General features: G+C 42.8%; 103 protein-coding genes and 1 riboswitch. Of the genes, 42 read left to right on the forward strand and 61 right to left on the reverse strand.

Features of this window, described 5'->3' with window-relative positions; all coding sequences use genetic code 11:
* Window positions 1-77: 77 nt before the first annotated feature.
* The 3 genes from bfr (GCHA_RS08815) to GCHA_RS08825 all read right to left on the reverse strand — a co-directional run bounded on the left by bfr (GCHA_RS08815) (window position 78) and on the right by GCHA_RS08825 (window position 2,432).
* Complete coding sequence (gene bfr, locus GCHA_RS08815; RefSeq protein ID WP_007987247.1) at window positions 78-545, reverse strand: bacterioferritin; 468 nt, start codon at window positions 543-545, stop codon at window positions 78-80.
* A complete protein-coding gene (gene bfr / locus GCHA_RS08820; RefSeq protein ID WP_007987249.1) occupies window positions 545-1,024 on the reverse strand; it encodes a bacterioferritin in 480 nt (159 codons plus the stop codon). Before bfr (GCHA_RS08820) ends, bfr (GCHA_RS08815) begins: the two co-directional genes overlap by 1 nt.
* Window positions 1,025-1,343: 319 nt before the next feature.
* Window positions 1,344-2,432: a DUF21 domain-containing protein gene (locus GCHA_RS08825; protein ID WP_007987250.1), complete on the reverse strand. Its 1,089-nt coding sequence runs from the start codon at window positions 2,430-2,432 to the stop codon at window positions 1,344-1,346.
* Between the two features lie 290 nt (window positions 2,433-2,722).
* Here GCHA_RS08825 and GCHA_RS08830 point away from each other — a divergent pair, with 290 nt between their 5' ends.
* The 6 genes from GCHA_RS08830 (at window position 2,723) to GCHA_RS08855 (ending at window position 7,346) form a co-directional block, all read left to right on the forward strand.
* Complete coding sequence (locus GCHA_RS08830) at window positions 2,723-2,947, forward strand: hypothetical protein (protein ID WP_007987252.1); 225 nt, start codon at window positions 2,723-2,725, stop codon at window positions 2,945-2,947.
* 6 nt (window positions 2,948-2,953) lie between these two features.
* Window positions 2,954-3,784 (forward strand): mechanosensitive ion channel family protein, encoded by an 831-nt coding sequence (locus GCHA_RS08835; protein ID WP_007987254.1) that lies wholly within the window; start codon window positions 2,954-2,956, stop codon window positions 3,782-3,784.
* Window positions 3,785-3,827: 43 nt separating this feature from the next.
* Window positions 3,828-4,355, forward strand: a complete 528-nt coding sequence (locus tag GCHA_RS08840; RefSeq protein WP_007987256.1) for an RNA polymerase sigma factor — start codon at window positions 3,828-3,830, stop codon at window positions 4,353-4,355.
* Window positions 4,356-4,705: 350 nt separating this feature from the next.
* Entirely contained in the window at window positions 4,706-4,924 is a 219-nt protein-coding gene (locus GCHA_RS08845; RefSeq protein WP_007987258.1) for a lipopolysaccharide assembly protein LapA domain-containing protein, read from the forward strand.
* Between the two features lie 114 nt (window positions 4,925-5,038).
* Window positions 5,039-6,139, forward strand: coding sequence for an OmpA family protein (locus tag GCHA_RS08850; RefSeq protein ID WP_007987260.1), 1,101 nt, complete (start codon window positions 5,039-5,041; stop codon window positions 6,137-6,139).
* Window positions 6,140-6,443: 304 nt separating this feature from the next.
* Window positions 6,444-7,346 carry a phospholipase A gene (locus GCHA_RS08855; RefSeq protein ID WP_007987262.1) on the forward strand — a complete coding sequence of 301 codons (903 nt, stop codon included), beginning with the start codon at window positions 6,444-6,446 and terminating at the stop codon, window positions 7,344-7,346.
* Window positions 7,347-7,387: 41 nt separating this feature from the next.
* On the opposite strand, the gene GCHA_RS08860 is transcribed toward GCHA_RS08855, so the two are convergent.
* Both GCHA_RS08860 and GCHA_RS08865 read right to left on the reverse strand, forming a co-directional pair.
* Window positions 7,388-9,595: a response regulator gene (locus GCHA_RS08860; protein WP_007987264.1), complete on the reverse strand. Its 2,208-nt coding sequence runs from the start codon at window positions 9,593-9,595 to the stop codon at window positions 7,388-7,390.
* 55 nt (window positions 9,596-9,650) lie between these two features.
* Window positions 9,651-10,178 (reverse strand): hypothetical protein, encoded by a 528-nt coding sequence (locus tag GCHA_RS08865; RefSeq protein WP_007987265.1) that lies wholly within the window; start codon window positions 10,176-10,178, stop codon window positions 9,651-9,653.
* A 336-nt stretch (window positions 10,179-10,514) separates the two neighbouring features.
* Here GCHA_RS08865 and GCHA_RS08870 point away from each other — a divergent pair, with 336 nt between their 5' ends.
* Window positions 10,515-11,315 (forward strand): helix-turn-helix domain-containing protein, encoded by an 801-nt coding sequence (locus GCHA_RS08870; protein WP_318248956.1) that lies wholly within the window; start codon window positions 10,515-10,517, stop codon window positions 11,313-11,315.
* 202 nt (window positions 11,316-11,517) lie between these two features.
* Window positions 11,518-11,868, forward strand: coding sequence for a rhodanese-like domain-containing protein (locus GCHA_RS08875; protein ID WP_007987268.1), 351 nt, complete (start codon window positions 11,518-11,520; stop codon window positions 11,866-11,868).
* Here the strand turns inward: GCHA_RS08875 and GCHA_RS08880 are convergent.
* Together GCHA_RS08880 and GCHA_RS08885 are read right to left on the reverse strand one after the other, a co-directional pair.
* Entirely contained in the window at window positions 11,846-12,991 is a 1,146-nt protein-coding gene (locus tag GCHA_RS08880; protein WP_193362819.1) for a 6-phosphofructokinase, read from the reverse strand. The genes GCHA_RS08875 and GCHA_RS08880 overlap by 23 nt on opposite strands.
* Window positions 12,969-13,967 (reverse strand): 2-hydroxyacid dehydrogenase, encoded by a 999-nt coding sequence (locus GCHA_RS08885; protein ID WP_007987270.1) that lies wholly within the window; start codon window positions 13,965-13,967, stop codon window positions 12,969-12,971. The genes GCHA_RS08880 and GCHA_RS08885 overlap by 23 nt, the downstream gene beginning before the upstream one ends.
* Window positions 13,968-14,288: 321 nt before the next feature.
* Between GCHA_RS08885 and GCHA_RS08890 the strand changes: the two genes are divergently transcribed.
* The 4 genes from GCHA_RS08890 (at window position 14,289) to GCHA_RS08905 (ending at window position 18,765) form a co-directional block, all read left to right on the forward strand.
* Complete coding sequence (locus GCHA_RS08890) at window positions 14,289-15,209, forward strand: diguanylate cyclase (protein ID WP_007987271.1); 921 nt, start codon at window positions 14,289-14,291, stop codon at window positions 15,207-15,209.
* A 495-nt stretch (window positions 15,210-15,704) separates the two neighbouring features.
* Window positions 15,705-16,133 (forward strand): MerR family transcriptional regulator, encoded by a 429-nt coding sequence (locus GCHA_RS08895; RefSeq protein ID WP_007987273.1) that lies wholly within the window; start codon window positions 15,705-15,707, stop codon window positions 16,131-16,133.
* On the forward strand, window positions 16,126-18,375 hold the full coding sequence (locus GCHA_RS08900) for a heavy metal translocating P-type ATPase (protein WP_007987274.1): 2,250 nt from the start codon (window positions 16,126-16,128) through the stop codon (window positions 18,373-18,375). Before GCHA_RS08895 ends, GCHA_RS08900 begins: the two co-directional genes overlap by 8 nt.
* 36 nt (window positions 18,376-18,411) lie before the next feature.
* Entirely contained in the window at window positions 18,412-18,765 is a 354-nt protein-coding gene (locus GCHA_RS08905; RefSeq protein WP_007987275.1) for a cupredoxin domain-containing protein, read from the forward strand.
* An 80-nt stretch (window positions 18,766-18,845) separates the two neighbouring features.
* Here the strand turns inward: GCHA_RS08905 and GCHA_RS08910 are convergent, their stop codons facing one another.
* The 4 genes from GCHA_RS08910 to GCHA_RS08925 form a co-directional block, all read right to left on the reverse strand.
* On the reverse strand, window positions 18,846-19,274 hold the full coding sequence (locus GCHA_RS08910) for a response regulator transcription factor (RefSeq protein ID WP_318248957.1): 429 nt from the start codon (window positions 19,272-19,274) through the stop codon (window positions 18,846-18,848).
* A 143-nt stretch (window positions 19,275-19,417) separates the two neighbouring features.
* Window positions 19,418-20,056 (reverse strand): response regulator transcription factor, encoded by a 639-nt coding sequence (locus GCHA_RS08915; protein WP_007987279.1) that lies wholly within the window; start codon window positions 20,054-20,056, stop codon window positions 19,418-19,420.
* 4 nt (window positions 20,057-20,060) lie between these two features.
* The gene (locus GCHA_RS08920) at window positions 20,061-21,245 is read right to left on the reverse strand and encodes a two-component system sensor histidine kinase NtrB (protein ID WP_007987280.1); all 1,185 of its coding nucleotides are present in this window, start codon (window positions 21,243-21,245) and stop codon (window positions 20,061-20,063) included.
* A 302-nt stretch (window positions 21,246-21,547) separates the two neighbouring features.
* Window positions 21,548-22,429, reverse strand: a complete 882-nt coding sequence (locus tag GCHA_RS08925) for a universal stress protein (protein ID WP_007987284.1) — start codon at window positions 22,427-22,429, stop codon at window positions 21,548-21,550.
* 354 nt (window positions 22,430-22,783) lie between these two features.
* Between GCHA_RS08925 and GCHA_RS08930 the strand changes: the two genes are divergently transcribed.
* Window positions 22,784-25,906, forward strand: a complete 3,123-nt coding sequence (locus tag GCHA_RS08930; RefSeq protein ID WP_007987285.1) for an ATP-binding protein — start codon at window positions 22,784-22,786, stop codon at window positions 25,904-25,906.
* Between the two features lie 57 nt (window positions 25,907-25,963).
* Here GCHA_RS08930 and GCHA_RS08935 read toward each other — a convergent pair whose 3' ends face one another.
* Genes GCHA_RS08935 through GCHA_RS08945 form a run of 3 tightly spaced genes read right to left on the reverse strand, consistent with a single transcriptional unit; the run spans window position 25,964 to window position 27,223 of the window.
* A complete protein-coding gene (locus GCHA_RS08935; RefSeq protein ID WP_007987287.1) occupies window positions 25,964-26,266 on the reverse strand; it encodes an ArsR/SmtB family transcription factor in 303 nt (100 codons plus the stop codon).
* Window positions 26,256-26,768 (reverse strand): YeeE/YedE family protein, encoded by a 513-nt coding sequence (locus GCHA_RS08940; protein ID WP_007987288.1) that lies wholly within the window; start codon window positions 26,766-26,768, stop codon window positions 26,256-26,258. The genes GCHA_RS08935 and GCHA_RS08940 overlap by 11 nt, the downstream gene beginning before the upstream one ends.
* Window positions 26,768-27,223, reverse strand: a complete 456-nt coding sequence (locus GCHA_RS08945; RefSeq protein ID WP_007987290.1) for a YeeE/YedE family protein — start codon at window positions 27,221-27,223, stop codon at window positions 26,768-26,770. The genes GCHA_RS08940 and GCHA_RS08945 overlap by 1 nt, the downstream gene beginning before the upstream one ends.
* Window positions 27,224-27,530: 307 nt before the next feature.
* Here GCHA_RS08945 and GCHA_RS08950 point away from each other — a divergent pair, with 307 nt between their 5' ends.
* The gene (locus GCHA_RS08950; RefSeq protein ID WP_193362820.1) at window positions 27,531-28,805 is read left to right on the forward strand and encodes an APC family permease; all 1,275 of its coding nucleotides are present in this window, start codon (window positions 27,531-27,533) and stop codon (window positions 28,803-28,805) included.
* A gap of 1,091 nt (window positions 28,806-29,896) precedes the next feature.
* The gene (locus tag GCHA_RS08955) at window positions 29,897-31,807 is read left to right on the forward strand and encodes a CHASE3 domain-containing protein (RefSeq protein ID WP_007987296.1); all 1,911 of its coding nucleotides are present in this window, start codon (window positions 29,897-29,899) and stop codon (window positions 31,805-31,807) included.
* Window positions 31,808-32,106: 299 nt separating this feature from the next.
* On the opposite strand, the gene GCHA_RS08960 is transcribed toward GCHA_RS08955, so the two are convergent.
* Both GCHA_RS08960 and gnd read right to left on the reverse strand, forming a co-directional pair.
* Window positions 32,107-32,913 (reverse strand): TlpA family protein disulfide reductase, encoded by an 807-nt coding sequence (locus tag GCHA_RS08960; RefSeq protein ID WP_007987298.1) that lies wholly within the window; start codon window positions 32,911-32,913, stop codon window positions 32,107-32,109.
* A 540-nt stretch (window positions 32,914-33,453) separates the two neighbouring features.
* Window positions 33,454-34,923 (reverse strand): decarboxylating NADP(+)-dependent phosphogluconate dehydrogenase, encoded by a 1,470-nt coding sequence (gene gnd / locus GCHA_RS08965; RefSeq protein WP_007987300.1) that lies wholly within the window; start codon window positions 34,921-34,923, stop codon window positions 33,454-33,456.
* Between the two features lie 417 nt (window positions 34,924-35,340).
* On the opposite strand from gnd, the gene GCHA_RS08970 reads away from it, so the two are divergent.
* Window positions 35,341-36,582 carry a tyrosine-type recombinase/integrase gene (locus GCHA_RS08970; RefSeq protein WP_007987304.1) on the forward strand — a complete coding sequence of 414 codons (1,242 nt, stop codon included), beginning with the start codon at window positions 35,341-35,343 and terminating at the stop codon, window positions 36,580-36,582.
* Between the two features lie 120 nt (window positions 36,583-36,702).
* Here the strand turns inward: GCHA_RS08970 and GCHA_RS08975 are convergent, their stop codons facing one another.
* Window positions 36,703-39,153, reverse strand: coding sequence for a membrane-bound PQQ-dependent dehydrogenase, glucose/quinate/shikimate family (locus tag GCHA_RS08975; RefSeq protein ID WP_083881846.1), 2,451 nt, complete (start codon window positions 39,151-39,153; stop codon window positions 36,703-36,705).
* 274 nt (window positions 39,154-39,427) lie between these two features.
* A complete protein-coding gene (locus GCHA_RS08980) occupies window positions 39,428-41,230 on the reverse strand; it encodes an alpha-amylase family glycosyl hydrolase (RefSeq protein ID WP_007987312.1) in 1,803 nt (600 codons plus the stop codon).
* Between the two features lie 416 nt (window positions 41,231-41,646).
* On the opposite strand from GCHA_RS08980, the gene GCHA_RS08985 reads away from it, so the two are divergent.
* On the forward strand, window positions 41,647-42,159 hold the full coding sequence (locus GCHA_RS08985) for a hypothetical protein (protein ID WP_007987316.1): 513 nt from the start codon (window positions 41,647-41,649) through the stop codon (window positions 42,157-42,159).
* A 59-nt stretch (window positions 42,160-42,218) separates the two neighbouring features.
* Here the strand turns inward: GCHA_RS08985 and GCHA_RS08990 are convergent, their stop codons facing one another.
* The 13 genes from GCHA_RS08990 to yceD all read right to left on the reverse strand — a co-directional run bounded on the left by GCHA_RS08990 (window position 42,219) and on the right by yceD (window position 52,780).
* On the reverse strand, window positions 42,219-42,995 hold the full coding sequence (locus GCHA_RS08990) for a TatD family hydrolase (RefSeq protein ID WP_007987318.1): 777 nt from the start codon (window positions 42,993-42,995) through the stop codon (window positions 42,219-42,221).
* A gap of 51 nt (window positions 42,996-43,046) precedes the next feature.
* Window positions 43,047-43,964, reverse strand: a complete 918-nt coding sequence (gene holB, locus GCHA_RS08995) for a DNA polymerase III subunit delta' (RefSeq protein ID WP_007987319.1) — start codon at window positions 43,962-43,964, stop codon at window positions 43,047-43,049.
* 1 nt (window position 43,965) lies between these two features.
* Window positions 43,966-44,595 (reverse strand): dTMP kinase, encoded by a 630-nt coding sequence (tmk, locus tag GCHA_RS09000; RefSeq protein WP_007987320.1) that lies wholly within the window; start codon window positions 44,593-44,595, stop codon window positions 43,966-43,968.
* Window positions 44,596-44,652: 57 nt separating this feature from the next.
* Window positions 44,653-45,651 carry an endolytic transglycosylase MltG gene (gene mltG, locus GCHA_RS09005; RefSeq protein ID WP_013753771.1) on the reverse strand — a complete coding sequence of 333 codons (999 nt, stop codon included), beginning with the start codon at window positions 45,649-45,651 and terminating at the stop codon, window positions 44,653-44,655.
* 18 nt (window positions 45,652-45,669) lie between these two features.
* Window positions 45,670-46,491 (reverse strand): aminodeoxychorismate lyase, encoded by an 822-nt coding sequence (gene pabC / locus GCHA_RS09010; protein WP_007987322.1) that lies wholly within the window; start codon window positions 46,489-46,491, stop codon window positions 45,670-45,672.
* A 98-nt stretch (window positions 46,492-46,589) separates the two neighbouring features.
* The gene (gene fabF, locus GCHA_RS09015) at window positions 46,590-47,828 is read right to left on the reverse strand and encodes a beta-ketoacyl-ACP synthase II (protein WP_007987323.1); all 1,239 of its coding nucleotides are present in this window, start codon (window positions 47,826-47,828) and stop codon (window positions 46,590-46,592) included.
* Window positions 47,829-47,905: 77 nt separating this feature from the next.
* A complete protein-coding gene (gene acpP / locus GCHA_RS09020; protein WP_006993870.1) occupies window positions 47,906-48,145 on the reverse strand; it encodes an acyl carrier protein in 240 nt (79 codons plus the stop codon).
* Window positions 48,146-48,328: 183 nt separating this feature from the next.
* The gene (gene fabG, locus GCHA_RS09025) at window positions 48,329-49,066 is read right to left on the reverse strand and encodes a 3-oxoacyl-ACP reductase FabG (protein WP_007987328.1); all 738 of its coding nucleotides are present in this window, start codon (window positions 49,064-49,066) and stop codon (window positions 48,329-48,331) included.
* 14 nt (window positions 49,067-49,080) lie between these two features.
* The gene (gene fabD / locus GCHA_RS09030; RefSeq protein WP_007987330.1) at window positions 49,081-50,010 is read right to left on the reverse strand and encodes an ACP S-malonyltransferase; all 930 of its coding nucleotides are present in this window, start codon (window positions 50,008-50,010) and stop codon (window positions 49,081-49,083) included.
* Window positions 50,011-50,070: 60 nt separating this feature from the next.
* Window positions 50,071-51,030, reverse strand: a complete 960-nt coding sequence (locus tag GCHA_RS09035) for a beta-ketoacyl-ACP synthase III (protein WP_007987332.1) — start codon at window positions 51,028-51,030, stop codon at window positions 50,071-50,073.
* Window positions 51,031-51,033: 3 nt separating this feature from the next.
* Entirely contained in the window at window positions 51,034-52,059 is a 1,026-nt protein-coding gene (gene plsX, locus GCHA_RS09040) for a phosphate acyltransferase PlsX (RefSeq protein WP_007987334.1), read from the reverse strand.
* Window positions 52,060-52,071: 12 nt separating this feature from the next.
* A complete protein-coding gene (gene rpmF / locus GCHA_RS09045; protein ID WP_013753767.1) occupies window positions 52,072-52,242 on the reverse strand; it encodes a 50S ribosomal protein L32 in 171 nt (56 codons plus the stop codon).
* Window positions 52,243-52,252: 10 nt separating this feature from the next.
* Window positions 52,253-52,780, reverse strand: a complete 528-nt coding sequence (gene yceD, locus GCHA_RS09050) for a 23S rRNA accumulation protein YceD (protein ID WP_006993865.1) — start codon at window positions 52,778-52,780, stop codon at window positions 52,253-52,255.
* 123 nt (window positions 52,781-52,903) lie between these two features.
* Between yceD and GCHA_RS09055 the strand changes: the two genes are divergently transcribed.
* The gene (locus GCHA_RS09055) at window positions 52,904-53,494 is read left to right on the forward strand and encodes a Maf family protein (RefSeq protein ID WP_007987338.1); all 591 of its coding nucleotides are present in this window, start codon (window positions 52,904-52,906) and stop codon (window positions 53,492-53,494) included.
* Window positions 53,495-53,603: 109 nt separating this feature from the next.
* On the opposite strand, the gene rfbD is transcribed toward GCHA_RS09055, so the two are convergent.
* The 5 genes from rfbD to rluC are packed head-to-tail and all read right to left on the reverse strand — an operon-like array spanning window position 53,604 to window position 58,086.
* Complete coding sequence (gene rfbD, locus GCHA_RS09060) at window positions 53,604-54,467, reverse strand: dTDP-4-dehydrorhamnose reductase (protein WP_007987340.1); 864 nt, start codon at window positions 54,465-54,467, stop codon at window positions 53,604-53,606.
* Between the two features lie 48 nt (window positions 54,468-54,515).
* Window positions 54,516-55,064, reverse strand: a complete 549-nt coding sequence (gene rfbC, locus GCHA_RS09065; protein WP_007987341.1) for a dTDP-4-dehydrorhamnose 3,5-epimerase — start codon at window positions 55,062-55,064, stop codon at window positions 54,516-54,518.
* Between the two features lie 27 nt (window positions 55,065-55,091).
* Window positions 55,092-55,988 carry a glucose-1-phosphate thymidylyltransferase RfbA gene (gene rfbA, locus GCHA_RS09070; RefSeq protein ID WP_007987344.1) on the reverse strand — a complete coding sequence of 299 codons (897 nt, stop codon included), beginning with the start codon at window positions 55,986-55,988 and terminating at the stop codon, window positions 55,092-55,094.
* A complete protein-coding gene (gene rfbB, locus GCHA_RS09075) occupies window positions 55,988-57,079 on the reverse strand; it encodes a dTDP-glucose 4,6-dehydratase (protein WP_007987346.1) in 1,092 nt (363 codons plus the stop codon). Before rfbB ends, rfbA begins: the two co-directional genes overlap by 1 nt.
* Window positions 57,080-57,129: 50 nt before the next feature.
* Window positions 57,130-58,086 (reverse strand): 23S rRNA pseudouridine(955/2504/2580) synthase RluC, encoded by a 957-nt coding sequence (rluC, locus tag GCHA_RS09080; RefSeq protein WP_007987349.1) that lies wholly within the window; start codon window positions 58,084-58,086, stop codon window positions 57,130-57,132.
* Between the two features lie 574 nt (window positions 58,087-58,660).
* On the opposite strand from rluC, the gene rne reads away from it, so the two are divergent.
* The 5 genes from rne to GCHA_RS09105 all read left to right on the forward strand — a co-directional run bounded on the left by rne (window position 58,661) and on the right by GCHA_RS09105 (window position 66,692).
* The gene (gene rne / locus GCHA_RS09085) at window positions 58,661-61,915 is read left to right on the forward strand and encodes a ribonuclease E (protein ID WP_007987351.1); all 3,255 of its coding nucleotides are present in this window, start codon (window positions 58,661-58,663) and stop codon (window positions 61,913-61,915) included.
* A 180-nt stretch (window positions 61,916-62,095) separates the two neighbouring features.
* A complete protein-coding gene (locus GCHA_RS09090; protein WP_007987353.1) occupies window positions 62,096-63,406 on the forward strand; it encodes a DEAD/DEAH box helicase in 1,311 nt (436 codons plus the stop codon).
* A gap of 179 nt (window positions 63,407-63,585) precedes the next feature.
* Window positions 63,586-66,180, forward strand: a complete 2,595-nt coding sequence (locus GCHA_RS09095; protein ID WP_437123585.1) for an intermembrane phospholipid transport protein YdbH family protein — start codon at window positions 63,586-63,588, stop codon at window positions 66,178-66,180.
* Window positions 66,181-66,197: 17 nt separating this feature from the next.
* Window positions 66,198-66,356 (forward strand): YnbE family lipoprotein, encoded by a 159-nt coding sequence (locus GCHA_RS09100; RefSeq protein WP_233075757.1) that lies wholly within the window; start codon window positions 66,198-66,200, stop codon window positions 66,354-66,356.
* A gap of 9 nt (window positions 66,357-66,365) precedes the next feature.
* Window positions 66,366-66,692: a YdbL family probable chaperone protein gene (locus tag GCHA_RS09105; RefSeq protein WP_007987359.1), complete on the forward strand. Its 327-nt coding sequence runs from the start codon at window positions 66,366-66,368 to the stop codon at window positions 66,690-66,692.
* 112 nt (window positions 66,693-66,804) lie between these two features.
* On the opposite strand, the gene GCHA_RS09110 is transcribed toward GCHA_RS09105, so the two are convergent.
* The 4 genes from GCHA_RS09110 to GCHA_RS09125 are packed head-to-tail and all read right to left on the reverse strand — an operon-like array spanning window position 66,805 to window position 71,221.
* Window positions 66,805-67,569: an SDR family oxidoreductase gene (locus GCHA_RS09110; RefSeq protein ID WP_007987361.1), complete on the reverse strand. Its 765-nt coding sequence runs from the start codon at window positions 67,567-67,569 to the stop codon at window positions 66,805-66,807.
* 26 nt (window positions 67,570-67,595) lie between these two features.
* A complete protein-coding gene (locus GCHA_RS09115; protein WP_007987363.1) occupies window positions 67,596-68,360 on the reverse strand; it encodes an SDR family NAD(P)-dependent oxidoreductase in 765 nt (254 codons plus the stop codon).
* Complete coding sequence (locus tag GCHA_RS09120; protein ID WP_007987365.1) at window positions 68,360-69,364, reverse strand: NADP-dependent oxidoreductase; 1,005 nt, start codon at window positions 69,362-69,364, stop codon at window positions 68,360-68,362. Before GCHA_RS09120 ends, GCHA_RS09115 begins: the two co-directional genes overlap by 1 nt.
* A 51-nt stretch (window positions 69,365-69,415) precedes the next feature.
* Window positions 69,416-71,221 carry an acyl-CoA dehydrogenase gene (locus GCHA_RS09125; RefSeq protein ID WP_007987366.1) on the reverse strand — a complete coding sequence of 602 codons (1,806 nt, stop codon included), beginning with the start codon at window positions 71,219-71,221 and terminating at the stop codon, window positions 69,416-69,418.
* Window positions 71,222-71,444: 223 nt separating this feature from the next.
* On the opposite strand from GCHA_RS09125, the gene GCHA_RS09130 reads away from it, so the two are divergent.
* Both GCHA_RS09130 and GCHA_RS09135 read left to right on the forward strand, forming a co-directional pair.
* On the forward strand, window positions 71,445-72,419 hold the full coding sequence (locus tag GCHA_RS09130; protein ID WP_007987368.1) for a GlxA family transcriptional regulator: 975 nt from the start codon (window positions 71,445-71,447) through the stop codon (window positions 72,417-72,419).
* Between the two features lie 446 nt (window positions 72,420-72,865).
* Entirely contained in the window at window positions 72,866-73,174 is a 309-nt protein-coding gene (locus GCHA_RS09135) for an isoamylase early set domain-containing protein (RefSeq protein ID WP_007987370.1), read from the forward strand.
* Window positions 73,175-73,248: 74 nt separating this feature from the next.
* Here GCHA_RS09135 and GCHA_RS09140 read toward each other — a convergent pair whose 3' ends face one another.
* From GCHA_RS09140 to GCHA_RS09150, 3 genes are all read right to left on the reverse strand, one after another.
* Window positions 73,249-75,207: a beta-galactosidase gene (locus tag GCHA_RS09140; protein WP_007987371.1), complete on the reverse strand. Its 1,959-nt coding sequence runs from the start codon at window positions 75,205-75,207 to the stop codon at window positions 73,249-73,251.
* A gap of 251 nt (window positions 75,208-75,458) precedes the next feature.
* Window positions 75,459-76,385: an electron transfer flavoprotein subunit alpha/FixB family protein gene (locus GCHA_RS09145; RefSeq protein ID WP_007987372.1), complete on the reverse strand. Its 927-nt coding sequence runs from the start codon at window positions 76,383-76,385 to the stop codon at window positions 75,459-75,461.
* Window positions 76,385-77,134, reverse strand: a complete 750-nt coding sequence (locus GCHA_RS09150; protein ID WP_007987373.1) for an electron transfer flavoprotein subunit beta/FixA family protein — start codon at window positions 77,132-77,134, stop codon at window positions 76,385-76,387. The genes GCHA_RS09145 and GCHA_RS09150 overlap by 1 nt, the downstream gene beginning before the upstream one ends.
* 431 nt (window positions 77,135-77,565) lie before the next feature.
* Here GCHA_RS09150 and GCHA_RS09155 point away from each other — a divergent pair, with 431 nt between their 5' ends.
* The 6 genes from GCHA_RS09155 (at window position 77,566) to fur (ending at window position 82,164) form a co-directional block, all read left to right on the forward strand.
* On the forward strand, window positions 77,566-79,215 hold the full coding sequence (locus tag GCHA_RS09155; RefSeq protein ID WP_039992282.1) for an electron transfer flavoprotein-ubiquinone oxidoreductase: 1,650 nt from the start codon (window positions 77,566-77,568) through the stop codon (window positions 79,213-79,215).
* A 183-nt stretch (window positions 79,216-79,398) separates the two neighbouring features.
* On the forward strand, window positions 79,399-79,800 hold the full coding sequence (locus tag GCHA_RS09160) for an H-NS histone family protein (RefSeq protein ID WP_007987375.1): 402 nt from the start codon (window positions 79,399-79,401) through the stop codon (window positions 79,798-79,800).
* A 114-nt stretch (window positions 79,801-79,914) separates the two neighbouring features.
* Entirely contained in the window at window positions 79,915-80,673 is a 759-nt protein-coding gene (locus GCHA_RS09165; RefSeq protein ID WP_458252573.1) for an alpha/beta fold hydrolase, read from the forward strand.
* Window positions 80,674-80,734: 61 nt separating this feature from the next.
* On the forward strand, window positions 80,735-80,947 hold the full coding sequence (locus GCHA_RS09170; protein ID WP_007987377.1) for a DUF2788 domain-containing protein: 213 nt from the start codon (window positions 80,735-80,737) through the stop codon (window positions 80,945-80,947).
* A gap of 54 nt (window positions 80,948-81,001) precedes the next feature.
* Window positions 81,002-81,526 (forward strand): flavodoxin FldA, encoded by a 525-nt coding sequence (fldA, locus tag GCHA_RS09175; RefSeq protein WP_007987378.1) that lies wholly within the window; start codon window positions 81,002-81,004, stop codon window positions 81,524-81,526.
* Between the two features lie 218 nt (window positions 81,527-81,744).
* Window positions 81,745-82,164 carry a ferric iron uptake transcriptional regulator gene (gene fur, locus GCHA_RS09180; RefSeq protein WP_007987379.1) on the forward strand — a complete coding sequence of 140 codons (420 nt, stop codon included), beginning with the start codon at window positions 81,745-81,747 and terminating at the stop codon, window positions 82,162-82,164.
* 171 nt (window positions 82,165-82,335) lie between these two features.
* Here the strand turns inward: fur and GCHA_RS23025 are convergent, their stop codons facing one another.
* From GCHA_RS23025 to moaA, 9 genes are all read right to left on the reverse strand, one after another.
* Entirely contained in the window at window positions 82,336-82,479 is a 144-nt protein-coding gene (locus GCHA_RS23025; RefSeq protein ID WP_007987381.1) for a hypothetical protein, read from the reverse strand.
* 411 nt (window positions 82,480-82,890) lie between these two features.
* Window positions 82,891-83,583, reverse strand: a complete 693-nt coding sequence (modB, locus tag GCHA_RS09185; protein WP_007987385.1) for a molybdate ABC transporter permease subunit — start codon at window positions 83,581-83,583, stop codon at window positions 82,891-82,893.
* Complete coding sequence (modA, locus tag GCHA_RS09190; protein ID WP_007987386.1) at window positions 83,573-84,322, reverse strand: molybdate ABC transporter substrate-binding protein; 750 nt, start codon at window positions 84,320-84,322, stop codon at window positions 83,573-83,575. The genes modB and modA overlap by 11 nt, the downstream gene beginning before the upstream one ends.
* A 43-nt stretch (window positions 84,323-84,365) precedes the next feature.
* Complete coding sequence (moaE, locus tag GCHA_RS09195; RefSeq protein ID WP_007987389.1) at window positions 84,366-84,836, reverse strand: molybdopterin synthase catalytic subunit MoaE; 471 nt, start codon at window positions 84,834-84,836, stop codon at window positions 84,366-84,368.
* Window positions 84,837-84,840: 4 nt separating this feature from the next.
* Window positions 84,841-85,086: a molybdopterin converting factor subunit 1 gene (moaD, locus tag GCHA_RS09200; RefSeq protein WP_007987391.1), complete on the reverse strand. Its 246-nt coding sequence runs from the start codon at window positions 85,084-85,086 to the stop codon at window positions 84,841-84,843.
* Window positions 85,083-85,583, reverse strand: a complete 501-nt coding sequence (gene moaC, locus GCHA_RS09205; protein ID WP_007987393.1) for a cyclic pyranopterin monophosphate synthase MoaC — start codon at window positions 85,581-85,583, stop codon at window positions 85,083-85,085. Before moaC ends, moaD begins: the two co-directional genes overlap by 4 nt.
* Before the next feature lie 3 nt (window positions 85,584-85,586).
* A complete protein-coding gene (gene moaB, locus GCHA_RS09210) occupies window positions 85,587-86,132 on the reverse strand; it encodes a molybdenum cofactor biosynthesis protein B (RefSeq protein WP_007987394.1) in 546 nt (181 codons plus the stop codon).
* A 114-nt stretch (window positions 86,133-86,246) separates the two neighbouring features.
* Window positions 86,247-86,945, reverse strand: coding sequence for a molybdenum cofactor guanylyltransferase (gene mobA, locus GCHA_RS09215; RefSeq protein ID WP_007987396.1), 699 nt, complete (start codon window positions 86,943-86,945; stop codon window positions 86,247-86,249).
* Between the two features lie 130 nt (window positions 86,946-87,075).
* Window positions 87,076-88,044, reverse strand: a complete 969-nt coding sequence (gene moaA / locus GCHA_RS09220) for a GTP 3',8-cyclase MoaA (protein ID WP_007987401.1) — start codon at window positions 88,042-88,044, stop codon at window positions 87,076-87,078.
* Window positions 88,038-88,218: riboswitch (molybdenum cofactor riboswitch) on the reverse strand. Its footprint overlaps the gene before it by 7 nt.
* 286 nt (window positions 88,219-88,504) lie before the next feature.
* On the opposite strand from moaA, the gene GCHA_RS09225 reads away from it, so the two are divergent.
* From GCHA_RS09225 to GCHA_RS09250, 6 genes are all read left to right on the forward strand, one after another.
* Complete coding sequence (locus GCHA_RS09225; protein ID WP_007987403.1) at window positions 88,505-89,395, forward strand: hypothetical protein; 891 nt, start codon at window positions 88,505-88,507, stop codon at window positions 89,393-89,395.
* The gene (locus GCHA_RS09230; RefSeq protein WP_007987406.1) at window positions 89,388-90,212 is read left to right on the forward strand and encodes an HAD-IIB family hydrolase; all 825 of its coding nucleotides are present in this window, start codon (window positions 89,388-89,390) and stop codon (window positions 90,210-90,212) included. The genes GCHA_RS09225 and GCHA_RS09230 overlap by 8 nt, the downstream gene beginning before the upstream one ends.
* Window positions 90,213-90,274: 62 nt before the next feature.
* Window positions 90,275-91,504, forward strand: coding sequence for a glycosyltransferase family protein (locus tag GCHA_RS09235; RefSeq protein WP_007987409.1), 1,230 nt, complete (start codon window positions 90,275-90,277; stop codon window positions 91,502-91,504).
* Between the two features lie 26 nt (window positions 91,505-91,530).
* Complete coding sequence (locus GCHA_RS09240; protein ID WP_318248958.1) at window positions 91,531-93,291, forward strand: sugar phosphorylase; 1,761 nt, start codon at window positions 91,531-91,533, stop codon at window positions 93,289-93,291.
* A 508-nt stretch (window positions 93,292-93,799) separates the two neighbouring features.
* Window positions 93,800-94,006 carry an EF-hand domain-containing protein gene (locus tag GCHA_RS09245; protein WP_007987416.1) on the forward strand — a complete coding sequence of 69 codons (207 nt, stop codon included), beginning with the start codon at window positions 93,800-93,802 and terminating at the stop codon, window positions 94,004-94,006.
* A 69-nt stretch (window positions 94,007-94,075) separates the two neighbouring features.
* The gene (locus tag GCHA_RS09250; protein WP_007987417.1) at window positions 94,076-94,294 is read left to right on the forward strand and encodes an EF-hand domain-containing protein; all 219 of its coding nucleotides are present in this window, start codon (window positions 94,076-94,078) and stop codon (window positions 94,292-94,294) included.
* A gap of 113 nt (window positions 94,295-94,407) precedes the next feature.
* Here the strand turns inward: GCHA_RS09250 and GCHA_RS09255 are convergent, their stop codons facing one another.
* On the reverse strand, window positions 94,408-95,391 hold the full coding sequence (locus GCHA_RS09255) for an NAD(P)H-quinone oxidoreductase (RefSeq protein ID WP_007987418.1): 984 nt from the start codon (window positions 95,389-95,391) through the stop codon (window positions 94,408-94,410).
* Between the two features lie 99 nt (window positions 95,392-95,490).
* Here GCHA_RS09255 and GCHA_RS09260 point away from each other — a divergent pair, with 99 nt between their 5' ends.
* Window positions 95,491-96,678 carry a class I SAM-dependent rRNA methyltransferase gene (locus tag GCHA_RS09260; RefSeq protein WP_007987419.1) on the forward strand — a complete coding sequence of 396 codons (1,188 nt, stop codon included), beginning with the start codon at window positions 95,491-95,493 and terminating at the stop codon, window positions 96,676-96,678.
* 139 nt (window positions 96,679-96,817) lie between these two features.
* Here GCHA_RS09260 and GCHA_RS09265 read toward each other — a convergent pair whose 3' ends face one another.
* From GCHA_RS09265 to GCHA_RS09275, 3 genes are all read right to left on the reverse strand, one after another.
* Window positions 96,818-97,120 (reverse strand): PilZ domain-containing protein, encoded by a 303-nt coding sequence (locus GCHA_RS09265; RefSeq protein ID WP_007987420.1) that lies wholly within the window; start codon window positions 97,118-97,120, stop codon window positions 96,818-96,820.
* Between the two features lie 115 nt (window positions 97,121-97,235).
* Window positions 97,236-101,159 (reverse strand): ATP-dependent RNA helicase HrpA, encoded by a 3,924-nt coding sequence (gene hrpA, locus GCHA_RS09270; RefSeq protein WP_007987421.1) that lies wholly within the window; start codon window positions 101,157-101,159, stop codon window positions 97,236-97,238.
* A 100-nt stretch (window positions 101,160-101,259) separates the two neighbouring features.
* Window positions 101,260-101,679: a CBS domain-containing protein gene (locus GCHA_RS09275; protein WP_007987422.1), complete on the reverse strand. Its 420-nt coding sequence runs from the start codon at window positions 101,677-101,679 to the stop codon at window positions 101,260-101,262.
* A 233-nt stretch (window positions 101,680-101,912) separates the two neighbouring features.
* Here GCHA_RS09275 and sbcB point away from each other — a divergent pair, with 233 nt between their 5' ends.
* On the forward strand, window positions 101,913-103,343 hold the full coding sequence (sbcB, locus tag GCHA_RS09280; RefSeq protein ID WP_007987423.1) for an exodeoxyribonuclease I: 1,431 nt from the start codon (window positions 101,913-101,915) through the stop codon (window positions 103,341-103,343).
* Between the two features lie 150 nt (window positions 103,344-103,493).
* Complete coding sequence (locus tag GCHA_RS09285; RefSeq protein ID WP_007987424.1) at window positions 103,494-105,149, forward strand: flagellar assembly protein A; 1,656 nt, start codon at window positions 103,494-103,496, stop codon at window positions 105,147-105,149.
* A gap of 69 nt (window positions 105,150-105,218) precedes the next feature.
* Here the strand turns inward: GCHA_RS09285 and GCHA_RS09290 are convergent, their stop codons facing one another.
* Both GCHA_RS09290 and GCHA_RS09295 read right to left on the reverse strand, forming a co-directional pair.
* Window positions 105,219-105,482: a hypothetical protein gene (locus GCHA_RS09290; protein ID WP_007987425.1), complete on the reverse strand. Its 264-nt coding sequence runs from the start codon at window positions 105,480-105,482 to the stop codon at window positions 105,219-105,221.
* A 77-nt stretch (window positions 105,483-105,559) separates the two neighbouring features.
* Window positions 105,560-106,432 (reverse strand): NAD(P)-dependent oxidoreductase, encoded by an 873-nt coding sequence (locus tag GCHA_RS09295; RefSeq protein ID WP_007987426.1) that lies wholly within the window; start codon window positions 106,430-106,432, stop codon window positions 105,560-105,562.
* A gap of 76 nt (window positions 106,433-106,508) precedes the next feature.
* On the opposite strand from GCHA_RS09295, the gene GCHA_RS09300 reads away from it, so the two are divergent.
* Window positions 106,509-106,994: a glutathione peroxidase gene (locus GCHA_RS09300; RefSeq protein ID WP_008304091.1), complete on the forward strand. Its 486-nt coding sequence runs from the start codon at window positions 106,509-106,511 to the stop codon at window positions 106,992-106,994.
* 28 nt (window positions 106,995-107,022) lie between these two features.
* Here GCHA_RS09300 and GCHA_RS09305 read toward each other — a convergent pair whose 3' ends face one another.
* The 3 genes from GCHA_RS09305 to GCHA_RS09315 form a co-directional block, all read right to left on the reverse strand.
* The gene (locus GCHA_RS09305) at window positions 107,023-107,781 is read right to left on the reverse strand and encodes a methyltransferase domain-containing protein (protein WP_007987431.1); all 759 of its coding nucleotides are present in this window, start codon (window positions 107,779-107,781) and stop codon (window positions 107,023-107,025) included.
* A 27-nt stretch (window positions 107,782-107,808) separates the two neighbouring features.
* Complete coding sequence (locus tag GCHA_RS09310; protein WP_007987433.1) at window positions 107,809-108,570, reverse strand: Nif3-like dinuclear metal center hexameric protein; 762 nt, start codon at window positions 108,568-108,570, stop codon at window positions 107,809-107,811.
* Between the two features lie 355 nt (window positions 108,571-108,925).
* Window positions 108,926-110,374: a cryptochrome/photolyase family protein gene (locus GCHA_RS09315; protein WP_013753732.1), complete on the reverse strand. Its 1,449-nt coding sequence runs from the start codon at window positions 110,372-110,374 to the stop codon at window positions 108,926-108,928.
* A gap of 149 nt (window positions 110,375-110,523) precedes the next feature.
* Between GCHA_RS09315 and GCHA_RS09320 the strand changes: the two genes are divergently transcribed.
* Entirely contained in the window at window positions 110,524-112,377 is a 1,854-nt protein-coding gene (locus GCHA_RS09320) for a M2 family metallopeptidase (protein ID WP_007987437.1), read from the forward strand.
* The last annotated feature ends 65 nt before the right edge of the window (window positions 112,378-112,442 follow it).

Below are 112,442 nucleotides of genomic sequence, written 5' to 3' on the forward strand. Positions count from 1 at the left end.
CACCTAAAAATGCGCCAAAAAAAATGCCTAGGCAATAGGGATTGACTAGGCATTTACTATAGATAATTAATTTAAAGTTACATTTGAGACTGCAGGTAGTTAGACAAACCAACACGTTTAATTAATCCAAGCTGCTGTTCTAACCAATGTGCGTGATCCATTTCGGTGTCATCCAGCAATACCATCAACATATCGCGCGTAACATAATCCTGCTCAGTTTCTGCTAAAGCAATCACTTCTTTAAGTTTATCACCTACCGCATATTCCACTCGCAAATCACTTTCAAGCATAGAAGGAACATCAGTACCGATAACCAAACCATCGCGGTCCACCATGTTAGGAGTGCCTTCCAAAAACAAAATACGCTCGATTAATTTGGTTGCATGGCCTTTTTCATCATCAAACTCATGATTAATACGTTCGTAAAGTTTGTTCAACCCCCAATCAAGATACATTTGTGAGTGCACAAAATATTGATCCATTGCGGCTAATTCATAAGCGAGAAGGGCATTCAAACCCGATATTACATTTGTTTTACCTTGCATTAGTCTTCCCCTTCAATAACTTGAGCTTGTAAATAGTTTTGTAAGCCCATGTGTTTAATTTGATACTCTTGTGTTTCTAGCCAATCTAAATGGTCTTCTTCGTATTCTAGAATGTCTTCTAGTAAGTCACGAGAGACATAGTCTTGTTCTTGCTCACATAAACTAATGGCATCTTTGAGCGCTGGAATTTGGTGTTTCTGAAATGTCATATCACACTGCAACATCTCTTCGGTGTCTTCACCAATCAATAATTTACCCAGCATCTGAAGATTAGGTAACCCTTGTAAAAACAGCACGCGCTCAATAATGGCGTCAGCTTGCTTCATATCTTTGATAGACTTCTTATAGCATTTTTTGTCTAGCGCGTTTAGGCCCCAATTTTTGTACATACGAGCATGTAAAAAGTACTGGTTGATTGAGGTTAATTCACCTGTCAAAACCTCATTTAACGCTGAGACAACCTTTTTGCTGCGCAACATAATTCCACCTATTTAATAATCTGATTAGGCCCTAAAAAGCCTTGTCATGAACCGAATGTGAGGAGTATAGAATACAAACCATGATAAATCAAAAAAACCTTTTATTTCATATAGATAGATAATGAAAATGAGAATAGTTGATGATTGTATCTTGATTCTTATACGGGGCCATTTGATACTTTAGTATTAATCAATTTATTACAAGCAAAACCTATAAGCAAAGCTAAAGTCATATTGGCGCTAGCTTTGATAAAAACCAGCGCCATCTATATATCAAAACAGCGCTGTTACTTACTTATTAACGTTTACTTTTTGGTGGTTATTTTATGTCCGTTACTTCGTCGTTTGTGTTTGATGTTAAATTCGTTGAGTTATCGCTTATGGGCGCTTTACGTCCTATGCCTTTTAGAAGACGGCCCAATATATCCGCTCCAGTTATAAGTCGTGGTGATGTACTAGACCATACGACTATCACATCGGCATGAAGCACCTCATCTGAGTTTGCATCTATGTCTTGAGTGATCTTTAAACGTTGCATTGCATCGCCCAATGTACAGTTTTCATCCTCAATAATAAGCGGTCTGTGGCAAAACACATAAGGATCACATGGTGCATTGTCCACTAAGGTAGCGCGAATAAAACCATCAGCGTCTAACATTAAAAGTGGATTCCGCGCTTCGTCCAATAACAAAACCCATTTATGTCCAGACGCGTTAACTTGGTTAACAAAATTAGTAAAGCCTTCACTCCCTAGCTCCGGCAGTAAAGGTAAGTCTAATTTGCACGGCATAACTAACATGCTGTTCGGATCGATTATTTCGCCTTCTTCATTCACCGTAATGTTGTCGACCTGTAAGAAGTTTAACGCGCCAACCCCTTGCACATGTTCTACATCCGCTTCATCCGCCTCGATATGTGCATTGATGATGGCAGTGAGTTCTCTTTCTCGAAAGTAGGTGATGCCTTCTCGCCCTAACCAACCATCTAAAATTAATGACGTTGGTTTTGCCACAACGAACAAGATAACCTGATAAAAACGAATAATAGGAGTAAGTTTAGAGGCTACTTGCAACGCGTTTCGCGAGAAATATGCTTGCGGGAATATTTCTCCTAGAAAGGTAATTACAATAGTAGAAAACATAAACGAATACATACCCGCTAACACAGAATCCGACAGCAGAGTAAGTAAAACGTTTATGGATACATTGCCCCATAATATCGTAGCGAGTAAAAAATTTGAGTCTTCACGCATTGATAAAATAACGGACGCATTGCCGTTACCCTGTTTTGCCTCAACGTCTAATTGCAAACGACTAAGACTAAAAAAAGCCAAGTTCAAACCCGAAAAAATAGCAGATTGTGTTACACAAAATGCGATCCCAAACCAAATTAATATATCTACAGTCATGTTATGTCTCGTGTGCTAGGAGCTAAGCTCCTAATATTATTGTATATTTAAGCTAAGGACTTATTCTTTATTATGTCCAATCTTGCAAATCAAAGACGATAACAAAGCGTATAAAGTCACAGTAGTTCAAGTTTAATTTCAATATATCTGGCGTATTTATATTTTTACCGTCTATATGTGACTTTTTAACGAGCGTCTTCGTCCAATATTTATGACTAACATTAGGTTAGTTTTTTGATGAATGAATAGTGCTACACGACGACGAAATAAGTTTCGGGAGGAGTATGAACATGAGCGATGATGAATATCAGGCACTCGAGCAAAGACTGGCAAAAGATGTATTAGCGAAGCAAACACTGCCAGAGCCTAAAGAGCTTGCAGCTAAGGTCGTCAAGCAAGATAAATCGAAAGAACTTGTTCGACTCGGTGTACATGGGGTGTTTTCGATGCTGTTAACCCTATTTGCTCCGTTGATGATGAGTCACAGCAAAAAAATTATTAAAGAAAAAGGTTAAGGCACAATGAAAGAGAATATTAGTATTTGGTTTGAAGCAGTGTCAGGATCTCTCACCGCACTGTTTGAAGAAGTCGCAGGTTTTTTACCTTCATTGTTCGCCGCGCTTATCATCTTACTGGTAGGGTATTTTGTCTCTCGATTATTACGTTTTGCAGTTTCTTCGATACTTAAAAAAGTAGGCGTTGATAAATTGGCCCAAGCGACAGGTATTGACCAACAACTCTCGAAGTTTGGTAAAAATGTTTGTGTATCGAGTACATTGGCCGTCTTGGTTTTCTGGATTACGTTTTTAGTTTTCATCGTTACTGCGGCCGATTCGTTGGGATTGTCTCAATTAGGTGAAACCATGGATCAGTTCCTGCGTTTTATTCCTAAAATTATCGCCGCAACGCTAATACTTTTGTTTGGTCTTGCTGCTGCCAATTTAATTAAAAATGCAATTTATAATGCCGCAAAAGCGGCTGAATTCGACTTCGCTCGTCCACTGTCTAAAGCCGCGTACGGACTCGTAGCCATATTGACGCTTTCTTTGACGATCAATCAACTCGATATTGATACCGTCTTACTCGATACCATCATCGCTATCGCCCTAGCCACACTCGGTGTTGGCACCGCTATCTCTTTAGGTTTAGGTAGCCGTGAAGCATCGCAGAATATTATCTATTCATTGTACATTTCAGACACCGTAAAAGTAGGAGACAGCGTGACAACTAAGGATGGTATAAAAGGTGATGTCGTAGAAATAACCGCTGTGGTCACCATCATACGCACTTCAGATGAAAGCTTGAAAGTAATTGATAATAAGCGTTTTTTAGATGGGTTGACTATTCATTGAGTCTACAGTTTAGGGAAAGAAAGCGCTTGGTTGTATAACGAACTTGCAAGCATTAACCGATATTCAACTTGTCAAACGTACATTGCAGCGTCGCGGCGATGCCTCGTTGGCGTTTGCTAAGTTATACGGCCGATATCAAGGTAAAATAGCCGCCTACATAGGGGCTAAAGTTTTGTACAACCCGTCACTCGTGGATGACGTACTACAAGACACTTTTATGACTGCTTGGCACAAACTAGAACAGTTAAAAGACCATGATAAGTTCTTTCCTTGGATCGTGACTATTGCGCGAAACACAGCCATGGATGTGTTAAGAGAAAAAAAGCGCGTTGATGACATTAGTTATTTGCTTAACCAAGAAGAGCCTGAGACCGAAGAAGACATTGATCTTGGTGAAACTGAAAAAATGTTAGCAAATTTAGAGCCCCTCGACCGTGAAATCGTCGTCATGAAAGCCGTACTAGAATGTTCATTTGAAGAAATAAGCTCACAACTCGGTTTAGCATTGAGTGCTAGTAAAATGCGTTATTACCGCGCTCTGGATAGATTGAAATCGGAGATAACTCTCTAATTTTTAACGTCGAACACATCCAAATTAATAAGCGAACCCAAAATGCACCCTAGGGTTATTTGGTTGAGGTGCGGTTATGTAGTAATGGTTGTACTGTGGTAATGGTGGTAGTACTCAAATAGTGAGATCTTTCAAATAGACGAGAGCTCAGCGCAGAAGCCCCAGAGGCTATCAGTCAACGTAATCCTCAACAATAAATTTAATTAAAAGAATGGGCATAACACGCTTTTCAGCATAAACGTGTGACTTTTTCCAACCCACCTTCGTCTAACAATCGTTATTAAAGCAAAGATATGTAAAAACCGTTGCTTTACCTTTAGTAGTCAGTTTGATTAACACAGGAGTTTTTAATGAATTTATTTAAAGGCCATTTCAAACGAAACTTTTATATAGCAATGATAGCGCTATTCGTTATTTTTGTTTTGCAGAATATGCAGCTTGATCACGTCACCTTTTTATTTTGGGACTTTGCAATGCCACGTTTGTTATTGATTTTAAGTACGTTATTAATCGGCATCATTATTGGAGCACTTACTCCTTTTAAAAAGTTAGTGTCAAAAAACAAATAAATTAAAAACGCTGTGACTATTTCAAATGTCACCGCGTCTATTACAAAAATTACGCGGCTTATCATGAAAAGCTAGGCGCGAACAAAAATTATAAATTTTAAAAGAGGAATGGTAATGAAGAAACACACACTAGCACTTGGCGTATCGATTGCGCTTTTATCCACCTATTCGCAGGCTCAAACATCATCAGAGAAAGAAATCTGGGGTGGACTATTTGGTGAATACTATTCCGTTTACCCGGAAAAATTCGAACCGAACACCGCATACGATAGTGGAATGGGGTGGGGTGGTGAAATTGGAATGAAGTTAACGCCTGATTGGGGGGTTCGCTTCGAAGTGGCAAAACTTGATTTAGAAGCAGAGCGAGGCAGCGGTAGCATCACTGGCGAGCGTATCGGTGTAGATGCTTTATATTTTATTAATCAAAGTAACTATTACATTTTCGGTGGATTGAAAAATCAACGTTTAGACGAAAGCTATCGTATGGCCGATTTGGGTTTAGGTGCCCATTGGCAATTAAGTGATAAGTGGAAAATCATTACTGAGATAGCGGGCTATTACGACTTTGGTCAAGGTAACCCCGAGTACAGTGCAAAGCTAGGTGTTGCATATAGTTTTGGTAAGACAGGCGGGCAACGTGTTAACAAAGACTCTGACAACGACGGTGTGATTGACCAACGTGACTTGTGTCCTAACACTGCTTTTGGCGCAACAGTTGATGTTGATGGTTGCGCGCTAAAAGCGACAGACAGTGACAAAGATGGCGTCATAGACGCAAAAGATCAATGTGCAAATACGCCCATGAACGACAAGGTAGATGCAAACGGCTGTAGTATATTCACCGAAGAGTCTAAAACGATGTCGTTGAAAATATTGTTCGATAACAACTCAAGTAAGTTGAAGAATATCGATTCAGCAAGTGTACAAGAGTTTGTTGATTTTATGCGTCGCTACGGATCTACCGATGCGGTAATTGAAGGTTATGCTTCAGCGCCTGGTACAGAACAATACAATATGAAATTGTCTGTAGAGCGTGCTGAAGCGGTACGTCAGTACTTAGTAGAGCAATACAACATTGACAGCGCTCGTCTAGAAGCGGTGGGTTACGGTGAAACGAAGTTATTAGATAAAGCAAATACTCGTGAAGCACATCAGAAGAACCGCCGTATAGAAGCGTATGTTACTGCTACAGTGAAAATTGCTGTTTCAAAGTAGCTGTTTCAAAGTAGCTGTTTCAACGTAATAATAACGCCTTTAATCGCATAGACAATTTGCGATAAATCACTAGGCAGTTTTTTAAGCTAAGGCACTCAAAAGAGTGCCTTTTTTATGCCATAATAAACCGATAAAAAAGCCTGATCATACAACGAATAATTATATTGCCCGTTGAAAAGATTTAGTCGATAACCACACACAGGTATTCAATGTGCAAACTCTCATACCCTATTCATTTTCATGCGTCCTTGTTTTAACTTCTGGTGTAAGTAGTGCTCAGCAGCTGGGTACTGGCGAAAAAACCATGGAACAGTGTTTACTAAAGCAAATGGAACTTTCTAGCGACGAGATCACCTTAGGAGAACTGCGCTCAGTATGTGCAAAGGATAACGATAACCGATTGCGTAAACGTAACAGATTGGAACACAGAGCTTCGCTAAACCCATTCGCACTGCTGCCTCACAAACCCAATTATCTTCTTCCTGTTACCTTTGCCAATATAAGTAAACGACCTTACGGCGGCGATCCGAAAGCAGAAAAATACCAAGATACAGAAGCCAAGTTTCAAATTTCACTAAAGTATTTGGCAGTAGAGGACTTAATGTGGGACGGGTTAGACGTGCAGGTAGCGTTTACCGTGGAAAGTTATTGGCAAGCTTATAATGGGGAAATCTCAGCGCCTTTTCGTGAAACAAATTATGAACCTGAGATTATATTTAATTACAGTCAACCTTGGTCGCTGCTTGGGTTACCGGTTGAACAAACCTATCTTTCGCTAAACCATCAATCAAATGGCCAAACTGGAGACTTATCCAGAAGCTGGAATCGTATTATTGGTGGGCTTGTGTTTGCGCAAAGTGCAAACGTGACCTGGGGCGTACGCACCTGGTGGCGTATCCCAGAAGAAGATAAACTCACGCCGGATGATCCAGACGGCGATGACAACCCCTATATTGAACGTTATATGGGGTATGGCGAAATAGCCGGGTTGTGGAATATTTCAGATAATAATACGCTGGAAGTGTTATTTAGAAATAATCTAAGAAGCGATAACAAGGGTGCGGTTCAGGTAGGCTGGACTTTCCCCATTACCCGCCATCTCAGGGGCTACATTGAGTACTTTAATGGCTATGGAGAAAGCTTAATCTACTATAACCAACATACCCAGCGCTTAGGGATTGGGGTTAAGCTCACCAATTGGCTATAACGCGTTTGCTGATAGAATATTTAAGCGTCAGTACCTTTTAATTAAGATGTTTGTACACGTAAAGCGAGCTTAATCACGTTATTAAGTTCGTGAAACATTACAGGCTTCACAAGATGATAGGTCATGCCGGCTTCTCTTGTTTTAAGTTTATCCTCTTCGTAAGCGTTTCCGGTAAGTGCGACAATTTCAGTTTCGACACCTTGGGCCTTGATACTTCGCGTTGTTTCAATTCCGCTCATGTCTGGTAAATTTATATCCATAAGAATTAAGTTGAAGTTCTCTGTGGTCGCTAAGTGTATGGCCGCTGCGCCGGTGTTAGCAACAGCAACAGAATGGCCATGTCGCTCGAGCATGGTTTTCACAACTTCTGCATTGATGGGTTCGTCTTCTACTAATAATACCTTTGCAGGTTCGAATGCTTCGGAATTTAAAATGTTCTTTTTTGATAAAACCCGAATTGAGTCTATAAAACGATTTTTATCCATCGGCTTTGCAAAACCTTGCCACATATCAACGAATTTCAGCTGAGTATGATTAATTGATTCAGGAGATGCCGAAATGAAAATAAAGGGCGGGGCGCTGGTATCAAACATAGCGTGAATCGTTTCTGCTAACTCGTATCCGTTAAAACCCGGCATATGAATGTCAATAATCAACCCTGCGTAATCAAGTATTTCGTCTTTTTTTAATAGAAATTTTGTCGCAGAATCAAATACATCCACGGTAAAACCATCTTCTTGCAATATATGCGAAATGTATAAACGGCTGGTCTCCAGATCATCAATCACGGCAAATTTTGCAGAAGAAACTCGTTCATTGTTTTTACTCGTTGCGCTGTTGCGTTGACTAGCGCCTAAAGGAATCGATAATTTGAATGTGCTCCCTTTGCCCTCGGCGCTGTTTAGGGTAAGGCTACCACCCATACCCTGGGCGAATTCCTTGGCAATCGTGAGCCCTAAGCCCGTGCCATTAATTGAACCATTTGCGCCTTTTGAAACTTGTACAAATTTATTAAATACCCGCTCATGATCTGCAGGCGCAATACCAATTCCGCTGTCGTTTATTAAGATGTCCAACAAATACTGTTTATCCACAATACTGAGTTTTACATTGACCGACACTCCTCCATTATCGGTAAATTTAATAGCGTTATTAACAATGTTTCGCAGCGATTGCGCTAACCGCATTGGGTCACCGGTGACAAACTTAGGAAGTGAGCTTGAAGCATCATATGAAAACGTAAGCCCTTTCTTTTCTGCACTTGCTGTTATGGGGGCAATAACTGTGTCGAGCACTTTTATAAGTTCAAAATCGACCTTTTCGAAGGTAAGGACTTTTGCTTCTATCCTTGAAATATCAAGCAATTCGTCAACTAGCAGCAAGAGTTGATGGCCAGCTTTTTGGGCTTTTAATAAATAGGTATTTTGCTTTTCAGTGTCAGGCTCTTGCTGCGCCAGTTCCAACATGCCAAACATTCCGCTTATAGGGGAGCGAAGCTCGTGACTCATATTAGATAAGAACTGCGATTTAATTTCCCGATCCAAGCCCGCGTCTCTGCTAAGGCGATATGTACGCTTGGTATTGCTAGAAAACTTGTCAATAAGTCTAAACAGCAGGTGCTCAATAGGGTAGATCAGCGCAACGATTGTGATCGCAAAAACGAATAAGCTGATTAACGTAGCTAAAATACTTACATTAATCATATGCTGGTTGACTCGCTCTTCGTTGAGTAAGAACTGTTCTTGTGCTTTGGATAAATATTGAACAAGTAAGCTGTAAGACTCCGGGAATATATCAAGCTCGTCGCGATACTGATTTAACCCAGAAGTAATAACTTGTTGAGTATGCGTAAAAAATGCCTTTGACAGGCTATCAATGTTTTCTGAATCGCCTAAAAACAAATCATGTAACGATTTTGACGTCCCTTGATAAAGCGTTCTTGGGAGTTCAGCGTGACTTAAATACACATGGTTATCATTGAACAGGCCCATTAAAGCAATAGTCTGGCGCTTAATAGCAACCTTCTTTTCTAAATCTGATTCATGTTCGAAGCGGTATAGGTTCAGTGTAATATCCCGAATAATTAGAGATTGGTGGCCTGTTGTTTGTACAAACTGATGAGATGACGATCGTTGCTGAGCGGTAACGTAGGTGTAAATCCATGGCAAAGATAATAAAGTGATGCTGATGGTGGCATACACTAAGTAGCAGCGTCTTATTTTTCGTTTAACGATACGTTTAATATTCACAATTCAGACTCCGTTTTAAAAGTGATTTTCAATTGGATAAACTCGATTAAGATCACTAAAAAATGAGTTGAACGTGGCGAGATTGAATAAGAAGCCCTTTGGTTGCATCAGGCGTTAGAGGCGTATTTAACAAATTAAAATCTACTAATGTTAGGTCAGGTAAATGGTTGACTATAGTTTGTTGGATGAAAGTGATTAGCTGCGCAGATTCCGCAAACACACTTTGGTTATCGTCTGTTTCTTTTGAGTTGTCAAAAAGCAGGTTATCTAAAATCAGGTGTTTATCGACAGGATCAAACGTTAGGTGGCCTGTTAATTTACAGGGTATTTTGACCCAAGCGCCTTGGCTTTGTGCGAACATAGACACTTCAATTTCAATGTTTTGTTCTAGTACATCTAAAACAAGCTTTGGATCTTCGAGCGCCGCTTTAATGCCATTAAAATCTAACGTGAAGGGAAATTGCTGGTTAAGTTGATGACTGATTTGCCTGACGGATACTCGGTGCTTATTCTGTTGCTCAACAGCAAACGCGGAGCAGCTTAAAGACACTAATATCGCAAGACTTGTGAATGTATTTCTCATAACGATGCCTACTACTACTTCCATCGTAAGAGAATAGCCTCTTTTCTTTATTTATCTCTGCTACTTTAGGCGTAATTTCTAGTGAAAAAGCAACTACATAACGAATTAACGTAGCGATGAAGAGGGAGTCGTTTTGCACCAGCTTTATATGCAGGATATGGGCAAAGATAAGCGTATAAATGACCGTTAACGGGTTAACACTGTAAAGTTGTTATTGTTCCTATAGGTATAAACCGAAACAAAATACGCATTACACCGAATATCAGCCACATAGAATATTTAGATATGATAACGGCTAACATTCTTTATTTGCCGTACCGCCCTAAGGAACTTTACATGTCTCAATTATATTTTAAGTCTAGTCCTACATGTGAATATTGTGCTCTATCAAGAAATTGCACAGAAAATATAAACAATACTAGCGCGATGCAAAATGTTCAGGTGTTAACCCATAAAATCTATCATAAAGGCGACACGCTATTTTGTGCTGGTGATGCATTTAATGCTTTGTACATAATGCGTTCAGGTTCGGCAAAAGCGAGCGCGACGACAATTGAGGCCGATGAACAGATAGTGGATTTTTATTTTCCTGGGGATTTACTCGGTACAGACGGTTTTGCTCAAAAACAACACGCTCACAACGTTAGCTTTCTAGAAACCAGCAGCGTGTGTTACATCAGCGTAAACTCTGTGAATGCACTTCTTACTCATTCTGAGTTAGGCCGGCAACAATTATTAAGCAATATGAGCCAGAACACACTGAATCAACAGCAGCAATTGATGAATGTACACAAGATGACGTCAATACAGCGCCTAACCAGTTTTCTACTTGATTTATCACATCGACTCGCACAACGGGGCTTATCATCTCAACAATTTACCCTAAGTATGACACGTATCGATATCGCCAATTATCTAGGTATGGCGATAGAAACCGTCAGCAGATTACTAACGTCGATGCAACAACAAAGGTTGATTCAAGTTCAGCGTCGCCATATAACCCTGGTTAATATCCCAGAGATGAGAAAAATATGCCTCAGTGATCTACTAGGTCAAACTGAGGATGAATCTGATGGAATGCAACATGCAATGCTGCGCTCTACGACGGATTATCCGCTCTCAAGTATTGGGGGGTGAAGGGCGGTTTTATTAAAAGGAGCGTGGGTTTTATGCAGTTCGTGTTACTAGGTTCGCAAGACTGTTTCTCGATTAAAACGCTTCCACTTAGACCAAAAATCGTACAGAAAAGATCAACATGCCCTAGGTGAGTATTAATGATTTCATTACACTTTACTTAAGGTTAGTATTTTCTAACTGATTTAGTTAACACGAGATAGACATGGCCAGTACCCTTAATGAAATCGTTACACATATTAAGCAGCAGATCCCACATATCGATTGTGAAACAGCTGCCCAACGCCGAAAAACTGACCACGGATTACTGATTGATGTAAGAGAGCCGTCAGAGCACAGTGCGCAAAACACGCCTGAAGCGATTAATATTCCTCGCGGAGTGTTAGAGATGAAGATAACTACCTTGGAGTCAGATTTGTCTCGACCAATATACCTTCATTGTGCCAGTGCAGTACGCGCCGCCTTAAGTGCAGAACAGTTAAGGCGTATCGGTTATGAAAATGTATTTGTCGTAACAGGGGAGTTATCCAATATTATTCAGGCTCATTCAATTTAGCTCCACTTCGTAATAATGTTTCTGTTCCAAAACATATGCCCATTGATAAAGCCGTTTGCAACGTTGGGTCATCATTGGGGATATTGCGGGTCTTATGGGCGACACTGTCTAGGGGCACTTCAGACAATTGGTTTCCTCGCTGAATAACGGCAAGGTTAAACTGTTTATTGATAACTAATCCTGCTGCATAGCTGCCTAAGTTGGTCGCGAAAATTCTATCAAATGAGGTAGGAGAGCCTCCTCGCTGTATGTGGCCTAATGTAGTGGAACGGATCTCAGCATCTGTGAGTTGCTCTAACTGTTGCTTTAACTGATCGCCAATACCGCCAAGACGCGTAGGTTCTGGACTATCTTTTATCGTTTCTCGTGTACACACCTCACCGTTTATCGGTTTTGCACCTTCTGCGATCACGACAATCGAAAAATGATGGGTACCCATTCGTTGATTACAGGCATCAGCCACTAAATTAATATCGTAAGGGTGCTCAGGTAATAAAATACTGTCAGCGCCTCCAGCTATACCCGCATGAAGGGCGATCCAACCGGCATTTCTCCCCATGGTTTCGACAATCATGATGCGTTGATGAGATTGCCCTGTGGTGCGCAAACGATCAATGGCGTCAGTAACAATACTAACGGCCGTATCGAAACCAAATGTCCGTTCGGTACACATTAAATCGTTATCTATGGTTTTGGGCACTCCAACTATGTTCATACCCAACTTCGTTAATTCATAACCAATACTTAACGTACCGTCACCACCAATGATAACGAGCGCATCAAGGGCTAGTTCATCGTAGTATTCTTTCACGGCCCGTGAACGATCTTCTCCCATGTAATCAAATGGGTTGGCACGGTTATGGGTGCCTATCATGGTGCCACCTAACGATAAGATACCGCTGCAGTCTTGATAGGTAAGTGTGCGTGAACGTCGCTCAATAAAGCCTAAAAAGCCGTCTTCGATACCGATTATTTCTGTCTGGGCTCTTAACATAAGGGTTTTCGCTACCCCTCTGATGGCAGCGTTCAAGCCAGGACAGTCTCCACCCCCTGTTAATATTGCTACACGTGAGGGCTTATTTGTTGGTTCATGCGATTGATCAGGTGAAGATATCGACGCCATTTTGTATCACTCCATTTTGTTCAAACTCGCTGATATTTTGTAACGTAACATGAGCAATTCGGGTTAAGGCTTCTTGGGTAAAAAATGCCTGATGACTTGTCACCAATACGTTAGGGAAAGTAAGTAACCTTGCAAACACATCGTCTTGTATAACGCTAGAAGAAAAATCGTCAAAGAACAATACCTCTTCCTCTTCATAAACGTCTAAGCCTAACAAACTGATTCTCTGTGCTTTTAAGGCTTTAATCACTGCTTTAGTATCAATTAATTTGCCTCTACTGGTATTAATTAACGTCACCATTGGTTTCATTAAATTAATCGCATCTTCATTGATTAGGTGGTGTGTTTCATCATTAAGGGGGCAGTGCAGTGAAATAATATCGCTTCTCGATAGCAGATCGTTTAGTGATACATAATTAACTCCCGCAGCAATACATTCAGCGTTGGTTTCTACATCATGGGCCAAGACATGACAGCCGAACCCCAGCATAATTTTGCTAAAAATTTGGCCAATTTTTCCTGTTCCAATAACACCAACGGTTTTGCCATGAATATCAAACCCCAGTAAGTTATTTAATGAAAAGTTGCCTTCTCGCACTCGGTTGTGCGCTCTATGTACTTTACGATTTAGGGTCATTAACAGTGCTACTGCATGCTCCGCAACCGCGTAGGGAGAATAAGCAGGTACCCGAGTTACTATTAACCCTAGTTTTTTTGCAGTGGCTAAATCGACGTGATTAAACCCAGCTGAACGAAGCGCAATGAATTTTACCCCTTTGCTTTTTAGCCCTGATAATACGTTTGCATTCAGGCAGTCGTTGATAAATACGCACACCGCGGTTTCATCCGTTATCAAATTGACGGTGTTTTCATTTAAATGAGCCTCAATAAAGCGTATATCGTGCTCGTTACGGCAATTTTCTTGATTAAAATAAATGCGGTCGTAATCTTTAGTATTGAAAAAGGCAATTTTCATTAGCGATGATCCTCTACAAATAAAGTGGTACTAATCTACACCAGTTAAAATGCAGCGGTCTTGATGCCAGACAAATTCTATTTAAAAGCGCGGTGTTTCATCGGATTGTGCTTTAATCAGTAATAGAACGTGAACCAATTAGGATATAACCACGTATAACAGTGTCCAGTTCTGTTTTAAGTTTTGAGCCAGTATTTTGTAATTACCTAAAGTTCGTGCCAAAGTTAATTTTTAAAAGATAAGGAACAGATATTGCTTCCTATTAGACAGGGTATTCGGCATTACGGTAGCCAATCCGTTTATGTATTTAAGAGGTGAATTTTGAACTCAGCTACTGACACATTAGCAAAGGTATCTTTGGAAAATGCGAGAATACTTGTCGTTGATGATCAACCTATTAATATACAAGTAATTAACCAGATATTAGGCGGCAGTTTTCAACTTAGCTTTGCTAAGTCAGGGCAAGAAGCGCTAGATATTTGCTTGTCAGACCCGCCGGATCTCATCCTGATGGACGTCATCATGCCAAATTTAGATGGCCTTACAACCTGCAAAATCATTAAAAACACCCCAAATATTAGTGATATTCCTGTGGTATTCATTACCTCTTTACAAAAAGCAGAGGAAGAAAATGCATGCTGGCAAGCTGGCGGAATTGATTACATGACGAAGCCGGTAAACCCTTTGCCATTAACTAATCGCGTTAAAGCTCATTTAACGCAAAAATTTCAAGCAGACTTATTAAAAAAGTTGGCTTACTTAGATGGCTTAACTGGGGTGTATAATCGGCGCTACCTCGACGATTATCTTGCTAGGCAAACATCACAAGCTAAACGTACAAATCACGCTATCTCTCTTTTGATGATAGATATTGATTATTTCAAACAGTTTAATGATGAATATGGTCATTTAGTGGCTGACGATCAATTAAAACTAACGGCATCCACGTTAAAAGATTCTTTGCATAGACCCACTGATATAACCGCTAGGTATGGTGGTGAAGAATTTATTTGCGTGCTTCCTGATACTGGGGCTGAAGGGGCAAAACAGGTAGCCGAACGTATTCTTAGACATATCAGAGGGTTAGAAATACCCCATAAATTGTCTCCGCACAAGTATTTAACGGTAAGCGTTGGCACGGCGTCAATTGAAGCAAAGCAAAACTATAATACCGATTTAACAGCCCTAGCTGACAAAAATCTGTACAAAGCCAAGAATACAGGTCGAAATAAGGCGATTTGATCTCCTCAATTCTTATACCCTTTTAAAACAAGGCCCCCGTCGCAATATTGTATTGAGGTGCTTTGATGCAAAATAGCTTTATACCATTCCACGTTAATAAGTGATCACTCAGCGAGAGTTTAAAAGGGCTTAAACAAGGCGGATGACTGAATGAATAGTTGTTCTCTTTCGAAGTCATGCAACGCAGTGTAAGCCCTTTTAAAACTCGCCTGCAAGGAATGCCCCAGCGGCTTTTGCTCTGCGTTCTCACTATTTGAAAGGGAACAACCATTACTACATAGCGACGCCTTAATCAAAAACCGCTGGACGCATTCTGAGGCGGTCACTTATTAATGCGGATTGGTATTACTTATCCCACATCGAATTGTCTTTTTTTAATTAGTGTTGATTCTTCTTGACCTGTGAGTTAGACATAGGTTTAACATCAGCACATTATATAAATACCTGTTCGCTCAACTCTATCGTTAGAGCGCAGTTTAAAATGAGGATGTGCTCATGTTAGTTAAACAACTTGCGAATAAAATGTCAGTTACCCCTGATACTGTGCGCTATTACACTCGGATAAAACTGCTTAATCCGACCAGCAACGGCAGCAATGGTTATCATCAATACAGCGAAGCTGATCAAAAGCGCCTCAGATTTATTTTAAGCGCACGCCACCTTGGGTTTTCAGTAAAAGATATCAAAGACATTATTCATGAGTCAGAACAAGGCCATTGCCCGTGCCCGTTAACGAGAGAGTTAATTGCTCAGCGTCTTGTGGAAACTGAGGCGCTATTTCAACAAACTTTAAGGTTACGCAATCGAATGAAATATGCATTGCACCAATGGGACTCAACACCAAATGGTGCAAATGCTGATCAGGTTTGCAGCTTGATCGAAACTTTTGTCGACTCAAACGATGAGGAGCAAAATCATGAGTAATAGAGCGCCCCAAAATAACCAAAGCTTTATCATAGAAGGCGCTAGTTGTGCTAGCTGCGTCAGCAAAATTGAAAAAGCGTTGCATAATGTGCAAGGAGTAGATGTTGTTGAAATGAACTTTGCGCAGCGGACCGTCAGTATTGATGGAAGCGCAGATGAAACGTCAATCATACGCTCAGTACAAGATATCGGATATAACGCTAAACCGATGAACAGTGAGTCAGAGCAGGACGCCCTAGATGAAAAAGCACAAGCTGACGATGCCCATTACAAGGTCTTAATGCGTAATATGTATATTGCCTTGTTGGTCGGCGTACCCTTGATGCTTTATGGCTTGTTTATAGGTGATATGAGCGTCAATACCTTTAATCAGCGTGCTGCCTGGTTTGTAGTGGGATTAATTACCCTCGGTGTAATGGTGCTAACCGGAAACCATTTTTATCGCGGGGCTTGGCAGTCATTCAAAAACCACTCCGCAAATATGGATACCTTGATAGCCTTGGGAACGGGCACGGCTTGGGTATATTCCATGGTAGTGATTGTAGCGCCTGCATTATTACCTGAGATGGCCCGCCATGTGTATTTCGAAGCGTCAGCCATGATTCTCGGGTTGATTAACCTTGGATTAGCATTTGAAGTTAAAGCACGTGGGCGCACCTCTGAAGCAATCAAGCGTTTGATAGGTTTACAAGCGAAAACCGCGCGCATTGTCAAAGGAGATAAAGAACAAGATGTGAGTATTGAGGAGGTACAGCTAAACGATGTTATTCGTGTACGTCCAGGCGAAAAAGTGCCTGTAGACGGAGAAATATGTGAAGGCAAAACGACTGTGGATGAATCCATGCTAACAGGCGAACCTATGCCCGTTAGTAAAACTTCCGGCGATAAAGTCGTTGCAGGTAGCATAAATAAAACCGGCAGTGTCCTTTTTAAAGCGACTCACGTGGGTAAAGACACAACCTTGTCGCATATTATTAATATGGTCAAACGTGCGCAAAATTCAAAACCATCGATCGGCCGATTAGCTGATGTTATATCAGGTTACTTCGTTCCGATCGTCATGATCTTAGCGGTGCTGTCAGGGTTAACGTGGCTGAACGTAGGGCCACAACCCACAATTGCTTATGCGATTATGGCTGTTACCACTGTGCTGATAATCGCGTGCCCTTGTGCTTTGGGACTGGCAACGCCTATGTCGATAATGGTTGGAATTGGTAAAGCTGCGGAAGCGGGTATTTTGATTCGAAACGGCGAAGCACTGCAAACCGCCTCACGGATTACGACCATGCTACTTGATAAAACAGGCACGATTACAAAAGGCACCCCAACGGTTACGGATGTCATATTGTTCAATGAACACAAAGAAAATGACATTATGCCGCTAATTGCCAGCTTAGAAAGTGGCTCTGAACATCCATTAGCCGAAGCAATTGTAAGCTATGCACAAGACAAACAATATACAACCAGTCAAGTCAGTGATTTCGATGCTATTACAGGAAGAGGGGTGACGGGGGAGCTTAACGGCGAGCGATTATTGTTCGGTAATCAAGCCTTGATGAACCAATACGACATAGATGTAAGCCGTGGGGTTGAACAAGCCCAAACATTGGCGAATGATGCTAAAACCCCTATGTACTTTGCCCGCGGCGATACGTTAACTGCCATTGTGGCTGTTTCAGATCCGATTAAATCCGACTCCGTTGATGCGATTGAGCGTCTTAAAAAGAAAGGTGTACATTTGGTGATGCTCACTGGTGACAATGAAGCCACAGCGAAAGCGGTGGCAAAGCGTGTCGGTATAGATGATTTTATCGCCCAAGTCATGCCTCAAGACAAAGTCAATGAAGTGGCGAAACACCAGCAAAATGGTGAGATAGTCGGTATGACAGGCGATGGCATCAATGATGCGCCAGCTTTAGCGCAAGCAGATGTGGGTTTCGCAATTGGCACAGGTACCGATGTGGCTATAGAAAGTGCTGATATCACCTTAATGCGCGGCTCATTACATGGCTTAGTTGATGCTCTGGCGATAAGCCAAGCCACCATTCGCAATATCAAACAAAACTTGTTAGGGGCGTTTATATACAACGTGGCGGGAATACCTATTGCGGCAGGGGTGTTATATCCGTTATTTGGCATTTTGCTCAACCCGGTTATAGCAGGCGCCGCTATGGCGGCCTCGTCATTAACTGTGGTCAGTAACGCCAACCGTTTACGCTTTTTTAAGGCGCAAAAACCGTAAACAACTAACTTTGATTTACCAGAAGGAGGGTAAGTGATGCTTTACGTAAATGTACTAGGAATAGCGTTAATTGCAGCAATTGTTTGGTGGTTCTGGTTATACAAACCGCAGCAAGTCGTATCGAATAATAACCAAGTAAATATTGTTGTTAATCATGGTGTATATCAACCAAGCGATATTCAAGTAAAAGCGGGTGAAAAGGTAAATCTGCGTTTTGACCGACAAGACTCAGCGCCTTGTGCCGAAATGGTGATATTTCCTCAGTTAGATATCAGTCAAGAACTGTCAATGGGAACAAACAACCAGCTAGAACTCCCTGCACTTGATAGGGGCGAATATGACTTTCATTGTCAGATGAAAATGTACACAGGTAAGTTAATCGCTGAATAGTCTTGTTTGTGCGTTCGGTTTCATATTTACGCTAGGGTAGTGCCATACACATAATTCAGAGCGGTAAAAATAACGACGCGTTAAAAGGTAGGGGTATGCAACTGCGTGCTGCGCGTTTGACTCAAGAGTGACTTTACTTGTCGAACTAGCATGTGTTCGACGTAAGGCTTCTCAATGAAATCAATAGCGTTTGCACGCATCGCCCGTACAGCGGTAGGAATATCACTTGAGCTCGCAAGAATAATTGTCGGGATATATATTTCACGATCTGCCATCTGTTCTAGCAGGGCAATACCACTCGCTTTTTTATCTTCTAAATGTGCCTCAAGTAACAGGCAAGCTGCTTGCGCATTAATATCATGTTGTAAAAAGCGTTTTGCACTGGGGAAGTTTTCAATTTGTGCCCCTAATGGCGCCAATAACTCAGTAAGTGCAGAACGGCCCTTTCGTTGATGATCGACTAAATAAATAATCGGTAATCTCGTGTGATTAATATGATGGTTGAACATTGACGCTTTAAGTTGATTAATATACCAAGCTAACAATATACCGTTCGAAGATAGGTGAGTTGCGCTGGATCAAAGAATCAATACATCAGCATACAAATAATACTGTCACTGTCACCGTAACTGTTATTGTTACTTTTATCTTTTTATTCTTTCGTTAACAGCAACGTCATCAATTCCGCTAAAGATTTGACACGCATCTTTTCCATCATGTTTGCACGATGAATCTCAATGGTTCGTTGGCTTAAATTAAGCTCGTTGGCAATGGTTTTATTGAGTAGGCCTGCTACGACGCGTTCCATCACTTCGTTTTCACGTGCGGTGAGTGACTCACATCTTTGTGCTACATCGAGTGAATGAGAAGCCCGTTTTTGTGCGGTTTTATTTAATGTCAGCGCATGGTGAATACAGTCAAGCAGTTCCTGTTCACGAAAAGGTTTTTGAATAAACTCTATCGCTCCTTTTTTCATTGCCTCTACCGCCATAGGCACATCTCCATGGCCGGTAATAAAAATAATCGGTAAAGGGCACTTAAGCGCCTCCAAGCGCTGTTGACATTCCATGCCGCTCATACCGGGCATGCGAATATCCAATACGATGCAACCACTTAATTGTTGAATACTGTTACCCTCATGAGCGGTTAGAAAGGACTGGGCATTTGGGTATATGGCATTTTTAATATCGACAGAATCAAGCAGCATGCTTAAAGAGTCTAACACCGCCTCATCATCATCAATGATGTGTACAACCTGCTCAAAACTAAGAGGGGGTTTGCTATCTTTCATTGTTTTATTCGTCTTCGCTGTAACTGGTTATTTGTGGCTTTGCCGGTAGGGTAAAGCTAAATATGCTACCTTTCGGTTTACCGGGTGTGTGCTTAAGTTCACCGCCGTGAGATTGAATAATAGACTGGCATATGGGTAACCCCATCCCCATCCCTGATGGTTTCGTCGTAAAAAACGGATGAAACAGACGTTCAGCGTTTTGTGCTGAAATCCCATAACCTGTATCGATAACGCTAATTTCAAGGTATTGCTCGTTGAGCCATCGAGTATCAATCACCACCGGATCAGTGGGTTGCTCTTCCATTGCATCTATGGCATTGCGAATAAGGTTAAACAATACCTGCTGTATCTGTATCTGATCAATCATTAGAAAAGGGGCGGGGGATGAATTTAGCGTGACTTCGATACCATGATCTAGCAATCGTGTATCAACTTTAGCCAAGTCGATTGTTTCTTCAATTAACGCATTAAAATCAACATAGTCTCGTTCTGAATTACGCTTTTTAACGAAGGCCCTCAATCGACGAATGACTTCTCCTGCTCTGAGTGCTTGGTGGCTAATTTTTTCTAACGCGCTGGTTAACTTCTGCTGCTGAAGTGAATGTAAACCTTCGCCACTTGAACGCACTAACATGTTTTTACACGCTTGAGCATAACTACTAACGGCAGACAATGGTTGGTTGATTTCATGTGCAATACCCGCTGCCATTTCTCCCATCGTGCTCAAGCGCGTGACATGTGCTAGTTTTTCTCGGCTTGCTATCGCATCAGAACGGGCTTTTACTTGTTCAGATATGTCGCGAATAATTCCTACAAACTGTTTATGGCTGGAGTCTTTCACTTCTCCAACCGATAATTCTATTGGAAAGACCTTGCCGTTCTTTTTACACGCTCTGACTTCGCGGCCGATGCCGATGATTTTTGCGTGATTTGTTTTCATATAGTTATCAAGATACTTATCGTGTTCTTCTTGATAAGGCGCTGGCATTAATATCTTTACATTTTTACCTAGTACTTCTTCAACTGAATAACCAAACATACGCTGTGCGGCAGCGTTAAATAATTCAATTCCACCTTTGTGATCAATGATAATCATGGCATCAACGGCGGCATCCAATAACGCGTTTAACTGTGCATTAGCATCTATCGCTGACTGAGCGGAAGAGGGTTGATTAATAGGGTCTGTCACTTAAATACTTGTTCCTGTCAGCTGAAATAGTATAGCCCTAGGCCTATACGTACTCGTTGATAGGAATCGAAGGGCTTTAAATGACAAAATTAACCAATATTCGTTGTTTTTAACAGGTTTATTTAGCGATAGTAACTGGCTTTGTCGCTTACTCATATTTACCATACAGAAATTCATTGATGAAACGCCAACGACTCAGCTATTGCGCTTTTCTGGGGCTTTTTCTGAGCCTTTCTTGCAAATACTTTCTGCGTAATTTTCCTGCACATTCATTAGCTTAAATACATGTATTGAAGCTCACACTAGGGTTGTATTATTAGGACATCTGTTTTTAACAGTGTCAGAACATTTTCGGCTGTGTTTCCCAGTATCTTGGCTTTTAGACCTTTGCGACCGACACTGCCCATTATCACTAGAGCCGCGCCTATATCAGATGCAACGCTAGGTACGATTTTATCTGGGTAGCCTGATTTTATATGAATATTCTTTTCAGCTATCTTAGCCTCGCCAAACATCTGCTTAATCTTAGGGATATACTTTTCCTTTGCCTCTCGTAACGACTTGCTCTTATTGATTAAACCGAGATCCTTTAACACAGGTGACAGTGCCAATCCGAAACAAACATGCAGCGTCATATTATTAGCTTTAGCCAATTTTATACCCGCATCTATCACTTTTTGATTTAACGCTTGTTTGGTTTTTTTGCTTGATGCCAGATCCAGAGTGACCATAATCGATTGCTTCTTTCGCCATTTTTTATCTGCCACTAACAGCAAGGGCGCACTACCATTTCGTAGCAAATGCCAATCAGTAGGGACATAAAAAGCATCTTCACTACGATGCCCCGTCTTAATGATTAAATCATATTGATGGTCAGCACAGTGTTGGGTAACCCAGCCAGCAATATCTTTGCTCCACACCATTTCATCCGTGGTTGACGATGGTAAAGACGACTCCGCAACCGTTTCATCTAACCATGCTTGGCTTGTCTGAATAATTTTCTGTTTAGCATTATCTAATTCTTGCTTAGGCGTATTATCCGCTAAAATCGATAAGCGCTCATAACAGAAACCTGCAACATGCACCGATGCATTAAACTGACTCGCTAATATTGCCCCGTGGCCCACTGCTTTTTGCAATGACTCCTTACGATCGGCAATCACTAATATGTGGCTAACATTCACAGTATTACTCCTTATTCCATAGACCAAATTATTGATTAGTACTCACCATATTAGCCTAAGGTTTAGGCCTAACGAATGATGTAAAACAAGTTTTTAGTCAAAAACTGCTTTCATCTTAACAAGTGTATGACGCGGTAAATATATGTACCGGAATTTACTTGCTTTTTCTCGACATTATCCTCAATGTTATTCATAAAGTTACGGTTTGGCCGATAACGTTTTAGATAACCGAAACAGTACAATCAAATTTGCCATTTTTGTGGCGTTATTAGACTAAAGTATATACGCTATAAGCGTGACGTTATTCGGCATACAAGCCGTTGATATATATTAGGAATACAAAAGGACCACTTGATGGCGCAAGCTAGCTCTTCTATTCGTACAGGGTTCAAATTTCATAAACATGCTTTGTTAATTACCCTTGTTTCTATTTTGCTCCTTTTTGCAGCAGCCGTTGCAGTTTTTGAATCACAATTAAGTCAGTCAGTCACGAGCGAATTAAAAAGCACGTTATCCACTGCGGGGGATCAAATTAACCTTCAGGTTCAGGAAAACATTGATAACTATCGCCATGATTTAAGGTTTCTACATGCCACACCACCCGTCAGTGGTCTACCTCGCGCATTAGAAAATAACGGTATTGATCCGTTCGATAGCGCAACGGCCCAACAATGGCAAACGCGCTTAGAGTCTACCTTCGCCGCATTCTTACACAGCAACAGTGAGTACGATCAACTTAGGATAATCAGCGCAGATGAGCGTGCAATGGAACTCGTACGGGTCGATCGCGTAGATGGTAAAATTGAAGTTGTTCCACCTGAACATTTACAAAGCAAACGCAACAGTGAATATGCCCAAAGAAGTGCTAAGCTTGCTCCCGGCGAAATTTATATGTCGAGAATTTCGTTAAATCGCGAATTCGGAAAGTTAGACTTTCCTTATCGCCCTATGCTTCGCTTATCGCTACCCATTTTTGACGATAACGGAGGTCGTTTTGGCTTTTTAATTGTCAACATTAATGCCCGTAAACTTTTGGATTCAATAAAAAATGTCCCTGAAGAGCCAAACTATTTAATTTTGACCGACAGCGATGGCTACTTCCTGGTGACACCTAATAATGACCACCAATACAGTCGTGATTTGGCACGCGATTATAAATGGGACACCGTCTTTAAACACAATAGTACCTTAGCCGATCATTTTACTCAGGTGGGTTTTACCGAGGATGATAGCGAAAATTATTATGTGTTACGTCGTAAAATATTAGTCACCGGAGATGTAGAAAGCGGCTTTCTATTCGCCAATCTTATGGCTCCAGAAACCTATGTCCACTCAATTGAAATGCAGCGACGCACGACTGTTTATGCATTTTTGTGTTCGATCACAGCTATTATGCTCATCGTACTGAGCTTTTTTAATCGCAGCGCGAGAAAAAGCCAACAACTGGCAGACGAAAGAGCACAATCAGCGGCTATTGTAAGCGCCTCTCAAGATGCCATCATCAGTGTGTCTGTCACGGGCGAGGTGATGAGTTGGAATTATGCCGCCGAGTCGTTGCTAGAACTCAGTGCTCAATCTGCTATTGGAAACTCCCTTATTGAACTCAGTGTATTTGACGATGTAGAGCTAGGGGATATTTTCGAGAAGCTGTCAGACAAAAATACCCAATTGAATGCAGAAACTCAAATTGACACCAAAGAGGGCAGCCAGCGATATTTAGCCCTGTCTTTTTCATCTATCTCTAATGACGATGGTGAAGTGAAAGGCATTGCAATTATCGCCCGTAATGTGACTAATGAACGTATAGCCGATGAAAAAATCAAACAAGCTAACGCCGAATTAGAAGAAAAGGTCGCGGTACGAACCGTAGAGCTACAAAAAGCAAGTCGTGTTAAAAGCGCCTTTATTTCAAATATTAGTCATGAAATGCGCACTCCGTTAAACGGCATTATTGGCACATTGAATTTAGTTAAGCGCGAACCCCTAACTGATAACCAACAACGTTATATTGAAATGACAGAGGTCAGTGTCAATACCTTGTCCACTTTGGTGAATGATGTTTTAGATCTATCTAAAATTGAAGCTGGCAAACTCGACTTAGATTTCAAGTCATTTAACCCGATTAATTTGATTGAAAGTCTGTGTGGCAGCATGGCGGTTAAAGCCCAAGAAAAGGGCTTGGAATTTGTTATCGATGTATCGCGATTAGATTGTGTCTCTATGGTGAGTGATCCCCATAGGTTCTCTCAGATCATGACGAATTTAGTCAACAATGCGATTAAATTTACCGAAAAAGGCTATATAAAAGTCTCTGCTTACACGCAACAAACGGACTCAGGAAGCGTAATTTTGCATTGTGCGATTGAAGACTCCGGTACCGGTATCGCCAAAGAAAACCAACACAAATTGTTTAGCGCATTCTCACAAGAAGACAGCAGCATTGCTTCTAAACATGGGGGAACTGGCCTGGGGCTGTCTATATGCCGCCAGTTGGTCACGCTTTTAAATGGCGATGTGCGCTTTGAATCTGAGAAAAATAAAGGCAGTACGTTTTACTTCTCTATTAGTTCTGATCTAAAACAATGTAAAATTGCAGCTCCACAGAAGCAACTAATCAACACGTCCAGTGTGGTATTGATCGAGCAAGATGAGCTCTATCAAAGTACCTGTCGCATGATAGAAACCTTGGGGGGTGAAATCATCGCCCGTGATGATTTCACCCATGCCTTTGCTCAAACACCAGCGGATACATCTTTTTTACCTGATTATTTTGTTGTCGATCAACAGCACCCGTTTTTACTAAAACTTGATAACGCATGGACAAAAACCATTAATATTAACAATGGTGCAGCCAAAGTCGTGTTACTTAAGCGAGATGGAGAGCCAACAGCTTGGCTGGAAAATATCAAACCTACCGTATTGACCAAGCCAATATTGCGCTCAGAATTTATCCAAAAAATGGCGCTGTTGAATCCGGACGAAACCGCTTTAGCACAGCACGATATGGAACAAGCAAAAGCACAGGCCAAATTTGATACGGCCCACCCTGATGTTCAAAAGATTAAAGGTGCCAGATTACTCATCGTAGATGACAATGAAATCAATATTGAAGTCGCTAAAGGTATTCTAGCGGGCTTGCCCATAACACTGCTTCAGGCAACCAACGGCAAAGAAGCACTGCAACAACTTATTTTAGCTGAGCGCAGAGGCGAAGCGGTCCATTGTGTATTGATGGACTGTCAAATGCCGATCATGAATGGTTATGAAGCCAGCCAGAAAATCAGAAAAGGTGAGGCAGGGGAGTCGTATACAAATATGCCCATTATCGCCATGACTGCTAATGCAATGCTAGGTGAACGGAATAAATGCTTAAGTGCAGGCATGAGTGATTATCTAACTAAGCCCGTCAACGAAGTGACAATGAAAGAAAAAGTCACTAAGTGGACGTTATCTGTGTATCACGCGGCGCAAGGCTAGTTTGTTTACGTTGTAGCACATGTTTACCGACAGAGTGTTGTCGATTATATCGGCAAGTTAATCTTGGGCAGTGCAATACAACGTATACAAGGTATCAATAATGGCTTTTACTTCTTTACTGGCCAAGGAGTAGTAAATGGTTTGCGCCTCTCGCCTTGTTACCACAAGGTTCTCTCGACGCAAACCGGCCAAATGTTGAGACAAACTTGACTGCGCAATAGTGACTTGTTCATTTAATTCTGATACCGACATTTCACCTCTACTTAATAAACACAACAGCAACAACCTATGTTGATTGGCCATGGCTTTTAATAGAGTGGCTGCCTCTTGGGCATTATCACGCATTTCTTCAAGGTTCATTACAACGATTTTCCTGGGCACACTTTATGATGTTGTTAAATTTCGATGCGACAAGCATACCAACGACCATAGACAGTATAAAAATAAATATAGAAAAATGACCTTTGCTTATATTAGCGATCGCGGGCCCCGGGCAAATACCAGTTATACCCCAGCCTATACCAAAAATGACGGCGCCCATCACTAAGGAACCATCTATCTTTATTTTACTTGGTAGATGGAATTCACGGCCTAGTAAAGGCGTACGTTTACGACGTATAACTAACCAATACAATGGCATGTAAACAATGATGGCGCCAAGCATAACGAACGCTAAGGCAGGATCCCAAGCGCCCAACACATCCAAAAAACCAATTACACGGGCTGGGTCAACCATGGTCGAAACGGTTAAGCCGGCACTAAATAGTAATCCCGAAATTAGAGCCATAAAATTTTGTTTAGTGCTATTAACCTCAATACTCACCGCGGAAAATACCTGCTTTTTATCGTTAATCTCTCCCATCATATACCCCCAAAACCATGTTTGATGAGTGTGACAGTAGCGAACGCACTTAGCATAAATATGCAGGTAGCTAAAATAGAGCGAGAAGACAAACGACTAATTCCACAGATACCGTGACCACTGGTGCAGCCAGAGCCTAATTGTGTGCCAAATCCCACTAGAATGCCCCCGAGCAACGTAACCAAGGTATTGTTTAAAGGTGAATCTGTTGTATCGAAAGCACCTACAATAGTATCAGGCAATGTAAAGCCAAACGGCTGAGCTAAAAGAGGGCCCATTATGAGGCCAGCAATAAAATACCAGCGCCAATGATTCCCTGAGCCTGAAGTTGCCAAAGCTGTATAAGCGATACCGGAGACTCCTGCGATACGACCATTAAATAACAGCAGTAAAAATGCGCCTAAGCCAATTAAACCACCTCCAATAAATGCGTGAAAAAACACCTCAGTTAACATTTCCCTTTCCTATTACATATTTTACATCGTACATTCATAATATACGATATAAATACTGTTTTAAGCAATTAAAACGTTTATAAAGATCAGCCGTTTTACACATATTGTAAGACGCGAGCACACCACCAAGCGTACTTTTAGTACGTATTACTCTTGGTGATTGGCTACGGGTATGATGCTCATCAGCATCGTAACTGACTTTGTTTTAACGCTATTAAGTCTGGTTACTATGATTTATAGTTTTGCTAAGTATCTGATTTTTCACAAACTGCATGATTTTTCATAAACCGCACTCAGGAGACATCGGTTGAAGAACGAAACTTCGAAGTATCGACGAGATATGGGAACCCTTGGCGTTCTCTTTATTGTGGTTAATGGCTTAATTGGTGCAGGTATATTTGGTCTGCCCGAAGCACTTCATGCTGCCGTTGGCACTTTTGCGCCTTGGTTGCTCCTGATAGGCGGTCTTCTTGTTATGGCCATCGTTGTCTGTTTCGCACAGCTGACAAAGCTCACCGACCGATCGGGCGGACCTCAACGCTACGTTGGTGACGCGTTTGGCGACTATCCTGGGTTTGTGATCGGCTGGACTTTCTTTGCCGCTAGGCTGATAAGTCAAGGCGCAAACGTTCTGGTGTTAGTTGCCTATGCTGCCGCCCTGTGGCCAATTGTGGGTGAAGGGCCGGCAAAAATCGCTTTGATCGTCACCGTACTTGGAGGACTCACCATTATCAACGTTGTTGGTATAAAGCGAGTAGTCGCCGTATTAGGCGCCATGACACTGTTTAAAATTCTGCCTTTACTGATATTGATGTTCGTGGGTATTAGCGCAGCGCCCGGCGCAGCGAATGTAGTGCTACCACAATTTAGCGCTGTTGAAGGAATTGCGCTGGCGGCGCTTTACGCATTTGTCGGCTTTGAAAATGCAACAATACCGGCAGGTGAAACTAAAGAACCTCAACGCGCTATGCCACGCGCCCTAATGATTGGCTTGGCCGTTGTCACGCTAATGTATTTCGGATTGCAATGGGCATACAGTCATAGTGTGATTGCAGGGTCAGGCACAGATGCACCGCTGACTTCATTAGCCGGCGAATATGGAGGAGACATAGGTGCTTCGCTTATTGCTGCAACTATAGTAATGAGTGTACTTGCCAACCTTACTGCGGGGCATACTTCGGCGAGCCGCATGCCTCCGGCACTGGCCGATGACGGATTGTTACCAGATTGGTTCGCCAAGGTGTCACGCTGGGGCACGCCTGCTAACTCAATTATCTTTTTTGGGGTAGGGGCTGTGCTATTTTCGTTATGGGACGATTTCTTAGTGCTCGCTGCCATAAGCACACTGGCACGATTACTCGCGTATATTTTATCGATTATTGCATTGCCCATATTACGCAAACGCGCAAATTATCCCGCTATTAACCTGACAATTGTGATTGCAGCTCCTGTAGCGTTAGCACTAAGCGTTTGGTTAGCGACACAAACTAATATTCAGCAATGGCAGACCTTAGGTGGCTTTTTGTTGGCAGGCACACTGTTATTTTTTATCGCACGAAGAAACAGCCGTCCCGCAGTATGAAGCCGTTAAGCGAAGATTCAATCAAAGGTCTATGAGGCGCGATATTATGTTAAATACCTGATAAATCTAACCACGACAGGATACCCAATACCATTAATATTCAGTTAGTTGCACGCTATTCACGTGGGCTAAATTGGCCATTTTTACGTGTTAAAAATGAGCATAAAAACAGGTAGCGGAAATACTGTGCTTAGACAGCAAAATTTCCAATATCGTTAAACGGCGAATCATCAATGAGGCTTTTTAACGATGGATTCCGTCAACGTGAAATTATGCTCATGGTCAAAAGTATCAGCATCTAAGCTATGTTGTAGTCGAAGGTATGTAACATCTTTGAATACTCAATCGTGTAAAGTGAACGCGCGTGACTAATTGAATGTAATAGAACGACTGCCACGAATTGATAAGCTCGAAGGTGTAGCGCGCCAATGTATATTTTCGCTTTATGTAACATGTTCATATTTAATGAAGCCGCGTGAATCACAAATAGAAACAAGGTAAGCACGAACGCGCAAGCTCACAGCGAACTTAGTGGCAAAACACGGTTAATCTAACCAGCGCGAAATTAGTAGAAATATGCGCTCGAATAACGCCACATATATCCGTCCTTTCAAACAATACAGATATTCGCATAATGTATATTATGTTAAATTAACTATATTGTGGGAATTAACGCCTCTCTGCTGGCAAATGTATTCCAGAACTGGAATTGTCTGTAACTAATCCAGAATTGCAGCCCCTTCTACTATATGGGCTTCAAGCAACACGAGTATTAAACTTACACAGTCAAAGTTAGAAAACAGATAAATTCATAGAGCAAACTAGAACAATTAACAGGACATCCATGTTAATGCAGATTCACTGTATTTATAATTGGTACAGCTTTGATGATGTAGCTATGATAGACGCACTGTACGAGATTGCATCAATGAGTGCCTTAGTTAGTTTCATAAAATCAACGTCTGTGACCCTATTGATTATCTGACCCTATTGATTGGAGTTTATTTAAAGATACCTATCTACTTGGCATTTGTAACTGTTATTGTAAGTACGTTACATAGATTTATTAATCTAATAGGAGTCGCTTATTAATGAGCAGAATAACACTAGGCAAAGCCTCAAAGATCTTTTTTATATTATCCATACTTGCCTTGATCATTAACGTAGTCATTCTTAGTGTAAGCCAAAGTAGCTCCGAGCAGCGCGAATGGTGGGTTAACCACACCCATACCGTAATAAATTTAAGCAAATCACTTTTGGTCGAGTTAAATAACGCGGAAACTGGGCAGCGCGGTTATCTGCTGACCGAGAAAAAAAGCTATTTAGCCCCCTATGAGCAAGGTACCAAATCCGCCAGAGAATTGCTGCAAACATTAATGCAGAAAACATCCGACAATGCCACTCAGCAGCAACGACTAACAAGGTTATCAACCCTAGTTAATAAGAAATTTGACGAACTGCAACTGACCATCGATCTCACCACTGACGACAAGCTCGATCAAGCCATGCGCATAGTCAACAGTGACTTAGGCAAAGACTTAATGTCTGAAATTCGAGCAGTGATAACTGCTTTTGAGAAACAAGAACAAGTTTTACTTGCTCAGCGCCAAGCACAATACACAACAACAAAAACAATGAGTATGGTAGCTATAGTAGTAGCAGTGTCACTTCTATTTTTATTGATTATCTTCGCCACTTTGATTACTAAGCGCAACGTTATCGACCCAATCATTTCTTTAACAGAACAAGCTGAGAGGTATGCTTCAGGCAAACAACAAACATTCGCGGTAAAAAAAGCGGTAGCCGAAGTCAATCAGCTAGCTAAAATGCTGAGCACAATGAGTCAAAATTTGCGTGACTCAATAGAAGAACTGGTTAGCGCCAAATCTCGAGCAGTTTCCAGCGAAAAGGCAAAGGGGGACTTTCTGGCCAACATGAGTCATGAAATTCGCACCCCAATGAACGGCATATATGGCGGGCTGCAACTACTAAAACGAGAGTCCTTGTCAGACGCAGCGCAAAACATACTAGAACGATCCATGACATCGTGTAAGAACCTACTGGTGATTATTAACGATATTCTGGATTTCTCGAAAATCTCATCTGGAAAGCTGCACATAGAAGAAAGCTCTTTTCAATTGCCAGCGACTCTGGAAATGATTTTATCCGACCTATCACCCGTTGCCAGCGAAAAAGGCGTGCAATTTACGGTTAACAATCAGCTTGAACACGATTTCTGGCAAGGCGACCCAGTCAGGTTAAATCAGATATTGTTAAACCTATGCTCCAATGCCGTCAAATTCACAGAAGAGGGCTCAGTAGAGCTATTAGTTGCAAAAAGTGAGCATTCATCCGGCGTTAATTTTTATGTAAAAGACTCAGGTGTGGGACTAAGCGAGGCTCAAATAAATAATGTATTCGCTCGTTTTGAGCAAGCAGAAGCCTCAACCACCCGCAAATTTGGTGGCACTGGACTTGGACTAGCAATAACCAAAAGCTTGGTAGACTTAATGAGTGGCACAATCACCGTTGAAAGTGAGTTGGGCAAAGGCTCGACCTTTGATGTTTTTATTCCGCTTTTGCCAGCCGAGGAACAAGTGAAAGAAAAAGTAGACGATGTGAACATCGACAAAGCGATTAGCGGAAAACGGATATTATTGGCCGAAGACAACGAAATTAACCAAATCGTTTTCGAATCAATGATGGAACCCTACGACGTAAAATTAGAAGTCGTTGAAAACGGCCAATTGGCCCTAGAAAGCATAGAGAAAGAACAACCAGATCTGGTGTTTTTAGACATTCAAATGCCGGTTATGGACGGCAAAGACGCCTGCATCAAAATCAGAAAACGCTATAAAAATCTGCCCGTCATTGCACTTACGGCCAATGTTTTAGCGACCGACGTCAAACAATATCTGCAGCTGGGTTTTGACGAACACATCCCCAAACCATTCGATTTTTCCGATCTAAAAAGCGTTTTGATAAAGTATTTACAGAAATGAATTGTGTTATAAGGCGCCGTTAAAAAATAGCGAATTAACAGCACATCCATATAAATTCATTACAAAGCAACTCCAGTTTATCAACAACAATCAAGCGGGTTAAGTGTTGCTGATTTCTATAAAAGGCTCTGGGTGAGCACATCCAGTTTCTATAAGTTTCGTGGAAATTACTACATCGAAAACCTATTTATGCTGTGCAAAAAATCAGGCAGCGCAACATGTAAAGTCTCAAGCGAGGCACGATTTAAACCATTATGTGATGCCACTAAGACTTTGCTTTTGCTAGCGTGTTTTTATGCTTACTCAGTCGTTAGCTTTTCTAATTCCGCTTGCAGACTAGCAGCAGATACTTCACCGAAATGACTTGATACCATGTTGCCATTTCTATCGTAAAATAATGTCATGGGTAAACCATGTGCGCCCATCATAGTCGCAACATCACCTTTTGTGTCGAGCAAAACATAATTAAACTCTAAACCAATATCTGTTAAAAACTCAGAGACTACATCCGCTGGCTCACGCTGATTTAACATAATGAATTTGACTTGGGGGAACCGTTTTTCTGCGGCAGCTAATGCTGGCATTTCTCTTCTGCACGGCCCACACCAGGAAGCCCAGAGATTAACAACCGTGATATTTTGATTCGCTACATGGTGTAAGTTGACCGTGCTACCTTGTGGTGTATTGAATGCTAAATTAGGTAACGCTGATTGCTCATTACCGGCATTAATCACCATTTGTATACTGGTAAATAATAAGATGGTTGTCGCTGTGCCCGTTAACAGTATTTTTCGCTGCAACGGATAGCGATGCAAATGAAACAGCAGTATAAATAGCCCCGCTAGAAAGCTAGAAAAAGTGTCAAAACCTCGATCGCGTATATCCAATATTTGCCATAAGGAATCGTAGCTATCATAAAATTTAATGACAAAAACCAACCTGCCTACGACCAAGCTATAAATAACAATGCTAACTAACGAATCTCCTACGGAGATACTTTGTTTTTTACCCAGAATAGCGACTACTATCAGCCCGATAATTAAACTAAAAAGCAAAATAATGGGTGAAATGGGAAGCGCAAAAGAACCCAAAGTTATTGATGACAAAACGTGGCCTTATATTGATTTCATATGAAGTCTACTAGTGAAGATACAAAAACAAATCACTGGTTTGATCTCAATATTCATCCCAGTTTAACTAGTAAATAACGAATAATGTTGCTGAAAATCCAATCATATCATTATTAATGGCGTAATCACTACGCAGCGCTATCGATTAATAACATCGCTTTTTAATACACCCATATAATTAGCGTTATACGGGTATAAGCGCCTGAAATTTCTTAGAGTCAGTAATACCAATTCCATTAAATAATTGAATTGGCCTCTCAGAATTCATCCAGCGGGTTTTAAACAAGGCGTTGGTGTGCAGTAATGGTTGCTACATTTAGTGTATTGGTAAGCTAGACAGAAAAAACAGTAGCCAAGCTAATTTGTAATGTTTGATTGGTCACACTAAACGAAGCAGCAAGCTACGAGCTACAAATTATAATATTGTAAAGCAGATACAGACGGGCGATAAATGAAGTTAAGGACAGGTTAATCCCCTGCCCTTAACTTTTCTTTCTTTATTGGTGAGTATTTAAATTATACGTCGTACGTTGTCGAGGCTGTGTCACCACCGCGGCCGGTCCAATTGGTGTGAAAGAACTCACCTCTTGGTTTATCAGTGCGTTCGTACGTGTGAGCTCCAAAATAATCGCGCTGAGCTTGCAATAAGTTTGCTGGTAACCGCTCTGTTCTGAAACCATCGAAGTAAGTCAACGCTGAGCTCAAGCATGGTATAGCAATACCGTTCATTACGGCAGTACCTACTACATTTCTCCACCCTGCCTGAGCCGATTCAACAGTGTCTTTGAAATACGGTGTTAGCAATAAATTCTCAAGTTTGGGGTTAGTATCGTAAGCTTCTTTGATTTTACCCAAAAATGCAGAACGAATAATACAGCCGCCACGCCACATAAGTGCGATACCGCCATAGTTTAGCTCCCAGCCAAACTCTTTCGCTGCTTCTTGCATTAACATATAACCTTGAGCATAAGATACGATTTTAGCGGCGAGTACTGCTTGGCGAAGGTTCTCGATAAAGGCTTCTTTATCGCCTGTAAAGTTAACTTCAGGGCCTGTCACCACTTTTGACGCTTCAACACGCTGTTCTTTCTTAGCAGAAATACAACGAGCGAATACTGAATCAGCGATCAATGTTAGTGGAACACCCAAATCTAACGCGGTAACACCTGTCCATTTGCCAGTACCCTTTTGGCCTGCAGTATCTAAGATTTTTTCAACGAGTGGTTCACCGTCTTCGTCTTTGAAGGCAAAAATGTCTTTCGTAATATCAATCAGATAGCTGTCGAGCTCAGTGGTATTCCAGTGAGCAAATACTTTTTGGATTTCATCAGAGTTCAAGCCAAGGACAACTTTCATTAGCTGATAAGCTTCGCAAATTAATTGCATGTCGCCGTATTCAATACCGTTGTGCACCATTTTTACAAAATGTCCTGCACCAGCATCGCCAACCCAATCACAACATGGCACAACCTCGTCACCGTTCTCATCGGCTACTTTTGCCGAAATCGCTTGGAAAATATCTTTTACGATAGGCCACGCTTTCTTAGAACCGCCAGGCATTATAGATGGGCCTTTCAATGCCCCCTCTTCCCCGCCTGATACGCCCGTGCCGATGTATAATAAGCCTTTGCTTTCTAAATATTCTGTTCTGCGATTAGAATCAGGGAAGTGCGTATTACCGCCATCGATGATGATGTCGCCCTTTTCAAGATAAGGGATAAGTTGCTCGATGAAATCATCTACCGCTTGACCGGCCTTTACCATCAACATCACTTTACGTGGAGTGGCTAATGACTCAACTAGGGCCTGAACGCTATCAGCACCGCGAATATTTTTACCTTTTGCACGCCCTTCAATGAACTTTTCGACTTTAGAGTAACTTCTGTTATAGGCGGTTACTGTGAAGCCTTTTGATTCCATATTAAGGATCAAATTCTCACCCATTACGGCTAAACCGACTAAACCGATGTCCGACTTACTTTTCATTTCACATTCCTTAATAACGTGTAGAGTAAAAATAACCCATGCCAGAAACACAAATTCTAATGGCACGGCTATTGATTAATATTGTCATTGAATCACTTGCCTGACTAATGGGGGCAAAAGGTGGTATCTCAAGGTCTGCTTTAACAATCATGTTTTGCCGAACGCCCTGATTTACCTTAGTTGAACATATCTAATAAACCCTGCGCTTAGTCGCATATGACTGCCACCCATATATTGATACAGAGTATGCCATTTTTCAGCGTTAACAGGCTAGCTACAGCCGCTAAAAATTACGGTTTAGACAAAAGAAGACAAGTAGCCAATGTAGCTTTATTAATTTAATAGTATAAAACCTTTATAACTGTAAATTTATACAGTTATAATAAGATTCTGTTTTATTTAAAGATCTGATCAGTAATGACCGTAATATTTGCGCCTTTGTTTCCCCATGCTGAACAATTAGATGTTGGCGTTACTTATATCAATCAGCACGTTATGGCGCTAGATACATCTATTAAAGACGCAGCATACAGCTACGAACTAGCGATCGAGTATCTAAGTGAAAATAGGTTTAATGCAAATAACTTTAAGTCTATACGCAGTGAATTAAATCTCTTATTTAATTGGGCATGGGAGGTAAAGCGCATTTCAATTGCTGATATTGATCGTGTGCAGTTACGTAAGTTCGTTGATTTTTGTAATCAACCCCCTATTGAACTTATCACGCATGCGTCATATCCATTTTTTGTAGAAGACAAGCAAGACGGTACATTAGCGCCTAACCCTAAGTGGCGGCCTTTCGTGTTACGCAGTGCAGGCCGATATGTACGTAAAACATCTACCCTTAAAGCCCAGCTATCGTTATTGAGTGGTTTTTTTCTATTCTTGAGTGATATGGAATACGTAGATAAAAATCCAGCAGCAGTTTTGTTGCGCAGACTAAACGTTAACAACACCCATGTAGTTGAATCATCAGACGGAGAAAAAGCCTTAAGTGATGTTCAGTGGAAACGTGTATGGCAACACGTTAATGACCTAGCAAACACCCAGCCTGAGAAACACCAGCGCACTAGGTTACTCTTCGCTCTATTGTATTTATTGTACCCGAGAGTCTCAGAGATTGCCGCTCGCCCAGGTTACACCCCCATGATGAGTAGTTTTATACGCCACAGAAGTGGCCATTGGGTATTTAAAATACCGAGAAGTAAAGGTGGAAAAAGTCGCTTAATCCCCTGCCCTGATGAATTAATGCAGTGTTTAAAAGCGTATCGTCAATATTTAGGCTTAGCTGATTTCCCTGCACCAGATGAACAGGTACCTTTATTCGTGCGTCATAGAGCGGGTACCCACGGTCGCGAAACGGGTATTTTGAACGCGCAATTAGGGATTGAAGCGATTAGAGATATAGTGCGCATGATTTTTGATAATGTCGCTGATTCCCACCATGGCTCAGTTCAAGAAGCTCACGAATTAAGTGAGCTTAGGGACTTCAGTGTTCATTCCCTACGCCATACAGGCATAACGACGTCAATTGCTGCTGGTACGCCTTTGCAAGTGGTGATGAAAAACGCAGGCCATGCTGATTTATCCACTCTTTCTGTTTATATTTCGACAGATATACAACAGCAAGCCGAGGCGACCGTACCTCGGGCACTATAGCCTTATACCAATTCCATTAAATTTTCGCTGAGTGGTTAGTTATTTACTGGAACTGGATTTGGAATTATTAATAGTCGGTAAGCCCCATAAAAACGTGGGCTTACCTATGTTGCTTATACCTTAGTCATCTAAGGCATAGGCAATGACGTAATCTCCTGGAGGCGTTTCCATAAAATGATGCCCAGCAGCCACAATGACCAAGTAGCTTTTTCCATTTTGTCGATACATCATCGGATTGGCTTGCCCCCCAGCGGGTAGCACGTCTTGCCAAACGGTTTCACCTGTATTGATATCTATCGCGCGAATGAGGTTATCAGTCGCTGCGGCGATGAAAATTAAGCCGCTTTTGGTCACCAGGCTACCGCCGTTATTCGGTGTGCCTATTGTCAGAGGTAAGCCAGATGCAATGCCAAAGGGGCCATTGTTTCGTGCGGTACCAAGGGGGCGATCCCATAAGGTACTACCGTCTTCTAAATTTATTGCGCGTATTCCACCATAAGGGGGTTGTTTGCATAACAATCCGGTAAATGGCAAGCGCCAACCGGCGTTAACATCTACCGCATAAGGCGTTCCTTGTTGAGGGTCCCCTGCTCCCTCGGGCCCACCATCGTCATGCTCCAATTCATCTCGTGGTTTCCAGCCTCGTTCGTTAGCTTCTTCCCGGCTGACGAGCCGGTTATAGTTTGGCATGTCATTGTAATTGGCAATCAGAACACCCCTTGATGGGTCGATTGCTACGCTTCCCCAATCTGACCCACCATTGTACCCAGGGTATTGGATCCAGTGCTGCTCAGTGGTGGGCGGAGTATAAATACCCTTGTAACTGGCTTCTTGAAATTGAATACGGCACGCGAGTTGATCAAACATAGTGACCCCCCACATGTCTTTGGCCGTGAGATCGGGCTTCCGAAGTGTGTGAAATGTTGAGAATGGTTGGGTACTAGAACGTTTTTCAGGCCCAACGCCCCCAACAGGTACGTTACGCTCTTCTACGCCCGTAAGTACTTCACCCGTCTCGCGGTTCAAGATATAAATATCTCCCTGCTTGCTTGGCAGCACTAATGCGGGCACTAGGCCATCTTCCGTTGGGTAATCAATTAGACTAACCTGAGAGCCCAAATCGTAATCCCATACGTCTTTGTGCACAGTCTGAAAAGCCCAAGCAGGTTTTCCTGTATTAACATTCATAGCAACAAGTGACGTTGAGTATTGAAGTTCTTCTTCAGCACGTGAACTACTCCAATAATCTGCGGAGGAATTTCCCATTGGCAAATAAGCAAAGCCTAAATCATTGTCCCCCGTGGCGGTGGTCCACATGTTTGGTGTACCACGTGTATAGGTTTCTCCTTCTGGCGGCAGTTTATTAAGATTTGGTTTTACCATATCCCACGCCCATAGCAGCTCACCGGTTTGCACATCAAACCCCTTAATAACACCTGAGGGGGCATAACGCTTCTGACCATCAAGTACTTGATGGCCAGTAATAATAACTCCTTGAACGATCACTGGTACCCCGGTAATTGCCACAAATCCACTGGGGGTTTTTCCCATATTCTTTTTAATATCCACTTCGCCTTGATTGCCAAAATTGCTGCATGGCTTACCTGTCTGAGCATCCACTTCGATGATTCTTCCATCTAATGTGCCGCTCACGATCCGCTCATTACATGCTAGCGCGTTAGTTGAGGCGCTTAACGCACTTGTATCTGCTTGGTTTGAATCTTGAGGTCGAATATCGTTGTTTTTTGGTACTTTATAATAGGTGACACCTCTGCAAGCTGCGGTGTAAGGAATGTCTTCATCCGCGACTTTTGGGTCGTAGCGCCATAGCTCTTTACCATTTTGTGCGTTTAAGGCGATCAACTGATTTCTCGCCGTACATAAATACAATTTGTTGCCAATTTTAATCGGGGTGGTCTCAGCTCCATAACGTTTGGGAGGGGTATCTTTTGTTCTGTACTGCCATGCTCGTTTTAAAGAGGCGACATTTTCGGGTGTAATATCAGTCACAGGCGAGTATCGACTGGCGTTGTTATCTCGCCCATATACAGGCCAGTCATCTTGATTAATATCACTGATACCGTTTTTCGTACCGAGTTTTATTAAACTACTTCCCGCTTCGGCCACAGGAGCATTATGTGTCCAATTCATCGGCACGAAGGCCATGCTAAATGCACCTACAAAGATGACCAGGAATGCCCCAGCAAGTGAGAAGCTAGCGCGTTTTGATATACCAAAACTTGGCAGTAACAGGGCTAAAATAAAACCAAGTGCCACAGGTACGCCCATGCGTGGTACCCAGCGCCAATAATCTAACCCTGACTCCCAAATAGTCCAGCCAAGGGTACCTAGAAACATAAGCGCAAACACCCATAGTCCTAGACGTTGTTTAAAGTAAAGTAATACGCTCGTGAGTAATAAACTCGCACCAGCGAGAGCATAATAGTAAGATCCGCTCTCTAAAATTAGCCACAGACCCCCTATCGCTAAATATAACCCGATGAAAAAGCTTACGACGGCGAAGATTCGTAGCGGTAAGTTAGCAATGCGTCGGTTTGAAGAAGAAGGCATTTACCATTTCCTTTTTGAAGTTGGAAAGAAGAATGTGAAACTAGGTTGATGAAAACCTAAATCAGCCTTACGTCAGAACAGTCCTTTTTTACGCTCTTAGACATAATTCAACCAAAGCAATGCAAAGCACGCACCATATTCACTTGAGGGTAATTCAAGGGAAGGTGTAAAAAAACACCCCATCTAAAATGAAATCATTTCACAGCGGGTGTAACAATTACTTGGCCTAGCGGCCTAATAAATCCCCATTATTCTAATTGTTAAATCCAGCTTGTTAGTGGCCCAGCTGAAAAATTAAAACCTGATAATTTTCGAGATTGAGCACTAATTTTGGATCATTTCCGTTATTTCCATTCTCACAACCTGAAAAAGCATGCGGGTCGTGATAGCCCCCATACCAATTAAAAACACACTGCCATTGCTCACTGTTTAAAGCGGGAACCTCATAGTTTTCATGCGTTTGGTTTTTGAAATTGATGAGCACCATAACCTTGTCGTTCGTGCCACTAGATGACTCATCACTGACATCTTTACCTCGGGTATAGGCCAATACGCCATTTTCCTGATCAAAGTGAGTCACCTTGATGTCATGGCTTTGTAAACTGGGACACTGTTTACGCAACGCGATAAGTGTTTGGTAAGCTTGTTGTAATTGGGGAAACTTCTGATTCCGCTTCCAGTCTATTGGGTCTTTATCATCAAACCATAGATCTTCTAGCAACTCTTGACCTTGAAACAACATAGGAATACCTGGTGCGGTTAGCGTGAGCGCAGCAGCTATAACTGAACGCTGACGTGCAAAATAGTCTTTATCCACGTTACCAGGGGCAATTTCTTCTGCTAATCGAGCACTGCCATTTGCCACCTCATCGTGTGATTCGACGTAAATCACACGGCAAAAAGCGTCGTCGGAGTAAAGTCGCATAAGGGCTTTTTCAACGATTGCTATATCTCTACTGTCGTCTTCAGGTTGTGTTAATACGTCTCGTATCGGATGGACAAAGTCTGCATCCCACTGTGCAGTGTAACCTAGGCCACCTTCCTCGGTGCTATTGGTGACAAAGTCGTTTCCATGCAGATCTTCGGCGACAATGATTTTTTCAGGGTGACGGCGCTGAACTTCGCTATTGATCCAGCGAATTAATTCATAAGCCTCTTCAATGCTATCGGCAGGGTTCTCTGAGCCCGATACCGAGCGCATGTATGGGATCATATCCATACGCAGACCATCTAGCCTATATTCGTCTAACCACATCATCGCATTGTCGAATATAAACTGACGCACCTCCTCGCGACCATAATCAGGTCTGGTGTCGCCCCAAGGTGTGTCACTTCGCCAATCATTATAAAAATAAATTCCGCCTTTATCGTTTTCAGACCAACCATCGAATTGCCAAAGGTGGAGATCGCTCGGTCCAAAATGGTTATAAACGACATCTAGCACAACGGCTATGCCTCGAGCATGGGCTTCGCGAACCAAATCTTTTAGACCATTTGGGCCACCGTATGCTTCTTCAACCGCAAATGGATAAGCAGGGTTGTAGCCCCAACTAAAGTCGCCAGCAAATTCATTAACGGGCATTACTTCAATACAATTGATGCCTAGCTCGACAAGATAATCTAGTTTTTCGATAGTACTGTGAAACGTGCCTGGTTTATTCGCCACGCCATTGTCGTCTCGATCTTTGCAGTTAAATGTGCCGATATGCAGCTCGTAAATAACCAGCGACTTTTTGTCGGGCATCGAAAAAGAGTCTTGTGGCCACTCATAGTCGTCATCGTAAACAATTGAGGCGCCAACACTGTTGGTAAGCAAGCGAGCTCTTGGATCATTTCGCTTTAATACATCACCAGATTCGCTGGTAATGCTAAATTGATATTGTTGGCTATTGGCTAGACTGGGCACGTGTCCGGCCCATATACCTCCTTCCTCTTTAGACAGGGCAACACCTTCGTCGCTCCAATCGTCAAATTCCCCACGTATCGAAACGTTAACGGCATTGGGTGCCCAAACAGATACGGCATAACCTTTGTCTAACTTGCTTATTCCCATAGGAAGGTGATTTTCGTTTGGCATAAGAGAGCTCTCTAGAATTGAAATGTAGAACACTGCACTAAGCGTAAAGTGCGCCAACATGGCGGCTGCGGAGAAATAAAACTCATAGTGCAGTGCTATATGGCAGAAGAAGCGTTGCACGTTTGCTGGCCAACGCTTAGCTTTAAACCTGGTGTTATCTTTTACCTTGATTTGCTAGTGCTGGGTAACAGGTAATATTTGCAAACCAAAGGTAAATTTGTCAGCGTTTTGTGTTTGTATAAGCAAGCCTGTATTTCCCTAATGTGCCTCTACCCTGTGTTGCGCCCTGACCATAGCAACAGTTTCAAGTCTCGTTCACCTTACATTTTTTATAGGAATGAGTTTTGCAGCTCCTATAAAGTCTAGGTATATCCAGTTTGCTAATCAGCAGCTGGACGTTACAAAAAGGAAATATTATGAGTAATGAAATCAGAGGAAAAGTTAGCGCTACATACGCAGATGAAGCGAGTGCAAAGAAAGGCGCCACGGCGGTGTTAGATAACGCTGCATTACAACCCGACGAAGTCAGAATTATTGGCCCTCATGACACTCAGTTTGACCAGAAGCTAGAAAACAAGGATAAGAAAGTTGGCTTTTTTATGCTTAAAGCGCACATGGCATTTGGCCTTATTGGCATTGTGCTGGGTGTGTTTTTTGCGGTACTGCTGGCGTTCTATGGGCCTAGTTACACACAAAATAGTCCTATTATGACCGTCATTGCGCTTTCCATTTTAGGCTTTTTCGTTGGTTTAATGCTTGCTGGCTTCATTTCACTCAGACCAGATCAAGATGGTGTAGTGAATCAGTCTCGTGAGGCCACTCATGACGGCAAATGGGTCGTAGTGGTAAATAGCCCGTCCCACGAAAAAACTGAGCAGGTGTACGACATCCTAGGTAAAACTGCGTTATCGGTATCGAGCAGTTTATAACATTTAACGTGGCCACCGAGCTAATGACTAGCTTGGTGGCTAGTGGTTAAATTTAAAGCTTACGCTTTCGCTTTTAGTATATTGAACAAGCGATAGAAGTTTTCTGTGGTGACGCTAGCTAACTCTTCAACGGATATCCCTTTTAACTGCGCAATAAATTCCCCTACCTCGCGCACGTAACCTGGTTGATTTTGTTTACCGCGATAAGGCACTGGTGCAAGCCATGGAGAGTCAGTTTCTATTAGTAAATTTTCTAACGGTATTTTCCTCACTACGTCTTGCAGCGCCTGTGCGCTTTTGAACGTCACAATACCAGAAATCGAAATGTAAAAGCCTAATTCTATTGCAGCTTGGGCCATGTCCCAATCTTCAGTAAAGCAATGTAATACACCTGTGGTATGGTCAGCTTTATGCTCTTTCAATAATGAAATCGTGTCTTGGCGAGCGTCCCTGGTATGTATAATCAAGGGCTTATTTAGCACGTTCGCCACCTTGATATGATCAACAAAAGACGTTAGTTGCACGTCTTTAGTATCTGCACTGTAAAAATAGTCTAGGCCGGTTTCACCGATTGCGACTATGTTGTCCGAACTGGCCATACTCAGTAGCTCGTCATAGGTACACGCTTCATCTTGGTGAAGGGGATGTACGCCGCACGAGGCAGAGACATTATTAAACGGCTTAATAGATTGCATCATCGCTGGAAAGTCATTAACCGATACACACACACACAAGAAGTGTTCTACTCCTCGTTGCTGGGCGAAATGTATCACTTCAGCTAGTTCTTCTGGGCTTTTATCTAATCTGTCTAGGTGACAATGTGAATCTACAAACAAAAAATATTCCTACTTTAGAACGTTAAATTTTAGTCATCCGCAACCTTTACATTACGGACGCTGTGCTATCGATTGCAATACATTAACCAACACTAGGGATTTATTGACGCCAGGATTGCGTAATTGTTCATTGGCACTGATACAAGCTTTTTGCATTTCCCAAAGTGCGTCGATGTTATGCGGCCCAGTTTTTAGTTGGTCCACTAACCAAACTTGCAACCATTGAACAATTGTTGTCGCTTCGTCCTGCCACTTTGTCGCTAATGCAGCAGCGTTAAGGGTACCAACACTTAGATAACCAATATTTTCAACGACTTCATTGTAACTGACTTTAGGCGGGCTTTTTAAATGTTCAATTAATTCCAAGGGCGAAGCGCTGTATAAACGTAACATTGCGTCATCAACATTGGAATAACCTTGTTCAGATAACCAATCATGACAGCCTTGCAGTGTTGGGCTTGGCAGAGCTACTTTTTCACAACGGCTTAGTATGGTTGGCAGTAAACGTTCGCTTTGATGACTTAACAGCAATAAAAAGGTGTTGTTGGTTGGCTCTTCCAGGGTTTTAAGCAAAGCATTGGCACTGGACTCTGTCATGGTATGAGCGTCATGGATGATTAATACCTTGGCACCTGAAAGCTGCGCCGAGCCAGATAGCTTTTTAATCGCCTCACGGATGGCATCAACGCCAATTTGTTTATCAGAGCGAATTTCGTAAAGATCCGGGTGGTTTCCCGCGGTTAGTAACAGGCACGACTGACAATGGCCACAAGGCACTAAATCACTCTTGGTACCGGCGGTATGTGCGTTAGTTCCTTTATTCGCACATAACAAAAATTGCCCTAATTGCTCAGCAAATTCTGTTTTGCCTATACCCTTCGCGCCTTTTAGTAACAGCGCATGATGTAGCGAGTGCGTCATAGCGCGTTGGGACAACTGCTGCAAAGATGCTTGTAACCATGAATACACGTTACACCACCAAAAACTGTTGTATGGCGAGTTTAATATCGTGATGAACGCTTTCTATCGGTTGCATAGTATTTATGACAACGCAGTTATCATCTTGCTCAGCCAAACTGAGATAGCGGGCGCGAGTACGTTCAAAGAATGAGATGTCGAGCTGTTCTATACGGTCTAATTCACCGCGGCCTCTGGCGCGCTGTAACCCAACGCTAGGTTCAACATCTAAGTACAGAGTAAAGTCAGGTACAAACCCTTTTAAGGTAATATCACGCAGAGGTTGAATTAACGTTTGTGGTATTTCACGCCCTCCACCCTGATAGGCCTGAGACGACATATCATGTCGATCTCCTAATACCCATTTCCCTGCTGATAACGCGGGGTGAATGACATTATGCAGTAACTGAGCGCGCGCGGCGTACATAAGCAACAACTCGGCCTCGGTGGTCACTGTTTCATTTTGCCAATCTTTTTTTACACATTCACGAATGGCTTCAGCCATGGCGGTTCCGCCCGGCTCTCTGGTGCAAATTAACCTATGCCCAGCTTGTTCTATGCAGGATTTTACAATACTCACTGCAGTGCTTTTTCCCGCACCTTCTAACCCTTCAATGACTATAAACTTACCTGGGTGTATCAAATTTGACTTCCTTTACTCTCAATAGAGCGTGTTTATAAAAATAAACTGTTAAACGTATTAACGCTTTAACTGGTATTGGCGAACGGCCCGATTATGTTCTTGCAACGTTTGAGAAAAATGATGGCTGCCATCACCCTTCGAAACAAAATACAGCTCGTCAGTAGCCAGCGGATTTAGTGCTGCATGTATCGCAAGCTTGCTTGGCATGGCGATAGGCGTAGGGGTTAAGCCTTTTATCACATAGGTATTATAAGGCGTTGCCTGCCGTAAATCTTTACGTCTGATATCACCGTCAAAGTCTTTGATCCCATAAATAACAGTGGGGTCAGTTTGCAAACGCATATTCAGCCGAAGTCGGTTTACAAACACTCCGGAAATCCGACTGCGCTCTTGTGCTTTAGCTGTCTCTTTTTCGATAATCGAGGCCATAATCAGCGCTTCATAGGGTGTTGCGTAAGGTAAATTTTGATAGCGATTTTGCCACTGTAAATCAAGCTCTTTGCGCATCTCGTTGTAGGCCCACTTGACTATAGTGAACGCCTTGGTACCGGCAACAAAATGATAAGTATCGGGCATCAGCCAACCCTCTAGTGACTGGCCCTCAATATCTTGCGTAAACGCCTGGATATTATCATTAAAGTCCTCGCCAACATGGATGTAGGGATGATGAGTGATCTGCTGTTTCCAGTCTTGCCACCTCAGGCCCTCTACTAAGGTAAGAGCAAATTGTTTTTCCTTGCCACTGGCAATAAGTTGAAAAACGTCAATACCGTTCATGCCTGGGATTAACTCGTAAGTTCCTGCTTTAACCTTTGCCAATTCAGGCATGACTTTGAGCATCACTTTTAAACCCAGCGTATCGTCAACGAGAGATTGTTGCTGTAATTGCTTCAGTATACTGTTTGAAAACTGCCCCTTATTAATAGTGAGCAAAAAAGGTTCATCAATGGACAGTGGCTTTTCAGCTTGTTGCTTTAAGTAATGTAAGCCTGTCATTATCGTAACGATCACCACTGTAATCAGTAACGAGGACACTTTGATAATATTTATTCTCAAAACTTCGTTCCTTGTTTCCTAGGCTTGATAGTCAACTATTCCCATTTGCAACTCACGGGTTTTATCACGCAAATAATATGCTCGGTGACCATCACTAAATTCAATAGCCGAGACGGGTACGATGCCCATCAAACTATTACACACAAACACTTCTGCAGCGGATTGAATAGCTTCTTGTGTTTCACGACATTGATGAAATGTAATGTGTTTAGCAGTAAAATAATCAAGAATGTGGTTACGCATAACCCCTTCCACCCCGCTAAAACTCAAAGATGGGGTGTACCAGGAATTTTCATGGTACCAGAAAATATTGCCCACTGAAGACTCAACAATAACGTCGTCGGTATCCAGCACAATGCAATCTTGAAATGCGTCATTTGCCAATTTATGCTTTATCAACACTTGCTCTAAACGGTTTAAATGTTTTATGCCAGCTAGCAGGGGTTGCTTGGCCAAAGTGATACTACTTACATTAAGTTCGATGCCGTTCTTTTGCCAATCATCATAATGAGAGGGATACGGGTGTTGGCTTATAATGTAAATCGGCTGATGAGCCCCTTCTGGGCTATAACCTCTTCCCCCTGAACCTCTTGAAATCAAGACTTTTAAAACGAAGCTCGAACCGTGCTGCGTATTCTTAAGAACACTGTTAGCCAATTCATCCCATTTTGTAAAAGGTATAAACAATCGTTCACAGCTAGCTTGTAAACGTGTTAAGTGCGCTTCCCAATGCTCAACTTTACCGTTTTTAACGAGCATGGTAGTGAAACAACCGTCTCCGTATTGTGTTGCTCTATCGGCAATGTCGAGTTGAGTAGCGGGTGAACCATTAACGATCATGTATATATCTTCGTAGAAAATTAATCAATTGATGCAAAAAAGCCTGTAATAGCAATGATATTACAGGCTCAGCTTAGATACTATTAGCGTGTTCTGAATTACACTTTTTTGAAGAGTAATGATCCGTTAGTGCCACCAAATCCAAATGAGTTACACAGAGCGTAATCCATTTTAATTGAACGTGCTTCATTCGCGACAAAATCCAGATCGCACCCTTCACCTGGGTTATCTAAATTAATTGTCGGTGGGGCTATTTGATCTTTTAACGCCAAAATAGTGAAAATCGCTTCAACTGCACCAGCGGCACCCAAAAGGTGGCCTGTCATTGATTTTGTTGAGCTAACCAATACCTTCTTGGCACTTTCTTCAAAGATGGTTTTCACCGCTGCAACTTCAGCAACATCACCCGCTGGGGTAGAGGTTCCGTGCGCATTGATGTAGCCCACTTGCTGTGCATTAACAGATGCATCATTCAATGCATTGTGCATCGCTGCAGCAGCGCCTTCGCCATTTTCTGGTGGAGAGGTCATATGATGTGCGTCACCGCTCATTCCGAAACCAACAAGTTCTGCGTAGATTTTCGCACCACGCGCTTTAGCTGATTCGTACTCTTCGAGCATAACAACACCCGCACCTTCACCCATTACAAAACCATCTCGGTCTTTATCCCATGGGCGACTGGCGATTTGTGGGTTGTCATTGCGTGTCGATAGCGCTCGTGCCGCTGCGAAGCCACCTAAGCCCAAAGGACAAATAGACGCTTCCGCACCGCCTGCCAACATGGCGTCGGCATCACCGTAGGCAATAGTACGCGCCGCGATACCCATATTATGCACACCTGTAGTACAGGCAGTCACAATGTTTAAATTAGGTCCTTTCAAACCTTCCATGATGGACAGGAAGCCTGAAATCATATTTGTGATGGTAGCAGGTACGAAAAAAGGTGAGATACGCTTAGGGCCAGAATTAACTAATTTAGTGTGATTTTCTTCAATCAAACTTAATCCGCCAATACCTGAACCAATGGCAACACCAACACGCGATGCGTTCTTTTCGGTGATCACTAATCCTGAATCCGCTAATGCCTGCTTGCCAGCGGCAATACCAAACTGGATAAATTTATCCATTTTCTTGGTTTCTTTCTTGGCAATGTAGTCTTCAACGTTGAAGTCTTTAACTTCGCCTGCGAAATGCGTCGTGTATTCAGATGCATCAAACACTGTGATAGGACCTATACCACTTTTACCTTCGACGATATTCTGCCACGTGGATGTATAATCATTGCCCACAGGAGAGAGTACGCCAAGACCGGTTACTACAACCCGACGTTTAGCCACTTTGGCCTCCGAACGTAATATATTTGGTGTGTTAGATAAGAGAAACGGCTCAGAAAGAGCCGTTTTTAAAAAACTGTTTACGCGTCTTTGTGAGCGTTAACGTAGTCAATCGCAGATTGAACTGTGGTAATTTTTTCTGCTTCTTCATCAGGAATTTCAGTATCGAATTCCTCTTCTAAAGCCATAACCAATTCAACTGTGTCTAGAGAATCCGCACCTAAATCATCAACAAACGAGGCTTCTGATTTTACTTCTTCTTCTTTAACACCAAGTTGTTCAATAATGATTTTTTTAACGCGTTCTTCGATGTCACTCATAATTCTAGTTTTCCCTTAAAAGTCGCTAGATATAAATTTCGAGTAGTGTATTCACCAACCCACCGCCTTGCAAGCAAGACATTGAAGTTTTTTACTGGTCGAACCACTAAAAACTATATAATAATCAACAAAAAAATAACAGGCAAGTAATGTTTTAACAACCTAGGTTATTAATTAAACACACTACCCCATATACATTCCACCGTTTACATGTAGGGTTTCACCCGTTATGTAAGCAGCGCTATTACTAGCTAAAAAGCCAACCGCTGCAGCTACCTCTTGTACGGAGCCTAAGCGATTTGCTGGAATATCTTTAAAAATGGCTTCACGTTGGTCGTCATTCAGTGCCTTGGTCATATCAGTATCGATAAACCCTGGAGCAACCACATTCACCGTGATCCCTCTAGAAGCAACCTCTCGTGCCATCGATTTACTAAAGCCAATAACGCCAGCTTTAGCCGCAGCATAGTTTGCTTGGCCTGCATTACCTGCACTACCAACGACAGAACCAATATTTATGATTCTACCACAACGTTTTTTCATCATGCCACGTAAAACTGCTTTTGACATATTAAACACTGACGTAAGGTTAGTGTTAATAATATCTTGCCACTCATCGTCTTTCATACGCATAAGCAAGTTATCACGGGTGATACCGGCATTATTAACTAAGATATCAATCACGCCAAATTGCGCTGCGATATCAGACAACAATGCTGTCATTGATTCTGGCTGAGATACGTTAAGCACCATGCCTTTACCATTGTCAGCTAAGTATTCGCTAATGGCCGCTGCGCCGTTTTCTGACGTTGCTGTACCAATAACGGTCGCGCCATCGGCGACTAACTGTTGAGCTATTGCTTTGCCAATTCCTCGGCTAGCGCCCGTAACTAGGGCTATTTTACCGTCTAATCCAGACATATGTTATCTCTATATTATTGAATAATGGAGACTGTTTCAGCGCTATTTACCGCTTCGCAGTTTAACGACTTATCAATGCGTTTAATCAATCCAGTTAACACCTTACCTGGACCAATTTCATGAATTTGGCTGACACCTAAAGATGCTAGTTTTTGCACTGTCTCAGTCCAGCGCACTGGGCTGTATAATTGGCGTAATAATGCGGCCTTAATGTTTTCAACATTAGACTCTATCGCCACATCAACATTGTTTATCACACCAATTGAAGGAGTATTAAACGAAACCGAATCAAACATTACAGCCAGCTTATCCGCTGCAGGTTTCATTAAAGCACAATGCGACGGGACACTGACAGCTAATGGCAGCGCACGCTTCGCGCCAGCTTCTTTACACAACTCGGCTGCTTTATCTGCAGCGGCTGTATTACCCGCAATAACGATTTGGCCAGGAGAGTTAAAATTAACTGCTGACACGATTTGTTGGGTATCGTTCTGAGCTTGTTCACATGCCTGTATCACTTTTGCATCATCAAGCCCAATAATGGCGTACATGGCCCCTACCCCTTCAGGTACAGCCTGTTGCATGAATTGTCCACGTGCTTCAACCAATTTAATACCGTCTTCAAATGACAAAACACCTGCACATACCAGAGCAGAATATTCTCCTAAGCTATGACCTGCCAAGTAATGTGGCATGTTAACGCTCTGCGCCTTTAACACCTGGAATATCGCAAAACTAGCTGCTAACAAAGCTGGCTGAGTTACCTGCGTTTGTCCTAATGTTTGAGCACTATCATTTTGCACTACATCCCAAAGATCATAGCCTAGTACTTTACTTGCGCGGCTAAATGTTTCTTCTACTAGCGGATGATTTGCCGCTAAGTCTTTCAACATGCCCACTGTTTGTGACCCCTGACCTGGGAACACCCACGCGCGTTTTGACATAAAACTTCCTTTCATTTTCTCACTAAAATATTTATTACGACTTGAACCGAAGCACGAAGGTTAATAGCGCACCAATGCCGATGCCCAAGCGAAACCACCGCCGAATGCTTCTAACAATAAGTTTTGGCCGCGTTTGATACGTCCGTCTCTGATCGCTTCATCAAGTGCAGTAGGCACAGTTGCCGCTGAAGTATTGCCATATCGTTCTAAGGTCAGCACAACCTGATCGAGAGACATATCTAATTTTTTGGCGGTTGCCTTTATAATGCGGAAATTAGCCTGATGAGGAACAAGCCAGTCTAACTCAGACTTTTGCATATTGTTCGCCGCTAGTGTTTCTTCGACCACTTCACTCAGTTTAGTTACCGCGACTCTGAATACTTCGTTGCCCTTCATTGTTCCCCAGTTTTCATGGATAGATAACTCATCCCCACGGGTTGGGTTACCAATAGCCAGCAGATCGCCGTAGGAGCCTGCGGCATGAATATGAGTAGAAAGTATGCCCGGCTCTTCACTTGCTTCAATAATCGTTGCACCGGCCGCGTCACCAAATAATATTACCATGGTGCGATCTTCGGGGCTTATCATTCGGCTTAAACAATCGGTGCCGACCACGAGAATACGCTTTGCCATACCAGATTTAATGTATTGATCAGCCACGCTCAAGGCATAACAGTAACCAGCACATGCTGCGGCAACATCAAATGCTGGAATGCCATCTATATCTAAGGCTTTTTGAATTTCACAGGCTGTACTGGGTAATGCATAGCGTCCACTGGTTGTTGCACACACAATCATGTCCAAAGATTTGGCGTCTATACCCGCCGCTTCTAGCGCTTTTTTACTCGCTTCAGCACCCATAGTGGCGGCAGTTTCGTGTTCGCCAATGATACGGCGTTCTTTAATACCCGTACGGTCCGTGATCCACTCGTCTGAGGTATCCACCATCAAGGACAAATCTGCGTTGGTGCGCACGTCGCTTGGATAATAACTACCGGTACCAATTATTCTAGAATTCATTTATTAAGAGCGCTCCATCAAGAGGTTTTCTATCTTATCTTTAATTTTTGTGGGAACTTGCCTATTGGCTTCTTGAACCGCTTCGCGGATCGCATACAAAAAAGCCTCATCAGAGGCATTTCCGTGGCTCTTGACCACAATTCCGCGCAATCCTATCAGACTCGCACCGTTATACTGGTCGGGGTTCACTCGTAAATAAAGCCGGCGTAATAAAGGCATCGCCAATTTTGCCATGATTTTACTCAAAAAGTTCCGCCTAGCGTCACGTTTTATCTGTTCTATCAGTAGTTTAACTAACCCTTCGCATGATTTCAGGGCAATATTTCCTGAGAAACCGTCCGTTACAATTACATCTGCAATATCGTTGAATATATCATCACCTTCAACAAAACCGATATAATTGATGTGCTCGCTGTCGGCCAATAAGCGGCTTGCTTGCTTGATGCTAGCCGGGCCTTTAATTTGCTCCTCACCGACATTCAGAATCGCTACTCTCGGCCGTTCTATGCCCCCAATCTCTTGAGCTAAAACAGAGCCCATAACGGCGTTTTGTAATAACGTTTGCGCATCGCTTTGCACAGTTGCGCCTAAATCTAACAAATACGCCTTTTGACCTTTAGCTGTGGGTAAACTAGACACCAAAGCTGGACGATTTACTCCGGCAAGAGTCTTAAGTTGAGAGCATGCTATTGCGAGCAAAGCACCTGTATTGCCGGCACTAACACAGGCATCTGCCTGACCATTTTTTACGTGCTTGATCGCACAGGCCATAGATGAATCTTTCTTGTGGCGAAGCGCTGTAACAGGATTATCGTCCATCAAAACTTGCTGGTCACAATGAACAATGGAATAACGATTAGATAAAGAAGAAGAGTGTTGTTTTAACCAAGATGTGATGACACCTTCGTCACCGCAAAAGACGAAATTGAGTTGAGGAAATTCATTCAGTGCTTTTAAGGCTGCGGATAGAATAATATGGGGGCCGTTATCGCCCCCCATAATATCTAACGCTAAGGTTAGATGACGCAAAGTTATCTCAAATTATAATGAGAGAACTTTTTTGCCTTTGTAGTAACCATCAGCTGTAACGTGATGACGAACGTGCGTCTCACCTGATGTAGAATCTACAGACATAGTCGCAGTTCCCAACGAATCATGCGAACGACGCATGCCACGTTTAGAACGAGTTTTACGATTCTTTTGTACTGCCATTAGTTTGCTCCTAGTCTCGCTTAAGTTCTTTCAAAACCGCGAACGGGTTTGGACGTTCATCGACCGGTTCAATTTTTCCGAACGTCATATCCTCTGCCTTAATGTCACAATCCTCCTCTGCATGAAGGGCAACAATGGGCAAAGAGATGATCATTTCGTCTTCAAAAATTTGAAGTAAATTGACTTCTCCGTGGTCATTGACCTCTACCGGGTCGTAAATATCCGGTAACTCATCGGCCTTTTCATCATCCAGTCCCTGCACAGGACTGAAACAAAAAGACACATCTAAAGGATGAGTAAAAACACCATTACATCTTTGACAGACAAGTGATGTTTCACAACGAATTTGACCTTCGAAGTAGGAAAGACCCTGCTCGTCTTTCAAAAACTTCACTTCGATATCAACTTCATCGTCTACGCCAGCAACCGTACTTAGCAATCTCGGCATATCAGCCGTTAACATTACCCCCTGATATTCAGAGCGTTTTGTTGCACTTTTGATTGGATCGAGTTGTTTAGGTAATTTTACTTTCTGCATAGCGCGCGCATCATAAAGGCTGAAATGGTTTTAGTCAAAGAAAATATAATTTTAAGTCCTATGTAAAATAAGCAATTTATGCTTTTATGTCGGCCATCAATAATAATACAGGTCGCCTATTTGATGAAACTAATTCTTGCATCAACCTCACCTTATCGAAGAACTATTCTTGAGAAACTATGTATCCCCTTTTCATGCGCTGCACCAAACATAGATGAAACCCCGCTCAAAAGTGAAACAGCTGACGAGTTAGTGCAGCGATTAGCCGCAGAAAAAGCCCAGTCAATAGCCAAATCTCATAAAGGCCTAATTATCGGTTCAGACCAGGTGGCCTTTGCGAAAGGAACGATTTTAGGAAAGCCTGGAAATAAGACCAAGGCAATTGAGCAGCTTAAAATGTTAAGCACTGAAACTGTCACCTTTTATACGGGCCTGTCTTTATTAGATATCGACACTGGGCGTCAGCAAACTATGGTGGAGACGTTTGATGTAACGTTTAAACAACTCAGCGTAGCGCAAATCAATCGATACCTTGACCTTGAAAAACCTTATGATTGCGCTGGAAGCTTCAAAAGCGAGGGGCTGGGAATTGCTTTATTTTCTTCATTACAAGGGCGCGACCCGAATTCGCTCATTGGACTTCCCCTTATTGCACTAATAGAACTTCTGACGTCATTCGACATCGATGCCTTTGATTATATGCAGCCCGCATAAGCACCTCGCCCAATAACGATAAACGTTAAGCCAAGTGTCGTATTTCAAATAAATGCCCTGAAAACTAAGCTCTCAAAAAAAACAGGCTAACCAACTAAAGTAGCGCTCGCTACTTTAGTTGCTCTAACATGCTAGCAAGCTGTTTTCGCCAATGAACAGTTTGCAAACCTGTATCATTTTCGGCACTGGTTTTATCGATGACAGAAAATACCGGGCGTTTTGCCGGCGTTGGATATTGCTGTGCGTAAATTGGAAGGATTGGGATTGCTTGCTTCAACAATCCTTTTTCTAACGCTAATTCTTGGATCGCGACCGCAAAGTCGTACCAACTGGCCACGCCCGCATCGGTCCAATGATACATCCCCTTGATGTCACCTTGGCCCACTACAGCCCATAACCATTGAGCTAACCCGGCCGCATAGGTAGGCGTGCCGATTTGATCAGATACAATGCCCAACTGCGGCTTTTCTTGCATTAACCGCAGCATGGTTTTCACGAAGTTATTACCATGGGTTGAATATACCCAAGCCGTTCTCACGATGACAGCCTCTGGCAATACGTTTTGTATGCCTAGCTCACCTGCTAGTTTTGATGCACCGTACACACCAAGAGGATTAGGGGTATCCGTAATCGTGTAAGGGCAGTGTTTAGTGCCGTCGAAAACAAAATCTGTTGATACATGCAGTAAACGAGCACCAATGTCTTTACACGCATTGGCAATATTAACTGCGCCAGTTTCATTTACTAAATAAGCGTTCTCTTGGTCTGATTCTGCTTTATCGACAGCGGTATAGGCTGCGCAATTAATGACAACGTCCGGTTTTACAAATGAGAATACCTGTGCAACGTCGCCTGATTGAGTAATATCAAGCTCACTACTGCCAAAAGCAAAGACTTCAACTCCGGCTTTTGGTGCACGATGGCACAGCTCCCAACCTAACTGACCGTTTTTACCGGTAATAAGTACTTTCACAATATGTCCATATTTTGATTAATTTAAAATAAGCTCACAAACGCGTTGCTAGTCGAATTTCGGTGCATCTTTAAATAAGCAGCCAACCTTATCCTTTTCTGATAACGCTGGTACATCACCATTTACCAAAGGCCATTCAATATTAAGGTCAGGGTCATTCCATAGAATCGACACTTCGGATTGAGGGTGATAATAATCGCTACACTTGTAAACAAACTCAGCGGTTTCACTGGTCACATAAAAGCCATGGGCAAAACCAGCGGGTACCCATAACTGTTTATTGTTCTGTACTGACAATTCAAGGCCAAATGATTGTCCAAAGGTAGAAGACGATTGACGTAAATCCACTACAACGTCATAAACACTGCCTTGTGTCACTCGTACTAATTTGCCTTGCGTATGTTCTAACTGATAATGCAGGCCGCGTAAGATCCCTTGACGAGATTTACTGTGATTATCTTGAACCAATGTCTGCACACCGGTTGTCTCGGTAAAAAGATCAGCGCGGAAGGTCTCCATAAAAAAGCCTCGCTCATCGCCAAAAACTTTGGGTTCAAATATCAATACGTCATTGAGTGGCGTTTGGGTAATTTGCATACTAAAACTCTATAAGTGAATCGGGGGTTATTCGTAACCGTTGGCAAGGTTCAGTAAGTATTGCCCGTACCCCGTTTTGGCGAGGCTGTTACCCTGCGCAACTAATTGTTCTTTGCTTATCCATTTGTTGCGAAAGGCAATTTCTTCTAAACAGGCCACTTTAAGGCCTTGTCGGTGCTCAACAGTTTGCACAAATTGCCCAGCATCTAGTAGAGAATCATGGGTACCGGTATCGAGCCAAGCAAATCCACGTCCCAATAAAGAAACGTTAAGATCACCTCGATTTAAATAGGCCAAATTTACGTCGGTAATTTCCAATTCGCCTCGATGTGAAGGTTGAATGTTTTTTGCAATGTCAATGACATCATTATCGTAAAAGTACAGACCCGTTACCGCGTACTGCGATTTAGGGGCAAGTGGCTTCTCTTCAATACTGACGGCTTTTTTATCTTTATCAAATTCAACCACACCAAAGCGCTCTGGGTCGGTTACATGATAGCCAAAAACGGTTGCGCCTTTTGTGACTTGGGTCGCATCTTTTAACTTATCGGAAAAGTGCTGACCGTAAAATATGTTATCCCCTAACACCAAACTTACATTCGCGTCACCGATAAACTCTTCGGCAATGATAAAAGCTTGAGCAAGTCCATCAGGACTAGGTTGTACGGCATACTCAATCTCAACACCAAAATGACTACCATCGCCTAACAAACGTTGAAAGTTTTCTTTGTCTTCGGGCGTTGTGATAATCATCACTTCACGAATACCTGCGAGCATCAGTACTGAAAGCGGATAATAAATCATCGGCTTATCATAAATGGGTAATAATTGCTTTGATGTACCTTGAGTAATGGGGTGTAAACGAGAGCCCGAACCACCCGCCAAAATGATACCTTTATATTGAGCCATGTGATTAGTCATCATTATTCTCCTTTACCTAAACGGCCTAATTTGTACTTCCCTGTAAGAACGCGTTGCCACCAAGATTCATTTGCAAGGTACCACTGCACTGTTTTGCGCATACCAGAAACGAAATCTTCTTCTGGAGCCCAGCCTAGTTCTTTTTGAATATGGCTAGCGTCGATGGCATAACGTGCATCATGCCCTGGGCGGTCTTTTACAAATGTAATTAAATCAGCGTACGCGGATATATCAGGTGATCTTTGCTCTGGCGCTAATTCATCTAACAAAGTACAAATAGTACGTACCACATCTAAATTGCGTTTTTCGTTGTGACCACCGATGTTAAAGGTTTCCCCTACTCTGCCTGATTTCACCACGACACATAAGGCCCGAGCGTGATCTTCAACAAACAGCCAATCTCGTATTTGGCTACCGTCTCCATACACTGGTAGTGGCTTACCCGCTAGCGCATTTAAAATTACGTGAGGCACCAATTTCTCGGGGAAATGATATGGACCATAATTATTTGAACAATTAGTAATGACCGTAGGCAGGCCATAAGTACGTTGCCAACTTCTGACTAAATGATCGGAACTGGCTTTACTCGCAGAATAAGGAGAGCTTGGCGCATAAGGCGTATCTTCAGTAAATAAGGGTAACTCACTGCCAGAAGGCCACTCATCTGGGTGCGGCAAATCGCCGTACACTTCATCGGTAGATATATGATGAAAGAGGAATTGTGCTTTGCGCGCTTGTGATAGGTTCTGCCAATATTCACGGGCAGCATCGAGTAACGTATAAGTGCCTACCACATTGGTTTGAATAAAAGCGTCTGGCCCATCAATTGAGCGGTCAACATGAGATTCTGCGGCTAAATGCATGACAGCATCTGGTTGATGCGTCTCAAACACGCGTTTAATTTCTGCTGCATCACAGATATCCACCTGCTCAAAAGTATACCTGTCGCTTTTCAGCTCATCAGGGATTGACTCGGTATTCCCCGCGTAAGTTAAAACATCCACATTGATCACACTATCTTGTGTGTTCTCTAATAAGTGCCTCACGACAGCGCTGCCGATAAATCCGGCCCCACCGGTTACAAGTATCTTCATGAAAAATTAAACCTTTTACCATTTCTTATAATGACATCATGTCTTAATGATTAATTACGCGTTTCTAACGCACTTAGCGCCTTGTGCAATTGTTGATCAAGTGGCGCTTGAAAACTTACCCGTTCTTCCGTTTTAGGGTGAATAAAAGCCAATGAATATGCATGCAAAAATAAACGCTTAAGCCCTTTTTTATTCATCAATTCGGTAAATTCCCCGTCACCGTATTTATCATCGCAGGCAATGGGGTGGCCAGCATGTAGGCAATGCACACGAATCTGGTGTGTTCGTCCTGTAATGGGAGATGCTTCTACTAACGTTGCACCGACATATCTCTCTAATACGCGAAAGCGTGTTTCTGAAGGTTTTCCTTCACTATCAACAGACACTAAACGCTCACCTGACTTTAAAATGTTTTTCAATAACGGGGCGTTTACCTTGTACCGATTTTCCGGCCATTCGCCAACAACCAAAGCGTGATAGCGCTTGTCCATTTTTTTATCGCGCAATTGTTCATGCAAATTTTTAAGGGCAGAACGTTTTTTAGCAATCACCAAGCAACCGGATGTATCTCTGTCTAATCGGTGGACTAATTCTAAAAATCGCGCTTGGGGACGCAAAGCACGAAGCGCTTCGATGACCCCAAAACTCAAACCACTACCACCGTGGACAGCCATGCCAGAAGGCTTGTTTAACACGATGAGTAAATCGTCTTCGAATAAAATGTGCGACTCAAGTGACGCCACTTTATCTAATTTAGTTGATGGTGCTGCATTAGGTTCTGATACACGAATGGGAGGAATACGTAATTGATCATGAGCCTGAAGTTTATATTCAGGCTTCACTCGCTTCTTATTTACTCTTATTTCGCCTTTACGCACAATGCGATATATAAGGCTTTTAGGCACCCCTTTTAATAGGGTACGTAAAAAGTTATCGATGCGCTGACCCTCAAGGTCTGGCTCTATTTCAATAAATTGAACTTTCTGGAATGTGGTATCTGTAATCATCAGAGTATTATAACTGGAATCCCCCCATGTATGACCAGCACTTTATTCGCTTGCCAGCGTTTAGATTTTAATGTGATAATGCGCCAGTCTTGCTAAAGGTTATTACCGAGCAAGACAAACAGATGTAATAATCCGTTCTGGTAGCAGTGCGACACAAATTAGTCGTTTAATACTGCCCTATCGATTGCGAAGTGAGTAACTTTTCGTAAATGTGATAAAACAGAACCAAAACATCAGCGATGATAAATAACTATTTGATCGCGGCCGATGTAAAGAATGTAATTGAATTGACAACATACTGGGTTTGTTATGCCCAATTTTTTCAACGCATAACCACCGAGTATTAACCGTTTTAAGAAACGAATTTACAGATGTCAGAAGCAGCCGAAACTGACACCCAAGTGGGAAGTATTTAATATAATTATGCGTTAAATAACGCATAAGGTACTTAGGCAAAAACTTAAAATTAGTTAAATACAGCCGAGAGGCTGCATGACAAAAAATTGTCGAAACTCAACGCATGTCTTTCATCCGTGGCGATCGGTACACCACCGAGTCAATAAGAATGAAAAGAATGTTAATCAATGCAACCCAGCAAGAAGAGTTGCGTGTTGCCCTCGTTGATGGTCAGAAGCTTTACGATTTAGACATTGAAAGCCCAGGCCATGAACAGAAAAAAGCCAATATATATAAAGGCACTATTACCCGCGTCGAACCCAGTTTAGAAGCAGCTTTTGTCGACTATGGCGCAGAGCGTCACGGTTTCCTGCCTTTAAAAGAAATCGCACGCACTTACTTCCCCCAAGGTTACAAATTTGAAGGCCGTCCAAACATCAAGGATGTCATCAAAGAAGGTCAAGAAGTCATTATTCAAATTGATAAAGAAGAGCGCGGCCAAAAAGGCGCAGCACTAACAACCTTTATCAGTTTAGCCGGTAGCTACTTAGTACTGATGCCGAATAACCCAAGAGCAGGCGGTATTTCCCGCCGTATCGAAGGTGATGAACGTACTGATCTTAAACAAGCGCTAAGCAACTTAACCTTACCTGATGGCATGGGTTTAATTGTGCGTACTGCTGGTGTGGGTAAATCGGCCGAAGAGTTACAATGGGATTTAAGCGTTTTGTTAACCCATTGGACAGCCATTTCAGAAGCCGCTGATTCGCGCCCTGCTCCGTTTTTAATCCACCAAGAAAGCAATGTTATCGTGCGTGCTATACGTGACTATTTACGTCGCGATATTGGTGAAATTCTGATTGATAAAACCAGCATTTACGAACAAGCGATGAAGCACATTGAGTTGGTTCGCCCCGACTTTGCTAATCGTGTAAAACTGTATCGTGGGGATGTGCCTTTATTCAGCCACTACCAAATCGAAAGCCAAATCGAGTCAGCGTTCCAACGTGAAGTACGCTTACCGTCAGGTGGCTCGATTGTTATCGACCCTACCGAAGCGCTTACATCAATTGATATCAACTCAGCTCGTGCCACCAAAGGCAGCGATATTGAGGAAACCGCATTTAATACCAATCTTGAAGCTGCCGATGAAATCGCCCGTCAATTGCGCCTTCGCGATTTAGGCGGTTTGGTTGTGATCGACTTCATCGACATGACACCTGTTCGCCATCAACGTGAAGTTGAAAATCGAATGAAAGATGCCGTACGACACGATCGCGCTCGTGTTCAACTCGGCCGTATTTCTCGCTTTGGCTTACTGGAAATGTCGCGCCAACGTTTACGCCCATCATTGGGTGACTCTGCCCACAATGTATGTCCGCGTTGTAGCGGCCACGGTACTGTTCGCGGGACCGAATCATTAGCGTTATCTGTACTACGCATCATGGAAGAGGAAAGCATCAAAGATAATACAGGTCAGATTGAAGCTCAGCTTCCTGTCAATGTTGCGACTTACCTATTGAATGAAAAGCGTGGCGCCGTTGCCAGCGTTGAAAAACGTCATAAAGTGCAGCTAGTTATTATTCCTAATCCGAATATGGAAACGCCACATTATCACGTTGCGCGTCGTCGCCCTGACGATGCAATACACGACATGAGCTATAACGTCGAGTTGATGAAAAACGAAGACACTGAAGCGGATAAAGCAGTCACTGCCACTCCGGTTAAGGAACAGCCTGCACTTCAAAGTTTTGTTTCGCCTGCAAAAGCAGCGCCGGCTCAAACTCAAGGAGCGAAAGCAACCGAGGTTGAAAGTGTTTCTTTGTTAACTAAAATTGCCAGTTGGCTAAAATCATTGTTTGCGCCTGCGCCGCAACCTGAGCCAGAGCCTGAAGTTAAACCGCAACGTAAACCTCAGCAACGTCGCAACCGCAACAACCCACGTCGTGGTAAACAAGGTGATAATCGCTCTGAAGGTCGTAACGACAATCGTAGTGAAAGTCGTGGTGAAAAAGCGGACAGTCGTGACGGTAATGAGAAGCCAAATAATCGCAAGCCTCGTCGCAACGATAATCGTAAACCTCGTAACGACAATAAAACGGCAAAAGATTCGACAAATAACACGCCGGATCAAAAGAAAGAGCAGAAACCTTCAGCGCCGCGTAAAGAAGTAAAAGAGCATAAGGTAGCTGAGCGTCGTAAACGTCGTGATAATAGACGTAGCGTGCGTGTCGATGACACTAAAGAACAGGTAACGAGCAATAGCACTCAAGCAAACGGTTCAGATGTGAAAGCATCTACGGTCAACCAATCGTCAGCCCCTGTTGAAGCTAATGTACCGAAAAACATTGAACAAACTAGTGCGCACAATGAAGCTGCAACCGTTGATACACAAGTGCCTGTATCGGCTCCAGCTCACAGTGATGATTCACCGAAAAAGCCTAAAGCAAAGGGCAAAGAAAAGCGTGCTCAAGAAGCAACCCATGAAACGCATGAGGATCCAGCTAAACCTGAGTCTAGCGACACTCAAGATAACGAAAAAAGTGAGAATACAACCCAGCGTACTCGTAGTCGCCGTTCACCTCGCCATATTCGTGCTGCCGGTCAAAAGCGTCGTAAAGATGAAGATGCGCAAGCGTCTCAAAGCGACAATGAAGACCAATCAGCGAAGCAAGATGAGTTGCAGTTTGACGACCCACAAGCGCAAGCCGCTCCAGTGCAAACTGAGCAAGCCATTGCAGAGTCTGTAGAACAGGCACCACAGCAAGCATCTGATACGACGGTAAGTGCTGATGTTGCTGCACCTGCGCCTGCTCAAGGTGATTTACTTTCTCAACCCGAAGATACAATCTCGAAAGGGGAAGATAAACCTAAAGCACCTGAAGTGACTGCGGTTCAATCTGAAGATAGACAACCAGTGGTTAAGCCTGCATCAACGGAACAAGTTTCACCGTCTGATGCACCTAACGCTTCTGCAGAAAATGAAGTGCCCGCAACCCAAGAAGCGCCTGTTGAGCCACAAGCGCGCGTAGAATCTGACGCGCCTGCTACTGACAACGCATCTGCTGTTGAAGCATCTACTAATGAAGCGCCTGCCGCTCATGAAGAGTCTGCCGCTCATGAAGAGTCTGAACACAAAGAGACGAAACAGGAACACCACAAGCCGACTAAAGCTAAAGCGAAGAAAAGCGCGCCTAAAGCTGAAAAGGTAAGTGCAACAGCTGAAAAAGTAAGTGCAACGGTTGCTAAAGCGAAGGCTTCACATCCTATGGCAACACCGGCTACTGTTGAACATGTGTTTAATACGCTAGAAATAGGTTCGTTAGCTGACGATGCTAGGCCTTCAGTGAAAGCATCTGGTCGCTCAGCGGCTATGGTTGCTGCGTCAACTCGTGCAACTGCACCTGCTACGCGTCCTACAGCACAAGACTGATTTCACCGCGCTAAATCGCGCTAGTTGAAATAACAAAAACCGCTGTTAGCACTGCTAGCAGCGGTTTTTTTATATTCTAGATTGCTAATCACGGGATATGCTGTATCCTCGCGCCCTCTCTATAATGCTTGAAAAAGCAGCATAGACTTTGATAATTAATTCACGACCAGCGAGTAAAATATGAGTTTTGCCGATTTAGGCTTATCCCCCGCCATTTTGTCTGCCGTTACAGCCAAAGGCTACACCGACCCATCGCCCATTCAAGCACAAGCTATTCCTGCCATACTAGAAGGTAAAGATATTATGGCAGCCGCACAGACTGGCACAGGTAAGACTGCGGGGTTTACTCTCCCTTTGCTCGAATTGCTTAATCGTGGCAAGCATGCCCGTGGTAACCAAGCCCGAGCGCTTGTATTAACGCCTACTCGCGAACTAGCCGCTCAAGTTGGTGCCAGTGTCGTCGATTATGGCAAAGATTTACCGCTACGTTCAGCGGTAGTATTTGGTGGAGTAGGCATTAATCCACAAATGATTAAGCTTCGTAAGGGCGTTGATATTTTAGTCGCCACACCCGGTCGCTTATTGGATCTATATAATCAAAACGCTGTTCGATTTGACGATCTTGAAGTGCTTGTACTTGATGAAGCTGACCGTATGTTAGATATGGGCTTTATTCATGACATCAAAAAGGTGTTAAAGCTGCTTCCTGCGAAACGTCAAAATCTTCTGTTTTCAGCAACCTTCTCGGACGATATTCGCGCCTTAGCCAAAGGCTTAGTGAACAACCCTGTTGAAGTCTCAGTGTCTCCGCCAAACACGACGGTAGAAGCCGTTGAGCAATCTATTTGTCCGGTCGATAAGAATCAAAAAACACCTGCCTTGATCCGTATGATCAAAGATAACGATTGGCAGCAAGTATTGGTTTTCAGCCGCACGAAACACGGCGCCAATCGTATCGCAAAACAACTTGAAGCACGAGGCATCACCTCAGCTGCCATTCACGGTAACAAGAGCCAAGGTGCACGCACAAAAGCATTGGCAGAGTTTAAAAGTGGAAAAGTACGGGCGTTAGTCGCTACAGATATCGCTGCGCGCGGACTAGACATTAGTCAGTTACCCCAAGTCGTAAACTATGACTTGCCGAATGTTGCAGAAGACTATGTTCACAGAATCGGTCGCACAGGTCGTGCTGGTGCAAGTGGCCAAGCGATTTCATTAGTAACCGCAGACGAATTTTCATTGTTGGCCGACATTGAGCGTTTTACTAAACAAATTATTCCACGCAAGGGAATTGAAGGGTTTGCACCTGTTCATGACTTGCCTGAGTCACGCTTAGATAACAGACCCATCAAGCCTAAAAAGCCCAAAAAACCTCGCGTTCAACACAGAGATGGGCAACGCTCTGGTGATAATGCTCGCGGCCATTACTCTAGTAAACGAAGAGGCAACGGCCCTAAAAACGCTAGCCCTCGTCGCTCAGCGTCTGATTAGAGTAATACCAATCCACGTTAATAAGTGATCACTTATTAACGTGGAATGGTATAAGATACAAATTCATTCTTTGTGTTTACGCTAGGTAAGCACAAAGAACGTCATATATTTTTTAGATCAATTCCCACTTTATTTGTTAATGTACAGCCATTCATTTTGTTTTAGATAGGCTGTCTTCTGTGGGTAAATTGTTTTCAAAAAAGCGCTACCTCTTACCAATAGTTTGCCTCACGTTTTTACTCTTCTCGCTGATTACCGCCTATGTTTTCAGAAACTCGCTAACCGTTTTTTTTATCGAGCGATATGCCAACGAGCAATCGATTAAGGTCAATTGCCTTGCATTCGACATAAGTAGTCGTCTTAACGTCCATATAGAACAAGCATGTATTCACATGCCAGGCTTAACGGTCGATATTCACAATGCACACTTTTCACGCCAGCAAAACAGCGTATTTATCGACTCACTTAGCGTTGAACATATCAAGCAAAACAGCGCAGACGTAAGCCCGGCAGTTGTATCGCCGCTAGATTTGAATCAATGGCAGTTACCAGCCAATTTGCCACGCTTACAAATTGATAATGTAACCTTTAAAAGCGAACTGATTAACCACCCCATAAATTTTAGCCTGGGGCAACCCACAGCGCATTCTTTGACATTAACGGGCGATGTACAGGCGACACTTGTGCTGAACAAAAAGAACGACACAACGCATAACAAAACCGTCATTGAAGGTGATATTAATTGGAGGTTATCTGAGGTTGTTGACAAGATCCCGCTAGATGCGCAAACGCTAGCGTCTCTTGAGCCAGTCTTGAATCAGCAGACATTTATGAATGCCCCTATTAGCAGCCATATTCTATTTGATGGTTCTGTTATCACCTCAAAACATCAGCTTGCCAGTCATTTTGACTATACATTTGAGCCGTGTTCATTAGGTTCTCGTATTAACGGTCAGTTAGGAATCGATGCTTCTTTGATAAGCCAATCGATTGGTTTAGATCTAACGAAATTGCGCATACATTCAAAGTTAAACAACGAGTGCGTCACCGTATCCCCTCAAATACCTTTTGATCTGCCTAACGAGTTTACTGTAGAGCTCTCTGAGCCACTTAGGGTCAATCAGCAAACTGTGATAGTGCCCTCTATTTTAATAACCAGCGATGCTCTCACGCTCACGTTAGCAGAATCACGAATTGTGTTAGCAAACGCACAAGAGCCAATTCAGATTTCAAGCCAAGTAAATCTTGAAGGCTCTGTACACATTAAGACCAATGAAATAAATGGCAAAGCAAAGGAGACTGCTTTTAATACGCTGGAACTAACCTCACACTCAGCTCTGAATCTTATAGGCCAAGCATGGGCACTCGAAAATATTAACATTGCGCTAAAAGCCCCGCGCATTTCACAATATAACCTGTCAGCTCAAGCACTATCAGCGAATATCCAAGGCGCGATATCCTTATCCGATGGCGTTGCACTAACACTTAATGTACAAGCAAAAAATGCCGCCTATCGCCCCGCCCCAACCTCGTCTGATATTGAACCTGTTCCCATTACGGTAAAAGCAGTAGATGCTGACATCATTTTGCAGGGCCACCATAAACAAAACCTGACAGCGTCGTTAAATACGCACTTAACGCAAGTAAAGCGCGATACGCTGTTAGTCAACAAGCTAAACAATCAACTGAGCGGTAAAATCAGCCAATTGCGTAAAATAGATTTGACCGGCAGCACCCGTATCAATGGCATTGCATTAAACCTTGATGAAGATCAGTACTTAACCTTTGCATCACTTTTTGCCACACACGCAATAGCAGGTGATCTTCAAGATAAATCCCTAGTCAGCGAGCATGACCTGATAGTTGATGAAGCAATTCACATGAATATACATCAGCAACAACAAACGTTAACTGTTAGCGCTGAGCAACAAGCCATCAGTAATTTTCAGAGTGTTGTTAATCGGTTTATGCCAGAACTGACATTGCAAGAAGGTATGCTTAACCTGAACGGACTTTTTGAGCTTCAGGGATCCACGTTCGACGGTAAGTTTGCCCTTGCGAACGGTGCGCTAAAGTATAATGAATACACGGCAAAGGGGGCAGTTACCACAGGACATATTCAGTTTAATTCAGCAGGTCTTCAGCTAGATAAGAGCACATTACATATCGAAAGCGTTAACGCAGGCGTACCAATTGAAAATATCGAAATTGAATATGTTTTACATAACAGCAAGGCCAAAATTAACCATGCCCGTGGTGATATATTAGGCGGAACATTTAACGTAAGTGAATTATGGTTAGATAAACGTAACCAACATACTCAAGTGACGGTAAATGATATTAGTTTGGCAAAGGTAGTGGCATTGCAGCAGCAATCAGGCATCAATGTGACCGGAAGCGTTTCGGGTATCCTACCTATGAGCGTAAATAACAATGAAGTGCATATTGATGATGGACTATTAAAAAGTGAGGGGCCAGGGACCCTAAAAATTGACGGTAATCCGGCATTTGACTCGATTGCTGAACAACAATCTGAATTAAACTACTTAAGAGATTTACAGTTTGAGCAGTTAAGCAGTAACGTAACATTAAACTCAGACGGCTTATTGTTGTTAGACTTAGCTATTTTAGGCAAAAACCCAAATCAACAACAGGCGGTTAATTTTAATTACCATCATGAGGAAAATGTCTTAACCTTATTACGCTCACTTAGGTTGACAGATTCAGTACAGAATCAAATTGAACACAAAATTAAACAAGGCGGTGTACAGTGAAAATAGTGTGGCTAGCGATGGCATGTATTTCGTTGGGTGCTTGCACACATAAAGTGCAAGTAGAAACGAAGGAGCCGATTACTATCAATATCAATGTGAAAATTGACCACGAAATCCGCGTTAAAGTGGATAAAGAGTTAGATGATATTTTCAGCGATGACAGTGAATTATTCTAAGGAGACACCATGAAAAAGAGCCTATTAACCACATTTGTTGCAGCAACATCCTTATTTTTCACAAGCATGACATTTGCCGTTGAATTGGACGATGCTAAAGATCAAGGTTTAGTGGGTGAGCAGACAGACGGCTATCTAGGAGCCGTCGTCAGTCAACCCGATGTTATTGCACTCATCAAAGAAGTAAATAACAAACGCAAAGCGAAATACAGTCAACTCGCGTCTAAGAACAACTTAACACTAGAGCAGGTTGAAAAGCTCGCGGCAAAAAAAGCCTATGAGAAAACCGCATCAGGGCACTATGTGCTGGTAAACGGCAACTGGGTTAAAAAATAGATATCATGTATAAAAAACCGCCAGCGCGAGAATGCTCACACTGGCGGTTTTTTATCTTTATTAGATAAGACCTTTTAGACAAGGTCTTTTTAGCTGTTTTTTCAGGCCATTTTTAAGCTAAATAACCGCCATCAACGGTAATAGTCGTACCTGTGGTATAGGTCGATGCATCGGATACCAAGTACAGTACAGTACCGGCCATTTCGTCAGGTTGTGCAACGCGCCCCAATGGAATTGTCATTAACGCCGTTTTTAATATTTTATCGTTCGATGTTAACGCCGAAGCAAATTTCGTCTCAGTTAGCCCCGGAAGCAAAGCATTCACTCGGATATTCAACGGGCCACATTCTTTGGCGAATGCTTTAGTCATACTGATAACAGCCGCTTTGGTAACAGAATATATACCTTGCATAGCGCCAGGTGAAACACCGTTCACCGACGCAGTATTGAGTATCACCCCGCCACCCTGCTCTTTCATCATTTTACCTGCAGCAACTGACATAAAGAAATACCCGCGAATATTGACGTCAACCGTCTTTTCGTAGGCTGCTAAATCCGTATCTAGAATATGCCCAAAGTACGGATTAGCTGCGGCATTATTGACTAAAATATCCAAGCGACCAAAGTCACTCTTTATGGTCTCAAACGTTGATTCAATTTGTGCCATCTCCCCGACATGACAGGCTAACGCAGTTGCTTTACCCCCTGCATCACGAATGCTTTGTGCGACCGCTTCGCAGCCATCTATTTTACGACTCGACACGATCACATGGGCGCCGTAAGTAGCAAGCAACCTTGCAATAGATTCACCAATACCGCGACTCGCGCCAGTGACTAACGCAACTTTCCCCGTTAAATCAAATAATTCTGTTTTCATTTTTTGTCCTTTAAATTAATCGTTGGTTACGCGGTCATTCCGCCGTCTAGAACCACTGTATGTCCGGTCATAAAACTTGACTCTGGTGTGCATAACCATGCTATTGCTCCAGCAATTTCTTGTGGCTCACCGAGGCGTTTCATAGGGTTTGCTTTTACCAATGCTTTTTGCCCACGTTCATCTAATTTTGAAAGTACATTCTCCACCATAGGGGTGCGGATAAAGCTTGGACATACCGCGTTGAAGCGAATGTTGTGCCTAGCGTATTCAACTGCCGCTGTTTTCGTTAAGCCCACCACCGCGTGTTTCGCTGCGCTATATGCTGACAAAGTAGGTGCAGCTCGAATGCCTGCCACTGATGAAATATTAATGATATGGCCACCGCCATTTTCCATCATGTGCGCCAGCGCTTGCTTCATGCAATACCACACGCCATTGACGTTCACAGCGATATTTTTATGGAATGTCGCATCATCAATTTCAAGCATAAATTTAGGATCGTGATCAATGCCGGCATTATTGATGACCACATCAATATTGCCTAATTCACTGATAGCGCTTCTAAACAGTGCCTCAACCGACTCGCTTACGCTGACATCCACTTTGCAAAAACGTGCTTGGCCGCCTTCGTCGTTAATGCGCTGAACTAGAGCATTGCCGTCAGCTTCATTCAAGTCGCCTATAGTGACGTTTGCACCGCGCTTACTTAACAATAATGCGGACTCAGCACCGATACCTGACGCTCCGCCTGTGATTAATATATGCTTTCCAGCTACACTGTTATCACTCATTATTCGTCATCCACCTTCAGAACAAGCTTTCCTGTATTTTCACCGTTAAATAACATGAGTAAGGTCTCGGGGAAATGCTCGATACCCTTTACCACATGTTCTTTCGCTTTTAATTTACCCTCAGATATCCACTTAGCCATTTGCTCAGCGGCTTCACCGTAGTGTTTTACATTGTCAAATACCACAATGCCTTCCATACGTGCGCGGTTCACCAGAAGCGACAAGTAGTTTGATGGGCCTTTTACTGCTGTTGTATTGTTATATTGACTAATAGCACCACAGATTACGATCCTCGCATGCATGCGAATTTGTGTGAGTACATCGTCTAAAATCTCACCGCCTACATTATCAAAATAAACGTCAACGCCTTTTGGACAATGGGCTTTAAGCGCTTTTTTAACATTTTCGCTTTTGTAATCTATCGCTCCATCAAAACCTAGTTCATCCACAAGATATTGGCATTTGTCTTTACCACCGGCGATACCTATCACAGTACAGCCTTTTAGCTTGGCAATTTGCCCAACAACCGTGCCGACTGCACCAGCAGCGCCTGATACTACAACCGTTTCCCCTTCTTTAGGCTGTCCTGTATTGAGTAAGCCAAAATAAGCGGTCATTCCTGGCATGCCCAGCACACCTAAATAGCGCTCTAACGGCGCAATACTGATATCAATTTTGTGTAAATCTTGAGCATCTGAAACCACAAATTGCTGAACCCCGCCGTGACCAAAAACATAGTCACCTTTGCGGTAATCAGGTGACGTTGATGAAATGACTTCACCAACGGTACTGGCGCGCATTACTTCGCCGATCTTTACTGGGGCAATATAGGATTTCCCGTCATTCATCCAGCCACGCATGGCCGGGTCGAGAGAAATGTAGGCGATTTTAACTAATACTTGATTTTGCCCCAACTCAGGTATGTCACTCTCTACCTGCTCCCAGTTCTCTCTTGTTGGTGTCCCCACGGGGCGCTTGGCTAACAAAAACTGTGTATTTTTCATATTAAAAAACTCCTTCACTATACAAAACGCGCTGGTAATGGTTTAACAAAGTTAGAACCATGCTTCTTGCATCGCGCTACAACTGTCGTTCATATTTGTTAATAAGGTGAAATCACGATTGATTGCACTTAGCTCCCAATCAATAAAATATTTTGCGGCTTGCAATTTACCGCGATAAAACGCTTCGTCGTCTTGTGGTAACTGCCCTTTCGCCAGTGCCGCCTCTGCGGTAATGGCTTGGCGGATCCATATCCAACTCACAACGATTTGACCAAATATTGTCAAAAAGCAACTTGCATTGGCCAGCAATGCATTTTGGTTTTCACCTCGAAGTTCTGAACCAATCAAAGGAATAAGGGTTTGTAACTTTCCGAGATAAGGCTGTAGGTCCGCAATAAGTTGCTGGCTAACACTGTGTTGTGCTTTGGCGAAATCGTCACTCATGGCCTTTTGCAACGCCACTAAACCAGCGCCATTCGCTTGCCATAATTTACGTGTCATCAAATCTAATGCTTGAATGCCATTGGTGCCTTCGTGTATCGGGTTTAAACGATTGTCACGCCAGCACTGCTCCACTGGGTATTCCCGTGTATAACCAGAACCACCAAGAATTTGTATCGCTAAATCATTGGCTTTAGGGCCAAACTCACTTGGCCATGCTTTTACCACTGGGGTCAATAAATCAAGCAGTTCGGCGGTTTTTTGTTTTTCTTCTGGTGTTGCGGCCGTATGTAAGTCGTCGACTAATCGAGCAGCGTAGAAACACAATGACATGCCACCTTCCACATAAGACTTCTGCGCTAAAAGCATACGCTTAACGTCACCATGTTGAATAATCGTAGCGGGTTTGTCGGTCGGTTTGTTGTTCGGCGCAACGCGCCCTTGGGTTCGCTCTTTGGCATATTGTAAAGAATGGCGATAGCCAGCGTAACCCAGCATAGCGGCACCGAATCCCACACCTAAACGTGCTTCGTTCATCATCAAGAACATGTATTTTAAGCCTTGATGTTCTTCACCTACTAAATAGCCATGGCAATCGTCTTTTTCACCAAATGACAATACCGTTGACGTGGTACCGCGATAGCCCATTTTATGAATAAGACCCGCAAGAGACACATCATTGCGCTGGCTCGGTTGGTCATTTTCATCTAAGCGATATTTTGGCACCACAAATAGTGAGATACCTTTCACCCCAGGAGGCGCTCCTTGAATTTTAGCTAACACAAGATGCACTATATTGTCTGACAGTTCATGATCGCCCGCCGAGATGAACATCTTGCTGCCTTTGATTCGATAGCTTCCGTCACCCGCAGGTTTGGCATTCGTGGTAATATCAGCCAAAGAAGAACCAGCGTGTGGCTCAGTTAATGCCATAGTCCCGGTAAATTCACCGGTCAACATGCGTGGCATAAACTTGTCTTTTATCGACTGACTGGCAAAGTTTTTAATCACATTAGCGGCCGCTACCGTCAAAAATGAATAGCCCGTACTTGAAGGGTTTGAAGAGGTAAAGTAGCTTGAACACGCCATCATAATCGTTTCAGGCAGCTGCATACCGCCATCTTCAAAGTCAAAGCGTCCTGCAATCAAACCCGACTCAGCATAAGTGTCAAACGCTTCTTTCACCTCAGGGATCATGTGTACTCGTTCCCCGTCAAAGGTAGGCTCATTTAAGTCAGCTTTGCGGTTATGAGGTGCAAATTTTTCTCTGGCTATTTTATCGGCCGTTTCCATGACTGCGTCAAACGTGCCTTTGTTGTGCTCGCTGTATCGTTCTCTTTCACATAAGGACTCAGTATCAAGCACTTCATACAATTGGAAGGCTAACTCTTTACGACTGACCAGTTCTTCGCTCATTTTTATACCTTTAATTACCTGTCGAAATTTACCTGTAACCACCATGGAAACACGACATATTATTGTGACGCCAAGTTAGGCAACATTCTTTTAACAGATTGTAGCTTCGCAGATAAAAGAAGCGCGATTAATTGTCATATATGACATAATAATGGTGAATTAAGACAGTTATAAAAGCTGGTGATAGCTGCTAAAAACAGTTGTTTATAGTGAGGAATATTTTGTGTTTAAAGTAACCATTTTAGGGTTCGATCAAGCTTATGCCAGTGCCATAACAGGTGTATTGGATATTTTTGGTTTAGCTGGAATAACCTGGCAACGTATGCAAGGCCAACCTATCAAGCCCTTGTTTGACGTTCAGATAGCGTCAATAGGCGGACGCAACGTTAAATGCATAAACCAGCTCGAATTGAACGCTCATGTTGCCATCGAGAGCGTCAGCAAAACCGATCTGCTGTTAATTCCGACTATCGGTGGTGATCCCCTTGAAGTCCTGAAAAACAATGTTGCGTTACTGCCTCATATTCGGCACCACTATGCGCTCGGAGCAGACATAGCGAGTAACTGTAGTGGTGCATTTTTACTTGCTCAAGCGGGCATATTAGACAAACGCATGGCCACAACGCATTGGGGTTACGCTGAGCTATTTGGCAAACTTTATCCCCAAGTTAATTTAATGATCGATCGCTTGATAACAGAACAAGACAATATTTTCTGTTCTGGCGGTGGGATGGCTTGGTTTGACTTAGCATTATTATTGATTGAGCGTTACGCAGGGCATGATATCGCTACCACGACGGCGAAAGCCCACGTGATTGATTTATCCAGAGGAGAACAATCAGCCTACGCTTCGCTGCGCACCAAAAAATACCATCAGGATGCTGAAATACTGACTGTGCAACAATGGCTCGAAGAGAATTATGCGCAAAAAGTCTTTATCGAATCATTAGCCGCCACGGTGAACTTAACGCAGCGTACTTTCGTGCGCAGATTTAAACGTGCTACAGACCAGTCTCCTCTCTCATATTTACAAGGTGTAAGAGTCGAAGCGGCTAAAAAGCACTTAGAATCAGCAACGCACAGTGTTGAGCGAATTGTCAGTTTGGTGGGCTACGACGATTTAAGTTCTTTTACCCGTTTATTCAAAAAGCACACTGGGCTATCTCCGAGCCAATACGCTAAAAAATTCAGTCGGTGAAGTAAGGAGTCATACCAATTACTTTGAGCGCTTTCCCTGTGTTGCCATCTTAACGTCATAATGGTAGCCGAAGATTTACACCTACAAGCGCTACGTTGAGCACAGTTTATGCTTATACCAATATCATATAGCTAATTTAATAAAGAAAGACAGCGGCATTTGGTAGCAATTCAGCTCACACAGCCTGTAAATACCATTAAAATCAAAGACATAAGAGCTTAAGATAAATTATTTAATGAACGATGTCTGCTCGATAAGCAGTTGCAACATAAGGAGAAATGCATCAATTTAGGGCAAGTTAATTGCTCGTTGTTGTCGTTTCATATTGGGTAAAGAGTAAAGTTTTAAATTTTTCGTAATTTTATTACTAAATAATTATAAAAATACGGAATATTGGTGTATAAATGCACAAAATCTGTTCTTTAATTACGCACGAGAGGAAAATCATGGCTTTTAAGAAACAATATTTGAAATCTAAACCTGTTTGTAAGGTCACATTTAAAATCAGCAAGGAAGAAGCGAAAGAAGCAGACTCCGTCAGCATCGTTGGAGATTTTAATGACTGGGATAAAAGTGCGACTGTGATGAAGAAGCTCAAAAACGGTAGTTTCTCTGCAGCGATGGACTTACCGGTAGAGAATGAATACCAATTCAGATATTTGTTAGATGACAAAGCATACGAAAATGACTGGCAAGCTGATGCTTATACAATGTCGCCCATGTCAAATGAAGAAAACTCGGTGATAAAACTATAATACCAATCCGCATTAATAAGTACAGACGCCCTACGCTTCAAATGAAACGCTGGGCGTTTATATTGCTATATAGCTTACTTAAGCCTTGTAAATGAAACGCCAGGGCACGTTATCCCCTGCCATTCAACGGCTTGCTGGTTAAAGTTCTGTACTAGCGTGGTATTACCTCGTCTACTAAGTCTTAGGCCTTTGGGTAGACGGTAAGTTGTTATTCCCGCTCCACTTAACGCTTCGATTAAGACGCTGCTAATTAACCCTGCTGATAATGCACCAATGACACTTACCTTGTCTTTTTGGGTGACCGCAGGCAAACCAACCATAGGCCCATGCGTGTAGGTATGCGTCACAACAGCACTGGTTGCTTCATAACTCTCACACCAAAGCGTTGCGCTAAACTCTGTCTTTGTATTTTCACAACAAATTGCTTGTTCTAATGTAGGACGAAGCGAATCAAAGTTTGCCAGTTTAATGCCGACTATATCTTCGATTAATTCGAACTGCCCTTTGTTAGCAACACGCCCTGAATTATGACGAAAAGCCGTACGCGGGCCAAATATAATAGGGGTCGATTGAGCTTGGTTTGTCAGTACTCGGGCCGTTTTTTCATCCATTAACGTTAGAGCGGGGGCAACAACCAGCGCATATTGTTTATCTGCCAATTGCTCGGGGTGAATAATATCAACATCAACCCCTAGTTCGCGCAATGCAGTGTAGAACATCATAAATTGATGCCAGTAATTTAAGTCTTTATTATGAGGCTGCACGTTGTAGGCCCATAGACTATTGTAATCGTGTAACAGCGCGACTTTTGCATCTACTTTTTCAAGTGCGAATTGGCTAGGGTCAAAGTCTTTCACTTCTTGATAACCGCGATCAGCGCGTCCGTCTTGCTGCAATAACCCGGAATGCATGATTTCTTGAGCCATGTGGCTTGCCCGCCACCTAAAGTAAGTTACTGAACTTGCGCCATGAGCCCACGCCTGAGCGGACCACAACTGAACTGCACCTTTGGCGGGTAACGGATTGTACTGCGCCCAATTAGCGTGACCGCATTGCTGCTCCATTATCCAAAAATCTTTACCACCTTTAATGCCGCGATATAAATCGTGATTAAAACTAACCAAGTCGGGGTGACCAGTGCGGGCGAATTCTGTTTTTGTTTCCTCGCTCTCCCAAGTAGCGAAAAACTCTAGCATACCGATTGGATAGCTATCCCAAGCGACAAAATCTAAGTTTTTGGCCACTTTGTATAGGTCAAACTCTTCGGCAAAAATAACGAAATTGTGGGTAATAAACCGATCCGGCGACAGCGCCCTAAGCACCTCTATTTGCAGCTGTTGAAACTCGTCTATCATGTCCGAACAAAAGCGCTGATAATCTAATACCTGCGACGGGTTGGGCTGGCGAACAGCCGTTAAATTTGGCGGACAAATTTGCGACCATTGTGAATAATCTTGGCTCCAAAAGGCGCAGCCCCAAGCTTCGTTTAATGCGTCCAAGGTTTGGTAACGAGCTTCAAGCCACTTAGGAAAACGCGCCGCGCTCGCACCGCCATAAGACACTGCAGTGCCTTCATGACCTAACTCATTATCAGTCTGCCAACCAATCACATCAGCATGTTGACCATAGCGCTTCGCTATCTCGGTTGTAATTCGTTTGCATTCTATGCGGTACGTTTCACAGGCATGGTCATAGTGACGGCGCGAACCAAATTTCATGGTCTGGCCTTGGGCATCAATGGCTAAAATTTGTGGAAACTTTTGTACTAACCAAGCAGGAGGCGTAGCTGTGGGGGTACACATTACAATCTTAAGGCCTTTTGCAACATACGTTGCAATCGCATCATCTAGCCACTGCCAATCAAATACGCCATCTGTAGGTTCAATTTTAGCCCAGGAAAATTCAGCCAGACGAACATATGTTAGGCCTAACGCTTTTTGTTGTTCAGCATGTTCCGCCCATTCATTCTGGGGCACATGTTCAGGATAATCACACACGCCAATACTTAATGTGTCGCTATTTGGTATAGACATAACCAACTGCCTCTTGTTTCAATTTGTATGATAAATATGATGTGAGGAAAATATAGAGTTATAGCAAGTAACGCAAAGACTATTTTAGCAATAAACGCTCGTTCGATTAATTATTCTACGCATTATATTGGGAGCATCCTAGTAGTGGGTGTTCTACACTAGCGCAGCCATTAAAAAAGCCGCTAAAAGTAGCGGCTTTAGTTTGCATATCAGAATAATAGATACACGAGAAAAAGTAGCGTAAATTTACGCTACAACGCAGCTTCTAATTGCGGTAAGACATCAAACAAATCTCCGACTAAACCATAATCAGCGACTTGAAAGATAGGTGCTTCTTCATCTTTATTGATAGCCACTATGACTTTGGAGTCTTTCATACCTGCAAGGTGCTGAATAGCGCCAGAGATACCCACCGCGATATACAATTGTGGGGCGACTATTTTACCCGTTTGCCCGACCTGCATATCGTTCGGCACAAAGCCGGCATCAACGGCAGCACGTGAAGCTCCCATAGCCGCGCCAAGCTTATCTGCAATGCCATCTAGCAATTTAAAGTTTTCACCGTTTTGCATCCCTCGCCCACCGGAAATCACTATATCGGCTGCGGTCAGTTCAGGACGTTCAGATTCAGTAAGCTCTGCGCTAACAAATGCTGAAATGTCTGAGTTTTTAACCACATCAATCGTTTCAACAGGTGCATTATTACCTGTGCCGTTAGCATCAAAAGTAGACGTTCGTACCGTTAATACTTTAATGCTATCACTTGATTGAACAGTCGCAATGGCATTACCCGCATAAATAGGACGTACAAACGTATCGCTACTTTGCACACCAATCACATCTGACAATTGCGCCACATCTAACAACGCGGCAACGCGGGGCATAAAGTTTTTACCTGTGGTAGTGGCTGCACACACCACGTGACTGTAGTCTTTGCCTAATTCAGCAACTAACTCAGCTACGTTTTCCGCTAACTGATGTTCATACGCTTCGTTGTCAGCAACTAATACTTTACTCACACCATCGACTTCGCTTGCTTGGGCCGCGACGTCAGCGCATTGATGTCCCACAACAAGTAGGTGAAGGTCATCACCCATTTTCGTCGCAGCATTAACCAGCTTAAGGGATTCAGATTTTAATTGGCTATTGTCGTGCTCTGCATATATAAGAATTGCCATTAGATCACCTTCGCTTCGTTTTTCAATTTATCAACCAATTCAGCTACATCAGCCACTTTTACACCGCCTGAACGTTGCGCTGGTGGCTCAACTTTAAGCACCTTAACGTTAGATGTTAACTCAACGCCAAAATCAGCAGCAGCTTTCACATCAAGAGGCTTACGTTTTGCTTTCATAATATTCGGTAGTGAAGCATAGCGTGGTTCATTTAGGCGTAAATCGGTCGTAACCACTGCAGGCAAGTTCAGTTCTACTGTTTGCAAGCCACCGTCAATTTCGCGAGTCACTTTAACCTTACCGGAATCAATGTTCACTTCAGAAGCGAATGTGCCTTGGGGCATGCCAGTTAACGCAGCTAACATCTGCCCGGTTTGGTTATTATCAGAATCTATTGATTGCTTACCCAGAATAACTAAATCAGGGGACTCGTCTTCAACGACTTTCTTAAGGAGTTTGGCAATTTGCAATGAGTCTAGTGACTCACTGGTATCGATTTGCAAGCCACGATCAGCACCGAGTGCTAATGCAGTTCTGATTTGCTCTTGGCAAGATTTATCACCAATCGAAACAACCACGATCTCTGTTGCTACACCTTTTTCTTTTAGTCTTACTGCTTCTTCAACCGCAATTTCACAAAATGGATTGATAGACATTTTGGCATTGGTTAAATCCACTGCACTATTATCGGCTTTAACGCGTACTTTAACGTTATAGTCGATGGCGCGTTTTACCGGCACTAATATTTTCATTTTCACCTCATTTGACAGGCGTTTGAGCAACAAAAAATGTAATTTAACATTACATTTACGGAATGCATTTAATTTACGTTCTGTTGACGTGCACGTCAACCCGTGCACAATACTCACAAATGACCAATCGCAAAATATGGCGTTTTAAGGGTGGGATCACAGTGATAATTAATCCAATTCCAACGTAAAATGTAGATAATAACGCAGTGACTAGCCTAAATATTGTGCGATGGTAAATAATCACTGGCATTGTAATAGGTAGCAGTTAAGCCCTCTATAAATGTGGCTTATAGAAAATATATATACAAATAAGTTGCGCTTTATCGGCTCTATCCGTAAAACAACAACCAACTAAATTGTAAAAATTGTGTAACAAACAAAAACGAACGCATTTTTTTAATTAATACATGTTTATAAAAGAGGAGATACTGGTGGAACGAGAATCGATGGAGTTTGATGTAGTGATAGTCGGTGCTGGTCCAGCTGGGCTCTCAACCGCATGTCGACTGATGCAATTAGCTCAGGAAAAAGAACAAGAACTCATGGTCTGCGTCGTTGAAAAAGGCTCCGAGGTGGGGGCGCATATTTTATCAGGTGCGGTATTTGAAACCCGAGCGTTAGATGAATTGTTTCCGGATTGGAAATCAATGGGCGCACCTCTCAACACTCAGGTAAAAGAAGACCATATTTATTATCTGCGCGATGAGCAAAAAGCGACTAAGTTACCGAATTTAATGACACCGAAAACCATGCATAATGAAGGTAACTACATTGTGAGCATGGGCAATATGTCACGTTGGTTAGCAGAACAAGCTGAATCGTTAGGTGTAGAGGTGTTTCCTGGCTTTGCCGCCGCAGAAGTGATTTACAACGATGATGGTAGTGTTGGTGGGGTGATTACCGGTGATATGGGTATCGGCCACAACGGTGAACATAAAGACGGTTACATGCCGGGCATGGAATTACGCGCGAAATACACTGTATTCGCCGAAGGCTGCCGCGGCCATTTAGGCAAAGAGTTAATCGCTAAATTTGATTTAGACAAAGGAAAGTCGCCTCAACATTATGCAATTGGCTTCAAAGAAATATGGGATATTGACCCAAGCAAGCATCAAGAAGGCCTAGTAGTTCATAGTGCAGGTTGGCCTCTTACCGAAGCATCAGGTGGCTCTTATTTGTACCATGCGGAAAATAACCAAGTTTTTGTTGGCTTAATTGTTGACCTAAATTATAGCAACACGCACTTGAGCCCATTTGATGAGTTTCAGCGCATGAAACATCATCCGGTCTTTAAACAATATTTAGAAGGCGGTAAGCGCGTTAGTTATGGCGCACGAGCCATAGCAAAAGGCGGCTATAATTCGTTGCCCAAAATGACATTACCTGGCGCCCTACTTGTTGGCTGCGAAGCAGGCACACTCAATTTCGCCAAAATTAAAGGTAATCATACGGCCATGAAATCCGGCATGTTAGCAGCCGAAACGCTCATTCAGGCCCTAGGAGCAGAAGAGCAAGGTGGAAAAGATTTAACGGATTATGCTAAACGGTTTGAAGAGTCTTGGGTTTTTGATGAACTATTTCGTTCACGCAACTTCGGGGCCGCATTACATAAATTTGGCACATTTGGCGGCGGCGCTTACAACACCCTCGAACAAAATATCTTTAATGGCAAAATGTTTTTCAATTTGTCAGATAATGCGAAAGATTTTGAACAACTTAAACAATCTAAAAATTGCGCAAAAATCGATTACCCTAAATACGATGGCGTATTAAGTTTCGATAAATTATCTTCTGTGTTTTTATCTAATACTAACCATGAGGAAGATCAGCCTTCACATCTGAAGTTAAAAGATAATGCAATTCCAACCACAGTAAATTTGCCCTTGTACGATGAACCTGCACAGCGCTATTGCCCTGCTGGAGTTTACGAAATAATCGACAATGAACAAGGAGAAAAAGCGCTGCAAATTAATGCACAAAATTGCGTGCATTGTAAAACCTGCGATATCAAAGACCCTAGCCAGAATATTAAATGGGTAGTACCAGAAGGTGCTGGTGGTCCAAATTATCCGAATATGTAATTAAACTGTAAACATAAAAAAGGCGAAAATTATTTCGCCTTTTTTATTTATATTACTCAATAATTGCAATTTTTAATTATTTAGCGCTATGAAAAAGTAATTATTTCGATAAACTTATTGCTAACTATCACGTAAAAATATATGTTTCGTATTAGGTATACATTTAAAATTAAAAGGTAAATTATGAGTGATTTCATTAGCATTTTGACTCATGGACGTCGTTTACAAGGAGCAGTAAAGGAATTATCTGTTGAGGAATTAGAAACTGTTGCAGATAAGCTAAATTCCATCATTGAGAATCGCAAAGCAAAAGAATTAGAACAGCAAGAAGCTGAGCGAGAGAAAAACGAAAAGCTAAATCAGATCCTTGCTCAATTAGAAGAAGCTGGGTTAGATGTGAACGACCTTCAAAAAGCTGAGCCTGCGAAGAAAACGGCGAAAGTCGGCAAAAAGCGTCCGGTAAAATATAGCTTGAAAGATAGTGAAGGTAATGAGCATAAGTGGACCGGCATAGGTCGTATGCCTAAAGTATTCAAAGCAGCACTTGATAGTGGGAAGTCGTTAGAATCTTACCTAATTGATTAATTCACTTTAGTGGTCACTAGTTTGTGACCACACCCCCTTTCTTACTTTCTTCTGTAATCCTTATTTATCAATTAATAGGGGAGTATTATTTCTAATTTACACATTCACCATAGAATTGATCGCGCCGCAGAAAACCAACCTTGGCTATTATTAATTCACGGCCTATTTGGCAGTCTAGATAACCTTGCCATGTTGCGTCGACAATTAAATAAAGAGTTTAATATCATTTCGATAGATTTACCCGACCACGGCAAATCACAACATTCAGAGCAGTTCAGTTTCCCTGCTTATGCACAGGCAGTTATTCATTTACTGTCGACACTGGAAATCACCAAGATTCATTTGGTTGGCCATTCTCTTGGCGGCAAAATTGCAATGCAGATGGCATTGTCCCAACCGGATTTAATAACCACATTAACCGTTTTGGATATCGCGCCTGTTACTTATGAACCCAGACACGAGAATGTATTTAAGTCTTTGCTAAGTGTTAATCTAACAGAAATTGATGATCGTAAAGATGCTGACAAACAAATGAGTGAGTTTGTATCTGAAGCATCGGTCAGGCAATTTTTACTGAAAAGCTTGTATCAAGACAATGACTCTGGCCACTGGCACTGGCGTTTTAATTTAGCGCTGCTAGACCGTGATTACCCAATACTCTCAAAGGGTATCGATAGTGAGCAAAAATTTAGCAAGCCCGTGTTGTTTTTGAAAGGTGAAAAGTCTGACTACTTAAAAGCCAGTTACACAAAACAGACCACCGAATTATTTCCTGATAGTCGGGTTAGAGTCATTTCAGGTGTAGGTCATTGGCTGCACGCTGAAAAACCTTCAGAATGCGCAAAACATATACGTACATTTTTACTAAATTAGTTTTTTTCAACCCTGCCTCAATATGCTAAAGTAGCGCCGCAATGAAATGTAGCGAGAGACCATGTTAAGCGATAATTATGAACAAATTGAGGCCATCGCCCTAGACTTGGCGCTGGTAGGTTTATTTTTACTCATGGGCTTTGCTGTACATGATGTTTTGAGAAAAAATAATGTGCCTATGATAGGTAGAGTAGTCGTTTATTTAGTCTTGTTTTTAGGCGCTGCTGGCTTCCTGTTTAAAGGCGTTGTGCAATATTTTTGGCAAGCAACTTAATGGTTCTGGTTAACGTCCAGACAGATATAACTAGATTTTGAGGTATTCAACACAATGGCGAGCGTAGGCCTTTTTTTTGGTAGTGACACAGGTAACACTGAACATATAGCCAAGATGATCCAAAAAGAGTTAGGCAAAGGCCTAATTGACGTACATGATATTGCTAAAAGCAGCAAAGAAGATATTGCCGAGTTTGATTTACTCATGTTCGGTATTCCTACTTGGTATTATGGTGAAGCGCAATGTGATTGGGATGACTTCTTTCCTGAATTGGAAGAGATCGATTTCGCTGACAAACTAGTGGCAATATTTGGCTGTGGTGATCAAGAAGACTACGCTGAATACTTCCTTGATGCCATGGGTATGGTAAGAGATATCGTTGAAGCCAAAGGTGCTATCCTTATTGGACAGTGGCCTAGTGAAGGCTACGACTTTGAAGCATCAAAAGGCATGGCTGACGATGATCATTTTGTCGGGCTCGGCATTGATGAAGATCGTCAACCTGAGCTGACCGAAAGTCGAGTTAAAGCTTGGTGTAAACAGATACACGAAGAAATGTGTTTAGCTGAGCTTCAATAACCACATTAATATAAAGTTATTTTTTATAAGGAGCGCAAGCTCCTTTTTTATATAAGACTTCACGTTATAAGGTTTAGGGACTGTTTAGACACAAAAATGTGCTAAACGCCTTTTTATAACACAGTTAAATTAGTAAACAATGATATGACTGGATCACTGGCGATATTATCGGTACAGTTTGGGATTAAGTTGTTTACATTAAAAGTTAAGTTGGATCTATGGACCAAAATAAAGAATTAAAAAAAGCGGGATTGAAAGTCACGCTACCTCGTTTAAAAATCCTTGAAATACTGCAAGATCCAGATAATCAACATATCAGCGCTGAAGATGTATACAAGATCCTAATCGAGCAAGACGAAGAAATCGGGTTGGCGACGGTTTATCGTGTTTTAAATCAGTTTGATGACGCTGGTATTCTAAACCGTCATCATTTTGAAGGCGGGAAATCTGTTTTCGAAATTAGCCATAAAAAACATCACGATCATCTAGTGTGTTTAAATTGCGGTAAGGTCATCGAATTTGAAGATGAAGTAATTGAAAAACGTCAAGAAGAGGTCGCCAAACGCCATAATATGACGCTTATTCATCATAGTCTGTATCTTTATGGCGAATGTCAGGAAGACTGCGGTAACGAATAACCGCAACGTCCAGCTCAGGGGATCTCTCCGCTAAAGCGCTTTTTAAGTTGCTGTTTACACCAAGCTGATTTACACGCTACCCAAGATCAACCGTTAAAGGTGGTTTATCTTGGGTATCCGCCCCCCTCAAGCCCCCCCTCAATACATAGTCGCGTAAGCCCCTTATTGTTATTACTTTTCTAAGTCTTTCACCCAATTTCTAGGTAATTCTGCGGCCACAACTTGAAGAGGACGCAAGGTATCATCCGTTACCCAGGCTACCACAGCAAATCCACGCGCATCTATGTTGGTTTTTAACGAATTTAACTGCACCACTGACGTGTCGCGGTAATCAACTTGCTGATGTTCAAGAACAATGAAACTTTCTGCTAGTGCTTTATACCAATCCGCATTAATAAGTGCCCCCCTCAGAATGCGTCCAGCGGTTTTTGATTAAGGCGTCGCTATGAAGCAATGGTTGTTCCCTTTCGAATAGTGAGAACGCAGAGCAAAAGCTGCTGGGGCATTCCTTTCAGGCGAGTTTTGAAAGGGCTTACACTGCGTTGCATGACTTCGAAAGAGAACAACTATTCATTCAGTCATGCGCCTTGTTTAAGCCCTTTTAAACTCTCGCTGAGTGATCACTTATTAACGTGGAATGGTATTACCTTTAGTCTCACCGCGCTGCACTTGAGTGGTGATGCCTAATACTAATTCCAATATCCGCTGAACAACATCACAGGAACATCACAAAACCGTCGTATTTTCTCTTTTTCTAAGGACGCTAAGGAACAAAAGTACTACAAACGCGAAGCACACTAATACCATCGCGACTTGATTGGCCGCTTCCATTTGATTTGTTTCTATTAAGTCATACAGCAATATAGACAGCACCCTCGTTTCACTTTCAATATTACCCCCTATCAGCAACACTACACCAAACTCGCCTATGGTATGAGCAAAGGCCAATATGCACCCTGTCGTTATTCCATGCTTACTTAACGGCAAAATAAGCCACTTAAAGGTTTGGATCCGATTCGCGCCTAAAGTACGGCTCGCATCTAGTAAATCTCTATCGATTTTAACGAACGCGTCACGGATTGGCTGAACCATGAATGGCAAACTATATAAAATGGAGCCGAAAAGTAATCCATAAAACGAAAACACAAGGGTTGAATCAAACACCGAAACCCAAGCTGATCCAACAGGGTGTTGCGGTGAAAACAGCACTAATAAATAAAAACCAAGTACCGTAGGGGGTAACACGAGCGGGAGGGTAACGCATGCTTCAATAACAGGTTTGAACCGGTTGTTCGATTGGCTAAGCCACCACCCCAAGGGTATTGAGATAACCAGTAGTATTAAGGTTGTCGTAATCGCAAGCTTAAGTGTCAGTAAGGTTGCAAGCCAAATTTCATCTGCAAAGAGGTCACTGAACATCCGGTTTTACTCTAGGAATAGATTGCATTTTACTGCTTTGGTAACCGCTCTTTGTAATGATGCTTTGGCCCGCGTCACTTAATATAAAATGGTGGAATGCCATCACCTCTTGCGTTTCATGTTCTGGCCGCCCCGATTGCTTAATCACGACCATTTGTTGGTTTATTGGCGAGTATAAATGACTGGGCAGAAGCCAATAGTCTTTACTTTGCCCACTGCGCTGTATTACTTGGCTGAGCGCGACAAAACCTGCCTCAGCGGCGCCAGATTTCACATAATGGGCCGTTTGCGACACGTTGTTACCCAATACAATGCGTGATTGCAGCGCGGTGTATGTGCCTAGTTTCTGCATTGCTTGTTTTGCTGCTAAACCAAAAGGGGCAAGTTTCGGGTTAGCAATAGCGAGTTTACCCGTTAACGTATTAAGCGATTCAGCGTTTACCGAAGAAAACCCTTTGCGCCAAAGGACTAACTGCCCCAAGGCGTAGTTTTTTCGAGTATTAGCCTCAACAAGACCGCTCTTTTCAAGTCGCTTTGGGCGGTCACTGTCAGCGGATAAAAATATATCAAAAGGAGCGCCTCGGTTAATTTGCGCATAAAGCACACCAGTAGAAGCACTTGACACTCGAATGTCTGCCTTAGGGTGCATTCTTGTATATTCATCGATTAAGGTGACTAACGTGGGTTTAAAATTAGCGGCAACGGCGACCTTTACCTCAGCATGGGCGAATACCGGCATACACACTCCAAATAAACATAACAGTGCGGCCTTAAGGACTGGCTTACATTTCATCTTGCTTGTCCCACCTAAGTCGCGCTTGGGTATCGCTCACATTCGCTGCCACCCACTTATCTCCTTCCGAGGTGGACTCTTTCTTCCAAAAAGGTGCCTCAGTCTTGAGATAATCCATAATAAACTGAACCCCGTCAAAGGCGTCCTTACGGTGGGCTGACGTTAAACCAACAAAAACAATCTGCTCCCCCTGTGCAAGTCGCCCTACCCTGTGAATAAGAATGATTTTACCGAAATGCCAACGTGCACGAGCGGCAGTCACTATGTTCAACAAACTGGCTTTCGTCATCGCCGGATAGTGTTCTAGGAACAAATCGCCAACTTCATGGCCTTGGTTAAAATCTCGCACTAGGCCACTGAACGTTACAATGGCACCGTTTGCAAGACTGTCTTGCCTGAGTGCATCATAAAGTGCACCTTGATTAAAGTCTTCAGTTTGTACCTCAATCACATCTTGCACTTGGTTATCCTCCCGTAACAGGTGGAAAAAAGGCAACTTCATCGCCGTCGCTAAGCACCGTTTGATCATTGCCGATGGTCTTATTAACCGCGACCAAAATCGAATCGTTCGTCAGGTAATGTTGCCATTGAGGATGCATTACGCCCAATGTCTTTTTCAGCTCACCAACGCTTGTAGCGGCCTCTTCAACCTTAACAGACGGCATTTTGACTTGGTCTTTTAACTGGCCAAAAAATAACACTTGGATCATAACGCTTGCGCCTCTTTTCTTTGCCAGTGTCCCGTTTTCCCGCCTAGCTTTTCCACAACCTGAATACCGTTTATCGTCATCGATGGGTCAACAGCCTTACACATATCAAACAGGGTTAACGCCGCCACAGAAACAGCGGTGAGTGCTTCCATTTCAACGCCTGTCTGACCGGCTAATTTGCACATCGCGCTAATTCGAATGCCGCTTTCATCTTCAAGGGTGGCAAAATCTATTTGTACTTTGGTTAACATAAGCGGGTGACATAAAGGAATCAAATCACTGCACTTTTTTGCCCCTTGAATGCCAGCGATACGCGCAACGGCAAACACATCACCCTTGGCATGTTGCTGATTATTTATCAGGGATAACGTTTTGGGCGACATCAACACATTTCCTTGTGCGTAGGCAACCCTTTGCGTAACAGATTTATCTGTTACATCAACCATGTTCGCTTCGCCATGCTGATTAACATGGGATAATGTTTTTTCCTGCGTCATATATTACCCTCGACTGTCACAAGGCGGCGCCTCGCTATCTTTCAAATGAACAATAAAATTACACGGTCGATGATCAGCATTAAGCTGTTGTTGCAATATTCCCGTCCACGCAGTGCGACACGCCCCCGTCGACCCAGGCATACAAAATATTGCGGTGCCGTTAGCCATGCCCCCTAAAGCGCGAGACTGAACAGTCGAGGTGCCAATTTCGGTATAGGAAATATATCTAAACAACTCGCCGAAACCTTCGATTTCCTTATCAAATAAAACCGACAGCGCTTCAGGTGTAGTATCTCGCGCTGTAAAGCCTGTTCCTCCAGTCACTAACACAACTTGCACTTGTGTTGATGCTATCCAATTTGAAACCGTTGCTCTTAATTGATACTTATCATCTTTTACGATGCGCTTTTCAACCAAACGATGCCCATCAGCTTCTAACGCGTTTACCAGAAACGCTCCTGATGTATCGGTTTCTTCATCCCGCGTGTCTGAAACGGTAAGCACTGCTATGTTCAGCGCTACGTGCTTATTACTTGATGTATGTGTCATAGGTTTTTGTTCTCTTAGTACGTTCTTTATCAGGTCATGGTTAAAGACGAATTTCTATAGCCTAATGTTGTTTCAATTTTCCAGACTATCGGCATTCTTTCGCGTCAGGCATTTTCAAGTATTCGTTGAACAGGCATTTAGTTTATGCCACTGCTCAGGTGAATTAACGTTAACAAACTCATCCACACTCACTGTATGGGGAATAGGGATCGCCTGCCCTTGATTTACCTTAAGCAATTGGTAAATCGACAACGCCTTCTTATCTCGTAATACGCTCGCAAGGTATTGCAAGATACTCTTATGTAAAGGCACATAAAGCGGAAGATTGAAACCTGTAAAGTGCGCTAAGTTGTTATTATTTTGCGCTTTTTCAATCAATAACATTATCGTCCTAGCCGTTAAATTTGGCATATCAACGGGCGTTACCAACATAGCACTTATTTGCTCGGCTGGTTCAAGCTCACCAGCGACAGAGCGCTGATTCAGTGCATACGCAAGACCAGCATGAATACCGGCTAGCGGACCACAATCAGGATAAACATCGTGTAACTGCTCAGCGCCATTGCCACTTACGATGACTTGCCCATTACAAACACTCGACAGCACATTTTGAGCATGCTCAACTAGTGATTGATTTGTCGAACGCAAACATAGGAGACTTTTGTCTTGCCCCATACGGGTAGATAATCCACCAGCTAACACTAGACCTAGCACGTTCGTTTTCTTCAAGCGGTCATTGTTCAACTGCTCACTTGTGCCTTCATCTGGGCGTATAGTTAAACCTGTACCTGCTATTGCAGTTGTTGTGTTCATTCGCTTACGTCATCGAGTAGAATTAATTAAATTCATTAAGTTGGGCTATTTATCAAACTGAGCATTTCGAGTTGAATACTTCTCGATTTGAATACTCACGCTAAATATTCCCACTGAGCCACGATTTTGGCTAACCACCAAGCATCGCAAGGTGTTTCGTCGCGCCGGTGTATCCATCGTGCAAAAAGTGGGTCGATTTTTTATCGCCTAAAAGCACGGTTAGCTCTTCCTGCAAGCGCTGGGTATCGTCATCAGTTATATACTCACGAATATCAAGACCGTGTTCACTAAACAAACATAGATGAAGCTTACCCAAAGCAGAAATGCGTAAGCGATTACAACTAGCACAAAAATCTTTACTATACGGCATGATAAGTCCAATTCTCCCTGCAAAGTCAGGATGAGAAAACTCTTGCGCTGGCCCTGCCGCTTTATCACGAATAATTTGCTGCCAACCATCTGAAACAAGTTGTTCTTTGATAGGCATTCCAGAGGTATGATTTCGATCGAAGAACAGTTGATTGTCACCTGTTTGCATCAACTCAATAAAGCGTAAGGTGATCGGCGTTGTTTTAATCCACTGTAAGAAAGACGATAACTCATGTTGGTTAAAATGACGCATCAGCACCGCATTAACTTTAACGGTTACCCCGAGCTCTATCGCTCTATCGATTCCACGTAAGATAACATCCAGTTTGTCATGCCCAGTAATAGAGGCAAACATACGAGGATCTAAGCTATCTATACTGATATTCATTGAGGTCAGACCCGCATCAACCCAACTGTCGATATGCTCAGGTAATTTGTAGCCATTAGTGGTAATGGCGACCTGCTTAATACCTGGGGTAGTTGCACAGGCGCGAATAGCCTGCGGCAAATCTTTGCGTAATGAAGGCTCGCCGCCTGTAATACGAATTTTACTGGTGCCTAATTGTGCAAATGCACTGGCAATGCGTTTAATTTCATTCAAAGACAAAAAGTCTCTTGGTGTGTCGCACTGATAACCATCTGGCAAACAGTACTCACAACTGAAATTACACACATCTGTAATCGACAGCCGCAGATAATGAAATCGACGACCGAATTTATCTTGCAACATATTCACTAACACCTTTCCAAATTGAAGTTGCCACGCATAATCGCGGTGACACTTACGGGGAGGCTGTCCGATTTCTCTCGCAACCCTGGCGAATAGCATTCATTTGAATGCGATCCGCGGCCAGCACACCCTGTCTTGTGAGTTAGGTATGAAGGCTCGGAGTTAAACCACAGTTATTTTTACCATACTTTAGGGCGCCAAGGCTATTTGTCCCGATAAAATGGCGATAAATAGTTGTGTATAAATATGTATCGTGTCCTTTAAACACCTCATACCCCATAAACCCTACAATTAACTGAGTAAGGTGCCATCAAGGGGTGCATTCCCTTACTTGCAACAACTTAGACAAAGGCATTTTATAGTGGTTGGCATGTATGTTGATTAAATAAAAATGTGATGAGGATTTGTTTCTCATGAACAAACAACAATATTGGTGCACAACAAGGGAGATAGCGTTTATATGTTAACCGAATTTTCTGATAAACATCAGTTAAGTAAGGAATTTTTACATGATGCAAGAAAATGGTACATCCCCCTTGCGAAGAATATCGCGAAGCACCAAAATGGTGCGAGCGCGCCCTATTTCTTAGGCATTAATGGTTGCCAAGGCTCCGGAAAATCGACGTTATCAGCGTTTCTTTGTGATTACTTAACGCAAGAGCATGGTTTAAATGTCGTGGTTATGTCTCTCGATGACTTTTACTTAGATCAGTCTCAGCGTAATGCGATTGCCATTAAAGTTCATCCTCTGTTTAAGACGAGAGGGGTGCCTGGAACCCACGATATGAAACTCGCGTCCAACGTTATTTCAGCACTTCAACAACACAAACCCATTTCTATACCGCGCTTTGACAAGGGCACAGATAATCCTGCACCCAAAGAACATTGGCAACACGTTAGCGCGCCGGTCGATGTTGTTATTTTTGAAGGTTGGTGCTGGGGGGTTGAACCACAGGAAGACCGTGAACTTGACAAGCCGTGCAACAAGCTTGAGCTAGATCAAGACGAAACCGGCGTTTGGCGCAGGTTCGTAAATAAGCAGCTCGCCAAACATTATGCCCCGCTATATGCCAATATGGATTATTGGATTATGCTAAAAGCACCTTCATTTGAGTGCGTTTACAGCTGGCGTTTAGAGCAAGAACAGAAGTTACGCCAGGTCCTTGCTGCAAACGACACTATTGTCGGTAGCAATGTAATGAGTGACGCTCAAATTTTTGACTTTATCCAATATTATCAACGGCTCACAGAACATGGGCTTGGTACATTACCGGACAAGTGCGATGTGGTATTTACCTTGAACGAACAGCGCAGAATAACTGCACAACAAGACAGAGGTGCACATGCTTAAACAACTGCTCGTATTTACTGACATGGACGGCACATTGCTTGATCATCATGATTATAGTTATGCGCCAGCACTTAATATGCTGGATATATTAAAGGGTAGGCACATTCCCGTGATACCCACCACCAGTAAAACCAAAGCTGAGCTAGATTCATTAATGGGAGACTTGCAACTAAATGGCCCCTTTATCGTTGAAAATGGCGCAGCGGTGTACGTCCCACAGCATGTTATTCAAAATCAGCCCAGTGACACATTAACCAGTGAGGGCTTTTGGGTTAAAGCATTTGCTCAACCTCGCGAGCATTGGCTAGCGCTTATTGATGAACTTGCAGAAGAATTTGACGGCGAATTTTTGCAATTTTCAACGATGAGCGTTCAGCAAATAATGGAGCATACTGGGCTGGATGAATGCCACGCAAAATTAGCAAATTCGCGTATGTATAGCGAGCCCGTCAAGTGGATAGGCCCCCCCGAGCGTAAAACACAATTTGTCACCCAACTGCAGCAACTCGGCGCTACAGTATTGCAAGGAGGGCGTTTTCTAGGGGTTTCCGGAAACTGCGATAAAGGCCAAGCACTACAATGGTTAGTGAGCGCATTTCAGAGATCATTGGGGCACAAAGCGACCTTAAGTATCGCATTAGGAGACAGCGGTAATGATGTCGCTATGCTTGAAGCCAGTGATATAGCAGTGCGCATTAAATCACAATCCCATGCTTACCCTCCTCTAACCCGAACAGATAATGTTTTCGACAGCACGCTATACGGTCCATCTGGATGGAGCGAGTGCTTAACAAAAATTTTGATTAATGAAGGGTAATGATTACTCACCATTATCGTTAATTTATATTTAATTTTTATCCTAGAACTAAAGGAATCATCATGGCTGACTTTTATCAAAACGGCATAGTTACCACGTTACATAATCTATCTGAGCGACCTGTAGAAGAATTAGAAAAAGAGTTAGTTAGCTTTGCACGCAGACGCCCCATGGCCCTGATTTTGCCTTCGCTATTTTCAGAGCTAGAAGGCGAAGCCCTACCCCATATCGTATCGGAAATATCCAAAGTTCCTTATTTGTCTCAAGTTGTGATTGGCCTCGATCGTGCAGACAAAGAGCAATTTAAACATGCTTTAGGTTTTTTCGATAAACTTGGCCAAAACCACCGAATTTTGTGGAATGACGGCCCGCGTTTAAAAGCACTCGACAATGAATTATCTGAGTTGGGTCTTGCCCCGAAAGAATTGGGTAAAGGACGTAACGTTTGGTATTGCATGGGCTACATTCTTGCTACAGGAACTGCCGAGTCAGTTGCACTTCACGACTGTGATATTCTCACTTACGAGAGAAGTCTACTTGCACGACTTATCTACCCCGTCGCCAACCCACAATTTAACTATGAATTTTGTAAGGGCTACTACGCTAGGGTCGCTAACGGTAAAATCAACGGTCGTGTATCTCGGCTACTCGTTACACCTATGCTACGCGCTTTAAAACGCGTTATCGGCAATACTGATTATCTCGACTTCATGGATAGTTTTCGCTATCCCCTTGCCGGGGAATTCTCATTTAGACGAGATGTGTTGAACGATATACGTATTCCGAGTGATTGGGGGCTTGAAATTGGTGTGTTGTCAGAAATGCATCGAAACTATTCCAGCAATCGTTTATGTCAAGCTGACATTGCGAAAACCTATGACCATAAGCATCAGGATTTGTCTGCTGACAATGACGCCGGCGGCTTATCTAAAATGTCTATCGACATCACCAAAGCCATGTTTAGAAAGCTTGCCACTCAAGGTGAAACTTTTAACATGGAAACATTCCGTTCTATCAAGGCAACTTATTATCGCATCGCGTTAGACTTCGTCGAAACCTACCACAACGACGCCATTATGAACGGACTAAACCTCGATATTCATAATGAAGAAAAAGCGGTTGAATTATTCGCACAGAATATTATGAAAGCAGGCGAAAGCTTTTTAGATAATCCGATGGAAACGCCCTTCATACCAAGTTGGAACCGTGTCGTAAGTGCAATGCCCAATGTACTAGAACGCCTTAAAGACGCCGTTGAGCAAGACTATAACGAGTGTAAAGAATCTCTTTAGAACAATAAAAAATGAATGGTGAAGCAATGCAAAGTACCTATAACCAATTAACTGAGTTAGTCGAACATCACTTGGCTGTTATTTATAATGACATCGAGTTAGCTCAATCCTATCAGGAAATAGCAAGTCAGTTGCTCGATACCATGGGCTTTAAAGAAGATGTGCACATGACTCCCCCATTGCGACATCACAACAATTGGACCCAAGAAGATGCAGTACTCATAACCTATGGCGATTCAATAGAATCGCCGGGAGAAAAACCACTAAGTACGCTTCACACGTTTTTAACCAACAGCTGCGCTAAGAATATAAACAGTGTGCATATATTGCCGTTTTTCCCTTACAGTTCCGATGATGGCTTTTCAGTGATCGATTATTCGAGCGTGAATGAATCATTAGGCGACTGGGAAGATATTAAGCGTATCGCTTCAGACTTCAGATTAATGTCAGATGTCGTCATTAATCACTGTTCATCACGAAGTGCTTGGTTCGATAATTTCATCAAGGGTGAAGGCCCTGGCAGTGACTTCTTCTTCACTGCTAGTCCAGATGAAGACTTGTCGAATGTCGTCCGCCCTCGCATCTCTCCATTACTTCGAGAAACGGAAACGGCCAAAGGTATTGAACACGTTTGGTGTACATTTAGTCACGATCAAGTTGATTTTGATTTTCGTAATCCTAAAGTGCTGCAAACCTTTGTCTCTATTATTCGCCAGTATCTTGATAACGGGGTACGTATTTTCAGATTGGACGCCGTAGCATTTTTATGGAAAAAAATTGGTACGAGCTGCATAAACTTGGAACAAACCCACGAAGCAGTTCGATTGCTACGTACATTAATTGAATACGCACAACCTGATGCAATTATCATTACCGAGACCAATATCCCCAATCGCGAGAACCTTGCATACTTGGGAAATGCAAATGAAGCACACGCCATATACAATTTCTCGCTCCCGCCGTTATTGGTAAATACACTGATTACGGGTGACTGTCATTACCTTAAGTCTTGGTTAATGAGTATGCCGCCGGCCCAAAATGGTACGACATATTTTAACTTTATTGCCTCTCACGATGGCATTGGTCTTCGCCCTGCTGAAGGTTTGTTAGAAGATGAAGAACTCACTGTTTTGGTTAATACAATGCAAAACTTCGGCGGCAGAATATCTTGGCGAGCATCAGAAAATGGGCAACAAAAGGCCTATGAAATTAACATCGCCTTATATGACGCGTTGCAAGGCACCACCAAAGGGACAGACAAGTGGGGATTCCAACGCTTCATGTGTGCTCATGCCATTATGTTGGGTCTTGAAGGAATACCAGGCATTTATATTCATAGCTTGTTAGCCACAAGCAACGATTATGAGCGCGTAAAAAACACCAGTCATAATCGCGCGATAAACCGCCATAAGTGGCAATATGATGCGTTACAAGAACAACTGGAATCCCCTTACTCGCAACACCATCGTGTATTAAATGCAATGGGTGACTTACTTACTATTCGACGACAGCAAGTCGCTTTTCATCCAAATGCGACTCAGTTTACCTTGCAATTAGGCAGCAAAATCTTTGGGTTTTGGCGCCAGAGCATCGATAGACGTCAAAGTATATTTTGCCTAAGCAACATATGTGATGAGACACAAGAAGTGCATCTAAGTGATATAAACTTAGTAGGCACTGATGAATGGATCGATCTCATCACGAAACAGCCTATTTATGCAACGGATTGCAGCCTAGAGCTCGCTCCGTATCAAACGATGTGGATCAGCAACTTACCTAAACGATAGGCGTCAATGTACGCTTCGCGCTTGTTGTCTTATGTGACGTTGCTTTGTAAGACACAATGTAATAAACGGTGTGATGAAATGCGCGGTTTGGTAGCCAGCATTTCGCACCGCGGATCCTTATTCATTTTGTCGCTTTTAGGCTACGCGTAGCGCATTTGCTTCGTTATAACCCACTGTTTTAACTAAGTTTTTAATTAATCCCGTCTATTGTGTAACTGTATGAGCACAATAAATTACCCATCTTTTTTTACATCTCATTGATAACACGTCCGCTCGAACTTAAGTCATTGTATTTTATGTGATTTTATCAGTTGGCATAATCCATGTAATAGCCAGATTATATTCACGCTAACGTCGAACAGTGGCTTGCTTGTCCTCGTTTGCGATGAATGATTTAGCATTGCCGGTCGCCAGTTCAGTAAGTTTAAAACATGCTGAAAAAGAGCGTCAAAAGAGCGGCAAAAAACGAAAACCTAGCTACATTATTTAGCCATAAGGAATCGACAAAATGAAAAAGTTAGTTGTTGTAACCAGTCTTATTTTCGCCTCTGCAAGTGTAATAGCGCAGGACGATTTACTGGAAGCATTAGATACCGACAATGATGGCCGTATTAGCTTAGAAGAAGCGTCTGCGGATGCTGCGCTATCGTCTGTATTTACCGAACTAGATGTCAACAAGGATGGTTATCTAAGTGCAAGTGAGCTTGAAAATTAGTCGAGCGGTTCGAATAGTATTAGCGTCTAAATGAACAACCGACATACTTTTAATAACGAGGAGAAACAAATGAGAAAACCAATTATTGCCTTAGCTATTGCCATGACCTCTATGGGCGCAATGGCCGCTACTGATATTTTCGCTGCGTTAGATGTTAACGAAGACAATATGCTTAGTGCCAAAGAGGCTAGCATCGATACAACCTTGGCAACGATATTTAACGACTTGGACAGTAACAAAGACGGTTTCGTTTCCAAGAAAGAGTTCAGTGTATTGGAACAACAATAACGCTTGATTCGCGCTAGATTAAAGGAGAAAAGCCTCCTTTAATCTAGGTGATCTCACGATCAGAGACACTGCCTATAGCGATCGCACTGCTTAAATACTATTACAACTATTCGCTATTCCCACGAAACAACCAATTTCCCCATAGTGTCATTGCGTTCAAGTCGCTCATGCGTTAGCCCTATTTCATTGATAGAATATTGGGTATCAATGACCGGCCTTAAGGCACCACTTTCTAAATCGGCAAAAAATTTCTGGCAAAAATCCGAAATAAGTGAAGATTTATATTCATCACTTCGACTGCGTAACGTCGAGCCTGTTATGGTTGCGCGTTTAGAAAGCATTAACGCCATATCCAACTTATCCGCGAACCGTCCAGCTAACATTGCCAAATATACGATCTTGCCATCATTATTAAGTATTTTAAGATTGCGATTAACATAGTCTCCCGCCACAAAATCAATGATGACATCTACCCCGCCCTGTTCAAAGCACTCGGCAAAGTTTTGCGTTTTATAGTTAATTAAACGGTCAGCTCCGTACTTTTCACACTCGGCCAGCTTCTTCTCACTAGACGCGGTCACACTTACATGGCAACCGTCTGCTTTTGCTAATTGAATAGCCGCTAAACCTACTGCGCTTGCCCCCGCATGAATTAACACCCTTTGTCCCGATTTGAGACCTCCCACTTGAAACAGGCTTTGGTAGGCTGTTAGGAAAACTTCTGCTATTCCTGCTGCGCTCGGCATATCAACATTTTTAGGTTTAGGCATTAGGTGACTGGCATTTACCGCCACGTATTGTGCATAACCGCCCCCCGCCACAAGAGCGAACACTTTATCTCCCAGTTGCCAACGAGAGGCAGTCGTTTCTTCTGCTTCAGCTATTTCTACAACCTCTCCAGACACTTCAAGCCCTAAAATAGAACTTTCGCCACGAGGAGCTGGATATTTTCCTTGTCGTTGTAACGTATCAGCACGGTTAATACCAAAGCTATGCACCTTTACTAACACTTGTCCCTGTTTGAGCGTAGGTTTTGTAGTATCATTAACAAAAAGCGTGTCTGCTGCTGTTCCTTCTTCAAAATCGATAAATTGCATGAATTCTCCGTCGAATTTCTTGTTTAATTTGACGCACGTTGATGTGAACTTACACCACGCTCATCTACTTTAATTTTGTATGTTGGAAACCACCGAACTATGTCATCACGCGTTACACTACACCCAGGTCGAGAAAAATCTTTATTACGTCGTCACCCTTGGATTTTTGCCAGTGCAATTGAAAGCACCAAAGGACGCATGAATCTTGGCGATACTGTCGATGTATATAGTCATGAAGACGTTTGGTTAGGTCGTGGTGCCTATTCCCCACATTCTCAGATACAAGTAAGAATATGGACATTTACGCAAAATGAAAGTATCGACAATGGTTTTTTTCAGCGGCGCATTGCTACTGCTCAGCAATCTAGAGAAGAACTCATTAAACGGCACGGCTTAACTGGCTACCGTCTCATTGCTGCTGAGTCTGATGGACTACCTGGGGTGACCATCGATATCTATGCCAACGTAATAGTCTGTCAATTGTTATCAGCGGGAGCTGACAAACATAGAGATAAAATAGTATGGGCACTCAAAGCGCAATTTCCTGATTACGCTATTTATGAAAGAAGTGACGTCGCAGTACGCAAAAAAGAAGGTTTAGAAGAAATCACTCAAGTACTGGCTGGCGATATTCCAAACGAAGTCATTATTGAAGAGAATGGCGTAAAAATAATCGTTAACGTCAAGCAAGGCCACAAGACGGGCTTTTATTTAGATCAGCGAGATAACCGTGCAATAGCCGCGCAATATGCAAAAGATCGCGATGTACTAAACTGCTTTTGTTATACAGGTACCTTTGGTAGCTATGCGCTTGCCGCAGGGGCCAACAGTGTCACTAATCTGGATGTGTCAGACTTAGCCTTAGAGACGGCCAAGCGAAACGTAGAAATCAACCAGTTAGATAATTCAAAATGTGAGTTTATTAATAACGATGTGTTTCAAGCATTGCGTGAATATAAAGCGCAATCGAAACAATTTTCACAGATCATACTCGACCCTCCTAAATTTGTAGACTCTAAAGCATCCCTCAATAGAGCGTGCCGTGGCTACAAAGATATTAATATGTTAGCGATGCAAATTATGGAACCAGGCGGCATTCTCGCGACCTTTAGCTGCTCTGGGTTAATGCCATTTGATTTATTTCAGAAGGTTGTTGCTGATGCCGCGTTAGACGCTGGCCGTGAAGTGCAAATTATTCAGCGCTTGTCTCAGGCTGGCGATCATCCTGTGTCAACAAACTATCCTGAAGGGTTTTACCTGAAAGGCTTGATTTGCAAAGTACTTTGACCATAAAAAGTGCTTTCGCCACAAAAAGTACTATAACGCCTGATAGCGCTAGCTGAAAAGCGAGCGCTTATAGTGTGTTTGTCATCAGACTTGATATTCGTTAACACGAGCCAGTTAACGATGCTGACCACTTAGCCCACTAATTCATTTCAGTTATTTCGACGCCTATTACGCAAGTTGCATCATCATTACATTCAGAGCGCACCACGCGAGCCTTTGCCGATAATGAAGGGATTTGACTATTAGTAGATTCAATATAAACATCCACCGCGGTGCCAATTTCGACTGATTGCTCTTCAACCTCAAATGACATGCCAGTCGCACTAATATCCTTACATACAGCGTGCAACGTACGACTCGACTCATCGTCGTTAACCACTATCTCGCAGGCTGAGTTAACCATCATGCGAAAAAAATTACGTTTGTCGTTGTAGCCTAACATCAAAAATTCCGTCCTAGTTTATTGCCTACTCTGTGTTTATAGGGCGCGGATTAAGCAATGTCAACGGACTTTGCGTGATCCACTATTTAAATCCATGTATTTCAAAATAAACGCGTTAAATTGAGTCTAATTGATTCATTATACGCTTAGTCGATATTGGCATAGCAGTGCCTAATTGCTGAGCAAAAAATGACACTCTGAGTTCTTCAATCATCCAGCGTACTTCTTTCAATTCTTGCGGAACTGGGGCGCCGGCAGGAATTTTTTGGCATTTCTTGGTATATTCACTAGCCGCCTTTTCTACGTTTAATTGATGTAACCTATCTTTTGTAGGGTCAATGACCAATTTGTCTATTCGACGCGCTATCCCTTCAATATACCTTTGCCAATCATTTAAACGTTCGGCGCCAATATCACTTACAAAGCCGTTAAACACCAAACTATCGAGATGTTGTTTAATATCTCCATACGCATTGATCATTGTCATAGGCACATTGCCTTTCATTTTCTTCTTGATTTGGTGTGCTTTGGTTAAGCCTGTTTCTACTTTTTGCGCTATCGCCAACACCCTATCGTTAATCTCTGCACGGACATGCTCACAACACGCTTCAAAAGCCTCTGCCGTGCGAATATCACCGTGACGCGCTCGATATTGCGCGAGTAATTCATCGATTGCGGCGGCTATCACATCGTCAATCAACGCTGCTATCTTACCAAACGGATTAAAATACAGCCCAAGCTTGGCTTTGTTAGGCAGTTTTTCATGCAGGTATTTAATGGGCGATGGAATAGACAATGAAACTAATCGTCTTAATCCGAGTTGGTGAGCTTGCTCTGCCATATGAGGTTTATCGAATAACTTAATGGCTACGGCGTTTTTCTCAGCAACTAATGCAGGATACGCTTTCACATCAAAGCCGGTTTGCTTACTAATATATTCTGTTGGTAATTGCTCAAAGTCCCACTGAGTTATACCTGTTTTCTCTAAGCCTGGTTTTGCTATTTTACTAAGGCTCTGTTTCACTTTTCCTTGCAATTCGTGCTGTAAAGCCAGTAAATCTCGTCCTTGCCTAATAACCTTATTTTTGTCATCCAGCACTTTGAAATTAAAGCGTAAATGAGACGGTAGACTATCCACCTGCCAATCTTCTAATTCAATGTCGACGCCAGTCATACGCTTTAATTTATGGCTCAGTGCGCCTAGAAAACCTACTGCATGACCTTTTTTATCTACCGGTGATATATCCGCTAAACATGCTTCAGCATAATTAGGTGCAGGCACAAAATTGCGTCTAAGTCGCTTTGGAAGCGATTTGATCAGTGTCACAATCAGCTCATGACGAAGTCCTGGTACTAACCAATCGAACCCATCTATAGATAATTGGTTTAACAGCGAAAGCGGTACTAGTAAATTAACGCCATCATCGATATCAGTAGGATTGAAGTGATAATCAAGACGCAGGGTTAAATTTCCTTGTTGCCAGGTTTCGGGAAAATCATATTCATGTGATTTAACTGGCGAGTTCTTCAGTAACATTTGCTTTGAGTAAGTCAGCAAATCTGGCTTGCTGGTTTTGGTTTTACTCCACCATTTTTTAAAACTGGCTTCGCTACATACATGAGCGGGAATATGCTGGGCGTAAAACTCGACTAAGGCTTCTTCATCTACAAGTAAATCACGACGCCGGGTTTTATCTTCCAGCCCCTTAATTTCATCCACTTCCAGCTGGTTTTCTGTTAAGAAATCATCGTTAAGTTTGGTATCTTGATTAACCAAGGCTTCTCGTATAAACAATTCACGACTAACAACAGGGTCAATTTGGCTGTAAGCAACGCGACGTTTGCTCACCAAAGGCAAACCGTACAAAGTCACGCTTTCAAATGCTTGCACAGCACCTTGTTTTTTTGACCAATGAGGTTCACTGTAACTGCGCTTGATTAAATGTGGAGCAAGCGATTCTAACCACTGGGGTTCAATTTTTGCGCCCATACGGCCAAACAAGCGAGAAGTATCAACCAGCTCTGCGACCATTAACCATTTCGGGCTTGCCTTAGCGATACCCGACCCAGGGAACAACATGAAGCGGCTGTTACGTGCACCAAGATATTCTTTGTCTTTATCTTTATTACCAATGTGCGATAGCAGCCCAGAAGCCATTGCCTGATGGATCCCTTGATAGTCAGTATCTGATTGACTGATACTAAATCCCAGCTCGGCAATCGATTTCTTTAGCTGACTCACAATATCTTGCCATTCACGCATACGTAAATAGTTAATGAAGTTTTGCTTACACCATTTACGCAATTGATTGTTGGTGAGCTCGACCTGCTTGTCTTTAAATGCTAACCATAATGTTAATAGCGCAAGAAAATCTGAATCTTTATTGGCGAATGCTTGATGTTTTTCATCTGCGGCTTGTCGCTTATCTTGCGGGCGCTCTCTTGGGTCTTGAATACTTAATCCAGCGGTAATCACCAATACATCACGTAAGCTATTTTGTTTTTCCGCTTCTACAATCATGCGGGCATAACGTGGATCTATCGGCAATCGCGCCATTTGTCGGCCAATCGTTGTTAACGTTAACCGCCCAGTGTTTTTTGCCACTCCCCCTAGCTCTTCGAGCAGGTTAAAACCGTCATTTATGCTGCGTGAGTCGGGCATTTGTACAAAAGGGAATTCATCAATTTTGCCAAGCCCTAATGCCATCATTTGCAGAATGACCGAAGCGAGGTTGGTTCTTAATATCTCAGGATCAGTAAACTCGTCCCGATTGTTATAATCGTCTTCACTGTATAAACGTATGCAAATCCCGTTTGACACACGACCACAGCGTCCTGCTCTTTGATTAGCAGATGCTTGCGAAATGGGTTCAATCGGTAACCGCTGAACTTTGCTGCGCACGCTGTAGCGAGAAATTCGCGCCGTACCAGGGTCGATAACGTATTTTATGCCCGGAACGGTTAATGAGGTTTCCGCAACATTCGTGGCAAGTACGATCCTTCTGCCCGAATGCGACTGAAATATCTTATTCTGTTCAGCTGCCGATAGCCTTGCATACAATGGCACCACTTCTGTGTGTCTAAACTTTTGCTGTGTTAGTGCATCAGCTGTATCTCGGATGTCTCGCTCACCGCTTAGAAACACCAGAATGTCGCCTTGACTATGGTTACCAAGCTCATTTACCGCATCGATGATTGCTTGTGTTTGGTCTCGGTCGTTTTCACCTTCATCATCAACTAGCGGTCGGTAGCGCATTTCCACCGGGAAAGTGCGACCGCTTACTTGAATGATGGGTGCTTTGTCGAAATGGTTTGAAAAACGCTCCGGATCAATCGTAGCCGAGGTAATAATGAGTTTTAAATCGGGCCGTTTGGGAAGTAATTGTTTTAATATCCCGAGTATAAAATCGATGTTAAGACTACGTTCGTGGGCTTCATCGATAATAATGGTGTCATACTGATTGAGAAACCTATCTTGCTGGATTTCGGCAAGTAAAATACCGTCAGTCATCAATTTCACATAGGATCGTTCATTAACCTGATCTGAAAAACGAATTTTAAAACCGACTTCATTGCCCAGTTCACTGTTTAACTCTTGAGCAATTCGTGTTGCAACGCTTCTCGCTGCAAGGCGTCTTGGTTGAGTATGACCAATCAAGCCGTTAACACCGCGGCCTAACTCCAAACAAATCTTAGGGATTTGGGTTGTTTTTCCTGAGCCCGTCTCCCCAGCGATAATCACGACTTGATTATCACGAATAGCATCTGAAATTTTATCTTTTTGTTCAGTGACCGGTAAATCGGGATATTCTACCTTTGGAAGGTTTGCTTGCCTTTGTTCTTTTAACAATATCGAGCGCTCAATATCTTTACTTAGCTTAGCAAGCGCTGGATTTTTCTTGTTTGATTCGAATCGCTGAATTTGCTTAAAGCGACGTTGAAAACGGAAGCGATCTGACGTCATGCATAATGACGTCAGTTCGTTTAACTGGGAATAAGTGAACGGAGCTATTTCCGTTTCAGGCACATGTGAAGACAATAAAATTTGCTCATACTAGGGGACAACCATAATGGGAGTAGATCCTAGAAGAATGAGTATTTAAATACTAGTGCCTGTACCGTAAAAGCGTTAAAAAAGCCTAGCCAGCAATACGATAACCATCCCTAAGCTGCATGTCGATTGCATTTAATAACTGTGAGCGATTTATCGTTCCCATTAAATACCCATCATCATCTACTATCGGATACACTTTTGGCTTAGCGACCAGCATTTTCTGCGCTTGTTCTATCACAGACACATAAGGACGAATTGATATAACTTCGGTCTGCATAATGTCCTTCACTCTGCACACTTGCTCTCGGTAATAGCTAGATTCAATCATTTGTACTAAACAATCTTGTTCAGACAGAAAACCGACGACTTTATTGTGATCATCGACTACAGGCCCCCCTGTTTGACCACTTTGTAACAAACGTTCTACCGCCTCGGCTACCGACATTTCAATGGAAAATGTCACTGGGCGGCAATTCATATAATCGCTGACACGTAATGATTGCATAAATACTCCAAAGGTGAACTACCATTTGTACAACAATTTGTTAACACACACTTAAAGTTAAGCACAAACCGCCATTTTTAATAGGGTTAACCGATACAACTTTAGTATGTTGAAGATAATTAAATACAATGTTCAATCAAATTACATAGTTATGAGCAAAAAACAGGGTTTAATTTGAGTTTGCAGGATAATTCTGTTGAGATCGTCATAGAATGAAAACGATAAGGAATACTGTGTCCACACCCTCTATTTACTGGCACGATTATGAAACCTGGGGCGTCAATCCGCAAAAAGATCCCGCTTGTCAGTTTGCCGGCATCCGCACGGATCTTGATTTAAATATTATTTCCCAGCCTTTGATGATATTTAACCAAATTCCAAACGACTATTTACCTCATCCTCAGGCTTGTTTAATCACCGGCATTACACCGCAACACAGCTTGCGTGATGGCATGATTGAGCCTGAATTTATTGAAAAAATACATCATGAATTCTCCCAAGCAGAAACCTGTGTCGCGGGCTACAACAATATTCGTTTTGATGATGAAGTAACACGCTACACCTTATACCGTAACTTCTATGATCCGTACGAACGGGAGTGGCGAAACGGTAATAGTCGCTGGGATATAATCGACGTAGTAAGAGCGTGTTATGCCCTTCGCCCTGACGGTATTGAGTGGCCATTAAAGGAAGATGGCAGCCCAAGTTTTAAGCTAGAAGATTTAAGTAAGGCAAATAATATTGAACATTCAGCTGCGCATGATGCTATGTCAGATGTCCACGCAACTATTGGCGTAGCGAAGCTCGTTAAAACCGCCCAGCCTAAACTGTATGACTACCTATTTAATTTGCGACTTAAGAAAAATGTTATCGCATTAATTGATACACAAGCTCATACGCCCCTTGTGCACATTTCATCAAAATTGCCTGCAATCAATGGTTGCTGCACGTGGGTGGCACCGATTGCTCAGCATCCTACTAATAAAAACGCCTTTATTATGCTGAATCTTTCACTCGATATTCAGCCATTGCTCGACTTATCAGTAGAAGAAATTATTCAAAAGTTATATACGCCTTCAAACATGCTTGATGAGGGTGAACAAAGGCTACCCATAAAATTAGTGCATGTGAATAAAAGCCCAGTGCTTGCTCCGGCCAAAACATTAAATGAAGAAAATGCGGCCAGACTCGGTATAGATCGCCAAGCCTGCTTGCAAAACCTACAGTTACTCAAGCAACACCCTGAGTTAGTTGAAAAGCTCATTAAGGTTCACCATTCCAATACAGAGCATGTTCCCCAAGAAGCTGATCACTCGCTATACAGCGGTGGTTTCTTCAGCCCTAAAGATCGCGCTCTAATGGACCAAGTGCGACAAAGCACACCTGAGCAGCTAGCAGATTTAGCCTTACCGTTTGAAGACTCACGGTTAGACAACCTACTGTTCTATTATAAGGCACGTAATTTTCCTACTTCGTTAAATGATCAGGAAATGCAGCGCTGGCAAAACCATCGTAAGTTCCGCTTGTTAGATGACTCGTCCCCATCAAGCATCACAATGTCGGATTATGTGCAGACGTTAGAGCTTCTGTGTGAACAATATCATTCGAATAGCGATAAATTGGCCATACTTAAAGCGCTATATACATACGCTGAACAACTTTGAGTTGGAAATTAACCGAGGTATAGTCAAAATTACATCATGCAATTTTGAGTATGACCGATAAGTGAGTATGAATTATAGTGCGTTTGTGTAGCAGTCTATGCATTCGTAAAGTCTGTATGTTTTTTATATTGAAAATGTTAGGTGGTTAGGATGCAAGGAGTTACCTTAAAACTTGATGAGTCAGGTACACATTTAAGTGTGCACATCAGCCCGCTAGAGTTAAGCGGTAAAATCGATATTCACCTTGTGCAAAACGCGATAAAACAAAGCGAATTTGCAGATTTTTATATTCATGATGATGCCATTCTAACCCTATTAGAGAACACACAAAGAGCCATAAAAACTGAATCCAGTGAAGCGGTTATTGAGCGTGTAGGCGAGCGCAAAGGCAACGAAATAAAATGTAAAGTTGACGATGGCCAACTTAGTGCCACCATGACAATCATTAAAGGGTATGGTGCTGCGACTTTGACCCTGGACGACTTATATCGACAAGCTAAAAATCATAAAATTGTCAGGGGTGTCAGTAGCAAACGTTTAGCTGCTCTTCTTCAATCGTACTTAGCTGCACTAGCTGGTGAATCCGTTAGCAGCATCATCGCCAAGGGGCTTCCTCCCAAAACCGGCCGCTCTTCTAAGTTACAGCCCCTAGTACAAAATGCATTAGATCGTATCTTGCGCCCTCAGGCATCACAACATGGCCGTGTTGACATGCGCAATTTGGGCGACATCATTTGCGTTAAAGTCGGAACAGAATTACTAAGAAGATTGCCCCCCTCTCGAGGACGCGCCGGTTATACCGTAACAGGTGAAACAATCACTCCCAAAGCCGGTGAGTGGCTCAAACTTCGTCCGGGAGACGGCACCGCTATAAGCGAAAAAGATGAAAACGTTCTGATTGCTGAAATTTCAGGCATGCCTAAGTTTAAAGATCAGAAAATGTGGGTGGATGATACTTATATCTGTAAGGGCGTTAACGTTGGTACAGGAAATGTAAATTACGATGGGGCCGTTCTGGTTAATGGAGACATAACCGAAAAAATGGAAGTGTACGCCACGGGAGACGTAACCGTAAACGGCTTCGTTGAGTCAGCTATCATTCACGCTGGTGGCGATATCATTATCACTGAAGGCGCCATGGGGAAAGTCAACGATGCAGGCACAGAATACAGCACCACATTACGAGCCAAAGGAAGCATTCATATTCAGCATGGACAAGGGCTTGATATAAAGTGTGATGGAGGCGTAACCATCGGCCGTCAGTTAGCATTTAGCAAAGTGGTGTGCCGAAAAGAGATGTATGTTGGCCCTATCGATAAACCCAATGGTAATTTATTTGCGTGCTCCATATTCAGCCAAAACCGGGTACAAGCGGGTACATTTGGTGCGGTGTCTGGCAGCAATCTAACTTTAGATTTCAGTGATGGTTTCAATACCCTATTGGCGCGCAAAGACTCTTTGGACGAGCTAGTACGACAGATCCGGCAAAACTGCAGCCGCCACGAAGACCGTATGAAAATAATTCGCAGTAAATTTATACCGGAAGATCTGCAAGGTAAGGTGAACGCTGCACAAGAGCTGTTTGAAAATGAACACCAGTTAATGCAATGGCTAGAGCAAAAAGCATTAGAATTGGCGGCAAATAAAGAGAATTATCAGCAGCAAATTGTCGTTTCAGCCAACAAGCGCATCTACCCAGGCGTGGTGATTAAATTGAATAATCGAACTTGGCGGGCTGAACGTGAATACGGAAAAGCCAATATTAGCTTTCACGGCCATCAGTGGCAGTGTGACGCCGGCGCTTAGGCATTCAGTTTATAATTAAGCTTAGGGCCTGTGGGCCCTAGCCTATTTACATTCTCACTACGAGGCGTTTTATTTGTTGCGCTTGGCGTTATCGATAGCACGCTTAATTGCATCTACCTGAGCAAAACATTCGCGCTTTTGTTCGCCTGACATTTCCCCACACTTTTGCCCCTCTTTGGGTTTTGTTTTGATTACCCCTGAATAAATGGCAGAAACCGCACATCCCGGTGCCCCATCGCATGTATCCGGTGCAGGGTCGTGATAGCCATAGGGTGTTGTACAGGCGCTAAGCGAAACTAGCGCACTAACCACCACAAGCATTTTATTCTTCATTACTATTCCTTTTTCAAAGTACTGCATCCACTATTACACTTAGGTTAAAATAACGTTTAACCTAATAAAACTGTTGGCTAGGGCTTTTTTAAGCGGGTTAAAAGGCTGGACGTATCGTAACGATTGCCCCCTTGGCGTTGAACATCAGCATAAAATTGATCTACTAATGCCGTTAACGGCAATGTACTACCATTTCGCCGAGACTCTTCAAGAGCAATACCTAAGTCTTTACGCATCCAGTCAACTGCAAAGCCAAACTCATACTCACCCGCCAGCATGGTTTTAGATCTGTTGTCCATCTGCCATGATTGGGCTGCGCCCTTTGATATCACATCGATTACCGATCCGCAGTCAAGCCCAGCGTTCTGTCCAAAATGTAGTGCCTCTGCTAGGCCTTGAACCACACCAGCAATACAAATTTGATTCATCATTTTAGCCAGTTGCCCGCTGCCAATAGGCCCTAGGAGTTGGCTAAATTTAGCATAGGCATCAATAGCGGGTTTAACCTTGTCAAAGGCCTGCTTGTCACCCCCTATCATAACCGTCAGTTGACCATTGACCGCCCCAGCCTCACCGCCCGACACGGGTGCATCTAAAAATGCCACTTCTTGTGTGGCGGATAATGCCGCAAGCTCTCGTGCAACATCTGCTGAAGCGGTGGTGTGATCAACAATAATAGCGCCGCGCTTTGCTGTGGCTAAAATTCCGTCACTGCCACACACGACTGAACGCAAGTCGTCATCATTGCCTACACAAATAAAAATAATATCGGCGTCAGTGGCCGCTTTTGCTGGGGTCGACTGTGCTTGTCCATCATAAGACGTTAGCCATTTATCCGCTTTTGATTGAGTTCGGTTATACACGGTGACATCAAAATCAGATTTTGTGAGGTGCCCTGCCATTGGAAAGCCCATTACACCGAGTCCGATAAACGCTACTTTTGTTGTCATAATGATGCTTTAAATCCTTGATCGTTTTCGTAAAAATGCCACTATATTACATCCATATTAAAACCGGAATGAAACCGTGAACAACATTTATCAATTTGCTGCAAAACATAGTAACGGCCATGCCCTTTCCATGGACATATATCACGGCAGGGTACTGTTGATTGTTAATACAGCAAGTAAATGTGGATTCACGCCGCAGTACACCGGTCTGCAAACACTTCAAGATAAGTTTGCCGAGCAAGACTTTGATGTTCTAGCCTTCCCGTGTAATCAGTTTGGCGGCCAAGAGCCAGAGGATGATGGCCAAATTGAGCAGTTTTGCACAACGCAATTTTCCATCACATTTCCGCTTTTTGCCAAGGTGGAGGTCAATGGGATCAATGCGCACCCACTTTTTATGTATTTGAAAAAGCATGCCCCAGGCATATTCGGTTCCACGCGAATAAAATGGAACTTCACTAAGTTCTTGGTCGATTCACATGGAAACGTAGTTAAACGCTACTCGCCTAAGACTAAGCCAGAACAAATTGAAAATGACATACGTGCCTTATTAAATGGATAATAAAGGCGCATATTTAACTCAATTTTGCCTAAGCATCTCTGCGCATGATGATATGAAAATATTTTCCTAACCACATAAACGGCTCTTTATCACCGTAAGCGAGTTCTGCGTCTTTAAGTTGCTCATAGTGACTTTGCTGCATGGTAGGGTCTTTTAAATAATCATGGATACAGCGAATACCCGCCATTGATGTCATCGTCACCTTTTGCTGGTGCAGAAAATCGATAACCTCTTTTGGACGCAGCGGATTATTTGGACTTAAGCGCACTCGGTTTTTAACCTGCATGCCTTGCTTCACATAGTCGAAATTTCCGTAGAGTAAATTCCCCATCATCTGCGCGTCTTTATTAAAGAAGGTTAATGAGAAATAACCACCAATTTTCGTCATACCAATAAGTTTCTCAATATTAGAGAACGGGTCACTTAACCATTCTAAAACCGCATGACAGATAACCAAATCATATTCAGTTGGCGGCAAAGCTAAGATATCACTGTGAAGTAACGATAAGCTCGCTGAATTACCACATTTATGTTTAGCGATGCTTAACGTTTCATTAGAAATGTCACTTAGGGTAACATTGGCGCCTTCATCGAGTAATACCTTCGACATTTCCCCGGTCCCACCACCGGCATCAAGTACCGTGCGTATGGCAGGTAAATCTATGTTTTGAGCTAAACGATGGTACAGCAGTTCGTGACGCAAACGTCCTTTACTGGTTCCATATATATTCTGCTCAAATTTACTGGCTATCGAATCAAAATTTTGATCGTGGCGTTCGCTGCTCATTCATTGCTCTCAGTGACAGATATAGCGTTAAGCTGGGTTGGGGATATCTACAAATACAACTTCTAAAGCGGTCTCTGATCGTAAATGCTCAGCAACTGCCTTTGCACCATAGCGCTCAGTAGCGTGGTGACCTGCAGCATAAAAGTGAATATCCATTTCTCTAGAGGTGTGAATGGTTTGTTCCGACACTTCGCCGGTAATAAATGCGTCTATACCTTGTTGCGCTGCTATTTCAATGTACCCCTGTCCACCACCGGTGCACCAGGCAAGGGTGTGTATAAGCTCTGAGTTCGGACATTCATGTAGCGGCTCTCGATTTAAGCGCGCATTTAATTTAGCCTTTAAATCATCCCCTGAAATACCGCCATTTATCGTTCCCTGCATGACAATTCCCTCAGGGGAAACAACGTTTAGCGGGCGAATATCCTCAATATTTAATAATTTACCTAGTTGCGCGTTATTGCCTAACACATGGTGTATATCTAACGGTAAATGGTAGGCGTATAAATTAATGTCATGCTTCAATAACGCTGCGATACGCTTTTTTTTCATGCCACAAATATTAGCTGCCTCACCCTTCCAGAAAAAGCCATGGTGTACAAAAATGGCATCGGCATCTAGTTCTATTGCGCGGTCAATCAGTGCCTGCGAGGCGGTAACGCCGCAAATTACCTTACTAATATCTGATTTACCTTCGATCTGCAGCCCGTTCGGGCAAAAGTCTTTCACCTCTTCTGGCATGAGTAAGGTATTAAAATAGTCGAGTAAATCCAGATTATTCATACTCATATTTCGCTCCCTCAACGTATAACAGAGCCGTATAAACGATAAAACGGCATTACGTTGTGTGTTAGTAAATGGGCGGCATTATAAGGCAGTTTTCTACAAGTAACAGTACTTTGGAATTTAGTTTACCTAAGTTCTGGATAACACGTATTGCTCAAGCTAAATATTGACAATAGAATTCAATCGCATAATCACATTGGCCAAATATCCAAGCTGAATGCTCACTCGGTGACGAGATTTTTCTTGGTTAGCAAGGCGGGTTGTCGTATGTAATAACGTGGTATTACTAGACAACCAAACGCCGCCAGGCCCCAAAAGGGCAATATCGATAGGTTTGCTTATCTAATCTTCAAGTTAGTTATTTAAGTGCAGCCAAGAAGCCTTTAAATTGCGCTTTAGTTCGCGCCACAGATGCCTTGTGTTCCACAATAGGCAGTGCATACCCTAAACGCTGAACATCACAGTGCTTGCTAGGCTCGTGAACTTGCTTAGGGCTTAAATGGGCTAGTTGAGGTAGCCAAGTTTTTATAAATTCACCCTGAGGATCGAAGCGTTCACTTTGCGTTGTCGGATTGAAAATCCTGAAATAAGGGGCTGCATCTGTTCCTACTGATGCACTCCACTGCCAGCCACCGTTATTCGATGCATAGTCACCATCGATGAGCTGACTCATAAAATAATCTTCCGCCCATTTCCAAGGCAACAAAAGATGCTTACAGTAAAAGCTCGCAACTATCATACGCAAACGATTATGCATCCAACCGGTTTGCTTCAAGGCAATCATAGCAGCATCGACTATCGGATAGCCCGTTTCCCCTGCTTTCCACGCGTCAAAATGTTGTTGGTTGTTTTCCCACTTAAAGTATTGATAGTGCTTTTGAAAAGGCAAACCACGGCTAACATGGGGAAAGTGAAACATAACGTAGCGATAAAAATCACGCCAAGCAATTTCTTTAACCCAAGTGTAGGCACCATGCTCTGGCGATAATGCGTCTTCCCCATACTCTTGTAGAACATGGAATAAACATTGGCGCGGACTAAGCGCACCAATCGATAAGTAAGGCGATATTTTACTGGTGCCCTCTATTGAGGGAATATCACGGTTTTTAGGGTAATCAGGGGCAAATTCGACGATAAAGCCATTCATCTTTTTAGTAATTTCAGACGCTGTAGCGGGCCAACTTGGAGCGTCACTACCATCCGAGCCCTGCCGATTAGTCTTCGATATCAATGATTCTATATATTGATTATCGTCCTCGGAATGCTTAAGGCCTGTATCATTGGCGCTGCACTTTTCAGGCACCCCAGGCAATTGCCTTAAGGTCATTTCTAACCAACGTTTAAAGTACGGCGTGAAGACTTTGTAGGGCTCATTTTTTAAATTCATGATCTCTGTTGGTTTAACTAAACAGGTATCGTGAAAGGTGGCGAAAGCGACATCCATTTTATTAAGGCTATTTTTAACTGAAGCGTCTCTTTGACGTTCATCCCATTCATATTCTGCGTTGCAATAAACATGGGTAACATGGTTTTTAACACATAGTTCGGTTAGCTTCTCTGGTAACGTCTCATATATCCCGCCGTCCATTACCTGCAAATTGATGTTTCGCTCTTTTAACTCTTCTTGAAGGCTCACTAAGCGCTGATAAATTAGCGCTATTTTACTGTTGGCCATATTATACTTCGACCACTGCTTCTGAGTGACGAAGTAAACGGCGCTCACGCTTTCGTGACTCGCCACTGCGTAATCTATTGCTGAATTCCAGCTACTCCTTAAATCGGTTCTTAACCAAACAAGTGCACTCACGTACGCCCCTTTTTAATCCAAATTAAACCATGTCGTTAGCGCGTATACGAAAATTAACTAAAGCGCGATCACAACAAGCAGTAGAATTCTGTAAATGTGAATAACTCGGTATACTTCGTCATGCATAATAAAAATACTAAGAGGGATATATGCGACAAGTAAAATACAAACACAAATTAAAATATTTGACCGCAGCCATGCTAGGCATGACTTTAATAGGGTGTAGTGATAGCAGCACAAACATTCAGCAACAATCGTCTCAAGTTCAAAAGCGCCCCCCTAATGCAGCCGATGCGAAAGAATTTATCGAGCAAGCGCAAATAGAATTGAGTAAATTGAGTCAGCCCGCAGTGCAAGCCGCATGGGCCTATCAAACCTATATAAATCAAGATACCGCAGCGGTCTCAGCCTATTTATCAGAAAAATGGACAAGCAAGGCATCTGAACTCGCTAAGCGCGCAGCTGATTTCAACGATGTTGAGGTTGACGCCCCAACACGCAGAAAACTTTATTTATTGCGTAATAGCCTTGTGCTCCCTGCCCCATCCGAACCGGTGAAATCTGAACGGCTAGCACAAATTAGCTCAGAGCTAGAGGGAATGTATGGCGCTGGAAAATATTGCCGCACAGAGCAGGATTGCCTGCGCCTGACCGACATGAACAACATAATGGCTAATAACCGTGACCCAGAGGTGTTACTCGATGTATGGAAAGGCTGGCGAGAAGTATCACCACCCATGAAAGCGCTATATGAAGAACAAGTTACCTTAGCCAATGAAGGCGCCACAGAGCTTGGCTTTAAGGATCTAAGTGAGTTGTGGCGTGATGCATACGATATGCCTGCGGATGAATTCGCAGTTGAATTAGACAGACTATGGTCACAATTAAAACCTTTTTATGATGCGCTTCACTGCCACGTTAGGGCTGAACTTGGTGAGCAATATGGCACCGATATCGTCCCACAAGACCAACCGATCCCTGCGCATTTACTGGGTAATATGTGGGCGCAAAGTTGGGGTAATATTTACGACATCGTAAAACCAGAAGAGCCCCTAGAAGTTATCGATGTCACTGCTGCCTTGGCGGAAAATGGATATGATGAAATAAAGATGGTTAAGCAAGCTGAATCCTTCTTTTCTTCTCTTGGTTTTGCTCCTCTACCTGAGACATTTTGGGAACGATCATTGTTTACCCAGCCAGCTGATAGAGACGTAGTCTGCCATGCATCAGCTTGGAACGTAGATGAGCAAGATGATTTACGCATTAAAATGTGTATTCAAATAACAGGGGAAGAGTTCTCGGTGATACATCACGAGCTCGGTCATAACTATTATCAGCGCGCTTATAAAGAACTTCCTATGCTCTATCGCGGCTCTGCGAATGATGGCTTCCATGAAGCAATTGGCGATACTATTGCTTTGTCAATTACGCCAAAATATTTACAAGAAATCGGTCTCGTTGACAGCATCCCAGATGAATCAAATGACATCGGAATGCTATTGAAATTAGCGTTAGACAAAATAGCGTTTATTCCATTTGGGTTGTTGATAGACCAGTGGCGCTGGAAAGTATTTTCAGGGGAAGTTGCCCCAGAAAATTACAACTCTGCATGGTGGGAGTTACGAGAAAAATATCAAGGCATAATGGCACCTGTCGAGCGCGAGGTCGATGCTTTTGACCCAGGTGCCAAGTACCATGTACCAGCTAATACGCCCTACACCCGATACTTTTTAGCACATGTGCTGCAGTTTCAATTTCACAATCAATTGTGTGAATTAGCTGAGAATGAAGAAGCAATTCATCGCTGCTCAATATATGGCAGTGAAAAAGCAGGTAAGGCGCTAAATGACATGCTAGAGATGGGCATGAGTCAACCTTGGCAAAAAGCCTTAGCATCTCTTACCGGTAGCGAACAAATGGACGCTACAGCCATATTGGATTATTTTGCCCCATTGAAACAGTGGTTAGACGAACAAAACGCGTCCCGACAGTGCGGTTGGTAACATCCAATAGCATTACCTTTTAATGCACAAAAAAAAAAGCCTTGTCGCAGTTTAGCGCGACAAGG

It is taken from the genome of Paraglaciecola chathamensis S18K6 (genome assembly GCA_000314955.1).
Lineage (GTDB): Bacteria > Pseudomonadota > Gammaproteobacteria > Enterobacterales > Alteromonadaceae > Paraglaciecola > Paraglaciecola chathamensis.

Coding starts and splice junctions, on each gene's coding strand:
- bfr (WP_007987247.1), bottom strand. CDS start 545: ATGCAAGGTAAAACAAATGTAATATCGGGTTTGAATGCCCTTCTCGCT.
- bfr (WP_007987249.1), bottom strand. CDS start 1,024: ATGTTGCGCAGCAAAAAGGTTGTCTCAGCGTTAAATGAGGTTTTGACA.
- GCHA_RS08825 (WP_007987250.1), bottom strand. CDS start 2,432: ATGACTGTAGATATATTAATTTGGTTTGGGATCGCATTTTGTGTAACA.
- GCHA_RS08830 (WP_007987252.1), top strand. CDS start 2,723: ATGAGCGATGATGAATATCAGGCACTCGAGCAAAGACTGGCAAAAGAT.
- GCHA_RS08835 (WP_007987254.1), top strand. CDS start 2,954: ATGAAAGAGAATATTAGTATTTGGTTTGAAGCAGTGTCAGGATCTCTC.
- GCHA_RS08845 (WP_007987258.1), top strand. CDS start 4,706: ATGAATTTATTTAAAGGCCATTTCAAACGAAACTTTTATATAGCAATG.
- GCHA_RS08850 (WP_007987260.1), top strand. CDS start 5,039: ATGAAGAAACACACACTAGCACTTGGCGTATCGATTGCGCTTTTATCC.
- GCHA_RS08855 (WP_007987262.1), top strand. CDS start 6,444: ATGGAACAGTGTTTACTAAAGCAAATGGAACTTTCTAGCGACGAGATC.
- GCHA_RS08865 (WP_007987265.1), bottom strand. CDS start 10,178: ATGAGAAATACATTCACAAGTCTTGCGATATTAGTGTCTTTAAGCTGC.
- GCHA_RS08870 (WP_318248956.1), top strand. CDS start 10,515: ATGTCTCAATTATATTTTAAGTCTAGTCCTACATGTGAATATTGTGCT.
- GCHA_RS08875 (WP_007987268.1), top strand. CDS start 11,518: ATGGCCAGTACCCTTAATGAAATCGTTACACATATTAAGCAGCAGATC.
- GCHA_RS08880 (WP_193362819.1), bottom strand. CDS start 12,991: ATGGCGTCGATATCTTCACCTGATCAATCGCATGAACCAACAAATAAG.
- GCHA_RS08885 (WP_007987270.1), bottom strand. CDS start 13,967: ATGAAAATTGCCTTTTTCAATACTAAAGATTACGACCGCATTTATTTT.
- GCHA_RS08895 (WP_007987273.1), top strand. CDS start 15,705: ATGTTAGTTAAACAACTTGCGAATAAAATGTCAGTTACCCCTGATACT.
- GCHA_RS08900 (WP_007987274.1), top strand. CDS start 16,126: ATGAGTAATAGAGCGCCCCAAAATAACCAAAGCTTTATCATAGAAGGC.
- GCHA_RS08905 (WP_007987275.1), top strand. CDS start 18,412: ATGCTTTACGTAAATGTACTAGGAATAGCGTTAATTGCAGCAATTGTT.
- GCHA_RS08910 (WP_318248957.1), bottom strand. CDS start 19,274: ATGTTCAACCATCATATTAATCACACGAGATTACCGATTATTTATTTA.
- GCHA_RS08915 (WP_007987279.1), bottom strand. CDS start 20,056: ATGAAAGATAGCAAACCCCCTCTTAGTTTTGAGCAGGTTGTACACATC.
- GCHA_RS08930 (WP_007987285.1), top strand. CDS start 22,784: ATGGCGCAAGCTAGCTCTTCTATTCGTACAGGGTTCAAATTTCATAAA.
- GCHA_RS08935 (WP_007987287.1), bottom strand. CDS start 26,266: ATGAACCTTGAAGAAATGCGTGATAATGCCCAAGAGGCAGCCACTCTA.
- GCHA_RS08940 (WP_007987288.1), bottom strand. CDS start 26,768: ATGGGAGAGATTAACGATAAAAAGCAGGTATTTTCCGCGGTGAGTATT.
- GCHA_RS08945 (WP_007987290.1), bottom strand. CDS start 27,223: ATGTTAACTGAGGTGTTTTTTCACGCATTTATTGGAGGTGGTTTAATT.
- GCHA_RS08955 (WP_007987296.1), top strand. CDS start 29,897: ATGAGCAGAATAACACTAGGCAAAGCCTCAAAGATCTTTTTTATATTA.
- gnd (WP_007987300.1), bottom strand. CDS start 34,923: ATGAAAAGTAAGTCGGACATCGGTTTAGTCGGTTTAGCCGTAATGGGT.
- GCHA_RS08970 (WP_007987304.1), top strand. CDS start 35,341: ATGACCGTAATATTTGCGCCTTTGTTTCCCCATGCTGAACAATTAGAT.
- GCHA_RS08975 (WP_083881846.1), bottom strand. CDS start 39,153: ATGCCTTCTTCTTCAAACCGACGCATTGCTAACTTACCGCTACGAATC.
- GCHA_RS08980 (WP_007987312.1), bottom strand. CDS start 41,230: ATGCCAAACGAAAATCACCTTCCTATGGGAATAAGCAAGTTAGACAAA.
- GCHA_RS08985 (WP_007987316.1), top strand. CDS start 41,647: ATGAGTAATGAAATCAGAGGAAAAGTTAGCGCTACATACGCAGATGAA.
- pabC (WP_007987322.1), bottom strand. CDS start 46,491: ATGATCGTTAATGGTTCACCCGCTACTCAACTCGACATTGCCGATAGA.
- acpP (WP_006993870.1), bottom strand. CDS start 48,145: ATGAGTGACATCGAAGAACGCGTTAAAAAAATCATTATTGAACAACTT.
- fabG (WP_007987328.1), bottom strand. CDS start 49,066: ATGTCTGGATTAGACGGTAAAATAGCCCTAGTTACGGGCGCTAGCCGA.
- fabD (WP_007987330.1), bottom strand. CDS start 50,010: ATGTCAAAACGCGCGTGGGTGTTCCCAGGTCAGGGGTCACAAACAGTG.
- GCHA_RS09035 (WP_007987332.1), bottom strand. CDS start 51,030: ATGAATTCTAGAATAATTGGTACCGGTAGTTATTATCCAAGCGACGTG.
- rpmF (WP_013753767.1), bottom strand. CDS start 52,242: ATGGCAGTACAAAAGAATCGTAAAACTCGTTCTAAACGTGGCATGCGT.
- yceD (WP_006993865.1), bottom strand. CDS start 52,780: ATGCAGAAAGTAAAATTACCTAAACAACTCGATCCAATCAAAAGTGCA.
- GCHA_RS09055 (WP_007987338.1), top strand. CDS start 52,904: ATGAAACTAATTCTTGCATCAACCTCACCTTATCGAAGAACTATTCTT.
- rfbC (WP_007987341.1), bottom strand. CDS start 55,064: ATGCAAATTACCCAAACGCCACTCAATGACGTATTGATATTTGAACCC.
- rfbA (WP_007987344.1), bottom strand. CDS start 55,988: ATGATGACTAATCACATGGCTCAATATAAAGGTATCATTTTGGCGGGT.
- rfbB (WP_007987346.1), bottom strand. CDS start 57,079: ATGAAGATACTTGTAACCGGTGGGGCCGGATTTATCGGCAGCGCTGTC.
- rluC (WP_007987349.1), bottom strand. CDS start 58,086: ATGATTACAGATACCACATTCCAGAAAGTTCAATTTATTGAAATAGAG.
- rne (WP_007987351.1), top strand. CDS start 58,661: ATGTTAATCAATGCAACCCAGCAAGAAGAGTTGCGTGTTGCCCTCGTT.
- GCHA_RS09090 (WP_007987353.1), top strand. CDS start 62,096: ATGAGTTTTGCCGATTTAGGCTTATCCCCCGCCATTTTGTCTGCCGTT.
- GCHA_RS09100 (WP_233075757.1), top strand. CDS start 66,198: ATGGCATGTATTTCGTTGGGTGCTTGCACACATAAAGTGCAAGTAGAA.
- GCHA_RS09105 (WP_007987359.1), top strand. CDS start 66,366: ATGAAAAAGAGCCTATTAACCACATTTGTTGCAGCAACATCCTTATTT.
- GCHA_RS09110 (WP_007987361.1), bottom strand. CDS start 67,569: ATGAAAACAGAATTATTTGATTTAACGGGGAAAGTTGCGTTAGTCACT.
- GCHA_RS09115 (WP_007987363.1), bottom strand. CDS start 68,360: ATGAGTGATAACAGTGTAGCTGGAAAGCATATATTAATCACAGGCGGA.
- GCHA_RS09120 (WP_007987365.1), bottom strand. CDS start 69,364: ATGAAAAATACACAGTTTTTGTTAGCCAAGCGCCCCGTGGGGACACCA.
- GCHA_RS09125 (WP_007987366.1), bottom strand. CDS start 71,221: ATGAGCGAAGAACTGGTCAGTCGTAAAGAGTTAGCCTTCCAATTGTAT.
- GCHA_RS09135 (WP_007987370.1), top strand. CDS start 72,866: ATGGCTTTTAAGAAACAATATTTGAAATCTAAACCTGTTTGTAAGGTC.
- GCHA_RS09140 (WP_007987371.1), bottom strand. CDS start 75,207: ATGTCTATACCAAATAGCGACACATTAAGTATTGGCGTGTGTGATTAT.
- GCHA_RS09145 (WP_007987372.1), bottom strand. CDS start 76,385: ATGGCAATTCTTATATATGCAGAGCACGACAATAGCCAATTAAAATCT.
- GCHA_RS09150 (WP_007987373.1), bottom strand. CDS start 77,134: ATGAAAATATTAGTGCCGGTAAAACGCGCCATCGACTATAACGTTAAA.
- GCHA_RS09160 (WP_007987375.1), top strand. CDS start 79,399: ATGAGTGATTTCATTAGCATTTTGACTCATGGACGTCGTTTACAAGGA.
- GCHA_RS09170 (WP_007987377.1), top strand. CDS start 80,735: ATGTTAAGCGATAATTATGAACAAATTGAGGCCATCGCCCTAGACTTG.
- fldA (WP_007987378.1), top strand. CDS start 81,002: ATGGCGAGCGTAGGCCTTTTTTTTGGTAGTGACACAGGTAACACTGAA.
- fur (WP_007987379.1), top strand. CDS start 81,745: ATGGACCAAAATAAAGAATTAAAAAAAGCGGGATTGAAAGTCACGCTA.
- modB (WP_007987385.1), bottom strand. CDS start 83,583: ATGTTCAGTGACCTCTTTGCAGATGAAATTTGGCTTGCAACCTTACTG.
- modA (WP_007987386.1), bottom strand. CDS start 84,322: ATGCCGGTATTCGCCCATGCTGAGGTAAAGGTCGCCGTTGCCGCTAAT.
- moaD (WP_007987391.1), bottom strand. CDS start 85,086: ATGATCCAAGTGTTATTTTTTGGCCAGTTAAAAGACCAAGTCAAAATG.
- moaC (WP_007987393.1), bottom strand. CDS start 85,583: ATGACGCAGGAAAAAACATTATCCCATGTTAATCAGCATGGCGAAGCG.
- moaB (WP_007987394.1), bottom strand. CDS start 86,132: ATGACACATACATCAAGTAATAAGCACGTAGCGCTGAACATAGCAGTG.
- mobA (WP_007987396.1), bottom strand. CDS start 86,945: ATGAACACAACAACTGCAATAGCAGGTACAGGTTTAACTATACGCCCA.
- moaA (WP_007987401.1), bottom strand. CDS start 88,044: ATGTTGCAAGATAAATTCGGTCGTCGATTTCATTATCTGCGGCTGTCG.
- GCHA_RS09225 (WP_007987403.1), top strand. CDS start 88,505: ATGTTAACCGAATTTTCTGATAAACATCAGTTAAGTAAGGAATTTTTA.
- GCHA_RS09230 (WP_007987406.1), top strand. CDS start 89,388: ATGCTTAAACAACTGCTCGTATTTACTGACATGGACGGCACATTGCTT.
- GCHA_RS09235 (WP_007987409.1), top strand. CDS start 90,275: ATGGCTGACTTTTATCAAAACGGCATAGTTACCACGTTACATAATCTA.
- GCHA_RS09240 (WP_318248958.1), top strand. CDS start 91,531: ATGCAAAGTACCTATAACCAATTAACTGAGTTAGTCGAACATCACTTG.
- GCHA_RS09245 (WP_007987416.1), top strand. CDS start 93,800: ATGAAAAAGTTAGTTGTTGTAACCAGTCTTATTTTCGCCTCTGCAAGT.
- GCHA_RS09250 (WP_007987417.1), top strand. CDS start 94,076: ATGAGAAAACCAATTATTGCCTTAGCTATTGCCATGACCTCTATGGGC.
- GCHA_RS09255 (WP_007987418.1), bottom strand. CDS start 95,391: ATGCAATTTATCGATTTTGAAGAAGGAACAGCAGCAGACACGCTTTTT.
- GCHA_RS09260 (WP_007987419.1), top strand. CDS start 95,491: ATGTCATCACGCGTTACACTACACCCAGGTCGAGAAAAATCTTTATTA.
- GCHA_RS09265 (WP_007987420.1), bottom strand. CDS start 97,120: ATGTTAGGCTACAACGACAAACGTAATTTTTTTCGCATGATGGTTAAC.
- GCHA_RS09275 (WP_007987422.1), bottom strand. CDS start 101,679: ATGCAATCATTACGTGTCAGCGATTATATGAATTGCCGCCCAGTGACA.
- GCHA_RS09285 (WP_007987424.1), top strand. CDS start 103,494: ATGCAAGGAGTTACCTTAAAACTTGATGAGTCAGGTACACATTTAAGT.
- GCHA_RS09290 (WP_007987425.1), bottom strand. CDS start 105,482: ATGAAGAATAAAATGCTTGTGGTGGTTAGTGCGCTAGTTTCGCTTAGC.
- GCHA_RS09295 (WP_007987426.1), bottom strand. CDS start 106,432: ATGACAACAAAAGTAGCGTTTATCGGACTCGGTGTAATGGGCTTTCCA.
- GCHA_RS09305 (WP_007987431.1), bottom strand. CDS start 107,781: ATGAGCAGCGAACGCCACGATCAAAATTTTGATTCGATAGCCAGTAAA.
- GCHA_RS09310 (WP_007987433.1), bottom strand. CDS start 108,570: ATGAGTATGAATAATCTGGATTTACTCGACTATTTTAATACCTTACTC.
- GCHA_RS09320 (WP_007987437.1), top strand. CDS start 110,524: ATGCGACAAGTAAAATACAAACACAAATTAAAATATTTGACCGCAGCC.